Raw genomic sequence first — 83,499 nt, forward strand, 5'->3', positions numbered from 1 at the left:
GATAACATGCCTTACTCTTACAATAGGAGATTTTTTATTTGTTTACCATGAAAATGCATCATTTATTAACATTATTAGTAAATAAAAGAAGATGTTTTATGATGTTAGCTTTTATGCAACGCTAGTGTGGTTTGCAGTCTTTATTTTGTCCAAAACCGGTTCGACTGACGAAATAAGAACGGTTTGAAGCTGCTAAAATCGGCGAAAAGGGTGCAGACACCATCCGTTGGTTGAAATAAGGGGTGCAAACCGCCTCTATGTCGCTTCGTTTTGTGAATCGGCCGGAAATAGGGTACTATAGACCCTTATTGGGGGCGGCCGAACTCATCAAGCCCCGTTCTCAAGCCCAACTCCTCAAGCCCCGCTCCACAAGCGCTGCACGCCGCTGGAGTGTGCCGTATACAGAGCGGCAGCCCCTTGGCTGCTCCCGTTTTCAGGCAAATCGAACAAATCCCCCCCCATTTCCAACAAAAAGTTCCTTTTATGTTCGGATGAATACGTTTACAGTATGTACATCAAGGTAATTTGACGTTTCATGCATTCGGCCAGCAGCGCTAAGTGGGGGGATATAGATGGAGACGATTCGCAAGACCGACATCGCGCTGTACGATTCGACCCAGGGCAGCGAGCCAATTCTGAAGGCGGTCGGCATCAAACGGGTGTTCGGGCGCGGTCCAAGCGCAGTCCACGCGCTGAAGGGCGCGAACCTGTCGATTCCGTACGGACGGCTCGTTGCGCTGAAGGGGCGGTCCGGCTCGGGTAAAACGACGCTGATCAACTTGCTCGGGGCTCTGGATGTGCCCACGGAAGGCGCGATTTACTTCGGCGGTCAGGAGATTACGACACTCGGGGAGAAAAAGCGCAACGAACTGCGACGTGTACAGATGGGCTTCATTTTCCAATCGTTTGCGCTTATGCCGCTTATGTCCGCCTACGAAAACGTGGAGTTCGGTCTTCGGATCGCCGGCACGCCGACGAAACATCATCGGGAAATGGCGGAGCGGGCGCTTGAAAGCGTGGGGCTCAAAGCCAGAATGAGCCACCGTCCCTTCGAGATGTCGGGCGGGGAGCAGCAGCGGACCGCTATTGCGAGAGCGATTGCGCACCGTCCCAAGCTGTTGCTCGCTGACGAGCCTACAGCTGAGCTGGACAGCAAGATGGGGTTGCAGATCATTAAAATCTTCAAGGATCTCGTACAGATGGAAGGGATGACGATCGTCATCACTACGCACGATCCTGCCATTATGGAAATCGTCGATCAAGTTTACGCATTGGAGGATGGGCAAATTGTCGATCAGGGGTAAAGCTTACGCTCGCCGCGTTATGGTCTCCGTACTCGTCGTCGCCGCTTGTGCCGGCTGCTCCCTCGTACCGGCGGAGGAGGAACCGTTGAAGCCGCCGCTGGTGAAGCCGGTCAAAGAAAATTATGAGATCGTCGAAGTGAAAAGCGGCACGATTATTAAACGAATTTCGGGTGTGGCGACAGTCGAATCTACGAACGTTAAAAATCATGAGTTTAAAGGCGTATCCGGTAAAATCCAGGAAGTGCTCGTACTCAACAACACGCCGGTCAAAAAGGGCGATCCGCTCATCGTGCTCGATCCGGGCGACTCGGCCATCGTGCTGAAGGAGAAAGAGCGCGATTACGAGCAGGCGGTGTACAACCTGGAACAGGCCAAGCAAACCCAGGATACGAACAAGATGAAAATCCGGCTCATGGAGCTGAATATAGCGGAGCTGCGGCTCAGCGACGCGAGGAAAGCGGTGGAAGGGAAAACGCTGCGCGCCGAGATGGACGGGATGATCACGTTCGTGGATCCGGCGAAGCCGGGCGATTCGGTGCAGGCGAATAAAACCTATGTCATCATCTCCGATCCGAACTCGGTGCGGCTGGCTTACACGTCTGGCAATACGTCCGATATGCTCGAGGTGCAAGTCGGCGTCTCGGTGGAAGTAACGATCAAAGGACAAAAGCTGGAAGGAAAAGTCGTACAGTCGCCGTCCAATACGCCGGCTACCGACAACAAGCAGCTGGCCGAACGGTATTCGAAAACGATATTTATTCAGGTCCAGGACCATCCGCCGGAGCTGAAGCTGGGGGCCAATGCGGATATCAACATCGTAACGAGGCAAAAGGATAACGTGCTGATCATTCCTCCGCGCGCATTGTCGCAATATTTGGGACGTAATTTCGTCAAGGTGCTAGAAGGCGACAGCATCAAAGAGGTGGACGTCGAGAAAGGGCTGGAAACGACCAGCGGCATCGAGATCGTTAAAGGCATTAGAGAAGGGCAGAAGCTTATCCTGCAATAGCATACAGGAGCCGTTGCGCTCTAGCGCCGATATGAAGCGCCCCCTCGGAAGGAGGATCCGTTTTCGTGGCCATACTTGTTATGATTTTTCGCAAAATGCTCAAGAACAAATGGCTGGAGCTCAGCCTGCTGTTCGGGCTCGTGCTGTCCGTGGCGCTGGTCAGCAGCATGCCGATCTACACCGAGGCGATCTTGCAGCGGATGCTTGTGAAGGAACTGGAAAATTATCAGGTGAGCTCCGGGGCCTATCCGGTCACCCATCGCACTGGTCTGTACTTGACGGACGACGATCCGCAGAAAAACGGGGAAAGCACGCGTCAGGTGGACGCATTTATGGAATCGGTCAAAGACCGGTTCTCCCTGCCGATTCTCGAACAGGTGACGGAGCGCGGAACGGATACGTTCTCGTTCAAGCCGATCGATACGGAAAGGGTCGATCCCGAGGTCCGGCGGAATGCGGATCTGGTCGCCTTCTCCAATCTGGAGCAGCATATCAAGCTGGTGGACGGTGTGATGCCGGCCAAGGAGCCGGTAAACGGCGTATACGAAGTTCTCGTCGTGGAGAGCGCTCTTACCCAGCTGAAAATGGTGCTCGGCAACGAATTTATTATTGCTGACGAGCGGATCAAAAAGCCGATCACCGTCAAGCCGGTCGGTATTATTAATCCGAAGGACGAGCACGACCTGTTCTGGTATACGTCGGTCGAAAGCTACAGCCGATCGTTCCTGATGGATTTCGAGCTGTTCGAGAAGACGATCACGAATAGCAGCGAAACCGATATCTCGATGCGCTCCGGCTTCTGGTTTTTTGCGTTCGACTATTCGAGAATGAATATGCAGTCGATCGAATCGTTCATCCGTACGCACAACCGGATCGAGGGGTATGTGACGAACACGTTCAACAGCCAATCGATCAAGGCGCCGGCGCTGAGCGTCATCTCGAAATATTTGGACCGCCAGGAGCAGTTGCGCGTCATGCTGTGGTCGCTGAACGTTCCGGTTATGATCATGCTCGGGTTTTACCTGTTCATGGTATCGAACCTGATCGTAGATCGGCAGAAGACGGAGATTGCGGTCTTGCGGAGCCGCGGCGCGAGCCGCCTTCAAGTGCTGCTCAGCTACGTGATCGAAGGGATTTTGCTCGGAGTCGTCGCCTACATTATCGGTCCTTATGTGGGAATGCTGATCACCAAGCTGCTCGGAGCGTCCAACGGCTTCCTGGAGTTTGTCCAGAGGTCCGCTCTGATTGTGGAGCTGAACGCGACCGCTTATAAATATGCTTTATACGCCGTTACGTTCTCCCTGATCATGACGCTGATTCCGGCGTTTCTCGCCACCCGTACTTCCATCGTCGGACATAAGCAGCAGATGGCGCGGATGACGAAGCTGAGCTTCTGGCACAAATATTTTCTCGATATCGTCCTGCTCGGAATATCGATCTACGGACTACAATCGTTTAAACGGCGGATGAGCGATCTACAGTCGCTCGGACTCGACTCGGCCAGTTTCAAGGTTGACCCGCTGCTGTTCCTCGTTCCGGCGCTGTTTACGTTAGGGCTCGGCTTGCTGCTGCTGCGGATCTACCCGCTCTTCATCCGGCTCGTTTACTGGATCGGACGCAGGGTGTGGCCGCCTTCGCTGTACTCGACGCTGATTCAGGTCGGCCGTTCGAGCACGCAGTACAACTTCCTGATGGTCTTCCTGATGGTGACGCTTGCGACCGGCTTGTTCAGCGCCAGTGCCGCCCGCACGATGAACAGCAATACACTGGAGAAGGTGCGGTACAAAAACGGTACGGACGTCATCATGAACATCAAGTGGGAGAATGATGCGCCTCCGCCTTCGATGGGCGGCATGGAGGAAGCCGGCGGGGAGGAAGCTGCGGAAACGTCCGCTCTGCCGATCACCGGGCCGAAACGGATTCAGTATACGGAGCCGCCGTTCCAGGTGTTTACGGAGCTTCCGGGCGTGGAGAACGCCGCCAAAGTGTTCGTCAAGGACGATGCCAACGTCCAGATCGGGAAATCGACGTCGCGGATTAAGCTGATGGGCGTCGATACTGACGAGTTCGGCAAAACCGTCTACATGAAAGACAGGCTGCTGGAGCATCATTTTTACGATTATCTGAACTTGATATCGACGGAGCCTTCCGCCGTCCTGGTGTCCCGCTCGATGGCCCAGGAAGCCGGCGTCAAGGAAGGGGACTCGATCTACATCGGCTGGAACAACGTGACGTATAAGCCGTTCACCGTATACGGCATTATCGATTTCTGGCCGACGTTCAACCCGAACCCGCAGCAGCAGGCATCCGGCAACAAAAAACCCGAGCTGCCCAAGCTCGTCGTCGGACATCTGAGCTATATTCAGAGTACGATCGCGCTGGAACCCTATCAGGTATGGATCGACTTGAAGGATGAGCCGAATGCGAGAACGGTATTTAACGAGGCGATCAACGAGAAGGAAATACCGGTTGAAAATATTATCGATACCGGTTACGAGCTGACCCAGGCCAAAAACGATCCGTTTCAGATGGCGATTAACGGCGTCATGACATTAGGTTTTCTGATCAGCGTCGTCATCAGCTTTTTCGGCTTCCTGCTGTATTGGGTTTTGTCGCTCAACGGCCGGGTGCTGCAATACGGCATATTGCGGGCAATGGGGATCTCGTTCATGCAGCTGATCGGCATGCTCATTACGGAGCAGGTGCTTACTTCAGGAGCGGCTTTCCTGCTCGGAGCCGGCATCGGGAACGTCACCAGCGTTCTGTTCGTGCCGCTGTTCCAGCTTTCGTTTAATCCGGCGACGCAGGTTCCGCCGTTCCAGGTTTTGTTCGATCCGTCCGACTCGTTCAGACTGTATATGATCGTAACGGGCATGATCATCATCGGACTTGTCATCTTAGGCCATCTTCTCTCTCGAATCAAAATTCATCAGGCCGTCAAGCTGGGGGAGGATTAATCGATGATTCATTGCGAGAATCTGGTCAAAATATTCAAGGTGGCCGATCTGGAAGTCGTCGCCTTGCAAGGTCTCGATCTGCATGTCGAGCCCGGCGAGCTGATGGCGATTATCGGCAACAGCGGCAGCGGGAAGTCGACGCTGCTTAACATGCTGGGCGGTCTCGACCGCCCGTCCGCGGGCAATCTTGTCGTGGACGGCAAAGATCTGTTGAAATTTACCGAGAAGGACATCGTCAAATACAAGCGTGAGACAGTAGGTTTCGTCTGGCAAAACAACGCCCGGAATTTGATCCCCTATCTGACGGCACTGGAAAACGTCGAGCTGCCGATCTTGCTGCAAGGCCGCAGACGCCGGCTGAGAGCGCTGGAGCTGCTGGAAGCGGTAGGGCTGGGGCATCGGACCAAAAACAAGCTGAACCAGCTGTCAGGCGGCGAACAGCAGCGGGTTGCGATCGCGATCGCACTGGCCAACCATCCTCGTCTATTGCTCGCTGATGAACCGACAGGTTCGCTCGATACGAAGATGTCGAACCAGATTCTGGATCTGTTCCGTGAGCTGAACCGGTCGCTCGGTCTGACCGTCGTTATCGTCACCCACGACCCGCTGCTCGCCAAAAAGGTCGATCGCGTCGTAGCGATCCGCGACGGCAAAACGTCCTCGGAATTTATCCGCAGCCGCTCTTACGCGGATGAGCTCGCCGAGCTGGAACAGGGGATGGCGGTCGAGGAGGAGACGCATGTGGAATACGCGATATTGGATAAGGCCGGACGGCTGCAAATCCCGTCTAATTATTTGGAAGCGGTCGGCGTCAAAAATTCGAATAAGATGGTCGTAACGCTGGAGGACGGGAAAATCGTCCTGTTGCCGCCGCAAAACGAGACGGTCTCGAAATGACCGGCTGATCGAAACCGTTAAAACCCCGTCCGTGCGGGGTTTTTTCGCGATTTGGCGAGTTGTGCGGCTGCGCCAAAAGGCGGCGGGCAATTCACGATTTGATACAAGTAAGGCACCAGTGGTATAATTTGGGGCGAGAAAAGGCTAACCAAGGAGTGGGACACATGTGGGGTAAACCGGTTAAACCGCTTAGAATGATGGCAATCGTTGGTGCGCTTGTGCTTACGATCGCCGGATGCGGGGAGAAGCCCGCAAGCAACGCGGGAGAAGGAGCGGCCGAAGGGGCCAAAAGCTGGAGCTCGCCGCCGCCGATGACGATTAAATCCGATAAAAAGTATGAAGCCGTCATCGATACGACAGAAGGCAAAATCACGGTCAGTCTGTTCAACGACACGGCGCCCAAGACGGTGAACAGCTTCGTTTTTTTGTCCAAGGAAAAGTTTTACGATAACGTCATCTTTCATCGCGTCATTAAAGGCTTCATGATCCAGACCGGCGACCCGACGGGAACCGGAAGGGGTGGTCCGGGCTACAAGCTGGAGGACGAGCTGAAGACGACCCGCAAGTATGAGCCGGGAATCGTTGCGATGGCGAATTCAGGGCCTAACACCGTCGGCAGTCAGTTTTTTATCTGTTCCGGTGCTTCCTGCTCCAATCTGAACCAGAAGCCCGATTACACCATCATCGGACAAGTGACGTCCGGAATGGATGTCGTCACGAAAATCTCTGAGGTACCGGTCAAGCTCGGCGGGGATGGCGCAATGAGCTCGCCCATCAAGGAAGTTAAAATCAATACGATCGAAATCAGCGAGAAATAAATCGGGTACGGCGGCGCGCGGACCGGGTGAAGCTGATGGGAACATCGCGCCGGCCCTGTACTCCCGGGAGAGGGTGGGATTCCATTGATTCGAAAATACGCGGATCGAACCGATTGGGGGAGAATCGTAGAGAAGCAAGTTACGGTCGTATCGAAAAGAACGATCGGATTTTCGGGTACGGTCACCTTATGTGAGATGCTGAAAGTAAAAGCGCCGCTGTATAAGCGGTACAGCCCGGAGCAGCCAGAGATATGCATTGCCTCGGACGGCTACAAATGGCTGCAGCATTTTCCCGAATACGCCCATTACACGTTGTCCTCGATGTACGATCAGGAGGATCGCGTCGTACAATGGTTTGTCGACATCTGCAAATGTCAGGGCGTCACCGATTCCGGCATTCCATGGTATGACGACTTGTATCTGAATATCGTCATTCTGCCGGACGGCCAGCTGTACGTGCTTCATCAGGAACGTCTGGAGGAAGCTCTGGAGCGCGGGGAGCTGAACGAGAGCGACTACAAGCTGGCCTGGAAGACATGCAATCAGGTGGTGGAGGAGTACCGCAACGGTTCGTTTGACCTTCTTTTGCTGGCGGATATGCATTTGCAGGAGCTTAACGAAGAATCCTAATAGTGCGAGTTGAATTCCATATTCGATGCCGAGCAGGCTTCCTGATTTGCTTCGTGATCAAAAGTGGGCTTTTTGAACAACCTCTAATAGTGCGAGTTCAAAGAGGCCGGTTTTCAGCACCGAGAAGATGGGATGAAGCTAGGAAATGAGGAGCGGAGCGTAGTGAAAGCTACGTGAGCACCGGAAGTTCCGGCTGAATTCCATATTCGATGCCGAGCAGGCTTCCGGATTTGCTTCGTGATCAAAAGTGGACTTTTTGAACAACCTCTATAGGAACATAAGCAAGCGAGGAACGAGAATGGACAAAATATGCTTAGGATTTCACGGATTTACAGGCGGGCCGTTCGAGCTGGAGCCGCTTGCCCTGCATCTGAGGTCGGCCGGATATACGTGCGTGCTGCCCACCTTGCCGGGTCACGACGATCCGGATCAGCTTCGGCGGATTAGCTGGATCGACTGGATCGAAGCCGCAGACAAAGAAGCGGGGATCATTGCCGGACAGCACGGGGAATTCGATCTGATCGGATTTTCGATGGGCGGCATCCTCGCCGCCCACATCGCGAACCGGTATCCGGTCCGCAGACTCGTCCTGCTTAACGCAGCGGCTATCTATGTAAGTCCGCGGCGATTTCTGCAGGAGGTGGCGGGTGCGTTCCGGGATCAGGAATGGCAGCGGCTCGTCAAGATCAAGCAAACGCCGCTGAATGCGACGCTGCAATTTATGCGGGTGGTCCGTTCGGCCAAGCCGATGTGGGCAGGCATCCAGGTGCCGACGCTGATCGCCCAGAGCGGAAAAGATCCGGTCATTCATCCGCATAGCGCGCTTGTGCTTGCCGACAAAATTCCCGGGCCGAAGCAGGTCCGGATCTTTCCCGAATCCAAGCATTTGATCTGTCTCGACCAGGAAGCGGATAGTCTGTTTAACACCGTGGAGCAATTTTTGTCCGAATAAAGGAGCGCCATACACGGGTGATGGCGCTCTCTGCTTGTATCCGAGTAGGCCGACTCACACGGGCGGCGATGTATCAGGGGGGAAGTGCATGAACCGGCTTACCGGCGCGGTCTCCTACAGCGGGGAAAAGCGCAAACGCAAACGTTACCGGCTATTCCGAACGATCGTATTGGCGCTGATCGCCATAGGAATCCTATGGGTCGTGTATGTGCAGTGGCTGATCCATAACGTTCAAAGCCGCGCTCCCGTCCAGACGGCGGATGTGGCGATCGTGCTTGGAGCCGCTCTGTGGAACGACCGGCCGAGCCCGGCGCTGCGCGAACGTCTGGATCAGGCTTACCGCTTGTACGAAACGAAGCAGGTGAGCCGGATCATCGTCTCAGGCGGTCTGGGTGCGAACGGATCTACCATTACCGAAGCGGAAGGGATGCGGTGGTATTTGACTGAACGCGGCGTGGCGCCGGAAGCGGTATACGAGGAAGGGGAATCGACCAGTACTTACGAGAACCTCCGGTTCAGTAAGCGGATTATGGATCGGGAAGGCTGGAGCGTTCCGGTGATCGTCACCCATGAATACCATGGCGCGCGGGCGATGGATATCGCCCGCTTCGTCGGAATTCGGGAGGCTTCAGTTTCGTTGACGAAGTCTAACGTCATGTGGATGCCATGGCACAAAGCGAGGGAGACGCTTGCTTACACAAAATGGATCGCGGACAAATGGCTGATGCGGCCGGTGGACTGATTCAGGCGGTATAGCGGAGCTTTAATTCATTTTTGGAGATCGCGACAATTTTCGGTTCCAGCAGCGCTGTTTTTTCTTTTAGACGATCCTTGCCGTTCGGATGCACTACATAGAGCAGGAGCCGCAAATACGTACGGGTAACCCGGGCGAACAGTCCGTTCGGCAGATCGATGACGGTGAATCCGAGCTGTCTGGACCCTCTGTGGATCATGGTGATCGCGTACAGCCCTTTGACGTCCCGGTACAACGGATCGGTCAGCATGAGCTTTCCGATCTCCGGCATCAGCAGCCGCGTTTGCCGGATCAACTGGGTGGCCAACTGGACCGGGCTGCGTGAATGAAGACCGAGCTGATACAGCGTGTAATTATCGAGATGCAGCTCGGCGACCCGGTCCCCTTTGCGGATCTGTTCCCCGTCTGGAAGCGCGATCGCCTGCCTGCCCTGGTATTCGCGGATGCGAATTTTGAGCAGAGGGTTCATCGAATCGATCGGTTTGACACGAAACAGTTTGACGAAGCACCATTCCCATCCCATCCAGATCGAGACCAGCACCCGCTTGATAATCCCCAATCTGTACTCTGCCGATTCCTCAAGAAGTTCGTCCACACGCACGGGAATCAGTCCTTTTTGCAGCATTCCGGCGATCACTTCGTCCAGCGCTGTCAGCATATGGGCCGGGGCGTCAGGATCAGCTCCGAACGTCTGCCCGCTGTCATGCAAGAGGATGACCGATCCTTCGCGAATTCGGGTTTCCAGTCTGGACTTCAGCTTCTTGCGGGCGATCCGGCTCCGCCAGTCTTTGGGCATAACCGACCATAAGACGATGTTATAAGATTTCAGGGTAAATAAGTCGAAGACGTTCAATATGCCCCACGGCGGCCGGTAATAAGCGGGCTTGGAGCCCGTAATCGAAGAAACGATATCGGCCGACCGTTCCACCTGATGCCGCCGTACCGACCAGGGGCTCATCAGCCAATTGGACTTGTGGCTGTAGTTGTGTATGCCGATCTGGTGGCCTTCCCTATGGATGCGCCCGATCAGATCGGGGTGCCGCTCCGCCTTGGCGCCAAGGACGAAAAACGTCGCTTTCACGTCATGTTTTTTTAGAAGATCCAGGAGAAGCGGCGTGTATTCCGGGTCGGGACCGTCGTCGAAGGTCAACGCGATCCGGTTGCCGGCCGATCCCTTGCGGAATACGCCGATCGAGAATATTCGCGTCATCACCCAAGGAACGAGTGTGTATACGACAACAAGCAGAGTGAAAGACAATAAGAGACGTTCCTTCATGGAAATCCTCCTCGCTATTCAATCCGTCAAACCAAGCTTCCCAATCCGGTGCCAAGCTGCAGTTCAACGGGAATGGATGACCTGCCGCGCCTTGCAAGCAGCGCTTTTACGTGAAGTCTACCATACCCGAATCGCGAGGCCAAGTGAAAAAATACCGAAAAAACTACTCTTTATTGTATGCAGTTGACACGTTTGGATGTAAAAGAAATTTTGGATGGGGACACGCACTTCGATCATAGGACAACTTCTAATCCTGTACATTATAGGCAGGGGTAATTCCGGCCGTTACACGCTGGTTTTCCCGACACGGGCGAATCGATCCAAGCCTGCACCACCGAAGGAAAGAGGTGAATCCGATGAGCAGTCGAGTCGTGAGCGGTGCCGCCAAATCGTCCAGACAAATCAATGTCGTGCTCCGAACGCCGGAACCTGCGGCCGTCCATGAGCAGGAGCAGCCGGCCGGCGGGAAGCCGGTGCCTTCACAAGGGCCGTTCGCGGAGATGCTGAAGGAACTGGACCAGTTGGTCGGTTTGGACAACGTAAAGGAACTGGTGTTCGAAATTTATGCGTTGCTGCAAATCGGGCAATACCGGGCGGAAGCGGGACTTGCTGCCAGCCAGCAGGTGTACCATATGATATTCAAAGGAAATCCGGGAACAGGCAAGACGACAGTCGCACGAATTGTCGCCAAGCTGTTCCAGTCGATGGGACTGCTGCAGAAAGGCCATCTGATCGAAGTCGAGCGGGCCGATCTGGTCGGCGAATACATCGGACACACGGCGCTTAAGACGCGCGATCTGGTCAAGAAGGCGATGGGCGGCATTTTGTTTATTGACGAAGCGTACAGTCTGGCGCGGGGCGGCGAGAAAGATTTCGGCAAAGAAGCGATCGATACGCTGGTCAAAGCGATGGAGGACCACAAGAACCAATTTGTGCTCATTTTGGCCGGTTATTCGGAAGAGATGGATTTTTTTCTAGCCCAAAATCCGGGATTGCCTTCGAGGTTCCCGATCGCGATCGATTTCCCCGATTATTCTATCGACCAATTGGTGCAAATTGCCGAGCTAATGGGGAAGGAACGGGAGTATACGCTGATTCCGGCAAGCATCATGAAGCTGAGGCAGATGCTGATCGCCGAGAAAAACAACTGCTTGTCCGCCTTCAGCAACGCCCGTTACGTGCGCAATGTGATGGAGAAGTCGATGCGTCATCAAGCGGTCCGGCTGCTCGGCCAGTATCAAAATAGTTCGCCGGGGCGCCAGGAACTGATGACGATTAAACCCGAGGATATGCGGACCGAGCCGCGTGCGGGACTTGGACTGTAAAAAACCGGCGCGTACGCGCCGGCAAGCCAAAGGAAATGTGTAGAAGGAGCCGCAGGCTGCGGCTTTTTTCGGTTTGAAGCTACGCTGCCGGTGAAGTTCCGCTATAATGGAGGGATAGGAGTCCATATCCTTATAGAGCTAAATAGCGGATGGAGGCATACTGAACGATGATTCGAGCCATTGTGTTTGATTTTGACGGACTTATTCTCGACACGGAAACCAATGAATTCAGGGCATACCAGGACGTGTACCGGCATCATGGGGCGGAGCTCCCGCTGGAGGTATGGTCCGGCGTCATCGGAACGGACATGACGGATGTATTCGATCCGTACAAATATTTGGAAGACCAGACCGGGAAGCTGGTTGACCGCGACACGTTCAGCCGGATGCGCCGGGAGCTGTTCCTGCAGAGGATGGAGACGGAGCAGCTTCGGCCCGGCGTCATATCGGTGCTGGATCAGGCTGCACAGCTCGGGCTTTCGGTCGGGCTTGCCTCCAGCTCGAGCCGGATCTGGGTGACCGGGTACTTAACGAAGTTCGGGTTGCTGGACCGTTTCTCGTGCATTCGAACCAAGGACGACGTGAAAAAAGTGAAGCCGGACCCGGAGCTGTATGTACAGGCCGTCGGTTGTCTCGGAGTCCAGCCCGGGGAAGCGATCGCGTTCGAGGATTCGGCTAACGGCGCACTAGCTGCCCACCGGGCGGGACTGCACTGCGTAATCGTGCCGAATCCGGTCACGGAGGCGCTGCTGTTCGGCGAGCACCGGAAACGTCTGACGACGATGGAGGGGCTTGATCTGGCCGGGCTGATCTCCGAGCTGACTGTAGTTTAACGAATGCAGCGGTTCGGCCTTTGTTCCGGTAAGAACCGGCGGCTCGCATGCCGGGCCGAAACGAGAGATTTGCGACACTTTTTACCCTGAATCGACAGGCACTTGTACCGCTTACTTTCTAGTTTCAAAAAAAGGTAAGGTATGGTATATTAAATTTCGAGTACAACCAACGTCACATTCGTTATCATCTCAATGGCAAACTTGCCGAAAGGCAGGGACGCAAAGCTTCAGGTCTAACGCTCCACGCTCGATGAGCCATGACAGCTGGGCTGCCGACAACGTTCGCTTCAGCGATAAGTATTGCTGTGATCGGCCGTCCCTGTTCAGGGGCGGCTTTATATATGGCGGGCTTCTCCGCAGCAGTTCGTTTGCAGGATTCGAATATGCAGTTGAAAGGGAAGAACCCTATGCAGCGTATGGATTTAATACGGGCGTGCCTCCAATCCGTGTACCGAAGCGAGAAGTGGTTGTTCGTCGCGCTCGCACTGGTCGTCGGCGTCTGCGCGATTCTGTTTAGTAAGGCGGATGCCGCAAGCGTGGCGGCCTCGTGTACATTTGCCGGCTTTCTGCTCGCCTCCGTCATTTTTCGGGGGAAGCCGCCCGTTTTTTATGTGCTGACGGGGCTTGCTTTATTCGTATACGCTGCAGCCTTGCAGCTTGACGTATGGTATGCCGAATTGTTCATCGCTTACCCGCTGTTGCTTATGTACGCTCTCCTAATGCCCAATCCCCTGTATATGCTAGTGGCCGCGCTTGCGGTTGGCCTCCATCTGTATACCGTCACCGACGACTCGGAACCGTTCGCGCGGATCGCCCACCTGGTTTTTTTCTCGTTTATTGCTCTGGCCAATATTCTCCTCGCCTCTTATATTAAACATCTGGAGCAGGAACGAAACGAATACCGCCATCTGAGCGGAATCGACTCGCTGACCGGCCTTGCTTCGCTGCAACAGACGCTGCAATTTGGTCAAAGACTGCTGGACGACGGCAGGACGGTCCGGGTGCTGCTGATCGATCTGAATTTTTTCAAGCAAATCAACGACACCTACGGCCACATGATCGGAAACCGCGTCATTATGCTTATCGCCGACTACCTGCGGGAGATGATTCGCGATGTAAACGGTATCGCCGGGAGGCTGGGCGGGGACGAGTTTGTCGTCATCGTCGAGGATGCCCCCCGGTTTGAGAATATGCGGCAAAAGCTGCTGGACGAGCTGAACGGCAAGTCGTTTATCCCCGACGACGGGCTGCCTCCGGTATCGTTGTCCTTTTCGGTCGGCGTAGCGGTATCGTCAACCGAAGAGACGGTACATATCGAGGAACTGCTGCACGGTGCCGATCTGAATATGTATGAATACAAGCTGCAGCATAAGCTGCCGGCTTATCTCGGCAAAACGGCCGACCTGATCGAGCATAATCCGGCGCCGATCTGTACGTTCGACCGCAAAGGCAAGCTGCTGGCGATTAATCCCGCCGTCTCCGGGCTGCTCGGATATTCTGCCCAGGAGTTAACCAGACGCCAGTTCGTCGCGCTCATTCATCCTCAAGACCGATTGAAAGCGTTGACATCTTTTCAGGAAGCGATGGAAGGCAACTCCGTGCATCTGGAGCTGAGGCTCATACATAAAGAAGGCTATACGGTCGAAGTGGACGTGACGAACATACCGATTATCGCCGATCTTCAAATCGTCGGCATATACGGAGTGGCCAAAGACGTTACGGACCGCAAAAAATCCGAAGAGCTGCTGCGCAACTCCGACCGTCTCGCGGTGATGGGGCAATTGGCCGCAGGTTTGGCGCACGAGATTCGCAACCCTCTTACTGCGCTGAAAGGGTTTATTCAGCTGCTGCAATCGTCCCCGAAGGAGAACAAGTCGTATTATCCGATCATGTTGACGGAGCTCGACCGGATCAATTTGATCCTTAATGAATTTTTGCTGCTGTCCAAGCCGCGTCCGACGCTTTTTGGGGATACTGATATTCGGGTAGTCATTCGTCATGTGGTGACGCTGCTCGATACGCAAGCGATCCTCAGCAAGGTGCGGATCGTCATCGTGGAGAAGGAGGATCTCCCGGTCATCCGCTGCGATGAGAACCAGATGAAGCAAGTGTTCGTCAATGTGCTGAAAAATGCGATCGAAGCGATGCCGGACGGCGGCGAAGTGACCGTTACGACGTTATTGTCCGAGCAGGACGTTGTCGTACGCGTGCAGGACGAAGGCGACGGCATATCGGATGAGCTGATCTCGCGGATTGGACAACCCTTTTTCACGACCAAAGATAAAGGAACGGGGCTTGGCCTGATGGTGTGCAATAACATTATGGAGAACCACGGTGGAAGGTTGACGATCCGAAGCGTTCCGGGCAAAGGGACTACGGTGGAAGTCGAGCTCCCGATCCGGGAAGGTGCGGCGCAGGAAGACCGGCTGGTCCGAGTATAGCCTTTCATTTTCCTATATGAAAGGTACTGGAGAAGTATGGTACAATAATGCAATTGAGGGTTTGCGAAGGAGTGTTGGCATGAAACCACCGGTTCACGAAGTAGCCGGTCAAGCTTTGGATAAAGCGATCGTAGTCAGTCTGGTGCTGAAGGGGGACCGGTTATCCGACGACAGAGTCCAGCATTCGCTGGATGAGCTCATCCGTCTGGCCGACAGCGCCGGAGTCGAAGTGCTTCATTCGGTCGTACAGTCAAAGGACTCGATCGATTCGAAATGGTTTATCGGCAAAGGGAAAGCGGAGGAAGTGCGCGATCTTGCCGTGCAGCTTGGAGCCAATACGGCGATTTTCGACCAGGAGCTGTCCGGGGCGCAGGTCCGCAATCTCGAGCACGCGCTGGACCTGAAGATCATCGATCGCACTCAGCTGATTCTCGATATATTCGCACAGCGGGCCAAAACCCGCGAAGGCTTCCTCCAGGTGGAGCTGGCGCAGCTCAGCTACTTGCTGCCCCGGCTGTCCGGACACGGAGTGAATTTGTCGCGTCTTGGCGGAGGCATCGGCACGCGAGGTCCCGGGGAAACGAAGCTGGAGATGGATCGGCGGCATATTCGCAACCGGATCAGCGAGCTGCGTCATTCGCTCCAGGAAGTGAAACGGCATCGGGAACTGCACCGCGAGCGGAGGAAAAAAACCGGCGTGTACCAGGTGGCGCTGGTCGGATATACGAACGCGGGCAAATCGACGCTGCTGAACCGGATGACGTCAGCGGACGTATACGCCGAGAATCAGCTGTTCGCCACGCTGGACCCGACGTCCAGAGCGCTGCGGCTGCCCAGCGGGCAGGAAGTCGTGCTGACCGATACGGTAGGCTTTATCCAAAACCTCCCGCATGACCTGGTCGCTGCGTTCCGTGCGACACTGGAGGAAGTGAACGAAGCCGATCTGATCCTGCACGTGGTCGACAGCGCAAGCGAGATGAGAGAAAGGCAGATGGCCGTTGTCGACGAAGTGCTGCTCGAGCTTGGAGCCCAGGGGAAACCGCGCATTACCGTGTTCAACAAAATCGATAAGGCGGCGGATGGAAGCGGCGCGCTGCTAAGCGCAGACGGCGATTCGTTGAAGGTGTCCGCGTTCTCGGAGACGGATCTGGAGCTGCTGAAGCTCTCGATTCAGGAGAAGCTGATGGGCGGGACGAAGCGGTTTCTGATTCCCGCCGCCCGGGGCGACCTGATCTCGCTCGTCTACAGACTAGGCGATGTGCTGGAGCAGGAAATCGAAGGGGATGACATCCGCTTTGACGTGCGTGTGAAACAAACCGAATTCGAGAAACAAGGATATATGCTTCAGGCCTTTATAGCGCAGGAAGCGATACAGCTAGAGGGAGAGAGTTACTGAACATGAACGTACCTGACAAAATCGGCGCGCTGATGGAGGAAGCCGAAGCGCTTGCGGAGCCGAAGCTGAAACAGATCGACAAGCGGGTCGACCACAACCAATGGAAAGTGATCCGCGCTTTCCAGAAGCATAAAGTAAGCGATTATCATTTCGCCGGCTCGACCGGTTACGGCTATAACGACCGGGGGCGCGAAGTGCTGGATCTCGTATACGCCGACGTGTTCGGAGCGGAGGCGGGCCTTGTCCGGCCGCACTTCGTCTCCGGCACGCATACGATCGGCACGGCGCTGTTCGGCCTGCTGCGTCCCGGCGACTTGCTGCTGTATATGACCGGCAAGCCGTACGATACGCTGCATAAAGTGATCGGCAAGCCGGGAGACGGGACCGGATCGCTGCAGGACTGGGGAGTGCGCTATGATGAAGTGGCGTTGTCCCCGGACGGGATGCCGGACTGGAACCGGCTCGCGGACAAGCTGAGGACGGACCCGCCCAAGGTGGTCGGCATCCAGCGTTCACGGGGGTACGACTGGCGACCGTCCTATACGGTCGCCCAAATCGCCGAGATGGTGAGGTTCGTCAAAGAGCTTGTTCCTTCTGCGATCATATTCGTCGACAACTGCTACGGAGAATTTACGGAGGAAGCCGAACCGACCGAAGTCGGGGTGGATCTGATGGCCGGCTCGCTGATCAAAAATCCGGGCGGGGGAATCGCTCCGACCGGCGGATATATTGTCGGCAAAAAGGAACTAGTGGAGCTGGCGGCGTACCGGCTCACAGCTCCCGGGATCGGCGGCGAGGTCGGAGCGATGCTCGGGGTGACGAGAGACTTTTTCCAAGGCCTATTCCTCGCGCCGCATCTTGTCGGACAAGCTCTCAAGGGGAGCGTATTCGCATCCGCGATGTTCGAGCGGCTCGGCTTCGATACCCATCCGCGCTGGAACGATGAGCGGACCGATCTCATTCAGGCGATCCGGTTCACGTCCGCGGATCATCTGATCGCATTCGTTCAAGGCATTCAGAAAGCGGCGGCGGTCGACTCCCATGTCGTCCCCGAAGCTTGGGAGATGCCCGGCTATGAACACCCCGTCATTATGGCGGCGGGAACGTTCATCCAGGGAGGCAGTCTGGAGCTGTCCGCAGACGCGCCGATCCGTTCCCCGTACATTGCATACATGCAGGGCGGACTCACTTATGCTCATGTCAAGTGGGGCGTCGTGATGGCCCTTTCCAATATGATGAATAAAGGATTGTTGTAATTAAACCTTACACGCATTGACATGTTTATGTTCGATATGTACAATGAACTTATATCCTTTACATGTCGGAGTGGTGTACAATGAGCGACGAAATTCGCCGCAACATGGCTTTATTCGCAATCGGAAGCGTCATGAAACTGACCGATTTGACTGCGCGCCAAATACGCTACTACGAGCAGCATGAGCTGATCGTTCCGGCCAGGACGGACGGGAATCAACGTTTATTTTCATTTAACGACGTTGAACGTCTGCTCCAGATTAAGGCGCTGATCGAGAAGGGCGTCAACATCGCGGGTATTAAGCAAGTGCTTAATCCGGTGAATAAGGACTCCGAAGAGGCGACGGTCATCACGGACGAGACGCAGGTAAAACGCAAGGAACTGTCCGATTCCCAGCTGCACAAAATGTTGAAACAGGATCTGTTGACCGGCAACCGCCGCGGCAAGGTTTCCCTCATCCAAGGGGAGCTGTCCCGTTTTTTTACTAAATAAAGGAGGAATTATTCCGTGTCTCAACCGCATTATACGAAGGAAGATATTTTACGCATCGCCAAAGAAGAAAACGTCCGCTTTATCCGTCTTCAATTCACCGACTTGCTCGGCACGATCAAAAACGTCGAGATTCCGCGCAGTCAATTGGAGAAGGCGCTCGACAATAAAATGATGTTCGACGGTTCCTCGATCGAAGGCTACGTGCGGATCGAAGAATCCGATATGTATTTGTATCCGGATCTGAATACGTGGGTTATTTTCCCTTGGGTCACGGAAGATCGCGTTGCCCGTCTCATCTGCGACGTGTACTTGCCTGACGGACGTCCGTTCCCGGGCGACCCGCGCGGCATTCTGAAGCGTGCGCTGGAAGAGGCTTCCGAGATGGGGTACACGGCGATGAACGTGGGGCCTGAGCCGGAGTTTTTCCTGTTCAAGACCGATGAAAAAGGCAATCCGACGATGGAGCTGAACGACCAGGGCGGTTACTTCGATCTGGCGCCTACCGACCTTGGCGAGAACTGCCGCCGCGAGATCGTTCTGACGCTGGAGGAAATGGGCTTCGAGATCGAAGCATCGCACCATGAAGTGGCGCCGGGTCAGCACGAGATCGACTTTAAATATGCCGACGCGGTTAAAGCGGCCGACCAGATCCAGACGTTCAAGCTCGTCGTCAAGACGATCGCCCGCCAGCACGGACTGCATGCTACCTTTATGCCGAAGCCTCTGTTCGGGGTGAACGGTTCCGGTATGCATTGCCACCAATCGTTGTTCCAAGGCAGCGAGAACGCGTTCTACGACGAGAGCGACAAGCTCGGCCTCAGCACCACGGCTCGTCACTACATGGCCGGCGTGCTGAAGCATGCCCGCGCCTTCGCGGCGATCACAAACCCGACGGTCAACTCGTACAAGCGGCTCGTACCGGGCTACGAAGCGCCTTGTTACGTCGCATGGTCGGCGAGCAACCGCAGCCCGATGATCCGGATTCCGGCTTCCCGCGGACTGAGCACACGGGTAGAGGTGCGTAACCCGGACCCTGCGGCAAATCCTTATCTGGCTTTGGCTGTCATGTTGAAAGCAGGTCTGGACGGGGTGAAGAACAAAACTCCGCTGCCGGCTCCGACCGACCGCAACATTTATGTCATGTCCGAAGAAGAGCGTGAAGAACAAGGAATTCCGAGCTTGCCGTCCGATTTGCACGAGGCGATCGTCGAGCTGATGAATAACGAAGTGATTTGCGAAGCTTTGGGCGAGCATGCGCTCACCCACTTTATCGAGCTGAAAGAAATCGAGTGGGATATGTATCGGACCCAGATTCACTCTTGGGAACGCGATCAGTATATGACGTTGTATTAATAGAGAAATCCCCGTTTGGCGTGAGCCGGCGGGGATTTTCTTTGTGGCGGCGGCCTTTCGCGGCAACTCGTGCATGGACTTGCATCACGCGAAGATCAACGGCACCGGAACCGGAAAATGTCCAGGATGATGCCGATCGGAATCCGGATCGTAATAAATACCCGGTTTACACCGCTATAGACGCGCAAGCGGATCGAATTGGCCCCGACACTTACCAAACAGCCGGTAAACGTATTAAATAAGGTCCGCACGACAACAACTCTTCCTACCAGACGCAGGGCGTTTCTTCTAATCCTTCTCTGCGTGGCCGGAGACACGCGTCTGCCTGAATTTATTTGAATCTCCTTAGACATGTCATCTCTCTCCTATTGGTCAATTCTGCGGCGATCCTAACCCGCAACGACAGTTTACGAAGAGAAGCCCCGGGGGGACACGGCGGTTGCCCAGCTCGCAGGGGGATAGGGCTCGATGAAACAGGGGAGCGGATCGGATATGCTGGAAAAGTGATCAGGAATACAGTACACAAGCCGATATTCCCATGTTACGATGAACTCTGACGCAACATCTCGCCCGAGTAATCGGAGCCCCTGTGGATGGAGGTAAACGAACGAATGAGTTGGACCGATTCATCAGGAATGAGTACAAAAACAGGGAATGGCTCGGCTTCTGCGGGTAATGAAGCGATACGTCCGGGCGGCGGGTTAGCGTCGACGAGCGCCGTACCCGTATCTGCTGCCGGCTTGGTTGATTCGAGCGCGGATATCTGGGTGACCAAAAGCGGGGAGTTTTTTCATATCTCAAGCCGCTTTGACGATGCACATACGATTACGATCGAGACGTCGCGGAGCGGTTCCCGAAATGGCAGCTTTAACTTTATCCGGACTCGAATCGGGCCTGAGATCATCCATGCCAACCATGACGATATTACGCCTGTTCGTACATTCAATACGGTAGGGGCGAACCACGGGTATACGTGTGTAGTGAAGGTGTCCATGGCCGGACACGACAAAACGGCGGACGATCTGGGATCGCAATGGACGGATGGTACGACAACCTACACGCTGCTGGACGTAAACGGCGATCATCTTACATGGGGGTGCCCGTATACGGTGACGAACGGGATCGTATCCGCTCTGCTTGCCCAACCCGGGCAAGATCTCACTCCTGTAAGCGGTGCCGTCCATACACAGCCGGTGAACGTCAGCGTCCTTGTACCGGGGGCTCAGCTCTATCCGTCCATCAACAACATAAAGGTGCAATATTTGCTGGACGGCAAGGAAATTACGGAGGACGGGATGTTCTCGGGTACAGTTCTGAAGGTGCACGAATCTTATTGCATTATGGACTATAGGGCGATCATAGATTTCGCGCAATCCCATCCGGGAGTGAGTTATGTGAACGATTCGGTAGCGGGGGCTGTTCGGCTCTCGATCGTGTATACGTTCAGGAAGGGCGGCCGCTGTCATATCTCCCATAACTTCAAGGCTTTGCAGAAGCTGCAAGTCATGGACTGCGGCTTTCTGCAGTCGATGCCGATGAGTTTGTCCGGTCATACGCTCAGCCGTTATATGCCGGATGTGAAGATCAAAAGCGGGCAGGATTTTCAAAATATAGTGGATATGACCGGTTACAGTATGAATCTCGTATATGGCCCATCCGATTATGCTGACCCGGCCAAGCCTCCCAACCGATATGTCGACTGGCTGCGGGACGGCAGCGGGTTGGGGAAGGTCGGTTTTACAATGGGATATATCGTCGACAAAACGAACAGCAAAAACGCCGATCGGGCGGCTCAAACATCGAGAGGCTGGGATATGCGCAGCACGAGGAAAAGCTATCCGATCGCGATGAGCGGACTGATCTTAAATGCCGGGGACTACAAAACGTTCATGGGATACCGGAACTACTTGTCGCCGGTTGAGGCGGGGCAAGCCACCAATCTAAGCGTAGTTCAAGACGACAAAGATACATATGTGTACATCGATTACCACGTCCCCGTTACCGGAGCGAATCTCAAGCTCCCCGAACATATAGGGAAAACCGTATCTGTGATCGATCACGTAAACTTTACGCTTCATAACGATATAGTAGACAGCGACGGCATTACCTTCAGTATTACTGCCGGCCATGGCTATGCGATCTTGAAAGTACACTGATCCCCGCTACCCCGAGCGAGCCGGTCGTGGGGATCTGGCTGCGGCCGGACAGCGCATGTATCACGAAATACAAGGTGCGCAAGACAGCTGTCAGTGCGATTAGACAGCCAGAGCCCTGACCGGATATCCGGCAGGGCTCTCTTGGCGTACGGATTATGGCTCGTCCCGTAAGAGGGGCGAGCCAACATGAGACTTAGTGAATGTCGCGGAACAATCCGATTACTTTCCCCAGGATCGTTACGTTGCGGAGACGAATCGGGTCCATAGACGGATTCTCCGGCTGGAGCCGAATATGGTCGCGCTCCTTGTAAAACGTCTTGACGGTCGCTTCGTCATCTTCGGTCATGGCGACGACGATATCGCCGTTGTTCGCGGTCGGCTGCTGCTTAACGATAACGTAGTCGTTATGGTGAATGCCGGCTTCGATCATACTTTCTCCGACGACGCGAAGCATGAATACGCTGTGGTCGCCGACGAAATGACTCGGAAGCGGGAAATACTCTTCGATATTCTCGGTTGCCGTAATCGGCATACCTGCCGTTACTTTGCCGACTACCGGTACACGCGCAATCGAGAAGGAAAATACGGAGGCGGATTCGTCATGGGCGCTGAGCACCTCGATCGCTCTAGGCTTGGTCGGGTCTCTGCGGATGTAACCTTTCTTCTCGAGCCGGTCCAAATGACCGTGTACGGTAGAGCTGGACGCAAGCCCGACGGCTTCGCCGATTTCCCTTACGGAAGGCGGGTAGCCTTTATCGCGTACTTCGTTCTTGATAAATTCCAGTATCGCTTGTTGGCGATTGGAAACCTTGCTCACGATCATCACTCCCATTACGGACATTTTATATGGGTAAATTATACCACAGAACTCGAGTTCGTACAAACATAAGTTCGAGTATAGGTCTTGAACAATTCAACCATCCGGTAACATGTCGTTCTGATGTATATAAAGTATTCGTTTGTAGTGTACATGATATCGTTGACTCCTATATTGGGCCATTTTATAATGAAATCAAGAAAAATATAACAATTATAGCATTCTGTAATGTATGTTATTGTAGTTGTTATATACATCAGATCCGACCGCAGAAGGAGAGGAGGTGTTCCGGATGGGATAAGGCCGATGTAGGGGGAGATATACGGTGCAGCAAAGGAGGACCGGTGATTGAAGAAAAAACCGACGCATGAGCAATTTCAGAAACAGCTGGATCATATGGTACAGACGCTGCGAGCAGACATTCTGGAAGGAAAGTATGCAACCGGCGACTACTTGCCTTCGGAGCTTGAGCAGGCGAAGATGTTCAGATTAAGCAACAAGTCGGTGCGCAAAGGGCTGGACATACTGAATGCGGAAGGCTGGATCGAGAAGATCCCGCGGGTTGGCAGCCGGGTGCTGGCGAAGCGGGAGACGGTTCGTCTGACCGTCGGGATTAACCGTACGGATGAGGTCAACATGAAATTATCCGGACTCGCCGAGCTTTTTTGTAAGCGCTATCCTTGGATCGAGCTTGAGTTTGTGCCGTTTGTATCGGATCTCGGCGGACCGGGCGACCAGCGGAAGCTGGCGGAATTCGATGCGATCGTCATCAACCACCTTCAATTTCAGCGGATGAAAGAGAGTGGTCATCTTCCCCTGTTCGCCCCTTTGCCGGAGAAGCGGGAGATCTACCCGTTCCTTTCGGGACTGTTCAAGGACGGCGGGATGCATTATGTGTACCCGATCATCTTTTCCCCGATCGTGCTTTGTTACAATAAGCGGCATTTCCGCGAACGGGGCTTGGCCGAGCCGGACGGCAGCTGGACCTGGGACGACCTGGTCCGCAACGCCATCGAGCTTACGAACGGGAACGGGAGATTCGGATTCGCCTTTTATTTGCTGAATGAAAACCGCTGGCCGCTCTTCTGGCTCCAGGCGGGGGAAGATCTCCGGCAGGAAGGCCGCAGCCCGGAATCGCTCCGGCACTCCCGTCTGATGGACGCGGCGAGACTGTGCAAAAGTATCATCAGCAACCGCGATTTTTTCCCGATGTTCTTATCGGAGAACAACCGGGAGATCAATGCGATGTTTCAGGAAGGCCGGCTGTCGATGGTCATCAACAGCTATATGGGAATGAACGATTGGCAGGAGTCTCCCGGTCTGGAATACGACGTGTCTCCGCTTCCTTACATGAACGAGCCGATCACTTTGATGATCTCTCAAGGCGTGGGAGTGCTCAAGCAAACCGGGCATCCGGAGGAAGCGATGCTGCTTGCCGACTTCCTCACGTCGCTGCCGGGCCAGCAGTACATCGGCAGCCACACGCTCAGCATCCCGAGCCACTGGGGAGCGGATTCGTCCCCGAATAAGAAGGCGTTTGCAGTGCCCGGCCGATATTCGATGTACCGGGAAATGATGTTTTCGTACCGGACGCACGCCTCGCTCGGCATCCCGGCGCTGTCGTATTCGCATATTTTCAAGCATGTGCGGGCTTATTGGGCCGATCTGATCGACGAGCGCGAGCTGTGCGAGCGTATGGCCGAAGCGTTATCGGAGCGGGAAGGGCAAGTTCCCGGGTAAAAGGCACGGGATGACGAAGTTACGATTCGGCGGTGCCGATTAGGCGGCATAACCGGTTAGCGGGCGAATCGGCACATGAGGAAATGGGACTAGTAGCGGCGATCGGCCTGCTTGCGGCAACCGGGAATGAACGGCTTGGGACCAGGCACTCCGTCGGAGCTGGATAACGATCGATTCGAGGAGGGAACAGGGATGGTAGAACGGAACGGAGAACATGCGCGGCCGCCTAAACGGATCTCCAGAAGGAGCTTGCTTGCGGCCCTTGGAGGAGCCGGTGTTGCGGTAGCGGGACAGTCGTTCATCAAGGAGGGAGTTATGGGCGATTCGGTAAATTTGGCCACGTACGGGTTCGGTCCGGATATGGGGAATTTTCCGTTTGCGATGTTCCGCTTCCGTTATGTGGAGAACATAGCCAAGATGAAAAGCGAGACGATGCTCAGAGAGGGGATGATCGTCCGGACTGCCGGGTATTACGAGCCGGGGGACGGCGGCGGCGCGGACTACATCGTCAAGCCGGGCATCCTGCCGGAAGACTTGGGCAGTGTCGTGAATCTGAGCGGAGAGCTGCAGGCGATCCTGCTTGCGGAGGACAGCGTGAACTACAAGCAGTTCGGCGCGGTCGGGGACGGGGTTAACGACGACGGGGTTCAGATCAAGCGGACGCATGCATATGCGAACGCCCGTGATTTGCCCGTGCAGAACCTGACAGGCGAGTACTGGATCAAAGCGACAAACGATATTATCGTGCAGACGAATGTAAACTGGGGTCACACAAAGTTTCATATCGACGAAGGGATGAACTCCAAATCAAATCCCCGGTTCCGGGTGACGAGCCGCAAAAGCACGGTGAATATCCAGTTCGACGCGGCGGAGAAAGCTTCATTTCTAGACAAAATGAAGCCTGGCACGACATTTGTCCCGGAGCTGGCTCCCTATAAGAACTGTCTTGTGTTCATTACCGACAGCAACGACAAAATCGGGGTGAGACAAGGATACAATCACAATGGCTGGAACAAAGAAGAGTTCTTCTATGTCGAGGAGCACGGGCGACTGATCGGGGACATTGCCTGGACCTTCAACAATTATACGAGCCTGGTCGCATACCCGTGCGACGATAACTACCTGATCCTCGACGGAGGCACCTTTTACATGTCGGGCAACAGTCCCGGGGCGGGCGGCGCTTATTTGCACAACGGAATTCTGGTCCGGCGCAGCCGTACGATCATCCGCAACCAGTGGGTCGGGCTGGAGGAGGGGGTGAGCGATACGTCGCTTGATCCGCGAATCGGATTTTATTATTTCAACTATGTGTTCGACGTTACGCTGGAGAACGTGAGACTCATTCCGTGGGAGCAGGACCGCGAAGGGACGGATCGCGACGTGCCCGCCGGCACGTACGGGATCGGCGGAGCGAGGGTGCTGAACGCGACGTTCCGCAACGTCACGTCTGAAGGCGGGATGGTTCATTGGGGCGTCTTCGGCACGAACCTGTTCAAAAATTTCAGCATCGAAGGCTGCCGCCTGAACCGGGTGGACGTTCATTTCCACTGCTGGAACTTGTACGTGAAAGACTCGGAGATCGGGTATCGCGGCTTTACGCTGACCGGCGGCGGAGATTTGTTTATCGAGAATACGAAACGGTTCGGCAGCCGGTTCATCGATTTTCGCGTCGATTATGGCGCCAAGTGGGACGGCAGCATCCGGCTCACCAAGTGCAGGCTGATCGTCACGAACGGACCGGCGGAAGCGGTCGCGCTCCATTGCGTTCCGGCCAATTTCAATTATAAATATCCGATCGGATACGGCCGCTCGATTAAGATCGAAGACTTCGTGTTCGACTATACCGGCATTCCGAACCCGACCGGCATATGCCGGATTATGAAAATTGCCGCTTTCTCCAAAATATCGTCCACCTCCGAAAGGCTGTTTTTCCCGCAATCGATCGAGTTCAGAGACGTGACCGTCGTCGGCCGGGAGAAGGGCGTCCGTATGCTGGAAATTCCGAATCCGCTCAGCTTCCATCTGGGCAAGCCGGGCGGATACGACGCAAGCCGTGTCACCCCGAACTGCCGCATGTCGTTTGTTAATATTCAGTCGGAGAAAGTTCCGGCTCAAACCTCACAGTCGACGACCCATGTCAACTTTTTGTTAAACGCGCTCGCGACCGCCGCCTATGAGGACTCGTACGCGCTGTATCCGAAGCTCGAATTTGTAAACTGCGGAGATTTCTTCGGCCACTTTAAAGGCAGCGTCGCGGACGTGTCCTTCAGCGGGTGCACCGTCAATTGTCTGGATGCTTATGAAGGCGGCCGGATGCGGGGGCGGATCGTGTTCGACAACTGCCATCTGAAGGCCGACGCGGTCGACGACGGCAAATTGCTGTACTCGACGTCGGTTGACCACGGCGTCTCCTTTCTCCATTGTACGATTCACGCGCCCGTTCTGGATGGAACGAGCCGGCCGGACCTGGTGGCGCGGTACGATTTTATCGATGTGAACCATAAGCTGCTGCACAACCATCTGAACACGGCGCTGTCGAAAGAAATCATCGATTATTACGCAGGGATCGGAACACCGGTCGCCCCTGAATTTTACGCGATGCTGAAAAGCCATCATGTCTCGGAAAGCACGCTGATGGCAAGACGCAGAGGACCGACGGCGAGCCGTCCGGCTCCGGCAGCGTTCCAGAACGAGCCCGGCTTCGCCTATTTCGACGAAAGCTTGAACCGGATCGTCGTCTGGGACGGAACGCGCTGGATCAAGGCGGATAAAGAGAAGCGAACGCTCCACTATTATATCGGTCAGTTGGCGACAGCGAGCCCGGGCGCTGCCTTCCAGAGAGAGGGGGGACATCCTTCCCAGACGTACGTTATGCCCGGCGACGGCAAGCTGCTGCGATACATCGTCTTGTTTCATTCGTCTAGTGCGGCCGGCTCGTTCGTATTTGAGGTATGGAAAAACGGGGCGCTCTGGATCGGCGGCCTGGCCAGTCCTTCTCCGGCGCTGAAGCCGGGCGCGGTCCTGTTCGCTCCGGATGCGGCGTTCGAGGAAGGAGATACTATCGGAATCCGCCTGAACGGCGTTTCGCCGGGATTGCCGGCGGACGCGTATGCGACCATCGATCTGTTCGCGGAATACGAGGAATAGGGGAACGAAGTGCGAACATGAACTACGAACACTTGTTCGAAATTCTTGTTGACACGAATGTGTGTTCGTGTTAATTTGAGAACAGAACAAATGTTTGGGGGGTCATTTCGATGATGTCGTCTACCACTTTCCACCGTACTGTGCTGCACCAAGGTTCTTATAAATCGATCTGGGCAAATCCGGACAGCGATGCGAACAAGAAGAAAGCATCCTCCGGCACCCGGTTGCGCATGGCTGCCGCCGCGCTTGTTATGCTTGCTTGCTTCGGTCTCGGAGCGTTATTCCTGGAATGGCCGGGGAACAATGAAGTGCAGGCTGCCGCCATTCAGATTAAGGAAGAAGTCACCGTCGTACCGGGAGATACCTTGTGGTCGATCGCCGGTCAGCATGTCCGGCAAGGGGAAGACATCCGCGATTATATACGGAAAGTGAAGACGGCGAACGGGATGACCTCATCGACGCTGATTCCAGGCCAAGTTCTTCAATTGCCGAAGTAACGATGCCGGGCTTTGTTCTGTTCGTATACTATGCGTTATTGCTGTCCGGCTGGTATTCTGGCCCAACGACTGTTTACGCTTCATGCTTCTCCCCTAATATCCAATCGATCTATTACGCCCGGAGCTGCACGCTCCGGGTTATTTGCCGTTTCGTCCCGGTTTTCTTGACAACCGTATCCTGCGCATGTCAAAGTAAGAGATAACCGACACGAGGAGGACGAACACGCGTATGGTAACCGAACAAATGATCGCCCGCATTAATGAACTGGCGAAAAAGGCGAACACCGTCGGACTGACCGAAAACGAAGTTCAGGAACGCGCCGAGCTGCGCAAGCGTTATATCGAAGCGTTTAAGACGTCGCTTCGGGCGCAGCTCGATTCGATTGAATTCGTTGATGGGGATCAACCGAACGAAACCGATAAAAAGCGTCATTAGAACGGAGGATTCAGTCATGTCCCGTAAGTGGGAGCGGATGGTAGAGAAAAACAGCAAACAGCTGAATCAGCGGCGGAAGAAGACGGGCGCTCAGCCTATCTCGGTAGCGGCGGACCAGGAGCAGATGGACGTGTTCAAAGGAAGAAGCTGGTTTTTGCCGGCGCTTCTCGTCGCCTGCTCCCTGTTCTTCGCCGTAGTTTCCTCCACGTTGGCCGAGACGCAATCGTTTTATTGGATAACGGTACTCGGGTATTTGGTGCTGGGCGTTATGTACTTTTTGCGCAGACCTTATGTAAAGGTTGGCAGAAACAAACTGTCCACACGCCGGCTCGGCATCGAGAAGTTTTTCGGAGCGGACGAGATCGAGGAGATCTCCGTTCAGCGCGGCAGCATCGCGATCCAGATGAAAGGCAAGAAAACCAGATGGGTGCTGTCCAAGTTCCAAAGTTTGTACGACATACCGGCGCTGTCGGCCCGGCTTAGAAAGTTTGCGGAGACTAACGGCATATCTTATAAAGAAGAAGCGGCTTAAGCGATATACAGGGGAGAGAGCACACGTGGGGATCAAAGCGGTATTGTTTGATTTGGACGACACATTATTGTGGGACGACCGGAGCGTCAAGGAAGCGTTCCAGGCGACGTGCGAGGCGGCGGCCAACGTACACCCGGTAGATCCGGCCCGTCTGGAGGAAGAGGTCCGGAAGTGCGCTCGCGCTTTATACGAATCGTACGAAACGTTTCCGTTCACGAAACGAATCGGGATCAACCCGTTTGAAGGGTTATGGGCCAACTTCACCGAAGGCGAACAAGAACAATTCCGCAAGCTGGAGCAGCTCGCTCCGGGATACCGGGCGGCCGCCTGGACGGGCGGTCTGAAGTCGCTCGGAATTGACGACCCGGAATTCGGCTGCAAGCTCGGGGACAAGTTCGCCGAGGAGAGAAGAGCGCGGCCGATCGTATACGAAGAGACGTTCGCCTATCTCGATGAGCTGAAAGGCAAGTACAAGCTGCTGCTGCTCACGAACGGTTCTCCCGACCTGCAGAAGGAGAAGCTCGCCGGGGTGCCGGAGCTCGCCGGCTATTTCGATCATATCGTCATTTCCGGGGCGTTCGGCGAAGGCAAGCCGGCCGCTTCGATCTTCCGTCATGCGATGGAACGGCTGGGGATTCGTCCGGAAGAAGGCATCATGGTCGGCGACAAGCTGACTACGGACATTTTGGGAGCGAACGGGGTCGGCATGAAGTCGGTCTGGATCAACCGCCATCATGTGGAGCGTAACGACGACATTATTCCTGCTTACGAGATCGACAGCCTGTACGGCATCCGCAACGTACTGGAGGAACTGCGCGGCTGATCCATCGCCGGCATATGCATAAGCGCAATAGACAGGCCCGTTGCTTTCTCGCAAGAGAGCGGCGGGTTCCTTTGTGATAGGATGGGCCATAAAGAACGGCGGATTTCGTACATTTCGGATAAGCACTTTAATTCCGATAAGAAACCTATGGATATATCTCTTCCGAAAACGTGCGGCATCTGGTAGACTATCAGGTATGTACGGTACAGATAAGGAGTGGGCGTATGCACAAACAAGCTTTGGCGGAACGGCTCAAGCATAAAATATTAATACTGGACGGCGCGATGGGGACGATGCTGCAGCAGGAAAACTTGACCGCTGCCGATTTCGGCGGGGAAGAGTTGGAAGGCTGCAACGAGATATTGTCGGTTACACGTCCGGATGTTATCTCCAAAATTCACGAAGCGTATCTGGAAGCGGGCGCGGACATTTTGGAAACGAACACGTTCGGCACGACGAGCGTCGTCCTGGCCGAGTACGACATTCCCGAGCGTTCGCGCGAGCTCAATCTCGCGGCTGCGAAGCTGGCGGTGGAAGCGGCCAATAAATATTCGACGCCGGAGTGGCCGCGGTATGTGGCAGGTGCGATGGGTCCGACGACGAAGACGTTGTCCGTTACCGGCGGCGTTACGTTCGAAGGTTTGATAGAAAGCTATTACGAGCAGGCGGTTGCGCTTATTGAAGCGGGTGTGGACGCCCTGCTGCTGGAGACGTCGCAGGATACGCTGAACGTAAAGGCGGGCAGCATCGGGATTCGCCAAGCGTTCGAAACGACAGGCATCGAGCTGCCGATTATGATCTCCGGTACGATCGAGCCGATGGGAACGACGCTGGCCGGTCAAAATATCGAGTCGTTTTACATCTCGCTCGAGCACCTGAATCCGGTGTCGGTCGGACTGAACTGCGCCACGGGACCGGAATTTATGAAAGACCATATCCGGACGCTGTCGGGGATTGCGGGCACGGCGGTAAGCTGTTACCCGAACGCCGGCTTGCCGGACGAGAACGGGCATTACCATGAGTCGCCGGCTTCGCTGGCGAAGAAGCTCGGCGATTTTGCGGAGCAGGGCTGGATCAATATCGCCGGCGGCTGCTGCGGAACGACGCCGGACCATATCCGGGCGATCGCCGAGACGATGAGCGCCATCCAACCGCGCACCACGTACGGCAATCATCCGGCGGCTGTCTCCGGCATCGAGACGGTATACCTGGAAGACGAAAATCGGCCGATCATGGTCGGGGAGCGCACGAACATTTCCGGATCGCGGAAGTTCAAACGTTTAATAAAAGAAGGCAAGTTCGAGGAAGGCTCCGAAATCGCTCGCGCCCAAGTGAAAAACGGGGCGCACGTCATCGACATCAACTTGCAGGATACGGATATCGACGAAGCGTATGCGATGGAGAACTTCCTGCAGTTCGTCGTGAAGAAAGTTAAAGCTCCGCTTATGATCGACTCGACTTACGATCACATCATCGAGCTGGGTCTCAAGTATTCGCAAGGTAAGGCAATCATCAATTCGATTAACCTGGAGGATGGGGAGTCGAAGTTCCAGAGCATCGTTCCGCTCATTCATAAGTACGGGGCTGCCGTCGTTATGATCCTGATCGACGAACGCGGTCAGGCCGTAACCCGGCAGGCCAAGCTGGAAGTGGCGGACCGCGCTTTCGATCTGTTGACGAACCGTTACGGGCTGAAGCCTCACGATATTATTTTCGACCCGAACATGTTTCCGGTCGGTTCCGGGGACCCGCAGTATATCGGTTCTGCCGTGGAGACGATTGAAGGCATCAAGCTGATCAAGGAGAAGTATCCCGAATGTAAGACGATTCTCGGATTGAGCAATATTTCGTTTGGTCTTCCGGATGCGGGACGCGAAGTGCTTAATGCCGTTTATTTGTACCATTGTACGAAGGCCGGTCTCGACTATGCGATCGTCAACACCGAGAAGCTCGAGAGATACGCTTCGATTCCCGAGGAAGAGCGGCGCCTGGCGGAAAATCTGATCTACAATACGACTGATGAGACGCTGGCGGAGTTTGTCGCGCATTTCCGGGAGAAAAAGGTGGAGAAAAGCGAAAAAATCTCCAACCTGTCGCTGGAAGAACGTCTCGGCTCTTACGTGGTGGAAGGAACGAAGGAAGGTCTGATCCCCGATCTGGAGGAAGCGCTGAAGAAGTATGCGCCGCTTGAGATCATTAACGGACCGCTGATGAAAGGGATGGAAGAGGTCGGCCGTTTGTTCAACAACAACGAGCTGATCGTCGCGGAAGTGCTGCAGAGCGCCGAGGTGATGAAAGCGTCCGTCGCTTACCTGGAACAATTCATGGAGCGTTCCGAGAGCGCGGTGAAAGGAAAGATTTTGCTCGCCACGGTCAAGGGCGACGTGCACGACATCGGCAAAAACCTCGTCGAGATTATCCTCTCGAACAACGGCTACCAGATCATCAACCTCGGGATCAAGGTACCGCCCGAGCAGTTGATCGAAGCGTACCGGAGAGAGAAGCCGGACGCGATCGGACTGTCGGGGCTGCTCGTCAAATCGGCGCAGCAGATGGTCATTACGGCTCAGGACCTTCGCGCGGCGGGCATCGAGGTGCCGATTCTGGTCGGAGGAGCGGCGCTGACCCGCAAGTTCACGAAGACGCGGATCGCACCGGAGTACGACGGCGTGGTGCTGTACGCGAAGGACGCGATGGACGGTCTCGATATCGCCAACAAGCTGAGCGATACCGAGCAGCGCCAGAAGCTGATTCAGGAGCTGCGGGACAGCATGGATTCGGTCGTGATGGAGTCGGGGAAAGCGGCTGAAGACGTCAAGCTGACTCGCGCTGCGAAATCGTCCGTGTCGCAGGATGTGCCGGTATACATTCCGCCGGATCTGGACCGGCACGTACTGAGGGATTATCCGATCGACTATATTTACCCGTATGTGAATATGCAGACGCTGCTCGGCCACCATCTGGGGCTGCGCGGCAAGGTGGAGAAGCTGCTGGAGGAGAAAAATCCGAAAGCGGTGCAGCTGAAGGCGACGGTCGACGAACTGTTCGCGGAAGCGAAGGCGGACGGCCTCATTACGGCGAACGGGATGTACCGGTTTTTCCCGGCCCAGTCGGAGGGCAACGATATTCTGATCTACGATCCGGCGGATACGAGCGTCGTGCTGCACCGCTTCTCGTTCCCGCGTCAGGAGGTGGAGCCGTACTTGTGTCTGGCGGACTTCCTGAAGCCGGTCTCGAGCGGCACGATGGACTACGTCGGCTTCCTCGTCGTTACAGCGGGCCAAGGCATCCGGGCGAGAGCGGAAGAGATGAAGGAGAAGGGCGACTATTTGCGCTCGCATGCGCTGCAGTCGTTTGCGATTGAGCTGGCGGAAGGTTTCGCCGAGCGTCTGCACCATATGATGCGCGATATGTGGGGCTATCCGGATTCGCCGGAGCTGACGATGCAGCAGCGGTGGGGAGCGAGATACCAGGGAATCCGCGTCTCGTTCGGTTATCCGGCATGTCCGAATCTGGAAGATCAGGAGCCGCTGTTCCGTCTGATGAGTCCGGCGGATATCGGTGTGGAATTAACCGAAGGCTGCATGATGGAACCGGAGGCGTCTGTTTCCGCAATGGTGTTTGCCCATCCTGAGGCGCGTTACTTTAACGTAGACAAGGCTTAAGCCGCATCCGTCGGAAGGCGGGCTTTCAGAAACAAATCCAAATAAAAGCCCGGCGCTCTCTGGTAAGAAAGCGCCGGGCTTTTTTGGGCGTGCCGGTACAAAAGCGGATTGCCGGTTCGAAACGAAGGGTGCAAGGCCGGAAGTTGTACGGCGGCAATTGTTAAGCGGATTAAGCTTTTTGGAAGGCAGGGTCTTCAAACGGATGCGCGATCCAGCCTTCGGTTTCGATGAAGAGGCGGACGGCGACGATTTTGCGGTTGTCCATAAGCGTGAAGAAGTGCGGCTTGTTCTCCGGAACGGAGATGACGTCGCCGGCTTCCAGCTCAACATCGAAGTAACCGACATCGTCCGTGCCTTTAATGATAAAGATCCCTTTACCTGCCGTAATCGCGCGAACTTCATCCTCCGTATGCGTGTGCACCTGCTCGAACTTTTTCAGCAGCTCCTCGAGGTTCGGCGTGGCGTCGGAGAGGGCGACGATATCCCAGGTCCGGTAACCGCGGCGTCCGGCCAGATCGCGAATTTCAGAGTCGAACGTGCTTAGGATTTGCTGCTTTTCTTCGTCGGAGAGGACGAATTTCTCCTGCAGCTCGGCAGGGAGCTTGCCTGGATTCCAGTGCTCGTAAAGCACCTCTTGCTTCTCCAGAAACGATTTCACATTTTGTTCGCCCTGGATGCGTTCATTCGTATTGCGGATGCGAATCTCTGCCATCGGTCTCCCTCTTTCCATCAGATGATTGCTTATTATTACAGTATTATATTCGAAATTGGGCGCCGTGTCGATGGACGGGGACAATTTAATTCTTAAATTCCGATAAGAAAACATGAGAATTAGTTCCCTTTCGAAAACAGGCCGTTTCTGGTAGACTAACAGATACGGATACACGACACCGCTTCGAATCCGGCGGAATGCTGTCCGCCGTGAAGTTACATAAAGATGCAGGATAAAGCCGGAAGCGCCCGTCTCCAAAGGAGGAATTTTTGTCCACCCCCAGGAGTCGTCTTCGATGCAGACCAAGCGCAACCGGCGGAAGGAGAAGTATGGAGCTATATTTTCTAGGTACGGGAGCGGGCATGCCCTCCAAAGAACGTAACGTAACCTCCATCGCATTAACGCTCTACGACGAACGGGGGACGATGTGGCTGTTCGACTGCGGCGAAGGGACGCAGCACCAGATGCTGCGCTCTCCGCTCAAGGCGAGCCGACTGGAGTTCATCTTCATTACCCATCTTCACGGGGACCATATTTACGGGTTGCCGGGGCTGCTGACGAGCCGGTCCAATCAGGGCGGTACGACACCGCTCGTCCTGTTCGGTCCGCCCGGACTGGAGTCGCTGCTTGAGCCGGTACTCCGGCTCAGTCAAGCCCGGTTGTCCTACGAACTTACCTATCGCGAGATTCACGAGGGAACGGTCTATGAAGACGACCGGTTCGAGATCGGATGCGAGCTGCTGGATCACCGGATCGACAGCTACGGTTACCGGATTGTCGAGAAGGACAAGCAGGGCAAGCTGGACGCTTCCAGGCTGAAGGAGCTCGGCGTTCCGGCGGGACCGCTGTACGGCCGGATCAAGCGGGGAGAGACGGTGGAGCTGCCGGACGGGACGATAGTGGATGGAGCCGCGTGCATCGGGGCGCCGATTCCGGGCAAAAAAATCGCAATTCTCGGAGACACCCGGCGCTGCGAAGCTGCGGTTCGGCTCGCGGCCGGGGCTGATGTACTCGTCCATGAAGCGACGTTTGATGCGACGCTTGACGAATTGGCCCAGACGTATTATCATTCTACCGCCAAGGATGCGGCCTTAACGGCGGCGAGCGCCGGGGCGAAATCGCTGATTCTGACCCACATCAGTTCGCGCTACCAGGAAGATGAGGCGGTCCGGCTGCTGGAGGATGCCCGGGAGCATTTCGGCGACACGTACATCGCCCGCGACCATTGGAGTTATACGATCGGGTAGTGCGCGGTCTACGGGGCGGCTTAAGGAGAAAAAAGCCCGATTCAGCCTGACGCTGAAAAGGGCTTAACCTCACTATTCATCCGCGCTTTGGCGACTATCAGGAGTTCATCTCGTCTTCCATTTCGGATTGGAATCCCGAGATGCTTGCGCGGCGGTTTTCGTTTTTTTGCTCGATATCCTGTTTTTCAGTAGCGGATATTTCGTCAGCGTGCTCCGCCAAATAATTTTCGGCTTCTTCCAAGTTGCCGATCGTATTTTGCTTCATATTTTGCAGCTTTTCCGCATTGTCGGAACGATCGTCCGGTTTGGCCATTCTCAGTCCCTCCTTTCCGGGTGGAATCCATACCCGGATAAGATGCCACTTTTATCAAAAAATATACGTGTGCGTTCAGCCGGACTGCTATAAGACGGAGAAGTTCCGGGAATGCTTACCAATACGGAGCTGTTATCCCCGCCCCGTCCATAGGCGGGAGCACAGTTTCCATTTCGTCTCATATAATGGGAAGTACGTCAGGTCGAGTTAAGCTCCAGCATAATGTGGGGAGGTATCCTTCATGGAAAAAGTTCATTTCATAGGAATAAAGGGTGCCGGGATGAGCGCGCTCGCGCAAGTTCTGCATGATACCGGATATCCGGTTCAGGGATCCGACGTGGATACCGAATTGTTTACCCAGAAGCCGCTTGAAACCAGGGGCATTCCGATGTACCGGTTTGGTGAAAGCGAATTCGGACAGGGACAGATTCGCGTCATCGCTTCGAATGCGTTCAAGGACGATCATCCGGAAATCGCCAAATGCGGCGAAGCCGGCATACCGGTAGAGCGGTATCATCATTTTCTCGGCGGATGGATTCGCCAGTTTACGAGTGTTGCCGTTACGGGGGCACATGGCAAAACGACTACGACCGGCATGCTCGCCCATACATTCGAGGGGTTGCAACCGACCTCTTACCTGATCGGGGACGGAACGGGCGCCGGCGTTGCGGACAGCACCTACTTCGTATTCGAGAGCTGCGAATACCGCAGACATTTTCTCGCCTACGAGCCCGACTACGCGATTATTACGAACATCGACTTTGATCATCCGGATTATTTTAGCGGCATGGACGACGTCATTTCGGCATTTCAGGAGATGGCGGACCGTGTCAAGAAACATCTGGTTGCCTGCGGGGACGACCCGCAAGTGCGCCGAATGGCTAAGCCCAAAGTGCCGGTGCTGTATTACGGATTCGGAGAACATAACGAGCTGCGTGCGGAGCAAGTGCGTGCGGGGGCGGACGGGATGACGTTCGAGGTGTTTATGCACAACAATCCTTTAGGCACCTTTACCGTATCGGCGTACGGACGGCACAGCGTTCTTAATGCGCTTGCGGTCATCGGCGTCGCTCTCCTCGAGGATTTGAACATCGACCAGGTCAAGAGCCGGCTTGCCACATTCGGCGGAGTCAAACGGCGGTTCACCGAGAAGCAGGTCAGGGGCAATGTCGTGATCGACGATTACGCGCATCATCCGACCGAGATTACCGCGACACTGGATGCGGTAAGAGCCAAATATCCAGGCAAAAAAGTGGTGTCCGTCTTCCAACCCCATACGTATTCGCGACTGGAAACGTTTATCGACGATTTTGCGAACTCGTTGTCCGGGTCCGACGAAGTATACTTATGCAACATTTTCGGTTCTGCGCGTGAAAACGACGGCGGAGTATCGATCGAGTCGCTGATGGAAAAAATCCCGACCTCCCGTCACATTACCGAGAGCAATATCGGACAACTGGACGGATACAGCGATTGTGTCCTGCTGTTCATGGGAGCGGGGGATATTCAGAAGTATCAGTCGTGGTATGAAGCCAGATAAGGCAGAAGTATGAATTGTTGCACCAAATGCCGCCCTCTATCCCGGATAGAGGGTTTTTGTTATGCCCAAAACCCGGGACTTTCGTGCTATAATGGATTTTGTTGGGAATGTATTTTGTCGAAAGGGGTTTGGCTTTGAACGACAAGGTTGATTTGCTGGATCAGATGCTGCATATAACGACAGATTTATTTTTTGAGACGGAGTGCAGCTTGCTGCTCGACGATTTGCCGGAGGCGCCTACTACTATTCTGGATATCGGATGCGGCAACGGTGCTTATTTAGCGAAATTAAAGGAGCGTTATCCATCCGCCGCTTGTACCGGAGTTGAGTTGGACCGGCCGATGTACATGAAAGCCGCGCTTCGGAACGATCAGGGGATGAATTTGATCCACGGCAGCTATGAGCGGCTGGACGAGCAGACCGCCTTGGATCTGATCATGGCCAGACTTGTCATCTTGCATATGGAGGACGTCGGGGGATTTGTGAAATGGGTTTGCAACCGTCTTCATCCTCTTTCGAGAGTTATAATCATCGATTTCGACGACGCCCGGTTTCAAGGAAACGAACGTCTTCCGCTGTTCCTCTCGCTGTATCGACAGGCACGGCAGTCTTTACGGGGCCGCAGAACGTTTCTTGAATTGCCGGACGCTCTAAAATTGGAGTTTCAATACGGAGGGCTCGCTGTTGTAGGGACAAAACGATATGCGGTCCGGGCGGATTCGCCATCCAAGAAAGCGGCGTTGTACAGCTATATGAAGGTATCGACGGAATATTTGCTGGGCGAGCCCCTGTCGGCGGAACGTGCGGACGAGCTGGACGAATGGTTACACGATCCGGACGCGGACATGGAGATTCCGATGTTCGGGATGAGCTTTGCCCGGTCTCCTGTCGAGGGTTCAGGAGCGAAGGAGGCGATTTCCTCATGAACTGGTTCACGGATTATGAAGCTGAGTTAAGAGACGTATTCAGGGACGCGGAGCAGATGATCGGGGGATTTCCACCGCCGCTTAATGATCGCGGACTTGCCTATTTATACAAATTTCATCCGTACAAAGAGGGCAGCACCAAAAATTACATCTGTTATTTACTGCCGTTTTGGTTGAAGGAACTGGATGGGGTAAACGAGCGGACTTGCCGCGATATGGCTCTGGCCGGAGTGTTTGTGATGCTGCACTTTTTCGTAGAGGACGATCTGATGGATACGGCTCCTGCCGAATGGAAGGAGCAGCTTGCGTTAGCCCACATGTTCCAGCTGGAGTTTGTGACGATCTACAATCGATCCTTCGCAGCGGATTCTCCGTTCTGGCCGCACTATCGACAATATATGACAGAATGGGCGTCCGGTGTAGCCGTTGAGAGAGGGGCGGACGATTATTTTCTGAATCCCGTCCGGATCGCCCATAAAGCGAGTCCTGTGAAGCTTGCTTCGGCCGGGGTGTTGGTGCAAGCGGGGATGGAGAAGATCGTTCCGCATGTATCGGATGCGGTGGACCGTGTGTTGATTACGCTGCAGATGACTGACGACCGCGCCGACTGGGAGGAAGATTTGCAACTAGGAAGCGCGAACGGGCTTTTGGCTTACATACGCCGGGAAAAAGGACTCGGGGAAGACGTGTTGCTCGACCGGGAAGCGGTTTTGTCCTTTATTCATATTCAGGGCGGGCTGGCCGGGTATGCGAGGATGGCGGAAGAAAGGCATGGCCTTCTGTTCGATGGCGGAGAGACGACAATCCGTCATCTGTCCGACTTTCATCTGTTTTTGATTTCGGGATTGCAGCGGGAAGCGGCGGAAATGGAGCAAATGAAAAACCGTCTCCTCCAAGGCGGATTTTATTATTGGATGTCGAAGGAATTGACAAAATAGTAGATTTCATAGGACTTTTGTGCTAAATTAAGAAAGTAATACTTACCATATTTGGGGGGTGATGGTTGATCGTGGTGGCTGATACTATTTTAAGTAAGCAAATTATTCAAAAGGCATGGGAGGAACCGTCGTTCATGCAACAGCTGCTGAGCGATCCGAAGACGGCGATCCGGGAAGGCCGATGACAATAATCTCTTCTGCCGGGGGATTTTGTCGATATGAGGCAGCGTGTACCTAGTCCAGCTGCCATTCGAGGATACATATCGGACGTTGGAACGAGCGTTAGGTCCATATGATTAAGAGGAGTCCGAAGCGCTGGTCTCTTGCGCGTCTTTGCAAGGCAGGATATAACAACAAAATCATAAATAAAGGATGGGTTCATATGACGTCTGAAGAACTGTTGAGAAAGCAAATTATCGAGAAAGCATGGGCGGACGATGCCTTCAAACAAAAGCTGTTGACCAATCCAAAAGCGGCTATTCAAGAAGCGTTCGGAGTGAACGTTCCGGATCAGATCGAGTTGAAAGCGTTTGAGGAATCGTCTACTGAATTTTATCTCGTAATCCCTGCGAACCCGTCCAAAACGGACGATGGCGGCGCCGGATCTAACGCCGCCTGGTAATTTATACGGGATCGGAGGCAGAAGGGAAACGGACGATCGCTTCGGTGCCTGCTCCTTTCTTGCTCTTGAACTCGATTTTTCCTTGCATCACTTCAATAATGCGGAAGGTAACCATAAGTCCAAGGCCGGTTCCTTTCGTTTTGCTCGAGAAGTAGGGCTCTCCCAGCCGGGAGAGCTCTTCGTCTTCCATCCCCTGACCGTTGTCCCGGACATGAACGATAATCGTCTCGCGTTCCGTACGGGCTTGGATTTCGATTAACCCTTCCCGCTCAAGAGCTTCTATACTATTCTTAATGATATTAACGAACGCTTGCTTAAACTTTGCGGAATTTCCCCGAATGTACAGATGTTCCGGTATATGCAGCCGGATTTCTCCACCTTGAAGATGCGCCATCGGTGCTAAAATCCCCACGATATGCTTGAATTCCTCCGATAAGTTCAACACCTTGATATCATCGAGCTGAGGTTTGGCAAACGTTAAAAAGTCGGTAATGATATCGGAAGCGCGGTCCAACTCGGCCAAAGCCAAATTCATATACGTCTTCTCCGAATTCTCTGCTCTCTTGCTAAGAAGCTGTAGGAAACCGCGGGTGACTTGAAGCGGATTGCGTACTTCGTGAGCGACAGATGCGGCCAGCTCGCTAATGATCTCCATCTTTTCATGCTTTTGCAGCCGGTTGTTGTAAAGCTCGAGTTCCTTCGTATAATTCACGACTCTCTCATGATCCTTGGCAAATTGCCGCGCCAAAATAATAATAAAAGCAATGACAAAGCAGACGACGCCCCATTTCCAGAGGAACAACTCGTAGTTTTTGGCGTTTGCATAAAACCAAATCAGCTCGCCGATTCCCGTTGCAGCGAATACGGCAAATCCGGTGGACATGATAACCGCGTCCTTATTTCCTTTGAACGCCCGTATGACGGTGGTGCTGATTAGAATCGTAAACTGAATAAGCATCACGTATCCAAGCAATGTTCCCGTGAAGAAGTAATAGAAGTTAATGTACTGGGCATTCGTTACTTCGTTAATCACCATAAACAGAAGGCAGCAAACGGAGAAAACGGTTAATAACTTGCGGCACCAGGTAAGGAGCGAACGTTTCGGGCTCTCCAGTGCTTTTTCGATAAAAAGAGTGAGCGTAGGCAAGAAAACATACAAAGCCAAATCAAACAAAGCGAGGCTGAGCTGTCCGTATTTCCCCAAAAACGTATAAACAAACGGTGAATACGTCACGATCAGGGCGCCAATTGTCAGGATGACGATCGACAGCGAGAGCCATTTGGACAAAAGCGACTTTTTCAAAATAAGGGAACATATCAGCATAATGACCGAGAAGAAAACAAGCGACCCGCCCAGCATCATATCAAACAGATCGTTCTTGAAAAATCCCGGGAGCGTCCGTTCATAGTCCGCCAGCTTGATCGTCTGGTGAAGCCCGATCCGGTCGCTGAGCGTTTCCACCAGCACATATACGGTTTCGCCCAGATCGTCCCGGTCAAGCGGCAGCGCCAGCTTGTAAACGTCGTAGGAGTAAGGACGGGAAGACTCGAACAACACCCGGTCTCCGGCATAGATGACGATATGGTGCCCGTACAATTTGTCGATAAAAAGCCCGGGCTGCTTCCAGGCCGCTTGATCCGGCTTGGGGAGGTCGAACTTAATCCAGGCGGCAGAAAATTTGTGCGGGATGTCCGGCACGGGTGTGTCTTTATCGGCGGAAACCCATTGATCCGTTATGCCCGTGGGATCGATGCCGGGGCCGAAGGAAGGGGTAGGTTCCCATCGAAACTGCCACTCCCGAATGTCATGGCTTTCCGTTATCTCTGCTCGAGCTTCGGGAGCTGCTGACAGCAGGGGGAGAATCAGCAAGGCAAGTCCCGTTACAACCAGTTTCCATACGACCTTCATGATAGCACCTCAAGCCTACATCCATAGTAAAAAACACGTTGTGACTAAATTCGACTTGCTAGAATGGAACACCTTCTAAAATATGACATATTTCGAGAAGAATCAACATATTTTGACCCACGTGATTTATTCGGACGCTTTTTCGGTGTATACGATACAGGGATGAAGGAGGTCTAAGAGGCTTGGAGATACGCAGAGTGTTCATCCGGCATAAAAAGGCACCCCAACAAAGGATGGGGCGCGATGTGTAGGAAGATGATCTTTGTCGGGCATAAAGTCAAATGGAACGGATGTTCATCCGTTCGATTATTGAACCCGGACAGCCGTGCCGCTGACCGCTACCATGAGCATGCCTTCGCGAACCACTTCATAGTCGATGTCGATGCTCACAATCGCATTGGCACCGTATCGGGAAGCCATCGAGCGCATTTCCTCAAAAGCCATGTCCCGCGCTTCCTTCAGCTTGCTTTCGTATGCTCCGGAACGTCCGCCGACGATATCGGTAATGCTGGCGAAAATATCGCGCACGATGTTGGCGCCCATAATCGCTTCTCCGGTTACGACTGAAATGTACTCGACGATTGATTTTCCCTCGATGGAAGGTGTAGTTGTCAGAATCATGTGTAAATCCTCCTCGTGTGCGATAGCCTATTCTTATTTATGATATACTTTTCCATGAACTTTAAAAAGGGAAATTTTACGAGGGGGCGGATATCGATGAGAGGGCTTGCGATCCTGCTCTCCTTTCATTTTGCCGGTTTTTTGCTGAAAGAACTGCTTCACCTGCCCTTGCCGGCGAATGTAACCGGTCTGATCTTGTTTGTGGCGGCTTTGTTTACCGGTTTTGTGAAGCTGGAGTGGGTGGAGGATACGGCCCAATTTTTGCTTCGTCATATGATGCTGTTTTTCGCTCCGTTTATAGTAGGGACGGTCGTATTCAGTAGAGTGATCGGGGAAAATGCGCTTGGAATGGCGCTTAGCCTAGTGATGGGAACCCTGCTCGTTCTGCTCATAACAGGCGCGGTTACGACCTGGCTCTCGGGAAAGGAGGAGCGCGGGTGAGCGGGGACGATTGGTGGAGTAATCCATTATTTGGAGTCACGGTCACGGTAGTCGCTTACGCGGCCGCCCTTCGGCTGCACGCAGTGAAACGATGGCTGCATCCGTTGTTCGTCTGCTCGGCTGCCTTGATCGTATTGCTTCTGGTAAGCGGCATTCCGTACGAATCTTACCGGGTCGGCAGCGATTTGCTCGTATTTTGTCTCGGTCCGGCGACGGTGGCGCTCGGTGTCCCGATGTACAAACACGCAGCCCTCCTAAAGCGTCAATTTCGCGCAATCGCCGCAGGCGTGATCGCTGGAAGCTTGTGCGGGATGACGAGTAGCGCGTTTTTCATATGGCTGGCCGGAGGGAGCAAGGAGCTGTTGCTTACGGCGCTGCCCAAATCGGTCAGTTCGCCGATATCGATTGAAATCGTCAGACTGCTGGGGGGAGTTCCCGAACTGGGAGCGGTACTGACCGTCTTAACCGGTCTGGTCGGGAGCATGATCGGCCCCGGTTTTCTGAGAGCCGTAGGTATTCGCGGCGATGTGGCTATGGGCACGGCAATCGGCACCGGGTCGCATGGGATTGGGACGGCGAGAATTATTCGAGAATCGGAGCTGCAGGGGAGCGCGGGCGGTTTTGCGATGGGGCTGGCGGGAATCGTAACGTCTTTGCTGGCTATTCCGCTTTACTCGTTCTTGCAGTAATCAGCGAAGCTTGATCCGGTTTTAACGGAATGCATAAAAACGGGTGACCCGATCCAATCTGTAGGATCAAAGGTCACCCGTTTTTAGTAACGGTCGAGAGACCGCTATTAATGCGTATGCTGTTTCATCGCTTTGTCCAGCCCGTTCCAGCCGAGTAGCGAACAATTATGGCGGGCTCTCAGCTTATGAATGCCCGATAGGGACAAGGCGTCACCCAGCTCGTCTTCGTCTTCGGGGATCTCGCCGTTTTTGATCATAGCGGTAAACGCTTCGATCAGATGCTGCGCTTCCGCAAACGTTTTGCCTTTTACGAGATCTGTCATCATCGAGCACGACGCCATGCTGATCGAACAGCCTTCCCCTTCGAATTTAACTTCCTTAATTTTCTGGTTGTCGTCCACCGTCATATACAGCACCATAACATCGCCGCAAGTAGGGTTTTTATATGGGAACTGGATCGAGCCCTCCCCCTCGAGCTTGCCTTTGTTGCGGGGATTTTTGTAATGATCCATGACGATTTGCTTGTATAAATTTTCCAGCAAAAGAATTCACCTCACGTTTGGACAATCGGGATAAGTACAACTCATTCCTTTTATTGTACACCAATTTCGGTTCGTTGAAAACAAGTACGGCGCAAGAGCGGCGACAACGAGCTTCAAGCCCTCCCGTCCCGGAGGAATGCAACCCTTGGAGCGGCATCTCCGATACGCCTTTGCGCGGATATTCGCCCTGCAGACGAACTCCGGTTTCCTCAACTATTTGTATGCTTCATTTTCGGATTCATTCGGACCGGCATTTTTATCAGATTCGAGAGGGACTTGGGCTAATGAAGTTTAACCAAAATCGGATGTTTTTGCCCGAAGGGGACAAACTAGGAGATGGGTTACGGATTGCAGCCAGGGAGGGGAACCGCTATGCAGCTCAAAAACAGGGATTACGCCGTCATCAGGCAAGCGCTGAAAGTGGCGATGGAGCATGATGACAATCAACAGGCTTCTTACAGCTATCGGGAAGTGTTGGCGAAGCTTGCGAACGGAAGCGCGGCCGAATATCCGGATGAAGGATACAAAGGCGAATCCGACGAGTTCCGTTTCGATTACGATGATGCCTCGGAGTACTGACTGCTGGCGCAAGAAGCCGGGGAAATGGACGTCCCGGATGAGGAAATAAAAATATTTTCCGGGAAAGCGCAGGAAATGACAAGAGCCGATACGATTCTTTTTGCAATAGTCTGAAAATTAAGTCTGGAATGACAAATCGCCGCCGAACAGGCGGATTTTTGTCGTTCGCTCCCGTTTTTAGCCGGTTAGATGAGCGGCGGTCATCCTTCGTGAATCATTGATTCACAGGTTGTCATACGAACGTATATTCTGTACAATTAAGAATAAAACGATGAGGGAGGAATACCGTATGAACCGGCTTACCGGTAAAGTGTCCTCCATCGAAGAGATGCCGACAAAATCAAAAATACGCCCGAGCTGATGAGCCAGGCTACATATTGTATACGATCGAGCTTATATTGGATGACGTTTCATGATATAGCAAGCGACAATTAAGAGGTGTACCATGATGTTAAAAAGGAAGCAGCTTACGCAGCTGATCCAGGATTTAAGGGCAGATGAAAACATAGTGAACTGGCATGAAGTCGCGCCTGTAGAAGCAAAGACAAAGCCCATGCCGGATAGTGTTGACCCGAGAATAAAAGCTGCGTTAACCAAACGGGGGATCGAACAGCTGTATACACACCAGTACACAGCCTACGAAACTGTACGTAAAAGCGAGAATATAGTAGCCGTAACCCCTACAGCTTCGGGAAAAACGCTCTGTTATAACCTTCCTGTCCTACAAGCGATTGCGGAAGACGACGGGAGCCGCGCCCTTTACCTATTCCCGACGAAAGCTCTGGCGCAAGACCAAAAAAGCGAACTGAACGAAATCATTACCGAAATGGGGATCGACATTAAAAGCTTTACCTACGACGGCGATACTTCCCCAGCCATTAGGCAGTTGGTAAGAACAGTAGGGCATATCGTAATTACTAACCCCGATATGCTGCATGCGGCCATACTTCCGCACCATACGAAGTGGGTAAGCTTATTTAGTAATCTAAAATATATTGTCATTGACGAACTGCATACGTACAGGGGGGTATTCGGCAGCCATGTAGCAAATGTGATACGAAGGCTCAACAGAATCTGCGAATTTTATGGCAGCAATCCCCTGTTTATTTGTACTTCCGCGACCATTGCGAACCCAAAGGAGCTGGCTGAACAGTTAACTGGCAAGCCGATGCGGTTAATTGACGACAATGGCGCGCCGAGAGGACGGAAGCACTTTGTTTTTTACAATCCGCCAGTAGTCAATAAAGCGCTAAATATCCGCAAAAGCGCTGTAGTAGCGGTAAATAATCTAGCGAAGGAATTTTTGGCGAATAAAGTACAAACGATCGTTTTTGCCCGAAGCCGGGTAAGAGTTGAGATCATACTAAGTCATTTACAGGAACTTATTAAAAATGACATTGGATCGAAATCCATAAGAGGTTACCGGGGCGGCTATTTGCCGCAACAGCGGCGCGAAATCGAGAAAGGCTTGAGGAGCGGCGACATTCTTGGAGTCGTAAGTACGAATGCTTTGGAACTCGGCGTAGACATAGGACAGCTGCAAGTCTGCATCATGACAGGCTATCCCGGAAGCGTCGCTAGTACTTGGCAGCAAGCAGGCCGGGCGGGAAGACGGCATGGCGAAGCCCTGGTACTGATGGTAGCGAGCAATACGCCTATAGACCAGTATATCGTCCAGAATCCGGAATACTTCTTTGATCGGTCCCCGGAATCAGCAAGGATAAACCCAGAAAACCTTTTAATTCTAGTGGACCATTTGCGTTGTGCCGCTTATGAACTTCCGATGAAAAGAGGGGAAGAATTCGGCCCGTTAGAAGTTGCGGATCTTTTAGAATACCTTGTAGAACAAAAGGTGCTGCACCAGGGCGGGGATACATTTTACTGGGCGAATCAATCGTTCCCGGCAAGTGAAGTAAGCCTGCGTTCGGCAGCGCAGGAAAACGTAGTTATCGTAGACCAGTCCGACACGGCAAACCATAGGATTATAGGGGAAATGGACCGTTTTAGCGCTATGACCCTACTTCATGACGAAGCTATTTATTTGCATGAAGGGGTACAGTACCAAGTAGAGAAGCTGGATTGGGAACATAAAAAAGCCTACGTGCGGGAAGTCGATGTGGAGTATTACACCGACGCAAACCTGGCGGTAAAGCTTAATGTATTAGATATAGACAGGACAGAAAATAGGCGCGTTACTTCCATCCATCTAGGAGAAGTCCGGGTTAATGTTATGGCAACTCTTTTTAAAAAAATCCGTCTGACAAGTTTCGAAAACATCGGATACGGGCCCATAAACCTCCCCGAAGAAGAATTGCATACCAGCGCGACCTGGATCGAATTAAAAGAAGTAGACCCAACGCTAGGGACGAAAACGCTGGAACAACTGCTAGTGGGAATATCCAACGTATTCAGGCATATCGTCCCGATTCATGTCATGTGCGACCGTAGCGATATTCATGTGGTTTCACAAATTAGGGCTGAACATACGCAGCTACCTACGATTTTCATATACGACCATTATCCCGGCGGTATCGGATTGGCCGAAGACGTTTACAAGCGGTTCGATGAAATTAAGGCGGCGGCACGAAACTTAATTCGAAAATGCCCGTGTGAAGATGGCTGTCCGTCGTGTATCGGTACGGAGATAGAGGGCCTTCATGCCAAACAAAAAAGCGTAGATTTGTTGGGGGCTATATGAGTAGTCCCGATTTTATACCCCCGTTTATTAAAATCCGTTTGCAGACTATCTATGACCGATATCAGGAGGTTGGGCTGACCGGCGAGCCGCTGGCCGTGAAGCTGCTCGCCGCGATGAGGGGAAGGAGCTGAATCCGATGAGCTCACTGAAAGACAAGCTTTCCCGGCTGACGAAAAGTACCGAGGCTCCCCGGAAACCGGCCTTGACGCAGGATGAGCTTGCCGGCGATTCGCCGGACCGGGACTGTACAGGCGCTTGCGCCGAAGAGGGCACGGATGATTCCGGAAACGCCGGCGGCGATACTGATGGCGGCGGCACGCTGCTGGGCGGGTCCTGGAACCGAATGGGGGCGAAGGCCCATCATAATGAGCGGGGACATTTCGTCATCCGCAGAATCGTATATCCTTTCGATTACCGTCACGGTACATATTGTCTCGGCGATCTGATCGGCGAGGCGGAGCCGCTCGCTGCGCTGGGAGCTTCCGCGTCCAAAACCAAAGGAGGCCGAAGCGGAGCTTCGCGGCGAAGCTCCTCCGTTTCTGCTGATCCGGCACCGGCTGTGTGCGCGAGGCATGACAGACTGTTGTTTCTGGATACGGAAACCACGGGCCTCGGCGTTGGGGCGGGCAACGTCCCGTTTATGGTCGGGATCGGCTTTTATGAGCCGGATGGCTTTGTCGTGGAGCAGATGTTCATCCGCAATCCCGCCGAGGAAGCGGCGATGCTGCAACATCTGCGGGAAAAGCTGGCGGAGCGCGACCTGCTCGTCTCGTACAACGGCAAATGCTTCGACTGGCCGATTATTAAAAACCGGTACATCCTGAACCGGCAAAAGGACGGAGCGGTTGACCCGGTTCATTACGACTTTCTGTATCCGTCGAGGAGCCTGTGGCGTAATACGCTGCCCTCGTGCCGTCTCAGTTCGGTGGAGCGCGAACGGCTCGGTCTCAGCCGCATCGATGACGTACCCGGTTCGCTGGCTCCGGCGCTTTACTTTCAATATTTGGCCGAAGGGGACGCGGCGCTGGTCGAAGGCGTATTTGAGCACAACGAGAAGGACGTGCTGACGTTAGCCTGCTTGGCCGTTCATTTTACCCGTCTGCTCGGCGGACAGATTCCCCTGTCGCGGATGGAGCCGGAGGAGCTCTACCGTCTGGCGCTGTGGCTAGATAAGCTGGGGCGTCCCGGCGAAGCGGAGGAGACGATGCGGGAGCTGCTCGATCGGGAGACGGACAACGCCGCCGACTACTGGCTTTCTGCGGCAAGCTTTTATAAGCGGCAAGGAAGCTTTGGAGCGGCGGTCTCGCTCTGGGAGCGTTATATCGAGCGCAAGCGCCGTGCGCGGGTTGTGACTCCGGAGCCTTATATCGAGCTGGCGATGTATTACGAGCATCGGGAAAAAGATTTGGATAAGGCGCTGCAGTATGCCGAGCTGGCGCTGGAGCGGTCCATTGGACGGATGGCGGCCGTCCGCAAGGAAGGGGCTTCGGCGGAGGAAGCGGCAGCGATCCGCAAGCGCATCGACCGGCTGAGATTGAAGCGGGAAACCGCCGCGCAGCCGGCAAGAACGGCAAAGGCTCCGGCCACCCGGAAAAGCCGTCGTACCGCGGTTCGGACGGTTGAGGTGTGGCAGCAGACTTTGCTGTAGGATGAAAAATAGGAAGCAATGGAAGGAAACCGATAGGACCGGAATACAATAAGGGATTGGCAGGAAGGAGCTGCTTCTGCGATGAGCCGTCGCGAGAATAGCCACGCTTTTTTAATCGATTTGGACGGGACGATGTATGCAGGGAACTCGAAGATCGAGCATGCGGAACCTTTTATCGGGAGACTCCGGGAGCTGAAGCTCCCGTTTCTGTTTGTGACGAACAACTCTTCGAGGACGCCGGAGCAGGTGGCCGAGCATTTAATCCGGATGGGGATAGCGGCAATGCCGGAGGAGATCGTCACTTCTTCGCAGGCGACTGCGCATTATATTGCTGTGCGTAAACCGGGAGCAAAGGTGTTCGTGATCGGTGAAGCCGGTCTTAAAAGCGCGCTTGAGGGAGCGGGTCTGGAGCTTGTGGAAGATCAGCCCGATTATGTCGTACAGGGGATCGATAGGCAGTTCAATTACGACAAGCTGGCGAGAGCCGTACAGTATATAACCGATGGCGCCGAATACGTGCTTACGAATCCGGACCGGCTGCTTCCTTCGGATGGCCGGCTCGTTCCCGGAGCAGGCTCGATCGCGGCTTCGATCCAAGGCGCGCTGCAGATCGAACCTGTCGTCATCGGCAAGCCGTATGAGCCGATCATGCGGTTCGCTTTGGAGCGGTTGGCGTTTGCAGAGCAAGTATGGGCGGTAGGCGATAACCCGGCGACCGATATTTTGGCCGGTCAAGCGGCGGGTCTGCGGACTGCGCTCGTACAGACGGGCATTGCGGCGGCAGACAACGTCGAAGAGCTGCTTGAGCGTTCGGGAGCGTCGCCGGACCTGATCTGCTGCAACCTGGAAACGCTGCTGGAACGGTTGAACTTGCACCCGGAAGGGCAGGCTAGCAAGTAAAACAACCAAAAGAAGGAAATCCAATGCCAGAACTTCCCGAAATGGAAACGTACCGAATGTTGTTAAGCCAGCGAATGCTGCATCAGCCGATCGTAACGGTCGAGGTCGAACGCGAGAAATCGATCAACGTCCCTTTCGAAGCGTTCCGTCAACGGGTCGAAGCCCGTTCCGTCACCGGCATATCCCGGAGAGCCAAACATCTGTTGTTTCACCTCAACAGCGGCGATATATTACTGCTCCATCTTATGCTTGGCGGCTGGATGTTTTACGGCACCGAAGAGGAGAAGCCGGACCGGACGACGCAGGTCGTGCTTTCGTTCGGACAGCGCAATTTGTATTTTATCGGATTGAGACTCGGTTTTTTACATCTGCTCAGCCGGGAGGAAGCGGACAGCCGTCTGGCGGAGCTGGGGCCGGAGCCGCTCGAGCCCGGATTTTCCGAAGCCGATCTGCAGCGCAGGCTGATGAGGAAACGGACGATGCTGAAGCCGGCGCTTGCCGACCAGAAGACGATTGCAGGGATCGGAAACTGCTACTCCGACGAAATCTGCTTTGATGCGGGCTTGCTGCCTACACGAAAAACCTATTCCTTGTCTCCGTCCGACTTCGGAGCTCTTTACCGTTCGATGAACCGGGTGCTGCGCGAAGCCATTCGGTTCGGCGGCTATATGGAGGACCCGCTATTTCCCGGGGATGCGCTTACGGGCGGGGTGAACAGCCGCTGCACCGTGTACGACAGAGGCGGGGAGCCGTGTATCCGCTGCGGAAGTCCGATTGTGCAGGAAGAGCTTGCTTCTCGCAAGGTGTTCTACTGCACGAACTGCCAGCATTAACGAACGAGGAGGAACCGATCCGTGTATTTCGGCGCTCATGTAAGCATTCGCCACGGTTTTCTGGAAGCCGCGAAGCAGACTCATCGCATGGGAGGACGCGCGTTTCAGTTTTTTCCGAAAAATCCGCGGAGCCTGTCGCTCAAAACGATGGACCGCCGCGACGCGGAAGCGTGTGCCGCTTTTTGCCGGGAACATGACATCCGTTCGATCGCCCATACGCCTTATCCGACGAATCTGGCCGCAGATGCCGGAGAGCGCAGACAGATCGTCGTCCGCTCGCTGCTGAACGATCTGGAGATTGCCGACGCTTGCGGAGCGGTAGGCGTTGTCGTTCATTTTGGCATATACAAAGGTGCGGAACGGCTCGACGGGTACAAAAATATTGTAGCCACGTTAAACGAAGTTGTTGAACAGTGGGAAGGAACGTCGCAACTGCTGATCGAAAACCAGTCGGGCGAGCACGCCCGGATGGGGATGACTTTCGAGGAGCTGACCGGAATCCGCAATTTGTGTGCCCATCCGCACAAGGTCGGGTTTTGCCTGGATACGTGCCATGCGTTCGCCAGCGGATTATGGGACGGCTCGAACTGGGGCGAGGTCGAGGCTAAGGGCGTTTCGCTCGGATATTTCAACGAGCTGAAGGCCGTTCATCTGAACGACTCCGTTTACCCTCACCAATCGTACAAAGACCGACACGCCAACATCGGCAAAGGGGAAATCGGGGAGACGTCTTTGCGCAAGCTGCTGGAGTCCCCCTACCTCCGGCATATTCCGATCGTGCTGGAGACGCCGACGCCGGCGGCCGGCACGCATAGGGAAGAAATTGCGAAGCTAAAATCTTTAAGCGGAGAGGGAAGCGGATGATCGATTTGTATCTGGACGACATGCGCAAGTGTCCGAAAGGGTTCGTGCTGGCCAAAAACGCGGAGGAATGCGTCGAGCTGCTGCGCGAATGCGAAGTGCGAGTGCTGTCTTTGGATTTCGATCTGGGCTGGGGCGCCCCGAACGGGATGGAAGTCGTCCGCTTTCTCGTTGTGGAGCAAAAGTATCCGGCCTATATTTATTTGCATTCGTCGAGCGCCGCAGGGCGTTCCGCGATGTATCATATGTTATATACGAACAAGCCGGATCATGTGCGGTTATTCAACCATCCCATGCCGGAAGAACTGCTGCGCCTGATCGCAAGCGGCAAATTCGAGGTGGAAAACGGGTCCGCACATAAGCTACAATAGGATAGGTCTTTCTTACAGTGCGAGTTCAAAAAGTCCGGTTTTTAGCACCGAGAAGAAGGGAAGAAGCTAGGAAATGAGGAGCGGAGCGTAGTGGGAGCTTTTGTGAGCACCGGCAGTTCCGGCTGAATTCCATATTCGTTGTCGAGTAGACTTCCTGATCGGCTTCGTGATCAAAAGCGGACTTTTTGAACAACCTCTTACAGGAGCTTGAGTATATCTGAAGGCGGTGTGCGAATTTTGATCCAGCTGGACAATATTCATTTTATACGCGGGGAACGTACGATTTTAAACGATGTTAATATGCATTTGCGTCAGGGAGAGAACTGGGTCATTCTCGGCAAAAACGGCTCGGGGAAAACGACGGTTCTGGAACTGATCACCGGCTACCAGTTCCCGAGCTCGGGCAAAGTACGCGTACTGGGCCAGCCTTACGGGGAAATCGATCTGCGGATGGTGCGCAATAAGATCGGCTACATCAGCCAGTCGCTGATGGAGAAGCTGACGATGCGCGACCCGGTATGGGAAGTAGTCGCTACCGGCGAATACGGATTTTTACGGTTTTATCAGGATATTCCGGATGAAGTGAAGCGCAAGGCGATCGAGAAGCTGGAGCAGGTCCGTCTGCCGCACGTGGCGGAACAGCCGCTGGGGTCGCTTTCACAAGGGGAACGCAAAAAAATTATGCTCGCGCGCGCCTTGATGACCGATCCGTCGGTGCTCATCCTGGACGAGCCTTGCTCGGGCCTCGATCTGTTCGAAAGAGAGCAGCTGCTTGAAGATATTCAGGAGCTGGGCAAAACGGGAATACTCATGGTATATGTCACTCACCATATCGAAGAGATTGTTCCGGTTTTTACCCATATCGCTTTGATGGATCAGGGCAAAATCGTGGCACAGGGCGAGAAGAAGCAAGTGTTGACCGCCCAGCTGCTGCGCGACGCTTATCAAGTGCCGGTAGAGATCGACTGGATCAAGGACCGGCCCTGGATTCACGTTGTTTAATGACATCCACTATTCATACAGTGAAATGATAGAAACGTTGAGGTGCATCGATGAACGAGCAAGCCGACATCGCCGCCGCCTCGCAATTTGTCGTTACGTCCAACCACGGATTTGCGGCATATGCTCAAGACGAGCTGCGGGCGCTGGTACCGGGAACGAAGTTTGAACCCTTAATCGAAGATGAAACGTACCTGATGTGGATTCCGCTCGATCGTGAGGCGGCGATCCGCCGCATTACGTCGCATGAGCCTATTTTCCTGAGACATATGCATCCGATTGACAGAACGGTCGGAACTTCCGGAACGGCGGAAGATGTCAGCCTGTTGGCCGATTTGGCGGGTCAGCTGTTTTTGGACGAGTTCGATGGGGAGATCGGCAAAGTCACCGTGCAGATTCGCAAGGCGGAACGATATGAGAGCGAATATTCCCCAGCCGAGCTTCGGGAAGCGATATCTGGCGTATTGTTTGAGCGCTGCGGGGTGGAATCTGTAGTGAAAGAAGCGGAACGGATCGTATCGGTATTTTTGTCGTCCGGCGCCGCATACATAGGCGTCTCGACGTCTGCGGACAATTTGTCCGATTGGCCGGGCGGAGCGGTGCGCTACCGGAAGGAAGAGGGACAGGTGTCCCGGGCGAAGTTCAAGCTGCTGGAGGCGGAATACGCATTCGGGCTGGAGCTGTCCCGGTTTCGCAAAGCGCTCGATATCGGGGCTGCCCCGGGAGGGTGGACCTCGCTGCTGCTGGAGCGAGGGGCGGAAGTGACAGCCGTCGATCCTGCGGATCTGCATCCCGATCTGCTCGGACATCCCCAATTGACCTATCTGAAGCGAAATGCCGGAGAAGTCGCTTTCCGCAGCGGTTCTTATGATCTGCTTGTATGCGATATGAGCTGGAGTCCGAAGCAGATGATCAAGCTGATCCTGCCGCTGCTTGACGCCTTGCGTCCCGGAGGGGCCGCTGTTATTACGCTGAAGCTGATGCATGGCAAGCCTTTCCAGACGGTGAAAGATTCGGTTCGGATGATGCAGCCGGTCATGCAGCTGCGCAAAGCGAAGCAGTTGTTTCATAACAGGGACGAGCTTACCGTTTATTTGCAAAAAATCAATTGATCTCGACCCGGCGCTGTGATACACTTAACGTCAAATTGATCAGCGAATAAATCGATGAAGAGGAAGAGTAGACGCTTCCCCTGTTCCCAGAGAGTCGGCGGTATGGTGCGAGCCGATGTGCAGCCAGCGTCGAAAATCACCTCGGAGACGGGACCCGAACGCAAGTAGGGAACACGGATTTCCACCGTTACCAGGAACGGCATATGTTGGTATGCCGACAAGAAGCGCCGGAGCTTCGTCTTGTTGCCGTATGTTTACGGTAACGACGATTTGCCGGAATTAGGGTGGTACCGCGAGAACGCTCTCGTCCCTTTTGGGATGAGGGCTTTTTTTGTTTTCTCGACCAAACAACAAATGAGGTGGTTTAGATGGGGATTACCAAGTCGGGTATCGGGACATCGTGCAAGCCAAGTTTAAGCTGAATGGAAGAATTCATCGCACGCCGCTTGTCCATTCGCAGACGTTCAGCCGGATGGCCGGCTGCGAGCTTTATTTGAAGCAGGAAAATATGCAGAAGACGGGTGCGTTTAAAGTGAGAGGCGCGATCAACAAAATCGCCAATCTGAGCGAAGCCGAGCGGGCGTGCGGCGTCGTTACGGCGTCGGCGGGCAATCATGCCCAGGGAGTGGCGCTCGCCGCCGATCAGGCCGGCATTCCGTCAACCGTCGTAATGCCGGTAAGCGCCCCCGAAGCGAAAGTGTTCGCCACGCAAGGCTACGGTTCTAAAGTGATCCTGCACGGGATGAACTACGATGAGTCGTACGAGCGTGCTAACCAGATTGCTGTGACGGAGGGGGCGACACTCGTCCATGCGTTCGACGATCGTTACGTCATTGCAGGTCAAGGAACGGTCGGGATGGAAATTCTGGACGACCTGCCCGATGTGGATGCGATTCTGGTGCCGGTCGGCGGCGGCGGTCTGATCTCAGGAATCGCGCTGGCTGTCAAATCGGTACGGCCCGAAGTCCTGGTGATCGGGGTTCAGCCGGCCGCGGCCAGCTCGGGATACGATTCGTGGCGCAGCGGCTCGGTTTGCCGGGTGGAGCGTCCGGCGTCGGTGGCGGACGGTTTGCTCGTGAAGCGTCCGGGCGAATTGCCTTTGAAGCTGATGCTGCGTTATGTCGACGATTTCGTACTCGTATCGGAGGAAGAAATCGCCGGAGCGATGGTTTTGCTGCTGGAACGGGCCAAAGTGCTGACGGAGGGGGCGGGGGCCGTCGGTTTGGCCGCTGTCATGAACCGGGCGCTCGGCTTGCAGGGCAAACGGGTAGCGCTTGTCCTCAGCGGGGGCAATGTGGACTTGATCCGGTGGGCCGGTATGATCGCTCCGGCTGCGATCCATCAGGTGTAGGGAAAAGAGTGAAGCACAACTTGGAGGCATAAACTCCCGGGATAGCGGAATACGTATGAGCATTAACGACGGATGCCGAGTAGCGGAGGAATCGGAGACGGGAGTTCCGAAGCGAGATGTTGCTTGCTTACTTGCTTCTAGAGGAGGAGTGGAATGTGACAACGCAAGAGCCGTTAGGAGCGAATCTGGTTGATTTGGACGATCCGGCGAAAGCGGCTGAAACGCGGCTTGTGGTCAATTCGGCAGTCGCCACTTTGTGGAGCGGGCCGAATCGGGCCAGGGAGAAGGATATGCCTTCTCTGCTCGCGGCTGCAGACATGCGCGCTTGGACCGGCAGCATGGATGTGGAGGAGAAGCTGTGGCTCGTGGGGAAGCTGGAGACGCAGGTGCTGTACGGGAAGCCGGTGAAGCTTGTTGCTGTCGATGGCGATTGGGCGCAAGTTATCGTACTTGGTCGGCCGACTTCCCGGAGCGATCAAGGTTATCCCGGTTGGATGCCGTTGCGACAATTGGCGGAATGTGGCGGCTCTGCCTCGCTTGCCGCCTGTCCGGAAGCTGTCGTAATTTCGCCGACCGCATTTTTGTACGCCGATATGGAGGGTACCGTTCCGTTTATGGAAATCAGCTTTAATACCCGGCTTCCGGTCGTCCGCGAGGAAAGGGACATGTATGTCGTTCAGACGCCGGCAAACGGGGAGAAGACGGTCCGAAAATCGGAGGCCGTTGTCAGAAATGTTTCCGGCAGGCTTTCTACGCCTTCCGGCGAGCAGCTGGTATCCGCGGGAAAATCGTTTCTCGGACTGCCTTATTTATGGGCCGGGATGTCCGGCTTCGGATTCGATTGCTCCGGCTTCACGCATACGCTTTACGATTTCTTCGGCATTCTGATCCCGCGAGACGCTTCGGACCAGGCGAAGTCAGGTATGCGCGTAGACCGCGCGGAGCTGCGGCCGGGCGATTTGCTCTTTTTTGCTTCGAATCGCGGCAAGGGAAAGGTTCATCATGTCGGCATGTATGCGGGTGGCGGCCGGATGCTTCATTCGCCCAGCTCCGATCGCTCGATCGAGATCATTCCGCTTGATACGCCTTCCTACTCGCAGGAGTTTGCAGGCGCCCGGAGATATATCCCCGAATAACGGATTGACAAGCCGCCGCTGCTTGCTCCAAGCGATTTGCCGGTGGGTGTCAACGTCTGTCGCCAGTCGCCCTATAGTGAGAGTTCAAAAAGTCCGGTTTTCAGCACCGAGAAGATGGGATGAAGCTAGGAAATGAGGAGCGGAGCGTAGTGGGAGCTACGTGAGCACCGGAAGTTCCGGCTGAATTCCATATTCGATGTCGAGTAGACTTCCTGATCTGCTTCGTGATCAAAAGTGGGCTTTTTGAACAACCTCTTATAGCGAGATTGATGTGGAAAAAGATGGTGGAACGGTTCGTCCGATTTCGCTATAATGAGTGGTAAACCACATAGAATGGGGGGAATCGATGAACCGTTTGACACCACCGGCCGAAACTCCGCCGGCAGGAACCGTATACGGGGGGCGCTACAAAATTATACGGCCGCTCGGCGAAGGCGGGATGAGCGCCGTATATTTGGCCGACGATCTGCGGCTTCCCGGCAAGTTATGGACGGTTAAGCGGACACAGCTGACAGGCATTTCCGGACTAACGGCCGCCCATGAGGCCGCTATTCTCATGAAGCTCGACCATCCTTATTTGCCGCATGTTGTCGATTATTTTCCTCCGGACGAGTTGGGGTTCAGCCATCTGGTCATGGAATATGTCGACGGAATTACGCTGCAGCAGCAATTCGAACGGAACGGCGGCCACATTCCGGCGGCTTCGCTGATCCGCTACGGCATTCAGCTGTGCGAGCTGCTGCAGTATATGCACGAGCTGGAATCGGGACCGGTTATCTTTCGCGACATTAAACCGTCGAACATTATGATCGACACTGCCGATCACGTACGGCTGATCGATTTCGGCATCGCCCGCAAACACTCGCCGGACCGGCTGGCCGACACGGTGCCGCTCGGCACGGTCGGCTTCGCCGCGCCGGAGCTCATCGAGTCCGGCCGGACCGATTACAGATCCGATCTGTACTCCCTCGGAGCGACATTTTACTATTTGCTCAGCGGAGGACGGATGTACCATACGGTCCGCAAGCCTTTAGCGCTTGCAGGCGGCGAGCGGGAACGGCTGCTGACGGAGCTGGTCGACCGGCTGCTGGACGATTCGCCGGTATTGCGGCCGGCGTCGGCTTCCGAAGTGAAATCACTTCTCGAACGATGCTCCGATCCGGACGCTTACCGGGCGGATGCGATTGACGGCCGCGCAGCCGGCGGCTTGTTTCCGGTCAAAAGAGTGAGGGTTGTTGTTGGCGGGCTGTATCCCGGAGCCGGAGCGACGTTCGTTGCCGTAGCGCTCGCCTCCTTGCTTAGCGAGAGAGGAGTCACCAATGCGGTGGTCGAGCATCCCGGAGTTCGTCCCGAGCTTTACGGGCTGCTGGATGGCGAGCGGAACGCGCCCGCCGACTATTTGGGCCACACGGGGAGAGCTTCGGCTGTCCGCGAACGCTGGACGACCGGGTTAACGGAGTGGGTGCCGCTTGCGCCGGCCGGTCATGCGGCGCTGCCTGAGGAAGGCACTATCGTGCAGAGGATCTACAAAATCGACGCCCAGGTCACGCTGATTGATATCGGAGACCGGTGGCTTGATCACGATGTCGTCAAACTGCTGGATGAAGCGGATGCGATCGTCGCGGTTGCGGACCCGAGTCCGTCCCGGTGGACAAGCCCGTCCGCCCGATCCATCGCTGATTCGTTAATGAGGCGGCATGCGGCGGGCCGAAGCGTTCATTTTATGGCGAACAAGGCGGTCCCATTCGGAGGAGCCAAGGAATGGTTGTCGTCTTTTCCGTTGCGCCCTTCCGCCGTCATTCCGTACGTGCCGTTCGAAGAGATCGTCAAGTCGTCCTGGAAAGGCAAGCTGCCGCAAGAAAACCCGAACGTGATGCCCGTCCTGCACAAGGCGTTGTCCGCATGGTTGTCCAAGTCGCTGAAGGTGGACCGGCAAAGCGATAGCGGCAAAGGATGGCTCGGCAAACTATTTTCGGGTACGCTCTTGCACTAATTGGCAATTATGGTATAATTGGTTACATCAAATCGTTATAAGCGGAAGCACCGCAATCGACGGCTACAACACCGTCGTTTGTGGTGCTTTTTTTGTCGTTCAGGGGAGCATGTCGTTTTTCTGAACGGTGAAGGGTTGTGCCGGAGAGGAGGAATGGACCATGACCCGCAAGCAGTCGATAGGGCTTGCGGTCGGAGCTGCCGCCGCCGGAATCGCGATGGTGGCGTCCGGACTGTGGATCTGGTTTGGAGTTTGAATGAGGCGAGGGGGAGACGAATGACGGCCAAGCTGGAGGTCGTGATTGCCGACCGGGATGCGGATTATTTGGGGCTGTTAATGCATTATGTACGGGAATCGGATTGGAGCGAGCTGCTGTCGGTCCGGCAGCTGACCAGGCCGGACATGCTCCGGGAGCACCGGCAGAGCCGGGGGGCCGACATCTATTTGATCCATCCGGATTTCTGCATCGAGGACGGGAAGGACGGCCTGGTCATTCTGCTGCAGGAGACACCGGGGGAAGCGGGCGGGGGCACGGCGGATGCCGGGGAGTTAGCCGGCATTTATAAATACCGGCCGTTGCACCAATTGTTCGGTCAGATGCTGGAGCTGTACCGCAGCCGGTCCAATCCGGGAGAGCCGCGCCCCGTATCCGGTGCGGCGTCAGTATACGCGCTGTATTCGGCTTCGGGGGGAGCGGGGAAGACGACGGTTGCGGTTCATCTGCTTCGCTGTCTGGCGGAGAAGGGACAGCGCTGCCTGTACTGGAACATGGAGCTGTTTCCGGGTGCGGCGTTCCCTCAGGAGGCGGATGTTGAGCTTGCGGCCCGGTTCGTATACGGGCTGCGCACGAATGCCGATTGGACGGACGAGGCGCTGCCCAAGCTGCTGGCCCGTGCCGAGCCGTATGGCTTCGATTATTTTCCGGGCTTTCGCAAAGTAAAGGAATCGCTGGACCTTACGCGAGACGACGTCGCCAGCCTGATCCTCCGGATAAGAGCTGCCGGCCGATACGATGTTGTCGTCATCGACCTGGAATCGACGTTTCATGAACGGGTGGTTGGCGCCTTAGCCGCATGTGATATCGTATTGTGGCTCGTTACGGAGGATAAGGAGTCAGCGGCCAAAACATCGAGGCTGCTGAGCGAAATGAAGGAGGGGCTGGGAGGAGCGGCGGACCATCTCGAGAAATGCCGGTTCGTATTGAACAAACATACCAGCGTCTTGTCCGATACGCTTCATCGGGGAATAACGGGTGTTGAAGGGAAGGCGATACCTATGACAGCCAGGCTGCCGTATGTGTCCAAGTGGAAACAACTGCACGGGGCCGAGCGTTCATCGTCCGATCCGCTGTTCGCGGAACGAATCGCGGAGATGGCCGAGCTGATCCGTCCCGCCTCCGGAGGTGATCCTGTTGTCCGTACAATCGATAGCCCACGCGCTTCGCGACCAAGTTCGCGACACGATTGATCTGGCCGGCGACCATTCGGACGAGAGCTTCTATCGATCCATCGAGGAGACGGTGTTCCGTTATGCGGGCGAGTCGTATATGACGGCGAACGAACGGCGGGAAGTCGTCAAGGCGATTTTCAATTCGTTCCGGGGCTTGGACGTCCTGCAGCCGCTAATCGACGATCCGGCGATCACAGAGGTGATGATCAACGCATATGACGAGATTTATATTGAGCGGGAGGGCCGCGTCCTGCCGTTTGAAGGGCGGTTCGAGTCGGCGGGCAAGCTGGAGGATGTGATTCAGTCGATCGTGGCCAAAGTGAACCGGGTCGTGAACGAGTCTTCGCCGATCGTCGACGCCAGACTGCCGGACGGATCGCGGGTTAATGTCGTTTTGCCGCCGATTGCTCTCAAAGGACCGGCTATGACGATCCGTAAATTTCCGACCAGTCCGTTAATGATGGAGCATTTGATAAGCCGCGGAGCGATTCACGATGAGGCGGCGGCGTTTTTGGCCAAGCTGGTTCGCGGCAAATACAACGTGTTCATCGGCGGCGGCACCGGGTCGGGCAAAACGACTTTTCTGAACGCGCTGTGCGCTTATGTGCCCGAGGACGAGCGGATCGTTACGATCGAAGATTCGGCGGAGCTGCAAATTCGCGGCGTGCCGAACTGGGTGCGGCTGGAGACCCGCAATGCGAATACGGAAGGGAAAGGCACGATAACGATCCGCGATCTGATCCGGGCGTCGCTGCGTATGCGGCCCAATCGGATTATCGTCGGGGAAGTTCGCGGCGCCGAAGCGTTCGACATGCTGATGGCGATGAACACGGGTCATGACGGTAGCTTATCGACCGGCCATGCCAATTCGGTACGCGACATGCTCAGCAGGCTGGAAACGATGGTGCTTAGCGGTGCGGCGCTGCCGGTCGACGTCGTTCGCAAACAGATCGAATCGGCCCTCGACATTATGGTGCATTTGTCCCGATTTCGCGACCGGAGCAGACGGGTAACCGAGATTACCGAGATTGCGGGGATGGAGGACGGGGAGATTCGGCTGAATCCGCTGTACACGTTTGTAGAGGAAGGCGAAGACGAAGCGGGTATGGTGCTTGGCCGTCTGCAGCGAACCGGCAATCCGCTTCTCGGGATGCAGAAGCTCGAACAGGCGGGAATCACCCTGCTTCCGTAGATGCTGGTACCGGATCTGCGTGAGAACCAGGAAACCTGATGAGGAAAGGAGGTGATTGCGGGTTGTGGATAATGGCGGTTGCGATTGCCACCGGGGTGGCTGCGTATGCGGCATTCCTTTTATGGGGTCGGTTGGGTTTAAGCCGAAAAAGTACGGCACGCGGATCAGGTGGGAGAACGGATCGCAAATCCGGCAGCGCATCTGTCCCGCCGGACATTGGCGATTATGAGGATTACGCGATGAGCCGAGCGGATCAGTGGATTTCGGGATGCGCCGCCGGTGCGGTATTGTTCGTACTCGGATTTTTATTTTACAAAAACGTCCTGATCTGCCTGGTGATTTCGATGATTGCGGTTCTGTATCCGAAAGTAAGGAAGCGGCTGCTGATCCAAAGACGCAAGGAGGAGCTGCGCCGGCAATTCAAGCATGCGTTGTACTCGCTGTCCTCGGCGCTTTCGGCCGGCAAGTCGGTGGAGAACGCGTTTCGTGAGACGGGAAGCGATCTGGTCTTGTTGTATCCCGACCCTCGTACCGATATGATTCGCGAGTTGAACCGGATTAACCGGAGGACCGAGAACGGAGAACCGATTGAGCGATCGCTGCTCGATCTTGGGCGCCGGAGCGGCATTGAGGACGTGAAGCAGTTCGCGGAATCGTTCGCCGCTTGCAAACGGACGGGAGGCGATCTGGTCGAGGTGATGCGCCGGACGTCGAACCTGATCGGGGAGAAGATGGACATCGAGCAGGACTTGTCGGTACTGATCGCACAGAAACGGTTCGAGGCGAAGGCGCTCGGGTTTATACCGTTTGTGATCGTTGCGTTTTTGTCGTTCAGCTCTCCGGATTATATGCAGCCTCTATACGAAGGGGCGGGTCATTTGATCATGACTGCAGCTCTGCTTATTCTTGCGGTGAGCCAGTGGCTGGCCCGGACCATTATGAACATCGGGATGTGAGATATGGAACGTATGCTCCGCTTGCTGGCTCCCCTGTCGGGCCGAATCGCCGAAAGGTGGAGGCTGACGGAGAAGCTGTCGAAGGGCAATTGGAATCTGGTTCACAAAATGATTGCGCTCCATGGCGAAGATCCGGATATGCGACATGCCAAAACGTTTTCGGCTGATCTAATATCCGCGATAGGGCTGACCGTTGCGTCAGCCGTTTTGCTCGGCCTTCTTACAGGCGGCGATCTGTATGTAACGGGAGCTTGCATCGCTTGCGCCTGTCTGGTTCCGTTCGTGATGTTTCGCCGTCTGGATAACAAGATCCAGCATAAGCGAAGAAAGCTGGTTATGGAGCTGCCCGAATTTCTGAACAAGCTGACGCTGCTTGTCAATGCCGGAGATACGGTGCAGGGCGCCATCGTCCGATGCGCCGAAGCGTATTCGTCCTCGGGAACGGGAGGACCTCTGGCCGCAGAGCTGGTGATGCTGGCGAACCGGCTGCGCAACAACGAGTCGTTTCCGATCGCGATGGAGAAGCTGAGCAAGCGTTGCTCCTCCGCTGAAATATCGGTATTTACAACGACCGTACTGATGAATTACCGAAGGGGCGGCGAATTATTCGTCCTGTCTCTGCGGTCCCTGAACCGCGAGCTGTGGGAGAAACGGAAGGCGATGACGCGCATCCTCGGGGAGGAAGCGTCAGCGAAACTTATTTTTCCGATGCTTCTTATATTGCTCGCCGTGATGATGATAGTGGCCGCGCCGGCCATATTGCTTATGGACTAGCCGGACCATTAAAAGGAGGAACAATGTGGTGGATCAAGGGAAACGATTGATGAAGCAACTATGGGAGGAAGAGGACGGTATCGGGACGCTGGAGCTGCTGCTAATTGTAGCTGTTCTCGTGATCGTTGCGATTGCGTTCCGCAAATGGATTTTATCCTTTATTAAAAAACTGTTCGGGGAGGCCAACAGCGAGCTGAGCAATACGGGAGCCAAAGATTGCTTGAGCACGCCCGATTCGTGCCAGGCTCCTGCTTCTCCATGACCGGTACAGCGAAACGTCTCCGGCCAAGCGGCCGGAGAGGGAATCCCAGTTTGGCGCTTCGGGTAGCGAATCGGTTCATCCGGTCGGATTCGGGCAGCTTTACGCTGGAAACGTCGCTCGTATATCCGACTGTGCTGCTGATTGTTTTCTCGATTGTTTTTTTCAGCCTGTTTTTGTACCAAAAGGTATCGTTGTATCATACTGCGGCTGCGGCTGCCGAACGTTCGGCGTACTCTTGGGACAACAGCGGAAAAGACTGGGAGACGGGAAACGTGGCGCCGCAGCGAAACGACGGTTTATACTGGCGTACCGGCAGCGATGGAATAAGCGGGATGTTCGCATTCGGCGCGAGTGGCGGGGTGCGGAGGATCGAGCTTCCCGCCGGCTCCGCAGACGAAGCAGGAGCCGGCTTGCCAGAACGCAAGCTGTACAAAGCGGCCGAGGAACTGCCGCAGCAAGTGAAGGGTACGATCACTTACCGGCATGGAATCGTAGACCGGGAGGTGACGGCCCGCCTGGGACAAAGCGGGGTGCTTCCGTTTCTGGCGAGCAAGTGGACCCGATCCTGGATGGAAACCGAAGTAAGCTCTGTCGTAACGGAACCGGTGGAGCTGATCCGCAATGTCGATTTCGTCCGAACGTTCGTCGTCCGGGTTAAGGATATGATATCCAAACCGAAAGCCGAGCAAACGGTTCCCGCCCCGACCGAAAACGTCACGAAGAAGCTGGCGTTCGGGCGTGCCGAAGAAGCGGCCGAATACATCCGCTCGATCACCGGGGGAGTAAAAATAACGGTAAGCCCGCCTTCCGGACGGAGGCAGCTGGACGCTCTCGACGCGGACGGTCTCGTTCACGAGGTGAAGCTCGGGTATACGTCCAAAAGTAAGGACATCGAATCGCAGATCATTAAAGATTTGGAACTGATGCGCAGCGGCTCGCAGGTGAAAGGAGTCGTGTGGCACTTTTTCCGGAAGGAGAAAGACGGGAAGATCGGTCCTTCGAAGCCGCTGAGACAAGAGCTGGAGAAGCGTGGCATCCTTGTCGTTATCCATCAGTAACGGCAGGCGGTGCACGGAAAGGAGGCTTCGCGCTTGTGTGGAAGTCGAGAGCGGGTACGGTATCTATATCGCTCGTATTGCTGATCGCGCCGTTGTTTGCATTTCATTCGGTATTAATTGACTCGGCAAGGGTGAAGATGGCGGAGCGGCAAACGGAAATAGCGTCCAAGGCGGCGCTGCGGTCCGTACTGTCCGCTTACGACCCGGTATTGCAAACGTACGGATTGTATGGCTTGGGTATAAGTCCAGAGCAGAGTTCCGAGCTTTTTGCGCAAGTATTGGAACAAAATTTATCGCCGGGCGGCGGGGGAACGTTCCGGCTGGTCGAAGCGTCCCCGGTATCCGAGTCGCTCAAGCCGCTGTATACGTTGGCGAATTCGGCTGTCTTCGAGCGGCAAGTGCTGGAGGAGATGAAGTATCGCGCCCCGGTCGAGTTTACGCTGAATGTAACGGACAAGCTGCTGAACGGCTCGAAAGCGACGTCCATGCTGTCCGGTTTATCGAAGTTTACGGAGCAGGCCGGGAAGATCGAGGAACTGATTGTCGAACGGGAGAAGGAATTGGACGGGGCTTGGGCAAAAGCGCAGGAAATTGCCGAGAAAGCTTCGATCTACCGGAACTACTATGCTGTGAAGCTGGGGAGACTGGATGAGCTGAACCGTTTGATCGGACTTCGCCAGGCGGAGGAAGTGAGAGGGCAGATCCAGACGATCCGTTCACAGGCTGAAGCGCTGAACCGTACGATTACCAAACGGAAAGCCAGCATGGCCGAGCTGATCCGCGCGGGCGTACAGGCAGCGGAGGTGCTGGCCGCCATGTCGCAATCCATAAGCGAGCTTGAACGCAGCGCAGCGAAATTGTACGCCCAAATCGACGAGCTGGAACGGATTCTTTTGTATATCGCCGAATATACGCTTTTGCTGCCCGCAACGAAAATGGAAGCGAAGCGCGATCAAGTCATTCTGACCGAGCAGACGCAAGCTGTATTCCAGACGCTGGACCGGGCTAAAGCGCTGGACGACCGGATCAGGGAAGAAATGGGCGGATTGCCGGCGGATTCGGGCATAGCTCCGGAGACGTTGCATGCGGCAACGATGCCCGATGCTTATTATATAGCGTACAAGACCGGTCTCGGCGGGATCAGCGCCATGTTTAGCGGATTCGAATCTGCGCTGGACGCAACGACTTTATTTGCCGGAGACACCCGGTTCGATTCGGTGCGGATGGAGATTTTATCGGAGTCCAACGACGCGTACGCGGGCAAAGCGGTGCAATTTCTTAACGAACAACGCGCGGAGGAGGAACGCCGAACAGCCCAAACCGGGCGGATCGCCCAATTAAAACGCCAGGAACAGGAACGTTACGCCCATATATGGGACCAGGTGCGCAAAATATGGGCGGACTGCGGAGGCGGCACGGAGGAAGCCTACAAAGCATTAACGGACGACTCCGATTCGGCAAACCCGTCCTTTTATCGAAAGTATATGGACTACAACCGGGTTTCTTCATCGGAAACGTCCGGCGTAGAAGAGCTGGGCAGCGCGGAGGAGGCGAAGGAACGAACCAAAGGCACGATCGACAAGCTGTTAGGAGGCTTGGCTAACGCAGCCGGCCAGTTCCGGGACGAGATGTACATCAATGAGTATGCGCTAACGAAATTCAACTATAGGACGTACGGAAAGGAGACGGGCAAAGACGGCGTGTTGAAACCGGATTATGAAAGATCCGGGCGCGCTTCGCACGAGCTGCCTAATCAGGAAGCGGAATATTTGCTCTACGGGCTTAATTCGTGTCTGAAAAATCAATCTGCGGCTTATACGGAGATGTTCACGCTGCGACTGGCTGTCCGAACGGCGGAGGCGCTCATGTCGCCGGAAGCGAAAATCGTCGCCGCCGGTTCTCCGTTGCTAACGATCCTCTGGGCGATTGCCGAAGGCGGGGTTAAGGCGTATAGCGACATGACGAAACTCGTAAACGGGGAGGAAGTCCCGGTGTCGGACAAACTTCCGGATACCGTAACGATGAATTACAAAGATTATTTGCGCTTGTTTCTGCTCCTGCATACCAAAAGAGAACCGATGAACGCCCGGATGCAAAGCTTAATCGAATTAAATACCGGGACGGATCTAAGAGAGACGCCGGTCTATATGCAAGCGAGGACGGAAACGAAGGTGCGGCTCTGGTTTATGCCGTATTCCATGTCTTTGTTCGGCTATCCGGTTGAAGGCAGGCAGGCGGCTATCACGAAAACCGCTGCTTTATCGTATTGAAGCGTCACTGTCCGCCAGGATGTAAAGTAAGGCTGCTGAATCCAAAGGGGGGAACCTATGTACAAGGCGGATCGCCGGAGGGGCGGCTTGAAGCTGATAACGGACGAGCATGGCGGCGTGACGCTTGAGGCGACGTTGGCGATGCCGTTTTTTCTCGCGTTCGTGCTTGCGCTTATATGCATGATCAAACTTACTGTAGCCGATATGGCGCTGCAGAACGCAGCCACGGAAACCGTCAAGCAGATGGCCGCCAGCGCCTATCCGGTCCAGCTGCTTGCGGATGAAGCGCTCCGGTTGTACGGACAGAGCCAGGCGGGCGGATTCGTCGAGCAATGGCTGGGCCATATCCGCTCCGCGCGGGATAAGCTGACGCAAGGGGAGCAATGGGTCGAAGATTACAAAGCGTTTATCCCGGATCTGTTCGTCGATTGGGTCGATTGGGAACGCCAAAAGCGGGAGCAGCTAGAGAAGCTGGGAACGGACGAATACGACCGTTACGTCGAATCTCATATCGATCCCGCGGTTCGCACCGCTTTCAAGCTGGCCGTTCTGCGTTATGCGGACCGGAATGTGCTGAAGGAAGACAAGCTGACCGTGTCTAAAGTTGTCGTACCCAGTTTCACGGACCCGGGCCGTAGGTTCGTAGGGATCGAAGCGGAGTACGTGGTGAGATTACCGATCCCTTTTGTGAATAAAACCGTGAAGCTTCGAAAAAAAGCGTACGAGCGTATATGGACGGGAGCGTAAACGGGACGAGGCAGCGAATAAACAGAGCGCTGTACGTTCACTTTCCAGGGTGTTGATATGCAGGTTGGAATTACGATTCGGGAATGGGGGAAATGAAGGATGGTGGTCGTTGCGGGACTGGCCGCTTTAATTTTGGTGTCGTTTTACCATGATGTCAAGCAAAGTAAAATTCCTAACCGGTATACGGTAGCCGGAATTGCACTCGGTGTAGGTTACAACGCAGCAATCGGCGGCTGGGACGGATTAGCCGGATCGCTGCTCGGTTTCGCCGCAGGTTTCGGCATTATGCTGGCGCTGTATCTATTCGGCGCGGTCGGTGCCGGAGACGTCAAGCTGTTTGGCGCCATCGGTGCTATGGCGGGCGGCGAATTCGTCATCAACGGCGCGCTGAACTCGATACTGTTCGCGGCGGTGATCGGGCTCGTGCTTATCGCTGTACGCAAGCAGTTCGTGCCGCGGCTTCGGAGTACGGGAGCGCTGTTGTTCAATTTGCTGCTGTTTCGCGATATGAAGGGGATTGTCAGTTACAAGAAGTCGGCGGCCACCTTTCCGTTTATGTATGCCGTGCTGCCGGCGATGATATTCACTGCTACTTATTGCAACCCGTCGTTATAAAGAGGAGATTGTGATGGAACGAACATGGTACGGCTTCAATTTTGATTTCGTCCGGCACAGAGGAATCTGTCTCGTCTTATCGGGCGTGCAGCCGATCCGCTATGACGATCTGGAACGAATCGGGCGGCGTATGCTGGAGTCCAACGATATCCCCGGGCTGCTTCCGCTGGAGATTGAAGAAATCGATCTGCAGATCCGGTTTCGCTACGATATTACCGGTTATAAAATGTTGTCCCAGTGGATGAAGTCGGAGAAGCTGGTGCTTCAGACTTATTACAGGCTGCTGCTCCAGTGCGCGAAAATCATCGATGACAGTAAAATCTATATGCTGCGCGAAGAGGGCTATTGGCTTCATGAGGATTTCCTGTTCGTCTGCCCGGAATCGCCCGATGAGCTGAAAATCGTCTATGTGCCGGTAGCCGCAGCTGATGCGGGGCTCACAGGTGCCAAGCCGCCGGTACGGGAACAATTTAAGGAGCTGGCGCTGCGACTGTCGGGCTGTATCGACAGGATTGAAGGGAGCGAGTTTTCCGCGCTGATGTCCGTGCTGCGCCGTGAACGGTTCGAATTTCATGAGCTTAAAAAACAGCTCAGCTCGTATCTCGATCCGGTGCAGACGGCTCCGGGCGCCAAACCGCAACTTTCCCCCCTTGATCCCGAGCCTGGTCTCACTGCAAAACCCGCTCATACGGATCGGAGAGCGGCCGCAATGGGAGGGAGTCCGCCGAATGCCGGAGGATCGGAAGCGAGAGCGAGTGGTCCGATTGCCGAAAGAGCTAACGGGATATCGGAACCCGACGCAGAACCGCTGAACATTCCGACCTGGATAGGAGTCAGAGCCGATTCCGCGGCTACCGATCGCGGCGGATCATCCCATCCCTTTCCAATATGGAGCGGATTAGAGGGGATCGAAGAGGAGATGGCGAAGTCCGATCCCGCGATCCGGTCTGCAGAGGAATCGGTGGAAGGCAAGCCGCTGGCCCCGCGTCAAAGGCTGTTGGCGGGAGCTGGTGCGGGAGCGGTGCTGCTGCTCTTATGGAGCTTTTATCCGGCGGAAGCTCCGGAAGGAGCGCTCATCGTATGGGCGGGGTTAACCGTTTTGCTGCTCGATGCGGTATTCGTATTTGTTTTGCTCCGCCCGTGCTGGCCCGGAAAAGGCAAGCTGCATGCGATCGCCCAGACGTACCAAGCGATGGAGGAGCGGGAGATGACCGGGTTAACCGGATATATGCCTCCAAGGAAAAAAGAGGAGCGTTTGCCGCCGCGCAGCAGCACTTCCGCTGTTCCAGCGTCAGCTGCCTCCTATTCCGTACATCCGAATCCGGAGCAAAATGAACCTTTTTCCGGCTTATACGGGCGTCAGGAAGCAGCCGCAGCCGCCAAACCTACTACACTGCTTCGCGCCCCGGATGCGACTGTATTGCTCCGTCCGGAAGGGAGCGGACTTCAGGAGAGGATCGAGCCGGAACAGCAGCAATATGACGAATTGGAGGTGCACAAAGCCGGAACGGTGCAGCGGGTCCCGCTGAAGTCCGAGCGGTTTGTAATCGGCCGCGATGCGGGTGCTGCAGATTTTGCGGAAGATACGGCGGGCGTTTCGAAGCTTCACGCGGAGATCGTGTGCGAACGCGCGTCTTATTACGCCAAAGACCTGGGTTCCAAAAACGGTACGTTATGGAACAACGAGCCGATGGTTCCTTACAAATGGTATCCGCTGGCGGAAGGGGATTCTTTGCAAATCGTACACACCCGATTCGTATTTGTCGGCAAGTCTGTGGGAAAATAAGATGAAGAAGATCGGAGGGTCAGCAGCGATCTGTTATAGGCAGGGGAGCGGGGAGCGTGGTTGCACCGCATGACGGCGGCCGGTCGGACACTGAAGCCGCTGGGCGATATGAAGTCTACGATTTACGATTTACGATATGCAATGCCTAGTATATGAAGTTCCAGCAGAACACATCGGCGACGTAGCCTTAGTCCGGTGTTAGGCCGTACTAAGGCTGTCATCGCGCCGATAGGTATTTCAGTTGTTCCAGTTGTCGCTAAAGCTTGTCGTACCCTTTGTTCGGCTGGCCTTGATTCGGCGTTTCCGGAACGCCCTCATCTTCCATAACCCGGCTTGACGCGTAAGCCTGCTTATCCTCAACGGCTTGAATCGCAATTTTAGCTTCCGCGTATTGTTGCAGTTTTGCAATTTGTTGGCCTTTGTTCAACAGGATCGCCTCCGTTTCATCCATAAGGTTCCCCGTTCGGTAGCGGATCATGCAATTTCGGAGCGATGGTCCGAATTTCCGTATGACCTTCTAATTACGTTATCCGCCCTGTAAAGTTTTACTCAGCAGTGAAGCGTAAGATTCAGCGCCCTCCCGCTTCAGATGAACGCCGTCGTCCGCGAAGTACGATTGTTTTTCTTTGCTGGCGGAATACCAGTCCATGATCTCGGTATTGGAATATTCGTCGGCGACTTCCTGCAGGGTGGAGTTGACCGTATCTTGCCACTTTCTAGGTACGCGCGTATTAATCAATACGATTTTCCGCGCATCCTGAAGTGAAGACAACAGCTCGCGCAACTGCTTGCTGGAGAAAGCGCCATTCGATCCGAGCTCGATGACGACTCGATCTCCAAGCTTTCCTTCCGCCTTCAACATGTCGACGACATCCAAAGCCTGGTACATCTGTCTGCCGACTTTGCCGTCGATCACGATGCCGGGAAGGAGCTTCTCCAGGTGGGGCGCAGCGTCGAGCAGGACGGAATCGCCGATTGCGGTAATTCTGGCATTAGTTGCGGGCTCCGAGCTTTCCTCACTTTTCGGTTGCGGTTCCATTGGTATTGGAGCCTCGGGTATAACGATTGCTGGTATCCCGGGATCTGTATCTGGTACGATTGTATCTTCTTGCCCATTCGGACTAGTTTCGATTATTGCCGGCGAAGGATCGGCAGGTTTGTCGGCGTTCAAGCTGCTATAGCCGGAGATGAGGAACAGCATGAGGGCGAACGTTGATACGGCGCGTTTATTCCGGTAGTGGAAAGGCGACCATCCTTGTTTTTCTCCCCGGGAAGGCGTCCGGGAGCCTCGCCGGATCGGTTCCTCAATGTAGGTCCAGGATAATGCGGCCAGCAGCAGGCTCAGCGCTATCTGAACTATCGCTCGGCCCGCATGGGCATCATCTGCGCTGCCTGACGGACTCATAAGGATCATAACCGGAAAGTGCCATAAATAAAGGCTGTAGGAGCGTACGCCGATCCAGCGTAGCGGCTTGCTTCCCATCACCTTGGCGACCCGGCTGGCAGGATGAGCGAGTACGGCCGTAACAACTGCCGTTAAAACCGAAAAAAGCGCCAATCCTCCGTTATACAACAAGGAATCGTATTCATTGGTTTTCCAAACCAGCCAGACGATCGCAAGCAAGCCGGCTCCGCCCAGTATGTCAAGAACCAAACGGGATTTATTCGAAACGGCTGCGGATAAGCTTCTGCTCGGCCAGGCAACCGCCAGCGCTGCGCCAATCAGCAAAGCGAACGCCCGGGTGTCCGTCCCGTAGTAGACCCGGCTCGGATCGCTTCCGGGCACATAGATCATCGCCATAGCTATTGCCGAAGCGGCCGCTCCCAGCAAAATGAACATCATCAGCTTGCCGCGCTGTTTCGTAACACGCAGTAAAGCCAACAACAAAATCGGCCAAATCAAGTAAAATTGCTCTTCAATCGCGATCGACCAAAGATGCCCGAGCGGAGACGGAGGGCCGAAGCTTTCAAAGTAAGAGACTTGGTGGAAGATCAGCCACCAATTGTTGAAATACAAGGCGACGGATACGAAATCTCCCTGGAGCGAGGCCAGACGTTCGCGGTCAAACAGCAGCAGCCAAGCTCCGACGACCGCCAGCATAACAAACATTGCCGGCATCAGTCTGCGGATACGCCTCATCCAAAAGCCGGCGAAATCGATTTGTTTCGTGGTTTGCCATTGTGCGACTAATTGATCGGTAATCAGATAACCGGACAACGTGAAAAAAACGGCTACGCCCAGCAATCCCCCGGGAGCCCAGGATACATTCATATGGTAGGCAATAACGGCCAGGACGGATATGGCCCGCAGCCCGTCAAGACCGGGCATGTAGCGGCTTTTGCCTTCGCCTTGTTCTTTGATCATCGTAATATATCCTCCTGCTGCTCGGCTGCATCCCACACCGTGTAATAACATGACAAGAGAAAAGACGGGGCAGACTGGGGAAAGGTTTGATTAAAAAATGAAAAAAGCGACCTCCACGATAAAGAAAATTTTTGTGTCTTTTCCCGCAACAAATTGGACGACAAAAAGCAGACCTCCCGCATCCCGATGTTGGAGAAGCCTGCTAATGGAAAGCATTATACGATACGATGCAGCTATGTGGCAGTTGCCCGGCAAAAGGGACTCCGGAACTCGACTCCTCAGGACGAGGCCAATCATCCGAATTGCCCATATAATGTATGTTGCTATACGATCCTTATCCAGGACTCCGCTTCGCCTGACGGAATTTCAGATTACCGGTATTCGCGCGGAATTCGTCTCGCAACGCCTGTCCGGATCGCCGCTTCGACCACTTTGTCGCGAATCAGCTTGGCGACCTTCTGGTTGAACACGCTTGGAATAATGTACAGCTTGTTCCGCTCCTCATCCGAGATGACAGAGGCGATCGCTTCGGCGGCGGCCAGCTTCATCTCTTCGTTGATCGTCTGGGCCCGGCAATCCAGGGCACCCCGGAACATCCCGGGGAAGCAGAGGACGTTATTGATCTGGTTCGGGTAATCGGAACGCCCGGTCGCTACAACGGCGGCGATATCTTCGATTTCCTCGGGATTGATTTCGGGGTTCGGGTTAGCCATCGCGAACACGATCGGATTTGCGGCCATGCTCCGGACGTCTTCACGTTTCAATAAACCGGCGGCGGATACGCCGATAAATACATCGGCTCCGGCGAGCACACTGCTCAAGCTGCCGGTTACACGGTTCGGATTCGTATGCTCCGCATACCAGTTCCACATCGGATTGCCGTACGTATGGCCGGCTACCAAAGCGCCTTCCCGGTCGACCCCGATCAATTCCTTGACGCCTGCGGCGAGCAATATTTTACTGCAGGCGATTCCTGCCGCGCCTATACCGCACACGACAACTTTAACCGAATCGATCGATTTCCCGACCAGCTTCAGAGCGCTGATCAGGCTGGCGTACAACACGACGGCGGTTCCGTGCTGATCGTCGTGAAAGACCGGGATATCGAGCGCCTGCTTCAATCGCTCTTCGATCTCGAAGCACCGCGGAGATGAGATGTCTTCCAGATTAATGCCGCCGAACGCCGGAGCGATGGCAATAATGGTCCGGATCATCTCTTCCGTATCCTGCGTATCCAGACAGATCGGGAACGCATCGACGTCGGCAAGCTGTTTAAACAGCATCGCTTTGCCTTCCATTACCGGCATGGCGGCGTGCGGACCGATATTGCCGAGCCCGAGGACGGCGCTTCCGTCGGAGATGACCGCTACCGTGTTCCGTTTGATCGTCAGCGTGTAGGCTTTGCGGGGCTCCTCATGAATCGCCATGCAGACGCGGGCTACATCGGGCGTGTATACGCGGGACAAATCGTCGCGATTTTGGATCGGCGTTTTCAGCTTGGTCTCGATTTTGCCTCCGAGATGGAGCAGGAAGGTCCGGTCCGATACGTTAACCAGCTTTACACCGCCAAGCTGTTTCACTTTATCGACGATTTTGGACGTGTACAGCGTATCCGCCACATTAACGGTCAAGTCCCGGATCGACAGCTCCTGCTTCGTCTGAATGACGTCGATCGCGACCAAATCTCCACCTTCATCGGTTATCGCGGTGACAATATCGCTGAAACGAATCCGGTTCGTATCGATTTCCAGTCGAAGGATGATGCTTTTGCCGGTAATCAGCTGTTTATTTCCTTCGTCGCTCATGAACTGCTACTCCCTCCAATCCTTAGAAGCTGTATCTGGTTTCGCTCCTTCCTACAGGATTTCACCAAATCGCAGGTAGTAACCAAAACCAGCTGCATTTCATTTCTGTTCGGTTTGAAAGCATGCCAAAAACGCACATCATCCCTATGCGCTCTATGAATCCCCATCGTTCGTAGAAGAGCATGCTGCCTCTGTTTGTAAGAGAACGATCCGCTTTTGGGCGATTGTGTCCCTGCTTCGCAGCTTTCCCCTCTCAAGTTCATTTTTCCGGCTTCGAACGCGGCAAGGAAGCGACGAAATGCTTTGAAGCTGAGGCAAATTATGCTATAGTAAGAAGTTGACGGCCAGAATAGTATGGAAGGGAAGGTTGTTGTTTTTATGATCAGCACTAGTAACGTAACTCTCCGTTACGGAAAACGCGCCTTATTCGAAGACGTTAACATAAAGTTCACCCCCGGTAATTGCTACGGATTGATCGGGGCGAACGGCGCAGGCAAATCGACATTTCTTAAAATCTTGTCCGGTGAAATCGAGCCTAACAGCGGTGAAGTGTTCATAACGCCGGGCGAGAGACTCGCTGTACTGAAGCAGAACCATTTCGAATTTGACGAAATTCAAGTTTTGAAAACGGTTATTATGGGTCATCGCGAGCTGTTCGCCATTATGGAAGAGAAGGACTCCCTGTATGCCAAGCCGGACTTCTCCGAAGAGGACGGCATGCGGGCCGCCGAGCTTGAAGGCGAGTTCCAGGAACTGAACGGCTGGGAAGCCGAAGCCGATGCCGCTTCGCTTCTGCTCGGTCTTGGAATCGGTACGGATCTGCATGAGAAGCAAATGAAAGAGCTCGACGGCAATGAGAAAGTACGCGTGCTGCTGGCGCAAGCGTTGTTCGGCAATCCGCAAAACCTGCTGCTCGACGAGCCTACGAACCATTTGGACATCGAGTCGATCAATTGGCTTGTTAATTTCCTGGGTCGCTTTGAAGGCACCGTTATCGTGGTATCCCATGACCGGCACTTCCTGAACGAAGTGTGTACGCATATCGCCGATATCGACTTTGGCAAAATTCAGCTTTACGTCGGCAACTATGATTTCTGGTACGAATCGAGCCAGTTGGCGCTTAAGCTGATCAGAGATGCGAACAAAAAGACAGATGAGAAGCGCAAGGAGCTGGAGACGTTTATCGCCCGGTTTAGCGCCAACGCCTCCAAGTCCAAGCAGGCGACCTCCCGGAAGAAGCAGCTCGAGAAGCTTACGCTGGAAGATATCAGGCCGTCGAACCGCAAATATCCGTTTATCAACTTTAAGCCGGAGCGGGAAGCGGGCAAAAACATTTTGTCGGTCGATCGCCTGAGCAAAACGGTCGATGGCGAGAAGCTGCTTGACAATATCAGCTTCGTTGTCAACAAAGGCGACAAGATTGCTTTGATCGGCCCGAACGGGGCGGCCAAGACGGTATTGTTCCAAATCCTTGCCGGTGAAGTGGAAGCGGATCAAGGCGAATTCGCATGGGGCGTTACGACCACTCAAGCGTATTTTCCAAAAGATAACGCGCCATACTTCGAAGGGGTGGAATTAAATCTCGTCGAATGGCTGCGCCAATATTCCAAAGATCCGGATGAAACGTTCATTCGCGGCTTCCTGGGACGCATGCTGTTCTCGGGCGAAGAATCGCAGAAGAAAGCGTCCGTTCTCTCCGGGGGAGAAAAAGTGCGCTGCATGCTGTCCAAAGCGATGCTGAGCGGCGCCAACGTGCTGATGCTCGACGAGCCTACGAACCACTTGGACTTGGAATCCATCACGGCGCTTAACAACGGTCTGATCGATTTCGACGGAAGCATGCTGTTCGTCTCCCACGACTGGCAGTTCATCCAGACGATCGCGAACCGGATTATCGAGATTACGCCAAAAGGGCTCATCGACCGGCAAATGACGTACGAAGAATATTTGAACAACGAGGATATCAAAAGGCTGCGCGAATCTTTATATGCCTGACATACAGGACGGGGGACGGCATCACGCCGGTCTCCCGTCTTTCATGTCCAGCCGGAAATTTATGCGGAGCAAAAGGGTTGTACCGGCGCCGTGTCGTATTATATCCGTTACAAGGAACCGCGCCGGCCGCGTCCGCCGCACATCACCCGTCAGGAGGGAGCGCATGTTTGATCCGACGATATACGAAAATTTAAAGGTTGTCATCGAAGGGGCGGTGTACGATCTCGATTTGGAAGGGCAAATCGTCGTTACGCATCGTTCCGACCTGATCGATCTCGCGGTGATGTCGAGATGTTATATTATCCGCTACCGATTGAAGGACAGCAGGAGTACGGCCGAGATTCGCTTGTCCGCAGGACTCGTCGACCTGGCCGGAGAGAAGATGGAATGGAAAAACGCCTTGCCCGGCTGCAAGCTGGACGTCGTCTTCTCGCTTCCTTTGCGCAACCCGGAGAGCGCATGCCGCAACATTCAAGACATTTTGCAGCAGCTGTGGGAAACGAATCCGACCATCGTCCAGACGTTATCCTACCGGTACGGGGACGACGGTTCCCGCTGCCTGAACGAGATCGGCGTTCATTTCGACCGGAAAATCGGGGAAGGACAAATTGAAGACATTCCCGACCTGCTGGAGCACACCCTGCGAACGCTGCGGCAGCTGGAACCTTACAACCTGGAGGAATAACGGATGATCGAGCGGTCGGAATCGGAGCTGAGAGGACGGCTAAACGCTGGAGAGGCGTTCGCCGTTTTTTTATATACGCCGTTATGCGGCACATGCAAGGTAGGGAGCCGGATGCTCGACGTGGTCGGGACGATGCGGCCGGATTACCCGATCGAGCAAGCGAACGTGAATACGATACCGCAGCTGATTCAAGAATGGCGGGTGGAAAGCGTACCTTGCCTGATCCATCTGGATAACGGCGCAGTCGTACGCAAGCTGTATGCGTTCGAGTCTGTCGAGAATGTATATCGTTTCTTGCAGCCGTTATTCCCGGAGCCCCAATAAGAGAGGATGAAAAGCGATGAACGAATCCGTTGAACGTTATGTAACTGTAGAGCACCGGTCGGGCGCATATATTGCCAAACAGTTGGAATCGTCGCCGCCCCGCGTGCTGGTCGAGATCATAGCCGTGCTGCAGCATCCGCTGCAAGGCGATCTGCATAACCGGTATAAAGTCGACGTTACTTTGTTCCACGAACGGAAGGCGGCGGCCCAGCGGGAGAAAGTGTGGGTTCCGGCTGCGTCGGTGCAGCCGTATGAAGGCGACGTTCCGTCTTACGACGAATCGCTCCGCAGCGCGTGGGAAGAGTTGATGGCTTCCATGCAAAGCGTCGCGGATGGTTCGTACGACCGTGCCCGCTATCCGGCTCGTCCGGAGCTGCAGGCTTGGGCGGTCAAGTCGATTGAGCAGCTGCGGTCGCTGGAGAAAGACTATTGGGGCTCGGGCTCGTCTTAACGGGCGGCCGGCAAGCGGGGAGGGACGGCATTGACCTGGGATGTGCTAAGCTTGATGGGGATCGTCGCCTTTGCCGCGAGCGGGGCGATTATCGCGATGGAGGAGGAATACGACATCTTCGGGGTTGCCGTGCTCGGGATGGCGGCTGCATTTGGCGGCGGGGTCGTCCGCAACCTGTTTATCGGGATACCGATTACCTCCTTATGGTCGCAGGGGCTGTTACTGAACACGGCGCTTGCGACGATTTTCCTGCTGTATTTGTTCCCGGCTGTGTGGATTCGCAGATGGCAGCCGATCGCCACGTTTTTCGATGCGGTCGGGCTGGCCGCTTTTTCCATACAAGGCGCATTATTCGCAGCACGAATGGAGCTGCCCGTAGGCGTAGTCATCTTCGCATCGGTAGTGACCGGAATCGGGGGAGGCGTGATCCGCGACGTGCTTGCGGGCAGAAAACCGCTTGTGTTCCGGGATGAGATCTATGCGTTATGGGCGATGCTAGCGGGAATCTCGCTCGGATTCGGGTGGATGGACGGGCAGATCCGAACAGCTGTATTATTTGCGGTCATATTGACGATGCGGATGTTATCGGTATATTACGGCTGGAAGCTGCCCCGCAGGAAGCTGGATTTTCATCAATCGGCCGATCAACGGAGACTTGCAGCCGGAGGAAAGGAGGAGGAGCGGGCTTTATGAGCGAATCATGGAACGAGCGGAAGCAGATCCCCCAGGACGAGCTGCAGGATAGGCTTCAGACGATCAAGGAGCTCGGCGGCGGCGCCGAGGGGACGGAGTTGTACGAGATCGTGAAAGATACGGCGACGGGCGAGCATTATTTGCACTATGCCTACTTGCATCTTACGGTCGCGGACGGGACGAAGGAGTCGTTCCATCAGCTGCTTCCACTGGAGAGCGACGACGTGCTTGGCCTGATGTTCGGAGAACAGCCGCATACGTACCCGGATCATTGGCGGCGGTCTTTTCTCCGCAACGGCCCAGACGGAACTTATGTCTGGTTCGATCCTTCCGAGACGATCGAAGGGGCTGGAGCGGATGCGGAACAGCTGGCGGGCGATGCAGCGGACATTCTCGGAGCCTGGAAACGGGAAGGGGCGCGCGACCCGGAATCGGTGAAGCGTATACTGGACGAGATTAACCGGAAGCTGAGCAAACTCGATGATTAAGCGGACATACAAAAACGGACCTCGGGAGGTCCGTTTTGTGTTTGTATAGGGTAAGCGAGTTCTTTCGATAACGGGAGCTTAGTCCAAAACGGCCGCCAGCTTATATTCCGAATCGCTGCAGCGGCATGCATACGGTAAACGTGGTTCCTTGCCCGATATCGCTTTCCACCGTAATCGTCCCTTTATACGATCCGACCCTTTCTTTGGTGACGGCAAGCCCGATCCCCGAATGGTCACCGCTGTTTTTGGTCGAGTAGCCGGGCATAAAAATTTTGCGTCGTTCTTCCTCGTCCAGCACACGTCCCGGATTGCGCACGGAGATGAATAGGTTGCCGGCGTTGTACCAGCCGCGCAGCTCGACCCACCTCTCGTGCACCGGAAGCCGGGTCACTTCGTCGAACGCGTTGTCGACCAGATTGCCGATAATTTTGACGATATCGACCGATTTGACGCCCAGATTGAGGCTGCCGAACGGAGCGAATTCGTGCCTGAAATCGATTTTTTTGTCCATCGCCGTTACGAGCTTGGACTGCACGATCGCTGCGATCGCGGGATGGCCGATCTGAATAATATCGTTCGTCTGGCGGATGTCCCCGATCAGTTCTCCCGTGTACCGGTGCAAATCGTCATACTTTTTGAGCTGAAGAAACGTATGAATCGTCTGCACATGATTCAGGAAGTCGTGCCGCTGGCCGCGGATCGTCGTGAACATGTCGTTCACTTCGTCGATGTAAGCCTCCTGCGTGACGCGGACCGCTTCGTCCTTGTTGCGGCCGATCATCCGGAAGACGAAATACAGCAGCACGAGGCTTAGTACGGTCAGAAATCCAATTCTCGCCGCCATCGTTGTAATCTGCTCTTCCAGCACGTCCCGGATCATATGGTAATCGAATACCACTCCGATAACATAAGGATAGTCCAGCTGTTGATTGTCGGCGTCCGACGGCACCGGGATATAGCTTTTAATTACTTTTTTTCCTAGAACGACCGTCGTGTACGTAACCGGCTCATTCCGTTCAAGCGCCTGTCTGACGTTGTCGATGTCCCGCTCGCGGTCTTCGTACATATACGTGCCGAACGGAATCGGACGGTCGTACAGCGATACGAAATATTGTCCGCTTTGTGATTTCGATACTTTTAGCGGCTTGCCGAAATGGTTGTAATTAAAACCGGTCATCTCCAAAATGCCGGGATTGTCCTCGATCATCTTCTTCATGATGAGATCCGGACCGGCCAGCCTGTCATACTGCTTGATCTGGATATCTTCCACGTACGGATTGATGATGTAGTCGGTTTCCCCATCGTAATAGTAGCCCCATTTGTCGATTTTGCTCGGATCGGTATCGGCATGTTCGATCGGTCCCGACCAGTAATGGGGCAGCTTCTGCCCTTCCGGAATCGTAACGTTCCCGGACTCCAGCAATTGCAGGAAAGCGGTATACCAGTATCCCCACTTCTTCGTACTCATGCCGATTTCTTTGGAATCGGACGAACGGACGCCGATAATATCGTCTCCTTGCTTCTGAAGCAGCGTGATGTGCGACACCCCAAGTTCCTTGCTGATCTGCTCCAGCTCGTCGTTCGTCACATGCTCGGCCTGCGGGGAAAGCCGCTCCTTGGCGGTGATCGCGGCCAACCGCAGCTGCTGGCCGACCATGTCCTCGACATATTTCACGCTGGTCTTGTACTGGTCGATCGAATTTCTCAAGTTGCTGGCGGCATGAACCGACTGCTCTTCTACATTCCCGACAAGCGTCTCCTTGGTCGTCACATAGAACAAAATATTGTTAAAAAATAATATAAAAATAACGTATCCGATAACGAGGTAGAAAATCCGTGATTTCAGGTGCAAGCCATCACCCCAGGTGCAGAACATTATGTATCCTCATTATAGCCTAAAAGATACACTAATGTTATTGCATTTTCGACTTTTTTCGATATAATCCTGCATATTTTGTCGTAAAAAGTAGTGTGATCCGGATTACAGGCATAAAAGCTGAAACCGATTATGCTAAAAGCATAGATCAGGAGCGGGAGGAATGCAGCGATGAGCCGATTCATAACGGACAGGAACACCCAGCATACGATGGTGCTTTGCGACCCCAGCGTCCAGTTTCGCGATGCGGTTAACCGGTTGGAAGAGGAGCAGGGCGAGATGAAAGCTCAAATTTTGTTGATTCGGCAATTGGTAGAAGAGAGCTGGAAGGGAGAGCCCGGTCGGGTCTGTGCCCGGATCGCCGAGATGAAGCCGTACGTGTGCGAGCTGCTGGCGCGTCTGCAAAGCCATGAGGAATGGGAGAAGCGTTATGTATTTCCGCTCCTTGCGGAACTGACCGGCAAAAGGATGGGGCCGATGTCGGTGATGGATCTGGAGCGGGAGTGGGCGATGCAATACTTAAAGTCGTATATCGAGCAATCCGGCAGTATCGGAATGTTTAGCCCGGAGTCGAAAACGAGGGAGCTTCTGCGGCAAATCGAACAGGCGCTTTTTATACTGGAAGAGCATTTGCGCAAAAACGAGGAGGTCGTATTCCCGCTGGCCGACCAGATCGCCGCAGATATGGACCGGTATTACCGGTAAACCGGGGACAATGTATGAAATATGGTTGAAGCTTTTCCGTCATCTTGAACAGGCGTTGGCCCATATCATGTACTAACCGCGCGGTTTAGCGCCGCGTTCAGGAAGGTGGATGATGCATGGACCGGCGACCGTGGCATGACTATTACCCCCAAGAAGTGCCGACTACGCTCGATTATCCGTCCGTTCCCATTACGACGCTGTTGCAAACGACGGCGGAGCAATATCCGGACCGTCCGGCCGTTACGTTTTTCGGCAAGCGGACGAAGTACAAGGATCTGCTGCAGCAATCGTACCGGTTCGCGAACGGCTTGCACAGCCTCGGAGTCGTTCCGGGCGACCGGGTCGCTTTGATTTTGCCGAATATGCCTCAGTATGTGATCTGTTACTATGGAGCTTTGTTCGCCGGCGCGACCGTCGTGCAGCTGAATCCGCTGCATGTCGAACGGGAGCTGCTTCGGCACATCACCGATTCGCAGGCGGATACGATCGTTTGCCTGGACCTCTTGCTGCCGCGAATCCGCAATATCCGCGAGAAGGCCGGTCTGAAGCGGATCATCGTTACGGGAATCCGCGATGAGCTGCCGCTGGTGAAGAAAGCGCTGTATCCGCTCGTACAGAAACGGAAGGGACCTTTGCCGAAGTACGACGCCGAACAGGAGCAGCTGTTCATCCTCCACCGGCTGCTCCGCTCCGCGAAGCCGGAGCCCGTCACCCATCCCGTCGACCCGGAGCGGGACGTGGCCGTTCTGCAGTATACGGGAGGAACCACCGGGGCACCGAAGGGCGTTATGCTGACGCACGCCAATTTGGCCGCCAATACGCGCCAATGCGCAAGCTGGATGTATAAGGTCGATGCCGGACAAGAAATCATGCTGGCGGCTGTACCGTTATTTCACGTGTACGGGATGACCGTATGTATGAATTTCGGCTTATCCATCGGCGCCAATATTGTGCTGGTTCCTAAATTTGAAGTCGAAAATTTGCTAAAAACGATCCACCGCGAGAAACCGACAATATTTCCCGGAGCGCCGACCATGTATATCGCGATTAATCATCACCCGGACTCGGCAGTCAAATACAAGCTGTCCTCGATTCGCTGCTGTATAAGCGGCTCCGCGCCGCTGCCGCTGGAAGTTCAGCAGCAATTCGAGAAGCTGACGGGAGGGCGGCTGGTCGAAGGTTACGGATTGTCGGAATGCTCGCCGGTCACACATGCGAATCCGATCTGGGAACGTCGCAAAACCGGTTCGATCGGACTGCCATGGCCGGATACCGATTGCAAAATCGTCGATATGGACACTGGCGAGACGTTGCCTCCCAATCAGATCGGCGAACTGCTTCTGAAAGGGCCGCAGGTGATGAAAGGGTATTGGAACAAGCCGGAGGAGACGGCTGTTACGGTCGGGGACGGGTGGCTGCGTACGGGCGATATGGCTTATATGGACGAAGAAGGTTATTTTTATATTGTCGATCGCAAGAAAGATCTGATTATTGCCGGAGGGTTCAATATTTTCCCGAGGGAGGTCGAGGAGGTACTGTTCGAGCATCCTGACGTGCTGGAAGCGGCCGTTATCGGTGTGCCCGACGAATACCGGGGGGAAACGGTGAAAGCGTTTATCGTCTGCAAACCAGGCGTTCAGGTGTCCGAATCGGAGCTGGACAGCTACTGCCGCCTCAAGCTGGCTGCGTACAAGGTGCCGCGAATCTACGAATTTCGCGATTCGCTGCCCAAGTCGATGATCGGGAAGGTGCTCCGGAGAGAACTTAGAGAGTAGCAACCTGCGGACGATCCCAAAGGGTAAGGGTTAACCGCATATGACGAAACAGGAGGGAGGTCATGACGGCTACCCTCCTTCCTGCTGTTTCTGCTTCCGCTTGGTCCCAAGCTGTTTCCAGTTGGCCAGCTCCTTCTTGACCAGCGTTCTTTCGCCGTGCGATACAGTCGAATATTTGCTGTCTGGGGTAACCGGCTCCTCAAAATAAACGACCGACCGTTCTTCATCGAAAGATTGAATTTTGCACAAGTGGACAAGGTTCGTCCGGTCCAGCCTGCGGAAACCAAAATGGTCCAGATGTTTCTCCAGCGTTGATATTTTGGGCAAGACGGGATAGTATTCTCCATCCAGCGTATGGAAGATGACCGAACGTTCCCAGGTTTGTATACTTACGACCTGGCTGATATCAAGCCATACAATCTCGTCATTGTTTTTGGGATCACGCGTGACCGGAAAATGCATAAGTACACACACCCGCTTCAAGGATGGCCGGGCTGCCTCCAGTCCGAACTCGGGCAGCCCGTGCACAAACGGTATTAGTTCGATTCTACCGGAGCTTCAGGACGATGGCCTGCGAAGAGCGAAGCCGTTTGGACGAAACGATCAGCGAAGCCCGCTCCAATGTCGAAAAGGATAAGGAACTGTCTGAACTCATACGACGCTCCTGTGCAACTGTAATGGATATTATTAGGAATACAATATATTACAACTATAGGTATATACTGTTATTATAATGGATAAT

73 protein-coding genes, 1 riboswitch and 1 other annotated feature are annotated in these 83,499 nt (G+C 54.6%); of the genes, 60 read left to right on the forward strand and 13 right to left on the reverse strand.

The window, feature by feature from the left end; translation table 11 throughout:
* The first annotated feature begins 572 nt into the window (after nucleotides 1–572).
* The 8 genes from AC3Y2E_RS24610 to AC3Y2E_RS24645 all read left to right on the forward strand — a co-directional run bounded on the left by AC3Y2E_RS24610 (nucleotide 573) and on the right by AC3Y2E_RS24645 (nucleotide 9,309).
* Nucleotides 573–1,304 (forward strand): ABC transporter ATP-binding protein, encoded by a 732-nt coding sequence (locus tag AC3Y2E_RS24610; RefSeq protein ID WP_190924859.1) that lies wholly within the window; start codon nucleotides 573–575, stop codon nucleotides 1,302–1,304.
* The gene (locus AC3Y2E_RS24615; RefSeq protein WP_379215123.1) at nucleotides 1,288–2,313 is read left to right on the forward strand and encodes an efflux RND transporter periplasmic adaptor subunit; all 1,026 of its coding nucleotides are present in this window, start codon (nucleotides 1,288–1,290) and stop codon (nucleotides 2,311–2,313) included. Before AC3Y2E_RS24610 ends, AC3Y2E_RS24615 begins: the two co-directional genes overlap by 17 nt.
* 65 nt (nucleotides 2,314–2,378) lie before the next feature.
* Nucleotides 2,379–5,270, forward strand: a complete 2,892-nt coding sequence (locus AC3Y2E_RS24620) for an ABC transporter permease (RefSeq protein WP_379215125.1) — start codon at nucleotides 2,379–2,381, stop codon at nucleotides 5,268–5,270.
* Nucleotides 5,271–5,273: 3 nt separating this feature from the next.
* Nucleotides 5,274–6,167: an ABC transporter ATP-binding protein gene (locus AC3Y2E_RS24625; protein WP_190924853.1), complete on the forward strand. Its 894-nt coding sequence runs from the start codon at nucleotides 5,274–5,276 to the stop codon at nucleotides 6,165–6,167.
* 164 nt (nucleotides 6,168–6,331) lie between these two features.
* Nucleotides 6,332–6,985 carry a peptidylprolyl isomerase gene (locus AC3Y2E_RS24630; RefSeq protein WP_379215128.1) on the forward strand — a complete coding sequence of 218 codons (654 nt, stop codon included), beginning with the start codon at nucleotides 6,332–6,334 and terminating at the stop codon, nucleotides 6,983–6,985.
* 84 nt (nucleotides 6,986–7,069) lie between these two features.
* Nucleotides 7,070–7,615, forward strand: a complete 546-nt coding sequence (locus AC3Y2E_RS24635) for a ribonuclease FAU-1 family protein (RefSeq protein ID WP_379215130.1) — start codon at nucleotides 7,070–7,072, stop codon at nucleotides 7,613–7,615.
* Nucleotides 7,616–7,913: 298 nt separating this feature from the next.
* Nucleotides 7,914–8,567 carry an alpha/beta hydrolase gene (locus AC3Y2E_RS24640; protein ID WP_379215132.1) on the forward strand — a complete coding sequence of 218 codons (654 nt, stop codon included), beginning with the start codon at nucleotides 7,914–7,916 and terminating at the stop codon, nucleotides 8,565–8,567.
* A gap of 88 nt (nucleotides 8,568–8,655) precedes the next feature.
* Entirely contained in the window at nucleotides 8,656–9,309 is a 654-nt protein-coding gene (locus AC3Y2E_RS24645; RefSeq protein ID WP_379215134.1) for a YdcF family protein, read from the forward strand.
* A 1-nt stretch (nucleotide 9,310) separates the two neighbouring features.
* On the opposite strand, the gene AC3Y2E_RS24650 is transcribed toward AC3Y2E_RS24645, so the two are convergent.
* Nucleotides 9,311–10,597 carry a polysaccharide deacetylase family protein gene (locus tag AC3Y2E_RS24650; protein ID WP_379215136.1) on the reverse strand — a complete coding sequence of 429 codons (1,287 nt, stop codon included), beginning with the start codon at nucleotides 10,595–10,597 and terminating at the stop codon, nucleotides 9,311–9,313.
* Nucleotides 10,598–10,953: 356 nt separating this feature from the next.
* On the opposite strand from AC3Y2E_RS24650, the gene AC3Y2E_RS24655 reads away from it, so the two are divergent.
* The 7 genes from AC3Y2E_RS24655 to glnA all read left to right on the forward strand — a co-directional run bounded on the left by AC3Y2E_RS24655 (nucleotide 10,954) and on the right by glnA (nucleotide 19,692).
* Nucleotides 10,954–11,922: an AAA family ATPase gene (locus tag AC3Y2E_RS24655; RefSeq protein ID WP_190924841.1), complete on the forward strand. Its 969-nt coding sequence runs from the start codon at nucleotides 10,954–10,956 to the stop codon at nucleotides 11,920–11,922.
* 167 nt (nucleotides 11,923–12,089) lie between these two features.
* Nucleotides 12,090–12,755, forward strand: a complete 666-nt coding sequence (locus AC3Y2E_RS24660; protein ID WP_379215138.1) for an HAD family hydrolase — start codon at nucleotides 12,090–12,092, stop codon at nucleotides 12,753–12,755.
* A gap of 184 nt (nucleotides 12,756–12,939) precedes the next feature.
* A riboswitch (cyclic di-GMP riboswitch) is annotated at nucleotides 12,940–13,032 on the forward strand.
* Between the two features lie 130 nt (nucleotides 13,033–13,162).
* The gene (locus tag AC3Y2E_RS24665) at nucleotides 13,163–15,196 is read left to right on the forward strand and encodes a diguanylate cyclase domain-containing protein (RefSeq protein ID WP_379215140.1); all 2,034 of its coding nucleotides are present in this window, start codon (nucleotides 13,163–13,165) and stop codon (nucleotides 15,194–15,196) included.
* A gap of 79 nt (nucleotides 15,197–15,275) precedes the next feature.
* Nucleotides 15,276–16,592 carry a GTPase HflX gene (gene hflX / locus AC3Y2E_RS24670; protein WP_379215143.1) on the forward strand — a complete coding sequence of 439 codons (1,317 nt, stop codon included), beginning with the start codon at nucleotides 15,276–15,278 and terminating at the stop codon, nucleotides 16,590–16,592.
* A gap of 2 nt (nucleotides 16,593–16,594) precedes the next feature.
* The gene (locus AC3Y2E_RS24675; protein WP_332073641.1) at nucleotides 16,595–17,848 is read left to right on the forward strand and encodes a methionine gamma-lyase family protein; all 1,254 of its coding nucleotides are present in this window, start codon (nucleotides 16,595–16,597) and stop codon (nucleotides 17,846–17,848) included.
* Between the two features lie 80 nt (nucleotides 17,849–17,928).
* Nucleotides 17,929–18,339 (forward strand): MerR family transcriptional regulator, encoded by a 411-nt coding sequence (locus AC3Y2E_RS24680; RefSeq protein WP_190924832.1) that lies wholly within the window; start codon nucleotides 17,929–17,931, stop codon nucleotides 18,337–18,339.
* Nucleotides 18,340–18,354: 15 nt separating this feature from the next.
* Nucleotides 18,355–19,692: a type I glutamate--ammonia ligase gene (gene glnA / locus AC3Y2E_RS24685; RefSeq protein WP_379215147.1), complete on the forward strand. Its 1,338-nt coding sequence runs from the start codon at nucleotides 18,355–18,357 to the stop codon at nucleotides 19,690–19,692.
* A 95-nt stretch (nucleotides 19,693–19,787) separates the two neighbouring features.
* Here the strand turns inward: glnA and AC3Y2E_RS24690 are convergent, their stop codons facing one another.
* Entirely contained in the window at nucleotides 19,788–20,045 is a 258-nt protein-coding gene (locus tag AC3Y2E_RS24690) for a hypothetical protein (protein ID WP_379215149.1), read from the reverse strand.
* Nucleotides 20,046–20,303: 258 nt separating this feature from the next.
* Here AC3Y2E_RS24690 and AC3Y2E_RS24695 point away from each other — a divergent pair, with 258 nt between their 5' ends.
* Nucleotides 20,304–21,848: a hypothetical protein gene (locus AC3Y2E_RS24695; protein WP_379215151.1), complete on the forward strand. Its 1,545-nt coding sequence runs from the start codon at nucleotides 20,304–20,306 to the stop codon at nucleotides 21,846–21,848.
* Nucleotides 21,849–22,041: 193 nt separating this feature from the next.
* Here the strand turns inward: AC3Y2E_RS24695 and lexA are convergent, their stop codons facing one another.
* The gene (gene lexA, locus AC3Y2E_RS24700) at nucleotides 22,042–22,665 is read right to left on the reverse strand and encodes a transcriptional repressor LexA (protein ID WP_190924826.1); all 624 of its coding nucleotides are present in this window, start codon (nucleotides 22,663–22,665) and stop codon (nucleotides 22,042–22,044) included.
* 348 nt (nucleotides 22,666–23,013) lie between these two features.
* On the opposite strand from lexA, the gene AC3Y2E_RS24705 reads away from it, so the two are divergent.
* The 7 genes from AC3Y2E_RS24705 (at nucleotide 23,014) to metH (ending at nucleotide 33,505) form a co-directional block, all read left to right on the forward strand.
* On the forward strand, nucleotides 23,014–24,405 hold the full coding sequence (locus tag AC3Y2E_RS24705) for an extracellular solute-binding protein (protein WP_379215154.1): 1,392 nt from the start codon (nucleotides 23,014–23,016) through the stop codon (nucleotides 24,403–24,405).
* A gap of 192 nt (nucleotides 24,406–24,597) precedes the next feature.
* Nucleotides 24,598–27,552, forward strand: a complete 2,955-nt coding sequence (locus AC3Y2E_RS24710; RefSeq protein WP_379215156.1) for a hypothetical protein — start codon at nucleotides 24,598–24,600, stop codon at nucleotides 27,550–27,552.
* 110 nt (nucleotides 27,553–27,662) lie between these two features.
* Nucleotides 27,663–28,049 (forward strand): LysM peptidoglycan-binding domain-containing protein, encoded by a 387-nt coding sequence (locus tag AC3Y2E_RS24715; protein ID WP_379215158.1) that lies wholly within the window; start codon nucleotides 27,663–27,665, stop codon nucleotides 28,047–28,049.
* 229 nt (nucleotides 28,050–28,278) lie between these two features.
* Nucleotides 28,279–28,485 (forward strand): DUF896 domain-containing protein, encoded by a 207-nt coding sequence (locus tag AC3Y2E_RS24720; RefSeq protein WP_190924816.1) that lies wholly within the window; start codon nucleotides 28,279–28,281, stop codon nucleotides 28,483–28,485.
* A gap of 16 nt (nucleotides 28,486–28,501) precedes the next feature.
* Nucleotides 28,502–29,017 (forward strand): hypothetical protein, encoded by a 516-nt coding sequence (locus tag AC3Y2E_RS24725; RefSeq protein ID WP_379215161.1) that lies wholly within the window; start codon nucleotides 28,502–28,504, stop codon nucleotides 29,015–29,017.
* 25 nt (nucleotides 29,018–29,042) lie between these two features.
* Entirely contained in the window at nucleotides 29,043–29,840 is a 798-nt protein-coding gene (locus tag AC3Y2E_RS24730) for an HAD family hydrolase (protein WP_379215163.1), read from the forward strand.
* Between the two features lie 224 nt (nucleotides 29,841–30,064).
* The gene (gene metH / locus AC3Y2E_RS24735; RefSeq protein ID WP_379215165.1) at nucleotides 30,065–33,505 is read left to right on the forward strand and encodes a methionine synthase; all 3,441 of its coding nucleotides are present in this window, start codon (nucleotides 30,065–30,067) and stop codon (nucleotides 33,503–33,505) included.
* A 169-nt stretch (nucleotides 33,506–33,674) separates the two neighbouring features.
* On the opposite strand, the gene AC3Y2E_RS24740 is transcribed toward metH, so the two are convergent.
* Entirely contained in the window at nucleotides 33,675–34,217 is a 543-nt protein-coding gene (locus tag AC3Y2E_RS24740; protein WP_190924808.1) for a 1,2-dihydroxy-3-keto-5-methylthiopentene dioxygenase, read from the reverse strand.
* 329 nt (nucleotides 34,218–34,546) lie between these two features.
* On the opposite strand from AC3Y2E_RS24740, the gene rnz reads away from it, so the two are divergent.
* On the forward strand, nucleotides 34,547–35,464 hold the full coding sequence (gene rnz / locus AC3Y2E_RS24745; protein ID WP_379215168.1) for a ribonuclease Z: 918 nt from the start codon (nucleotides 34,547–34,549) through the stop codon (nucleotides 35,462–35,464).
* A gap of 97 nt (nucleotides 35,465–35,561) precedes the next feature.
* Here the strand turns inward: rnz and tlp are convergent, their stop codons facing one another.
* Nucleotides 35,562–35,777, reverse strand: a complete 216-nt coding sequence (gene tlp, locus AC3Y2E_RS24750) for a small acid-soluble spore protein Tlp (RefSeq protein WP_379215170.1) — start codon at nucleotides 35,775–35,777, stop codon at nucleotides 35,562–35,564.
* A 241-nt stretch (nucleotides 35,778–36,018) separates the two neighbouring features.
* On the opposite strand from tlp, the gene murC reads away from it, so the two are divergent.
* The 4 genes from murC to AC3Y2E_RS24770 all read left to right on the forward strand — a co-directional run bounded on the left by murC (nucleotide 36,019) and on the right by AC3Y2E_RS24770 (nucleotide 39,803).
* On the forward strand, nucleotides 36,019–37,317 hold the full coding sequence (murC, locus tag AC3Y2E_RS24755) for a UDP-N-acetylmuramate--L-alanine ligase (protein WP_379215173.1): 1,299 nt from the start codon (nucleotides 36,019–36,021) through the stop codon (nucleotides 37,315–37,317).
* Between the two features lie 134 nt (nucleotides 37,318–37,451).
* Nucleotides 37,452–38,243, forward strand: coding sequence for a class I SAM-dependent methyltransferase (locus AC3Y2E_RS24760; RefSeq protein WP_379215175.1), 792 nt, complete (start codon nucleotides 37,452–37,454; stop codon nucleotides 38,241–38,243).
* A complete protein-coding gene (locus AC3Y2E_RS24765; RefSeq protein ID WP_379215177.1) occupies nucleotides 38,240–39,181 on the forward strand; it encodes a hypothetical protein in 942 nt (313 codons plus the stop codon). Before AC3Y2E_RS24760 ends, AC3Y2E_RS24765 begins: the two co-directional genes overlap by 4 nt.
* 382 nt (nucleotides 39,182–39,563) lie before the next feature.
* On the forward strand, nucleotides 39,564–39,803 hold the full coding sequence (locus AC3Y2E_RS24770; protein ID WP_379215179.1) for an NHLP leader peptide family RiPP precursor: 240 nt from the start codon (nucleotides 39,564–39,566) through the stop codon (nucleotides 39,801–39,803).
* A 1-nt stretch (nucleotide 39,804) separates the two neighbouring features.
* Here the strand turns inward: AC3Y2E_RS24770 and AC3Y2E_RS24775 are convergent, their stop codons facing one another.
* Together AC3Y2E_RS24775 and AC3Y2E_RS24780 are read right to left on the reverse strand one after the other, a co-directional pair.
* A complete protein-coding gene (locus AC3Y2E_RS24775) occupies nucleotides 39,805–41,712 on the reverse strand; it encodes an ATP-binding protein (RefSeq protein ID WP_379215181.1) in 1,908 nt (635 codons plus the stop codon).
* Nucleotides 41,713–42,018: 306 nt separating this feature from the next.
* Nucleotides 42,019–42,333, reverse strand: coding sequence for a heavy metal-binding domain-containing protein (locus AC3Y2E_RS24780; RefSeq protein ID WP_190924794.1), 315 nt, complete (start codon nucleotides 42,331–42,333; stop codon nucleotides 42,019–42,021).
* 96 nt (nucleotides 42,334–42,429) lie between these two features.
* On the opposite strand from AC3Y2E_RS24780, the gene AC3Y2E_RS24785 reads away from it, so the two are divergent.
* Both AC3Y2E_RS24785 and AC3Y2E_RS24790 read left to right on the forward strand, forming a co-directional pair.
* On the forward strand, nucleotides 42,430–42,774 hold the full coding sequence (locus tag AC3Y2E_RS24785; RefSeq protein WP_379215184.1) for a CidA/LrgA family protein: 345 nt from the start codon (nucleotides 42,430–42,432) through the stop codon (nucleotides 42,772–42,774).
* Nucleotides 42,771–43,463, forward strand: coding sequence for an LrgB family protein (locus tag AC3Y2E_RS24790; protein ID WP_379215186.1), 693 nt, complete (start codon nucleotides 42,771–42,773; stop codon nucleotides 43,461–43,463). The genes AC3Y2E_RS24785 and AC3Y2E_RS24790 overlap by 4 nt, the downstream gene beginning before the upstream one ends.
* 107 nt (nucleotides 43,464–43,570) lie before the next feature.
* On the opposite strand, the gene sufU is transcribed toward AC3Y2E_RS24790, so the two are convergent.
* The gene (gene sufU, locus AC3Y2E_RS24795; RefSeq protein WP_379215188.1) at nucleotides 43,571–44,005 is read right to left on the reverse strand and encodes a Fe-S cluster assembly sulfur transfer protein SufU; all 435 of its coding nucleotides are present in this window, start codon (nucleotides 44,003–44,005) and stop codon (nucleotides 43,571–43,573) included.
* A 372-nt stretch (nucleotides 44,006–44,377) separates the two neighbouring features.
* Here sufU and AC3Y2E_RS24800 point away from each other — a divergent pair, with 372 nt between their 5' ends.
* From AC3Y2E_RS24800 to AC3Y2E_RS24905, 22 genes are all read left to right on the forward strand, one after another.
* Nucleotides 44,378–44,584 carry a hypothetical protein gene (locus AC3Y2E_RS24800; protein WP_332073663.1) on the forward strand — a complete coding sequence of 69 codons (207 nt, stop codon included), beginning with the start codon at nucleotides 44,378–44,380 and terminating at the stop codon, nucleotides 44,582–44,584.
* A gap of 448 nt (nucleotides 44,585–45,032) precedes the next feature.
* Nucleotides 45,033–47,282 (forward strand): DEAD/DEAH box helicase, encoded by a 2,250-nt coding sequence (locus AC3Y2E_RS24805; RefSeq protein WP_379215249.1) that lies wholly within the window; start codon nucleotides 45,033–45,035, stop codon nucleotides 47,280–47,282.
* Between the two features lie 136 nt (nucleotides 47,283–47,418).
* Nucleotides 47,419–48,930: a ribonuclease H-like domain-containing protein gene (locus tag AC3Y2E_RS24810; RefSeq protein ID WP_379215191.1), complete on the forward strand. Its 1,512-nt coding sequence runs from the start codon at nucleotides 47,419–47,421 to the stop codon at nucleotides 48,928–48,930.
* 81 nt (nucleotides 48,931–49,011) lie between these two features.
* The gene (locus AC3Y2E_RS24815; protein ID WP_379215193.1) at nucleotides 49,012–49,830 is read left to right on the forward strand and encodes an HAD-IIA family hydrolase; all 819 of its coding nucleotides are present in this window, start codon (nucleotides 49,012–49,014) and stop codon (nucleotides 49,828–49,830) included.
* A gap of 23 nt (nucleotides 49,831–49,853) precedes the next feature.
* Nucleotides 49,854–50,663: an Fpg/Nei family DNA glycosylase gene (locus AC3Y2E_RS24820; RefSeq protein WP_379215195.1), complete on the forward strand. Its 810-nt coding sequence runs from the start codon at nucleotides 49,854–49,856 to the stop codon at nucleotides 50,661–50,663.
* A gap of 21 nt (nucleotides 50,664–50,684) precedes the next feature.
* Nucleotides 50,685–51,527: a deoxyribonuclease IV gene (locus AC3Y2E_RS24825; RefSeq protein ID WP_379215197.1), complete on the forward strand. Its 843-nt coding sequence runs from the start codon at nucleotides 50,685–50,687 to the stop codon at nucleotides 51,525–51,527.
* Nucleotides 51,524–51,895, forward strand: coding sequence for a cyclic-phosphate processing receiver domain-containing protein (locus AC3Y2E_RS24830; RefSeq protein ID WP_379215199.1), 372 nt, complete (start codon nucleotides 51,524–51,526; stop codon nucleotides 51,893–51,895). The genes AC3Y2E_RS24825 and AC3Y2E_RS24830 overlap by 4 nt, the downstream gene beginning before the upstream one ends.
* A gap of 237 nt (nucleotides 51,896–52,132) precedes the next feature.
* Nucleotides 52,133–52,897 (forward strand): ABC transporter ATP-binding protein, encoded by a 765-nt coding sequence (locus AC3Y2E_RS24835; protein WP_379215252.1) that lies wholly within the window; start codon nucleotides 52,133–52,135, stop codon nucleotides 52,895–52,897.
* 50 nt (nucleotides 52,898–52,947) lie between these two features.
* Nucleotides 52,948–54,006 carry an SAM-dependent methyltransferase gene (locus AC3Y2E_RS24840; RefSeq protein WP_379215201.1) on the forward strand — a complete coding sequence of 353 codons (1,059 nt, stop codon included), beginning with the start codon at nucleotides 52,948–52,950 and terminating at the stop codon, nucleotides 54,004–54,006.
* Nucleotides 54,007–54,051: 45 nt separating this feature from the next.
* Nucleotides 54,052–54,321: a binding site (T-box leader), on the forward strand.
* A gap of 85 nt (nucleotides 54,322–54,406) precedes the next feature.
* Complete coding sequence (gene ilvA / locus AC3Y2E_RS24845; RefSeq protein ID WP_379215203.1) at nucleotides 54,407–55,357, forward strand: threonine ammonia-lyase; 951 nt, start codon at nucleotides 54,407–54,409, stop codon at nucleotides 55,355–55,357.
* 155 nt (nucleotides 55,358–55,512) lie between these two features.
* Nucleotides 55,513–56,493, forward strand: coding sequence for a C40 family peptidase (locus AC3Y2E_RS24850; RefSeq protein WP_379215205.1), 981 nt, complete (start codon nucleotides 55,513–55,515; stop codon nucleotides 56,491–56,493).
* A 346-nt stretch (nucleotides 56,494–56,839) separates the two neighbouring features.
* Nucleotides 56,840–58,486, forward strand: a complete 1,647-nt coding sequence (locus AC3Y2E_RS24855; RefSeq protein WP_379215207.1) for a serine/threonine protein kinase — start codon at nucleotides 56,840–56,842, stop codon at nucleotides 58,484–58,486.
* 276 nt (nucleotides 58,487–58,762) lie between these two features.
* Nucleotides 58,763–59,953 (forward strand): nucleotide-binding protein, encoded by a 1,191-nt coding sequence (locus tag AC3Y2E_RS24860; RefSeq protein WP_379215209.1) that lies wholly within the window; start codon nucleotides 58,763–58,765, stop codon nucleotides 59,951–59,953.
* Nucleotides 59,898–61,127, forward strand: coding sequence for a TadA family conjugal transfer-associated ATPase (locus AC3Y2E_RS24865; protein WP_379215211.1), 1,230 nt, complete (start codon nucleotides 59,898–59,900; stop codon nucleotides 61,125–61,127). The genes AC3Y2E_RS24860 and AC3Y2E_RS24865 overlap by 56 nt, the downstream gene beginning before the upstream one ends.
* Before the next feature lie 239 nt (nucleotides 61,128–61,366).
* Nucleotides 61,367–62,083 carry a type II secretion system F family protein gene (locus tag AC3Y2E_RS24870; RefSeq protein WP_379215213.1) on the forward strand — a complete coding sequence of 239 codons (717 nt, stop codon included), beginning with the start codon at nucleotides 61,367–61,369 and terminating at the stop codon, nucleotides 62,081–62,083.
* Between the two features lie 3 nt (nucleotides 62,084–62,086).
* Nucleotides 62,087–62,857, forward strand: coding sequence for a type II secretion system F family protein (locus AC3Y2E_RS24875; RefSeq protein WP_379215215.1), 771 nt, complete (start codon nucleotides 62,087–62,089; stop codon nucleotides 62,855–62,857).
* 28 nt (nucleotides 62,858–62,885) lie between these two features.
* A complete protein-coding gene (locus AC3Y2E_RS24880) occupies nucleotides 62,886–63,119 on the forward strand; it encodes a Flp1 family type IVb pilin (RefSeq protein ID WP_379215217.1) in 234 nt (77 codons plus the stop codon).
* A gap of 50 nt (nucleotides 63,120–63,169) precedes the next feature.
* Nucleotides 63,170–64,177, forward strand: coding sequence for a TadE/TadG family type IV pilus assembly protein (locus tag AC3Y2E_RS24885; RefSeq protein WP_379215219.1), 1,008 nt, complete (start codon nucleotides 63,170–63,172; stop codon nucleotides 64,175–64,177).
* A 35-nt stretch (nucleotides 64,178–64,212) separates the two neighbouring features.
* Nucleotides 64,213–66,447, forward strand: a complete 2,235-nt coding sequence (locus AC3Y2E_RS24890) for a hypothetical protein (RefSeq protein WP_379215221.1) — start codon at nucleotides 64,213–64,215, stop codon at nucleotides 66,445–66,447.
* Nucleotides 66,448–66,504: 57 nt separating this feature from the next.
* Nucleotides 66,505–67,194, forward strand: coding sequence for a TadE/TadG family type IV pilus assembly protein (locus AC3Y2E_RS24895; protein WP_379215223.1), 690 nt, complete (start codon nucleotides 66,505–66,507; stop codon nucleotides 67,192–67,194).
* A 99-nt stretch (nucleotides 67,195–67,293) separates the two neighbouring features.
* A complete protein-coding gene (locus AC3Y2E_RS24900) occupies nucleotides 67,294–67,809 on the forward strand; it encodes an A24 family peptidase (protein ID WP_379215225.1) in 516 nt (171 codons plus the stop codon).
* A gap of 13 nt (nucleotides 67,810–67,822) precedes the next feature.
* A complete protein-coding gene (locus tag AC3Y2E_RS24905; protein WP_379215227.1) occupies nucleotides 67,823–69,595 on the forward strand; it encodes a DUF6382 and FHA domain-containing protein in 1,773 nt (590 codons plus the stop codon).
* 256 nt (nucleotides 69,596–69,851) lie between these two features.
* On the opposite strand, the gene AC3Y2E_RS24910 is transcribed toward AC3Y2E_RS24905, so the two are convergent.
* The 3 genes from AC3Y2E_RS24910 to AC3Y2E_RS24920 all read right to left on the reverse strand — a co-directional run bounded on the left by AC3Y2E_RS24910 (nucleotide 69,852) and on the right by AC3Y2E_RS24920 (nucleotide 73,765).
* Nucleotides 69,852–70,046: a hypothetical protein gene (locus AC3Y2E_RS24910; protein ID WP_379215229.1), complete on the reverse strand. Its 195-nt coding sequence runs from the start codon at nucleotides 70,044–70,046 to the stop codon at nucleotides 69,852–69,854.
* 75 nt (nucleotides 70,047–70,121) lie between these two features.
* Complete coding sequence (locus tag AC3Y2E_RS24915) at nucleotides 70,122–71,960, reverse strand: acyltransferase family protein (RefSeq protein ID WP_379215231.1); 1,839 nt, start codon at nucleotides 71,958–71,960, stop codon at nucleotides 70,122–70,124.
* A gap of 371 nt (nucleotides 71,961–72,331) precedes the next feature.
* The gene (locus AC3Y2E_RS24920; RefSeq protein ID WP_379215233.1) at nucleotides 72,332–73,765 is read right to left on the reverse strand and encodes an NAD-dependent malic enzyme; all 1,434 of its coding nucleotides are present in this window, start codon (nucleotides 73,763–73,765) and stop codon (nucleotides 72,332–72,334) included.
* A 378-nt stretch (nucleotides 73,766–74,143) separates the two neighbouring features.
* On the opposite strand from AC3Y2E_RS24920, the gene AC3Y2E_RS24925 reads away from it, so the two are divergent.
* From AC3Y2E_RS24925 to AC3Y2E_RS24950, 6 genes are all read left to right on the forward strand, one after another.
* Nucleotides 74,144–75,760 carry an ABC-F family ATP-binding cassette domain-containing protein gene (locus AC3Y2E_RS24925; RefSeq protein WP_332073686.1) on the forward strand — a complete coding sequence of 539 codons (1,617 nt, stop codon included), beginning with the start codon at nucleotides 74,144–74,146 and terminating at the stop codon, nucleotides 75,758–75,760.
* Nucleotides 75,761–75,923: 163 nt separating this feature from the next.
* A complete protein-coding gene (locus AC3Y2E_RS24930) occupies nucleotides 75,924–76,445 on the forward strand; it encodes a hypothetical protein (protein WP_190930771.1) in 522 nt (173 codons plus the stop codon).
* 3 nt (nucleotides 76,446–76,448) lie between these two features.
* Nucleotides 76,449–76,769 (forward strand): thioredoxin family protein, encoded by a 321-nt coding sequence (locus AC3Y2E_RS24935; protein WP_332073687.1) that lies wholly within the window; start codon nucleotides 76,449–76,451, stop codon nucleotides 76,767–76,769.
* A gap of 16 nt (nucleotides 76,770–76,785) precedes the next feature.
* Nucleotides 76,786–77,220 (forward strand): sporulation phosphorelay system protein KapB, encoded by a 435-nt coding sequence (gene kapB / locus AC3Y2E_RS24940; protein WP_379215237.1) that lies wholly within the window; start codon nucleotides 76,786–76,788, stop codon nucleotides 77,218–77,220.
* Nucleotides 77,221–77,250: 30 nt separating this feature from the next.
* Complete coding sequence (locus AC3Y2E_RS24945) at nucleotides 77,251–77,913, forward strand: trimeric intracellular cation channel family protein (protein ID WP_332073689.1); 663 nt, start codon at nucleotides 77,251–77,253, stop codon at nucleotides 77,911–77,913.
* Nucleotides 77,910–78,401, forward strand: coding sequence for a hypothetical protein (locus tag AC3Y2E_RS24950; protein WP_379215239.1), 492 nt, complete (start codon nucleotides 77,910–77,912; stop codon nucleotides 78,399–78,401). The genes AC3Y2E_RS24945 and AC3Y2E_RS24950 overlap by 4 nt, the downstream gene beginning before the upstream one ends.
* 100 nt (nucleotides 78,402–78,501) lie before the next feature.
* On the opposite strand, the gene AC3Y2E_RS24955 is transcribed toward AC3Y2E_RS24950, so the two are convergent.
* Entirely contained in the window at nucleotides 78,502–80,253 is a 1,752-nt protein-coding gene (locus AC3Y2E_RS24955) for a sensor histidine kinase (protein ID WP_379215241.1), read from the reverse strand.
* A 195-nt stretch (nucleotides 80,254–80,448) separates the two neighbouring features.
* Between AC3Y2E_RS24955 and AC3Y2E_RS24960 the strand changes: the two genes are divergently transcribed.
* Both AC3Y2E_RS24960 and AC3Y2E_RS24965 read left to right on the forward strand, forming a co-directional pair.
* A complete protein-coding gene (locus AC3Y2E_RS24960; RefSeq protein WP_379215243.1) occupies nucleotides 80,449–80,982 on the forward strand; it encodes a hemerythrin domain-containing protein in 534 nt (177 codons plus the stop codon).
* A 116-nt stretch (nucleotides 80,983–81,098) separates the two neighbouring features.
* A complete protein-coding gene (locus AC3Y2E_RS24965) occupies nucleotides 81,099–82,757 on the forward strand; it encodes a long-chain-fatty-acid--CoA ligase (RefSeq protein WP_379215245.1) in 1,659 nt (552 codons plus the stop codon).
* Between the two features lie 69 nt (nucleotides 82,758–82,826).
* Here AC3Y2E_RS24965 and AC3Y2E_RS24970 read toward each other — a convergent pair whose 3' ends face one another.
* A complete protein-coding gene (locus AC3Y2E_RS24970) occupies nucleotides 82,827–83,219 on the reverse strand; it encodes a LytTR family transcriptional regulator DNA-binding domain-containing protein (RefSeq protein WP_379215247.1) in 393 nt (130 codons plus the stop codon).
* Between the last annotated feature and the right edge of the window lie 280 nt (nucleotides 83,220–83,499).

The sequence above is a fragment of the Paenibacillus sp. MAH-35 genome, assembly GCF_058135425.1.

Excerpts from the sequence above, each read along its gene's own strand:
- AC3Y2E_RS24610 (WP_190924859.1), top strand. The coding sequence starts at position 573 with ATGGAGACGATTCGCAAGACCGACATCGCGCTGTACGATTCGACCCAG.
- AC3Y2E_RS24625 (WP_190924853.1), top strand. The coding sequence starts at position 5,274 with ATGATTCATTGCGAGAATCTGGTCAAAATATTCAAGGTGGCCGATCTG.
- AC3Y2E_RS24630 (WP_379215128.1), top strand. The coding sequence starts at position 6,332 with ATGTGGGGTAAACCGGTTAAACCGCTTAGAATGATGGCAATCGTTGGT.
- AC3Y2E_RS24640 (WP_379215132.1), top strand. The coding sequence starts at position 7,914 with ATGGACAAAATATGCTTAGGATTTCACGGATTTACAGGCGGGCCGTTC.
- AC3Y2E_RS24645 (WP_379215134.1), top strand. The coding sequence starts at position 8,656 with ATGAACCGGCTTACCGGCGCGGTCTCCTACAGCGGGGAAAAGCGCAAA.
- AC3Y2E_RS24650 (WP_379215136.1), bottom strand. The coding sequence starts at position 10,597 with ATGAAGGAACGTCTCTTATTGTCTTTCACTCTGCTTGTTGTCGTATAC.
- AC3Y2E_RS24655 (WP_190924841.1), top strand. The coding sequence starts at position 10,954 with ATGAGCAGTCGAGTCGTGAGCGGTGCCGCCAAATCGTCCAGACAAATC.
- AC3Y2E_RS24660 (WP_379215138.1), top strand. The coding sequence starts at position 12,090 with ATGATTCGAGCCATTGTGTTTGATTTTGACGGACTTATTCTCGACACG.
- AC3Y2E_RS24665 (WP_379215140.1), top strand. The coding sequence starts at position 13,163 with ATGCAGCGTATGGATTTAATACGGGCGTGCCTCCAATCCGTGTACCGA.
- hflX (WP_379215143.1), top strand. The coding sequence starts at position 15,276 with ATGAAACCACCGGTTCACGAAGTAGCCGGTCAAGCTTTGGATAAAGCG.
- AC3Y2E_RS24675 (WP_332073641.1), top strand. The coding sequence starts at position 16,595 with ATGAACGTACCTGACAAAATCGGCGCGCTGATGGAGGAAGCCGAAGCG.
- AC3Y2E_RS24680 (WP_190924832.1), top strand. The coding sequence starts at position 17,929 with ATGAGCGACGAAATTCGCCGCAACATGGCTTTATTCGCAATCGGAAGC.
- AC3Y2E_RS24690 (WP_379215149.1), bottom strand. The coding sequence starts at position 20,045 with ATGTCTAAGGAGATTCAAATAAATTCAGGCAGACGCGTGTCTCCGGCC.
- AC3Y2E_RS24695 (WP_379215151.1), top strand. The coding sequence starts at position 20,304 with ATGAGTTGGACCGATTCATCAGGAATGAGTACAAAAACAGGGAATGGC.
- AC3Y2E_RS24710 (WP_379215156.1), top strand. The coding sequence starts at position 24,598 with ATGGTAGAACGGAACGGAGAACATGCGCGGCCGCCTAAACGGATCTCC.
- AC3Y2E_RS24715 (WP_379215158.1), top strand. The coding sequence starts at position 27,663 with ATGATGTCGTCTACCACTTTCCACCGTACTGTGCTGCACCAAGGTTCT.
- AC3Y2E_RS24720 (WP_190924816.1), top strand. The coding sequence starts at position 28,279 with ATGGTAACCGAACAAATGATCGCCCGCATTAATGAACTGGCGAAAAAG.
- AC3Y2E_RS24725 (WP_379215161.1), top strand. The coding sequence starts at position 28,502 with ATGTCCCGTAAGTGGGAGCGGATGGTAGAGAAAAACAGCAAACAGCTG.
- metH (WP_379215165.1), top strand. The coding sequence starts at position 30,065 with ATGCACAAACAAGCTTTGGCGGAACGGCTCAAGCATAAAATATTAATA.
- AC3Y2E_RS24740 (WP_190924808.1), bottom strand. The coding sequence starts at position 34,217 with ATGGCAGAGATTCGCATCCGCAATACGAATGAACGCATCCAGGGCGAA.
- rnz (WP_379215168.1), top strand. The coding sequence starts at position 34,547 with ATGGAGCTATATTTTCTAGGTACGGGAGCGGGCATGCCCTCCAAAGAA.
- tlp (WP_379215170.1), bottom strand. The coding sequence starts at position 35,777 with ATGGCCAAACCGGACGATCGTTCCGACAATGCGGAAAAGCTGCAAAAT.
- murC (WP_379215173.1), top strand. The coding sequence starts at position 36,019 with ATGGAAAAAGTTCATTTCATAGGAATAAAGGGTGCCGGGATGAGCGCG.
- AC3Y2E_RS24765 (WP_379215177.1), top strand. The coding sequence starts at position 38,240 with ATGAACTGGTTCACGGATTATGAAGCTGAGTTAAGAGACGTATTCAGG.
- AC3Y2E_RS24770 (WP_379215179.1), top strand. The coding sequence starts at position 39,564 with ATGACGTCTGAAGAACTGTTGAGAAAGCAAATTATCGAGAAAGCATGG.
- AC3Y2E_RS24775 (WP_379215181.1), bottom strand. The coding sequence starts at position 41,712 with ATGAAGGTCGTATGGAAACTGGTTGTAACGGGACTTGCCTTGCTGATT.
- AC3Y2E_RS24780 (WP_190924794.1), bottom strand. The coding sequence starts at position 42,333 with ATGATTCTGACAACTACACCTTCCATCGAGGGAAAATCAATCGTCGAG.
- AC3Y2E_RS24785 (WP_379215184.1), top strand. The coding sequence starts at position 42,430 with ATGAGAGGGCTTGCGATCCTGCTCTCCTTTCATTTTGCCGGTTTTTTG.
- AC3Y2E_RS24800 (WP_332073663.1), top strand. The coding sequence starts at position 44,378 with ATGCAGCTCAAAAACAGGGATTACGCCGTCATCAGGCAAGCGCTGAAA.
- AC3Y2E_RS24805 (WP_379215249.1), top strand. The coding sequence starts at position 45,033 with ATGTTAAAAAGGAAGCAGCTTACGCAGCTGATCCAGGATTTAAGGGCA.
- AC3Y2E_RS24810 (WP_379215191.1), top strand. The coding sequence starts at position 47,419 with ATGAGCTCACTGAAAGACAAGCTTTCCCGGCTGACGAAAAGTACCGAG.
- AC3Y2E_RS24815 (WP_379215193.1), top strand. The coding sequence starts at position 49,012 with ATGAGCCGTCGCGAGAATAGCCACGCTTTTTTAATCGATTTGGACGGG.
- AC3Y2E_RS24820 (WP_379215195.1), top strand. The coding sequence starts at position 49,854 with ATGCCAGAACTTCCCGAAATGGAAACGTACCGAATGTTGTTAAGCCAG.
- AC3Y2E_RS24830 (WP_379215199.1), top strand. The coding sequence starts at position 51,524 with ATGATCGATTTGTATCTGGACGACATGCGCAAGTGTCCGAAAGGGTTC.
- AC3Y2E_RS24840 (WP_379215201.1), top strand. The coding sequence starts at position 52,948 with ATGAACGAGCAAGCCGACATCGCCGCCGCCTCGCAATTTGTCGTTACG.
- AC3Y2E_RS24855 (WP_379215207.1), top strand. The coding sequence starts at position 56,840 with ATGAACCGTTTGACACCACCGGCCGAAACTCCGCCGGCAGGAACCGTA.
- AC3Y2E_RS24860 (WP_379215209.1), top strand. The coding sequence starts at position 58,763 with ATGACGGCCAAGCTGGAGGTCGTGATTGCCGACCGGGATGCGGATTAT.
- AC3Y2E_RS24870 (WP_379215213.1), top strand. The coding sequence starts at position 61,367 with ATGAGCCGAGCGGATCAGTGGATTTCGGGATGCGCCGCCGGTGCGGTA.
- AC3Y2E_RS24875 (WP_379215215.1), top strand. The coding sequence starts at position 62,087 with ATGGAACGTATGCTCCGCTTGCTGGCTCCCCTGTCGGGCCGAATCGCC.
- AC3Y2E_RS24895 (WP_379215223.1), top strand. The coding sequence starts at position 66,505 with ATGTACAAGGCGGATCGCCGGAGGGGCGGCTTGAAGCTGATAACGGAC.
- AC3Y2E_RS24900 (WP_379215225.1), top strand. The coding sequence starts at position 67,294 with ATGGTGGTCGTTGCGGGACTGGCCGCTTTAATTTTGGTGTCGTTTTAC.
- AC3Y2E_RS24905 (WP_379215227.1), top strand. The coding sequence starts at position 67,823 with ATGGAACGAACATGGTACGGCTTCAATTTTGATTTCGTCCGGCACAGA.
- AC3Y2E_RS24910 (WP_379215229.1), bottom strand. The coding sequence starts at position 70,046 with ATGGATGAAACGGAGGCGATCCTGTTGAACAAAGGCCAACAAATTGCA.
- AC3Y2E_RS24915 (WP_379215231.1), bottom strand. The coding sequence starts at position 71,960 with ATGATCAAAGAACAAGGCGAAGGCAAAAGCCGCTACATGCCCGGTCTT.
- AC3Y2E_RS24920 (WP_379215233.1), bottom strand. The coding sequence starts at position 73,765 with ATGAGCGACGAAGGAAATAAACAGCTGATTACCGGCAAAAGCATCATC.
- AC3Y2E_RS24925 (WP_332073686.1), top strand. The coding sequence starts at position 74,144 with ATGATCAGCACTAGTAACGTAACTCTCCGTTACGGAAAACGCGCCTTA.
- AC3Y2E_RS24930 (WP_190930771.1), top strand. The coding sequence starts at position 75,924 with ATGTTTGATCCGACGATATACGAAAATTTAAAGGTTGTCATCGAAGGG.
- AC3Y2E_RS24935 (WP_332073687.1), top strand. The coding sequence starts at position 76,449 with ATGATCGAGCGGTCGGAATCGGAGCTGAGAGGACGGCTAAACGCTGGA.
- kapB (WP_379215237.1), top strand. The coding sequence starts at position 76,786 with ATGAACGAATCCGTTGAACGTTATGTAACTGTAGAGCACCGGTCGGGC.
- AC3Y2E_RS24950 (WP_379215239.1), top strand. The coding sequence starts at position 77,910 with ATGAGCGAATCATGGAACGAGCGGAAGCAGATCCCCCAGGACGAGCTG.
- AC3Y2E_RS24960 (WP_379215243.1), top strand. The coding sequence starts at position 80,449 with ATGAGCCGATTCATAACGGACAGGAACACCCAGCATACGATGGTGCTT.
- AC3Y2E_RS24965 (WP_379215245.1), top strand. The coding sequence starts at position 81,099 with ATGGACCGGCGACCGTGGCATGACTATTACCCCCAAGAAGTGCCGACT.
- AC3Y2E_RS24970 (WP_379215247.1), bottom strand. The coding sequence starts at position 83,219 with ATGCATTTTCCGGTCACGCGTGATCCCAAAAACAATGACGAGATTGTA.